Source organism: Anabaenopsis sp. FSS-46, from assembly GCF_029891665.1.
GTDB classification, from domain to species: Bacteria; Cyanobacteriota; Cyanobacteriia; order Cyanobacteriales; family Nostocaceae; genus Anabaenopsis; species Anabaenopsis arnoldii.
Genome location: NZ_JANQDG010000059.1, coordinates 1 through 95,550 on the forward strand (window position 1 = coordinate 1; position 95,550 = coordinate 95,550).

Annotated in this window: 76 protein-coding genes and 1 pseudogene; 38 read left to right on the plus strand and 39 right to left on the minus strand. The window is 42.8% G+C overall.

Annotated features, from left to right (window positions below; genetic code table 11):
• Positions 1-10,672: CARDB domain-containing protein (locus NWP21_RS05835; RefSeq protein ID WP_280791956.1), on the plus strand; the 10,672-nt coding region annotated here is incomplete at its 5' end.
• Positions 10,673-10,747: 75 nt separating this feature from the next.
• Positions 10,748-11,956 carry a GNAT family N-acetyltransferase gene (locus NWP21_RS05840; RefSeq protein ID WP_280791957.1) on the plus strand — a complete coding sequence of 403 codons (1,209 nt, stop codon included), beginning with the start codon at positions 10,748-10,750 and terminating at the stop codon, positions 11,954-11,956.
• Here the strand turns inward: NWP21_RS05840 and queA are convergent.
• The 6 genes from queA to panB all read right to left on the minus strand — a co-directional run bounded on the left by queA (position 11,931) and on the right by panB (position 17,670).
• Positions 11,931-13,064 (minus strand): tRNA preQ1(34) S-adenosylmethionine ribosyltransferase-isomerase QueA, encoded by a 1,134-nt coding sequence (queA, locus tag NWP21_RS05845; protein WP_280792009.1) that lies wholly within the window; start codon positions 13,062-13,064, stop codon positions 11,931-11,933. The two genes, NWP21_RS05840 and queA, sit on opposite strands and share 26 nt — an antisense overlap.
• Before the next feature lie 11 nt (positions 13,065-13,075).
• Positions 13,076-13,972: a 50S ribosomal protein L11 methyltransferase gene (gene prmA / locus NWP21_RS05850; protein ID WP_280791958.1), complete on the minus strand. Its 897-nt coding sequence runs from the start codon at positions 13,970-13,972 to the stop codon at positions 13,076-13,078.
• Between the two features lie 47 nt (positions 13,973-14,019).
• On the minus strand, positions 14,020-15,600 hold the full coding sequence (gene serA, locus NWP21_RS05855; protein ID WP_280791959.1) for a phosphoglycerate dehydrogenase: 1,581 nt from the start codon (positions 15,598-15,600) through the stop codon (positions 14,020-14,022).
• A gap of 212 nt (positions 15,601-15,812) precedes the next feature.
• A complete protein-coding gene (locus tag NWP21_RS05860; RefSeq protein WP_348519758.1) occupies positions 15,813-15,971 on the minus strand; it encodes a ketopantoate reductase C-terminal domain-containing protein in 159 nt (52 codons plus the stop codon).
• 99 nt (positions 15,972-16,070) lie between these two features.
• Positions 16,071-16,868: a Uma2 family endonuclease gene (locus NWP21_RS05865; RefSeq protein WP_280791960.1), complete on the minus strand. Its 798-nt coding sequence runs from the start codon at positions 16,866-16,868 to the stop codon at positions 16,071-16,073.
• Positions 16,869-16,899: 31 nt separating this feature from the next.
• On the minus strand, positions 16,900-17,670 hold the full coding sequence (gene panB, locus NWP21_RS05870; protein WP_280791961.1) for a 3-methyl-2-oxobutanoate hydroxymethyltransferase: 771 nt from the start codon (positions 17,668-17,670) through the stop codon (positions 16,900-16,902).
• 754 nt (positions 17,671-18,424) lie between these two features.
• Between panB and NWP21_RS05875 the strand changes: the two genes are divergently transcribed.
• The 3 genes from NWP21_RS05875 (at position 18,425) to NWP21_RS05885 (ending at position 20,745) form a co-directional block, all read left to right on the plus strand.
• Positions 18,425-19,855, plus strand: coding sequence for a form I ribulose bisphosphate carboxylase large subunit (locus NWP21_RS05875; RefSeq protein WP_271734461.1), 1,431 nt, complete (start codon positions 18,425-18,427; stop codon positions 19,853-19,855).
• Between the two features lie 103 nt (positions 19,856-19,958).
• Positions 19,959-20,357: a chaperonin family protein RbcX gene (locus NWP21_RS05880; RefSeq protein WP_271734464.1), complete on the plus strand. Its 399-nt coding sequence runs from the start codon at positions 19,959-19,961 to the stop codon at positions 20,355-20,357.
• Between the two features lie 58 nt (positions 20,358-20,415).
• Positions 20,416-20,745, plus strand: a complete 330-nt coding sequence (locus tag NWP21_RS05885) for a ribulose bisphosphate carboxylase small subunit (protein ID WP_271734466.1) — start codon at positions 20,416-20,418, stop codon at positions 20,743-20,745.
• Positions 20,746-20,955: 210 nt separating this feature from the next.
• On the opposite strand, the gene mgtE is transcribed toward NWP21_RS05885, so the two are convergent.
• The 3 genes from mgtE to fabG form a co-directional block, all read right to left on the minus strand.
• Entirely contained in the window at positions 20,956-22,323 is a 1,368-nt protein-coding gene (gene mgtE / locus NWP21_RS05890; protein ID WP_280791962.1) for a magnesium transporter, read from the minus strand.
• 301 nt (positions 22,324-22,624) lie between these two features.
• On the minus strand, positions 22,625-23,053 hold the full coding sequence (locus NWP21_RS05895) for a hypothetical protein (RefSeq protein ID WP_280791963.1): 429 nt from the start codon (positions 23,051-23,053) through the stop codon (positions 22,625-22,627).
• Between the two features lie 114 nt (positions 23,054-23,167).
• A complete protein-coding gene (gene fabG / locus NWP21_RS05900) occupies positions 23,168-23,863 on the minus strand; it encodes a 3-oxoacyl-ACP reductase FabG (protein ID WP_280791964.1) in 696 nt (231 codons plus the stop codon).
• A gap of 214 nt (positions 23,864-24,077) precedes the next feature.
• Here fabG and NWP21_RS05905 point away from each other — a divergent pair, with 214 nt between their 5' ends.
• Entirely contained in the window at positions 24,078-25,943 is a 1,866-nt protein-coding gene (locus NWP21_RS05905) for an ABC transporter ATP-binding protein (protein WP_280791965.1), read from the plus strand.
• Between the two features lie 86 nt (positions 25,944-26,029).
• On the opposite strand, the gene yidD is transcribed toward NWP21_RS05905, so the two are convergent.
• Positions 26,030-26,287 (minus strand): membrane protein insertion efficiency factor YidD, encoded by a 258-nt coding sequence (gene yidD / locus NWP21_RS05910; protein WP_280791966.1) that lies wholly within the window; start codon positions 26,285-26,287, stop codon positions 26,030-26,032.
• 61 nt (positions 26,288-26,348) lie between these two features.
• Between yidD and NWP21_RS05915 the strand changes: the two genes are divergently transcribed.
• The 8 genes from NWP21_RS05915 to NWP21_RS05950 all read left to right on the plus strand — a co-directional run bounded on the left by NWP21_RS05915 (position 26,349) and on the right by NWP21_RS05950 (position 33,556).
• The gene (locus tag NWP21_RS05915; RefSeq protein WP_271734477.1) at positions 26,349-27,062 is read left to right on the plus strand and encodes a diacylglycerol/polyprenol kinase family protein; all 714 of its coding nucleotides are present in this window, start codon (positions 26,349-26,351) and stop codon (positions 27,060-27,062) included.
• A gap of 238 nt (positions 27,063-27,300) precedes the next feature.
• A complete protein-coding gene (locus NWP21_RS05920; RefSeq protein ID WP_271734479.1) occupies positions 27,301-27,600 on the plus strand; it encodes a CTB family bacteriocin in 300 nt (99 codons plus the stop codon).
• 268 nt (positions 27,601-27,868) lie between these two features.
• A complete protein-coding gene (locus tag NWP21_RS05925) occupies positions 27,869-28,171 on the plus strand; it encodes a CTB family bacteriocin (RefSeq protein WP_271734481.1) in 303 nt (100 codons plus the stop codon).
• Positions 28,172-28,471: 300 nt separating this feature from the next.
• Positions 28,472-29,986, plus strand: a complete 1,515-nt coding sequence (locus NWP21_RS05930) for an HlyD family efflux transporter periplasmic adaptor subunit (RefSeq protein WP_280791967.1) — start codon at positions 28,472-28,474, stop codon at positions 29,984-29,986.
• Positions 29,987-30,118: 132 nt separating this feature from the next.
• On the plus strand, positions 30,119-32,284 hold the full coding sequence (locus tag NWP21_RS05935; protein WP_271734484.1) for a peptidase domain-containing ABC transporter: 2,166 nt from the start codon (positions 30,119-30,121) through the stop codon (positions 32,282-32,284).
• 33 nt (positions 32,285-32,317) lie between these two features.
• Positions 32,318-32,623, plus strand: coding sequence for a hypothetical protein (locus NWP21_RS05940; protein ID WP_280791968.1), 306 nt, complete (start codon positions 32,318-32,320; stop codon positions 32,621-32,623).
• A gap of 335 nt (positions 32,624-32,958) precedes the next feature.
• Positions 32,959-33,162, plus strand: a complete 204-nt coding sequence (locus tag NWP21_RS05945; protein ID WP_280791969.1) for a CTB family bacteriocin — start codon at positions 32,959-32,961, stop codon at positions 33,160-33,162.
• 160 nt (positions 33,163-33,322) lie between these two features.
• Complete coding sequence (locus NWP21_RS05950) at positions 33,323-33,556, plus strand: hypothetical protein (protein ID WP_280791970.1); 234 nt, start codon at positions 33,323-33,325, stop codon at positions 33,554-33,556.
• 567 nt (positions 33,557-34,123) lie between these two features.
• Here the strand turns inward: NWP21_RS05950 and NWP21_RS05955 are convergent.
• Entirely contained in the window at positions 34,124-34,315 is a 192-nt protein-coding gene (locus NWP21_RS05955) for a hypothetical protein (protein WP_280791971.1), read from the minus strand.
• 108 nt (positions 34,316-34,423) lie between these two features.
• Positions 34,424-35,320, minus strand: a complete 897-nt coding sequence (locus tag NWP21_RS05960; RefSeq protein WP_280791972.1) for an alpha/beta fold hydrolase — start codon at positions 35,318-35,320, stop codon at positions 34,424-34,426.
• A 375-nt stretch (positions 35,321-35,695) separates the two neighbouring features.
• Between NWP21_RS05960 and pyrH the strand changes: the two genes are divergently transcribed.
• The 3 genes from pyrH (at position 35,696) to NWP21_RS05975 (ending at position 38,279) form a co-directional block, all read left to right on the plus strand.
• The gene (gene pyrH / locus NWP21_RS05965; RefSeq protein WP_271734496.1) at positions 35,696-36,424 is read left to right on the plus strand and encodes a UMP kinase; all 729 of its coding nucleotides are present in this window, start codon (positions 35,696-35,698) and stop codon (positions 36,422-36,424) included.
• Entirely contained in the window at positions 36,411-36,959 is a 549-nt protein-coding gene (frr, locus tag NWP21_RS05970) for a ribosome recycling factor (RefSeq protein ID WP_271734522.1), read from the plus strand. The genes pyrH and frr overlap by 14 nt, the downstream gene beginning before the upstream one ends.
• 201 nt (positions 36,960-37,160) lie before the next feature.
• Positions 37,161-38,279, plus strand: a complete 1,119-nt coding sequence (locus NWP21_RS05975) for a geranylgeranyl reductase family protein (RefSeq protein ID WP_280791973.1) — start codon at positions 37,161-37,163, stop codon at positions 38,277-38,279.
• 123 nt (positions 38,280-38,402) lie between these two features.
• Here the strand turns inward: NWP21_RS05975 and bchB are convergent, their stop codons facing one another.
• From bchB to NWP21_RS05990, 3 genes and pseudogenes are all read right to left on the minus strand, one after another.
• Entirely contained in the window at positions 38,403-39,929 is a 1,527-nt protein-coding gene (gene bchB, locus NWP21_RS05980) for a ferredoxin:protochlorophyllide reductase (ATP-dependent) subunit B (protein ID WP_280791974.1), read from the minus strand.
• A gap of 365 nt (positions 39,930-40,294) precedes the next feature.
• Positions 40,295-40,420: pseudogene (locus NWP21_RS05985) on the minus strand (ATP-binding cassette domain-containing protein); the annotation flags it as partial.
• Between the two features lie 317 nt (positions 40,421-40,737).
• Positions 40,738-41,061 (minus strand): hypothetical protein, encoded by a 324-nt coding sequence (locus NWP21_RS05990; protein ID WP_271734528.1) that lies wholly within the window; start codon positions 41,059-41,061, stop codon positions 40,738-40,740.
• Between the two features lie 960 nt (positions 41,062-42,021).
• Between NWP21_RS05990 and NWP21_RS05995 the strand changes: the two genes are divergently transcribed.
• The 4 genes from NWP21_RS05995 (at position 42,022) to NWP21_RS06010 (ending at position 46,211) form a co-directional block, all read left to right on the plus strand.
• Complete coding sequence (locus tag NWP21_RS05995) at positions 42,022-42,285, plus strand: hypothetical protein (RefSeq protein WP_280792011.1); 264 nt, start codon at positions 42,022-42,024, stop codon at positions 42,283-42,285.
• Between the two features lie 293 nt (positions 42,286-42,578).
• The gene (locus tag NWP21_RS06000) at positions 42,579-43,613 is read left to right on the plus strand and encodes a phosphopantetheine-binding protein (protein ID WP_280791975.1); all 1,035 of its coding nucleotides are present in this window, start codon (positions 42,579-42,581) and stop codon (positions 43,611-43,613) included.
• A gap of 129 nt (positions 43,614-43,742) precedes the next feature.
• Positions 43,743-44,444, plus strand: a complete 702-nt coding sequence (locus tag NWP21_RS06005; protein ID WP_280791976.1) for a hypothetical protein — start codon at positions 43,743-43,745, stop codon at positions 44,442-44,444.
• 99 nt (positions 44,445-44,543) lie between these two features.
• Positions 44,544-46,211: a PfaD family polyunsaturated fatty acid/polyketide biosynthesis protein gene (locus NWP21_RS06010; protein ID WP_280791977.1), complete on the plus strand. Its 1,668-nt coding sequence runs from the start codon at positions 44,544-44,546 to the stop codon at positions 46,209-46,211.
• 281 nt (positions 46,212-46,492) lie between these two features.
• On the opposite strand, the gene NWP21_RS06015 is transcribed toward NWP21_RS06010, so the two are convergent.
• Positions 46,493-47,584, minus strand: a complete 1,092-nt coding sequence (locus NWP21_RS06015) for a DJ-1/PfpI/YhbO family deglycase/protease (protein ID WP_280791978.1) — start codon at positions 47,582-47,584, stop codon at positions 46,493-46,495.
• 53 nt (positions 47,585-47,637) lie between these two features.
• Positions 47,638-48,024 carry a DUF2267 domain-containing protein gene (locus NWP21_RS06020; RefSeq protein WP_271734541.1) on the minus strand — a complete coding sequence of 129 codons (387 nt, stop codon included), beginning with the start codon at positions 48,022-48,024 and terminating at the stop codon, positions 47,638-47,640.
• A gap of 262 nt (positions 48,025-48,286) precedes the next feature.
• Here NWP21_RS06020 and NWP21_RS06025 point away from each other — a divergent pair, with 262 nt between their 5' ends.
• Positions 48,287-48,685 carry a DUF6335 family protein gene (locus NWP21_RS06025; protein WP_271734543.1) on the plus strand — a complete coding sequence of 133 codons (399 nt, stop codon included), beginning with the start codon at positions 48,287-48,289 and terminating at the stop codon, positions 48,683-48,685.
• Positions 48,686-48,727: 42 nt separating this feature from the next.
• Here NWP21_RS06025 and NWP21_RS06030 read toward each other — a convergent pair whose 3' ends face one another.
• Complete coding sequence (locus tag NWP21_RS06030) at positions 48,728-49,117, minus strand: hypothetical protein (RefSeq protein WP_280791979.1); 390 nt, start codon at positions 49,115-49,117, stop codon at positions 48,728-48,730.
• Between the two features lie 131 nt (positions 49,118-49,248).
• Here NWP21_RS06030 and NWP21_RS06035 point away from each other — a divergent pair, with 131 nt between their 5' ends.
• Together NWP21_RS06035 and NWP21_RS06040 are read left to right on the plus strand one after the other, a co-directional pair.
• Positions 49,249-49,449: a hypothetical protein gene (locus NWP21_RS06035; RefSeq protein ID WP_280791980.1), complete on the plus strand. Its 201-nt coding sequence runs from the start codon at positions 49,249-49,251 to the stop codon at positions 49,447-49,449.
• A 40-nt stretch (positions 49,450-49,489) separates the two neighbouring features.
• The gene (locus tag NWP21_RS06040) at positions 49,490-50,281 is read left to right on the plus strand and encodes an MBL fold metallo-hydrolase (RefSeq protein ID WP_271734548.1); all 792 of its coding nucleotides are present in this window, start codon (positions 49,490-49,492) and stop codon (positions 50,279-50,281) included.
• Positions 50,282-50,491: 210 nt separating this feature from the next.
• Here NWP21_RS06040 and NWP21_RS06045 read toward each other — a convergent pair whose 3' ends face one another.
• The 3 genes from NWP21_RS06045 to NWP21_RS06055 form a co-directional block, all read right to left on the minus strand.
• On the minus strand, positions 50,492-51,094 hold the full coding sequence (locus NWP21_RS06045) for a superoxide dismutase (protein WP_280791981.1): 603 nt from the start codon (positions 51,092-51,094) through the stop codon (positions 50,492-50,494).
• Between the two features lie 212 nt (positions 51,095-51,306).
• A complete protein-coding gene (locus NWP21_RS06050; protein ID WP_280791982.1) occupies positions 51,307-52,905 on the minus strand; it encodes a bifunctional pantoate--beta-alanine ligase/(d)CMP kinase in 1,599 nt (532 codons plus the stop codon).
• 120 nt (positions 52,906-53,025) lie between these two features.
• The gene (locus tag NWP21_RS06055) at positions 53,026-54,102 is read right to left on the minus strand and encodes a septal ring lytic transglycosylase RlpA family protein (RefSeq protein WP_280792012.1); all 1,077 of its coding nucleotides are present in this window, start codon (positions 54,100-54,102) and stop codon (positions 53,026-53,028) included.
• An 804-nt stretch (positions 54,103-54,906) separates the two neighbouring features.
• Between NWP21_RS06055 and glsA the strand changes: the two genes are divergently transcribed.
• Entirely contained in the window at positions 54,907-55,887 is a 981-nt protein-coding gene (gene glsA, locus NWP21_RS06060; protein WP_280791983.1) for a glutaminase A, read from the plus strand.
• On the opposite strand, the gene NWP21_RS06065 is transcribed toward glsA, so the two are convergent.
• Positions 55,884-57,920 (minus strand): family 10 glycosylhydrolase, encoded by a 2,037-nt coding sequence (locus tag NWP21_RS06065; RefSeq protein WP_280791984.1) that lies wholly within the window; start codon positions 57,918-57,920, stop codon positions 55,884-55,886. The genes glsA and NWP21_RS06065 overlap by 4 nt on opposite strands.
• 202 nt (positions 57,921-58,122) lie before the next feature.
• Between NWP21_RS06065 and NWP21_RS06070 the strand changes: the two genes are divergently transcribed.
• Positions 58,123-58,584, plus strand: coding sequence for a hypothetical protein (locus NWP21_RS06070; RefSeq protein ID WP_280791985.1), 462 nt, complete (start codon positions 58,123-58,125; stop codon positions 58,582-58,584).
• Between the two features lie 13 nt (positions 58,585-58,597).
• On the opposite strand, the gene NWP21_RS06075 is transcribed toward NWP21_RS06070, so the two are convergent.
• From NWP21_RS06075 to hoxE, 7 genes are all read right to left on the minus strand, one after another.
• Positions 58,598-59,995 (minus strand): amidohydrolase, encoded by a 1,398-nt coding sequence (locus tag NWP21_RS06075; protein WP_280791986.1) that lies wholly within the window; start codon positions 59,993-59,995, stop codon positions 58,598-58,600.
• A gap of 42 nt (positions 59,996-60,037) precedes the next feature.
• The gene (locus tag NWP21_RS06080) at positions 60,038-61,492 is read right to left on the minus strand and encodes a Ni/Fe hydrogenase subunit alpha (protein WP_280791987.1); all 1,455 of its coding nucleotides are present in this window, start codon (positions 61,490-61,492) and stop codon (positions 60,038-60,040) included.
• 86 nt (positions 61,493-61,578) lie between these two features.
• On the minus strand, positions 61,579-62,124 hold the full coding sequence (locus NWP21_RS06085) for an oxidoreductase (protein WP_280791988.1): 546 nt from the start codon (positions 62,122-62,124) through the stop codon (positions 61,579-61,581).
• Between the two features lie 76 nt (positions 62,125-62,200).
• A complete protein-coding gene (hoxU, locus tag NWP21_RS06090) occupies positions 62,201-62,917 on the minus strand; it encodes a bidirectional hydrogenase complex protein HoxU (protein WP_280791989.1) in 717 nt (238 codons plus the stop codon).
• Positions 62,918-63,077: 160 nt separating this feature from the next.
• On the minus strand, positions 63,078-63,434 hold the full coding sequence (locus NWP21_RS06095) for a hypothetical protein (RefSeq protein ID WP_280791990.1): 357 nt from the start codon (positions 63,432-63,434) through the stop codon (positions 63,078-63,080).
• A 260-nt stretch (positions 63,435-63,694) separates the two neighbouring features.
• Positions 63,695-65,278 carry a NuoF family protein gene (locus NWP21_RS06100; RefSeq protein ID WP_280791991.1) on the minus strand — a complete coding sequence of 528 codons (1,584 nt, stop codon included), beginning with the start codon at positions 65,276-65,278 and terminating at the stop codon, positions 63,695-63,697.
• Positions 65,265-65,804 carry a bidirectional hydrogenase complex protein HoxE gene (hoxE, locus tag NWP21_RS06105; protein ID WP_280791992.1) on the minus strand — a complete coding sequence of 180 codons (540 nt, stop codon included), beginning with the start codon at positions 65,802-65,804 and terminating at the stop codon, positions 65,265-65,267. The genes NWP21_RS06100 and hoxE overlap by 14 nt, the downstream gene beginning before the upstream one ends.
• A 210-nt stretch (positions 65,805-66,014) precedes the next feature.
• Here hoxE and NWP21_RS06110 point away from each other — a divergent pair, with 210 nt between their 5' ends.
• The 4 genes from NWP21_RS06110 to NWP21_RS06125 all read left to right on the plus strand — a co-directional run bounded on the left by NWP21_RS06110 (position 66,015) and on the right by NWP21_RS06125 (position 73,845).
• Entirely contained in the window at positions 66,015-67,097 is a 1,083-nt protein-coding gene (locus NWP21_RS06110; RefSeq protein WP_271734953.1) for an ATP-dependent 6-phosphofructokinase, read from the plus strand.
• Positions 67,094-69,226: a heavy metal translocating P-type ATPase gene (locus tag NWP21_RS06115; protein WP_280791993.1), complete on the plus strand. Its 2,133-nt coding sequence runs from the start codon at positions 67,094-67,096 to the stop codon at positions 69,224-69,226. Before NWP21_RS06110 ends, NWP21_RS06115 begins: the two co-directional genes overlap by 4 nt.
• Before the next feature lie 678 nt (positions 69,227-69,904).
• Entirely contained in the window at positions 69,905-73,309 is a 3,405-nt protein-coding gene (locus tag NWP21_RS06120) for a pre-peptidase C-terminal domain-containing protein (RefSeq protein WP_280791994.1), read from the plus strand.
• Between the two features lie 389 nt (positions 73,310-73,698).
• On the plus strand, positions 73,699-73,845 hold the full coding sequence (locus tag NWP21_RS06125; RefSeq protein WP_280791995.1) for a hypothetical protein: 147 nt from the start codon (positions 73,699-73,701) through the stop codon (positions 73,843-73,845).
• On the opposite strand, the gene NWP21_RS06130 is transcribed toward NWP21_RS06125, so the two are convergent.
• Positions 73,842-74,498, minus strand: coding sequence for a hypothetical protein (locus tag NWP21_RS06130; protein WP_280791996.1), 657 nt, complete (start codon positions 74,496-74,498; stop codon positions 73,842-73,844). The genes NWP21_RS06125 and NWP21_RS06130 overlap by 4 nt on opposite strands.
• A 274-nt stretch (positions 74,499-74,772) precedes the next feature.
• Here NWP21_RS06130 and purD point away from each other — a divergent pair, with 274 nt between their 5' ends.
• Positions 74,773-76,047: a phosphoribosylamine--glycine ligase gene (purD, locus tag NWP21_RS06135; protein WP_280791997.1), complete on the plus strand. Its 1,275-nt coding sequence runs from the start codon at positions 74,773-74,775 to the stop codon at positions 76,045-76,047.
• A gap of 323 nt (positions 76,048-76,370) precedes the next feature.
• Positions 76,371-78,287, plus strand: coding sequence for a two-component system sensor histidine kinase NblS (gene nblS, locus NWP21_RS06140; protein ID WP_280791998.1), 1,917 nt, complete (start codon positions 76,371-76,373; stop codon positions 78,285-78,287).
• Here nblS and NWP21_RS06145 read toward each other — a convergent pair.
• The 4 genes from NWP21_RS06145 to NWP21_RS06160 all read right to left on the minus strand — a co-directional run bounded on the left by NWP21_RS06145 (position 78,263) and on the right by NWP21_RS06160 (position 81,540).
• Positions 78,263-79,186 carry an alpha/beta hydrolase gene (locus tag NWP21_RS06145; RefSeq protein ID WP_280791999.1) on the minus strand — a complete coding sequence of 308 codons (924 nt, stop codon included), beginning with the start codon at positions 79,184-79,186 and terminating at the stop codon, positions 78,263-78,265. The two genes, nblS and NWP21_RS06145, sit on opposite strands and share 25 nt — an antisense overlap.
• Positions 79,187-79,204: 18 nt before the next feature.
• On the minus strand, positions 79,205-80,029 hold the full coding sequence (locus NWP21_RS06150) for an SDR family oxidoreductase (RefSeq protein ID WP_280792000.1): 825 nt from the start codon (positions 80,027-80,029) through the stop codon (positions 79,205-79,207).
• A 15-nt stretch (positions 80,030-80,044) separates the two neighbouring features.
• The gene (locus NWP21_RS06155; protein ID WP_280792001.1) at positions 80,045-80,692 is read right to left on the minus strand and encodes a pentapeptide repeat-containing protein; all 648 of its coding nucleotides are present in this window, start codon (positions 80,690-80,692) and stop codon (positions 80,045-80,047) included.
• 365 nt (positions 80,693-81,057) lie between these two features.
• A complete protein-coding gene (locus NWP21_RS06160; protein ID WP_280792002.1) occupies positions 81,058-81,540 on the minus strand; it encodes a hypothetical protein in 483 nt (160 codons plus the stop codon).
• 542 nt (positions 81,541-82,082) lie between these two features.
• Between NWP21_RS06160 and NWP21_RS06165 the strand changes: the two genes are divergently transcribed.
• Positions 82,083-83,672, plus strand: a complete 1,590-nt coding sequence (locus tag NWP21_RS06165) for an alkaline phosphatase (protein WP_271731244.1) — start codon at positions 82,083-82,085, stop codon at positions 83,670-83,672.
• Positions 83,673-83,728: 56 nt separating this feature from the next.
• On the opposite strand, the gene NWP21_RS06170 is transcribed toward NWP21_RS06165, so the two are convergent.
• The 4 genes from NWP21_RS06170 to NWP21_RS06185 all read right to left on the minus strand — a co-directional run bounded on the left by NWP21_RS06170 (position 83,729) and on the right by NWP21_RS06185 (position 90,462).
• Positions 83,729-84,949, minus strand: a complete 1,221-nt coding sequence (locus NWP21_RS06170) for a DUF4336 domain-containing protein (protein ID WP_280792003.1) — start codon at positions 84,947-84,949, stop codon at positions 83,729-83,731.
• 163 nt (positions 84,950-85,112) lie between these two features.
• Entirely contained in the window at positions 85,113-85,481 is a 369-nt protein-coding gene (locus NWP21_RS06175) for a hypothetical protein (protein WP_271731247.1), read from the minus strand.
• Between the two features lie 42 nt (positions 85,482-85,523).
• Positions 85,524-87,245: an AarF/ABC1/UbiB kinase family protein gene (locus tag NWP21_RS06180; RefSeq protein ID WP_271731248.1), complete on the minus strand. Its 1,722-nt coding sequence runs from the start codon at positions 87,243-87,245 to the stop codon at positions 85,524-85,526.
• A 625-nt stretch (positions 87,246-87,870) separates the two neighbouring features.
• Positions 87,871-90,462, minus strand: a complete 2,592-nt coding sequence (locus NWP21_RS06185) for a M1 family metallopeptidase (RefSeq protein WP_280792004.1) — start codon at positions 90,460-90,462, stop codon at positions 87,871-87,873.
• A gap of 157 nt (positions 90,463-90,619) precedes the next feature.
• Between NWP21_RS06185 and NWP21_RS06190 the strand changes: the two genes are divergently transcribed.
• From NWP21_RS06190 to NWP21_RS06210, 5 genes are all read left to right on the plus strand, one after another.
• On the plus strand, positions 90,620-91,123 hold the full coding sequence (locus NWP21_RS06190; RefSeq protein ID WP_280792005.1) for a GNAT family N-acetyltransferase: 504 nt from the start codon (positions 90,620-90,622) through the stop codon (positions 91,121-91,123).
• A gap of 147 nt (positions 91,124-91,270) precedes the next feature.
• On the plus strand, positions 91,271-91,849 hold the full coding sequence (locus tag NWP21_RS06195; protein WP_280792006.1) for a DUF3611 family protein: 579 nt from the start codon (positions 91,271-91,273) through the stop codon (positions 91,847-91,849).
• Positions 91,850-91,959: 110 nt separating this feature from the next.
• Positions 91,960-93,240 (plus strand): serine--tRNA ligase, encoded by a 1,281-nt coding sequence (gene serS, locus NWP21_RS06200; RefSeq protein WP_280792007.1) that lies wholly within the window; start codon positions 91,960-91,962, stop codon positions 93,238-93,240.
• Positions 93,241-93,652: 412 nt separating this feature from the next.
• Positions 93,653-93,922 carry a hypothetical protein gene (locus NWP21_RS06205; protein ID WP_271763942.1) on the plus strand — a complete coding sequence of 90 codons (270 nt, stop codon included), beginning with the start codon at positions 93,653-93,655 and terminating at the stop codon, positions 93,920-93,922.
• The gene (locus tag NWP21_RS06210) at positions 93,919-94,344 is read left to right on the plus strand and encodes a type II toxin-antitoxin system VapC family toxin (RefSeq protein WP_280792008.1); all 426 of its coding nucleotides are present in this window, start codon (positions 93,919-93,921) and stop codon (positions 94,342-94,344) included. Before NWP21_RS06205 ends, NWP21_RS06210 begins: the two co-directional genes overlap by 4 nt.
• A 165-nt stretch (positions 94,345-94,509) precedes the next feature.
• On the opposite strand, the gene NWP21_RS06215 is transcribed toward NWP21_RS06210, so the two are convergent.
• On the minus strand, positions 94,510-95,550 hold a 1,041-nt coding region (locus tag NWP21_RS06215), incomplete at its 5' end, for a type IIL restriction-modification enzyme MmeI (protein WP_348519757.1).

The window sequence follows — 95,550 nt, forward strand, 5'->3', positions numbered from 1 at the left end:
TATTTACATCTCAGATGATGAGATATATGATTACTCGGATACTTATGTCACAGATGTATATATTGGGGAGCAGACACCCTTAGCAGCAGATGGTAGTTACACCATTAGCCGTAATATTACCTTACCCAATACAGCCACAGGCAACCGTTACCTGTTATTCACAAGTGATTATTATTATAACTACCAAGTCGAAACAGATGAGACTAATAATACCTTTGCCGTTCCCATTACCCTGGATGCACCAGATTTAGTCATCAGTGCCGCCACCGCACCAGCATCAGGTAACATAGGTAGTACTATAGAGGTATCCTGGACTGTAAAAAATCAGGGAATAGGAGCAGCAGAAAGAGATTGGTATGATGCTATTTACATCTCAGATGATGAGATTCTTGATTCCTCAGATACTTATGTATCAGAAGTATCTATTTGGGAGCAAACACCCTTAGCAGCAGATGGTAGCTACACTATTACCAGTAATATTACCTTACCGAATACAGCCACAGGCAATCGTTACTTGTTATTCCGCACTGATTATTGGAGGAACTACCAAGGGGAAACAGATGAGATTAATAATACCTTTGCAGTTCCCATTACCCTGAATGCGCCAGATTTAATAGTTAGCAATATCACTGCCCCTGTAGAATCCCTATCAGGACAGTCCATTGATATTAGTTGGAGTGTCACTAATCAGGGGATAGTAGATGCAGAAGGAACTTGGTGGGATCGAGTTGATTTAGTAAATGCCACTACGGGAGAATTTACTAGAAATTTAGGTAATTTTAGTTTCACAGGTAGCATTGCAGCTGGTGCATCTTTAGAACGAACTCAATCAGTTAATATTCCTCTAGAATTAAATGGTGAGTATAAGGTAGTTGTTACTACAGACTACTGGGGAAATCTTGCTGAGGGGACACAAAACGAGAATAATAACACCACTACAGATGAAGAAGTTTTCACCATTCAAATTTCCCCAATTCCTAACCTACAAGTTACTGGCGTTACAGCACCGTCAACAGCTTTTTCTAGTCAAGAAACCCTTCTAGAATGGACGGTTACTAACACAGGTAACGGCGCAACTAATGCACCAGTTTGGTATGACATGGTGTATTTATCCATAGATCAAGTACTTGATGATACGGATATTTATTTGGGACAGGTAACTAATCCCAGTTACTTAAATTCAGGGGATAGCTATAACAACAGTTTAACTGTCACCCTTCCCAGGGGAATTGATGCTAATTATTATTTCCTGGTGCAGACAGACGTATACAACCAAGTGAATGAGGTTGACAATGAGGGAGATAATTTAGGTTATGGTGAACCCACAAATATAGATTTAACCCCACCCCCGGATTTACAGCTAACTAATGTTAATGCTCCCAGTGGTGCGTTTTCTGGACAAGCCATGAACCTAAGTTGGACAGTGACTAACGAGGGAACAGGGCGCACCTTAGAAACTGCTTGGTGGGATAGGGTGTTCATGTCAGTAGATGAAATCTTAGATGCAAGCGATCGCATTTTAGGGGATTTCTACCGTAGTGGCACCTTGAACCCAGGGGAAAGTTACACAGGTACAGGTACTGTTAACTTACCTATTGGTGTAGATGGGGATTACTTCTTCTTTGTGCAGACTGACATCTATAACAATGTCTATGAACATTTGCGAGAAAATAATAATAGTGGTTACGACACAACAGCCACCACCATCACCCTCACGCCTCCCCCTGACTTAGAATTTGAATCCTTAACCATTCCCAATAATGCCAGATCGGGGGAAAACCTCACCATTAACTACCGTGTCACTAACTTTGGTGCCACAGAAACTCCCAATTATTATTGGATTGATACCTTCTATCTTTCCAGTGATGAGCAACTAGATATAGCCACTGATATAAAATTGGGGGATGTGAGTTGGTACGGTATCCTCAATCCTGGTGAAGGTTATAATCGCACCGCCAGTTTTACCCTCAACAATGGTTTAACCGGGGATTATTATATCTTTGGGGTGACCGATAGCAGTGACCAAGTATTTGAACTCGATAATGACAACAACATTACCCCAAGTAATAATCAAGTTGCCATTATCTCTCAGCCAGCGGATTTAATTGTCACCGAAGCAGTCATTGCTAGTACAGGAGAAGCAGGGAAAGCAATTGCAGTACAGTGGACAGTGCAAAATCAGGGAACGGGCAATACTATTGTTAATAGTTGGCGCGATGCCCTGATTATCTCCAGTGATGACATTTTGGGTAATCAAGACGACATTACCCTAGAGACCTTTACCCACACAGGCATTTTAACCCCTGAGAACACCTATACTCGCAGGGAAATTGTTAACTTGTCCTTTGGTTTAGCGGGAGATTATCAGCTATTTGTCGTTACCGACTCAAGTAATAACGTCTATGAAGACAGCAACGAAGGCAATAATAGCTCTAATCCTTACCCCATAACCATTTCCCGTAATACACCAGATTTACAAGTTACTAGCATTAGTTTACCGGATACTTTTACCCCAGGACAACCCCTGACTATCGGTTGGACAGTAGAAAATTTGGGTCAGGGTCGCACTAATAGTAATTTCTGGTACGATGCAGTTTATTTATCCTTAGACGCTACGGTTAGCAACAATGATATTGAGTTAGGCTCGTTTTTCCGTTCAGGGGCTTTAGGTCTTCAAGAAAGCTACACTGCAACCAAAACCTTTAATGTCCCCACTAATCTCGACGGTAATTACTACGTTCTCGTGAAAACTGATCGAGATAATCATGTTATTGAGGGTATTTTTGAGAATAATAACCTTAAATCCAGCGATGGTAGTAGTGGCGGCGGTACAGGAATAGAAGTACTCCCTATTACCCCTATACCGACTCCTGATCTGAGCGTTCAGTCAGTGGATGCACCAACACAAGGCATTGCAGGACAGCCTTTAAGCTTAACTTGGACTGTGGTTAACAATGGGGCGGATACCGATGCCAATTGGTATGATACAGTTTATATATCCCGTGACCAAGTATTTGATGGTAACAGTGATATTTATTTAGGCTATCGCTATCATACAGGTGGCTTAAATCAAGACAGTAGCTACACTGCCACGGAATCCTTTAATATTCCTCGGGGCTTGGCAGGGCGTTATTATGCCTTGATAGTGACAGATAGCAACAATAATGTTTACGAACGGAATGGGGAATCTAATAATACTAAATTTAATAGTATATCTACAGAGGTAATCATCCCAATCCCATCAGATTTAGTAGTTACTGATATTACTATTCCAGAGGCAGGAATACCAGGGCAAACTACTAGCATTAGCTATACCGTCACTAACCAAGGTACTGACACTGCCTACGGCAGTTGGACAGATGCCATTTACCTGTCAAAAGATAACCAATGGGATATCAGCGATACTTTAGTAGGACAGGTCAATCATAGCGGTGATATTGCCACTGGTGGAAGTTATACCAAAACACTCAATAGTATTATTCCTGGTGTAAATTTAGGGGATTATCATGTGATAGTCCGCACTGATATCCGTAACCAAATCCCCGAAGTCAATGAGAGTAATAATATAGGGGTTTCTGGCGAGCAAATAGGCATAGATGTGGAAGCCCTCACCCTGGGTGTTGCGGATACAGGTAACTTAAGTCAAGGACAATCAGTTTACTATCGTTTCGAGGCCATAGCCGGGCAAGCCATCAGCCTCAAGTTAGATAGTAGTGATAATCAGTCCTTCAATGAGTTATATGTGCGTTACGGCTCCATACCCACAAGGGGACAATTTGATTTGACAACGGTACAACCCTTCAACGCCGATCCAGAAATCATTATCCCCATTGAAGCAACGGGAACTTACTATGTTCTTGCCTATGGAGATCAAGCGGCCGCCAGTCCCAGTTATGAAATTGTCGCCCAAGATATTCCTTTCTCCATTACCGGAGTAAATACTAATACTATTGGTAACTTTGGTGAAGCCACCTTACAAATTCGCGGAGCCAAGTTTGCCGAGGGGACAACCTTCCAACTCCGGGGGGCAGATGGTAGCTTAATTACAGCCGAAAACGTTTATTTAGAAAACTCCACCCTAGCTTATGTCACCTTTGATTTATTTAGCGACACCGTGGGGTTATATGATGTGCAAGCCACAGAAACCAATGGTAACACCACCCTGTTAGAAGATGTCGTTACCGTTCAAGATGCCCTGGGGTATAGGTTAGATGCTAATATCACCGGACCTGAAGAAGTCCGTCCTAACCGGAACTATCAGTTTAATGTTAACTATGGCAATGAGGGAGATACAAATGCGATCGCGCCGCTGTTAATCGTTGAGAGCTTCACTAATACTCAAGTAGGAACCACTCTAGGTGGATTAGGTGCAGGTGCGCCCCTGCATTTATTAGGTATCAGCGATGAAGGATTGCAGAATGTTCTGCGCCCAGGGGAATTAAACTCCCTACCCATTTACTTCAACAGCAATACTGATCCCATTGAGTTTAGAGTACGTACCTATTCCGCCGATAATAGCACCCCCCTGGATTGGAATAGCTTAGAGGCTTCCATTCGTCCAGAGGGGTTAAGTAATGCTCAGTGGGATGGTTTCCTGAGAAATATAGTCCCCCGTGTGCAGACTTACGGGGACTATGTGAAGATGATTAATGATATGTCAGTCATTCTTTCGGCTGAAAATGAGCCGATATATGACGTGCGAGAGCTTTTTGCCAAATTATACGCAGAAAATGCCAATTATTCTCCTAATGTAGCGATTACAGGACAATTAACTGATAGTAATACAGGAGAATTGATTGCAGATGGCATTATTTTCCTGGAACAGATTGGCGTAAAACACCCAACTAGACGTAATTTTGTAACCGATGATTCAGGTTATTTCCACCTCCGTGGATTAGAAAAAGGAACCTATCAACTCAGAGTCGCTGGTTCATTAGATGAAGCAGTCACGGTCAACATTGTTGCAATGGCTTATCCTCAAGTCCTCAATTTATCAGTAGATTATGTTCCTGCACAAAACTTATTAGCTGACCTACCTACCTCTGATGAAAAACAGGTTTTAGCAGTTGATCAAGATAATAGACGCCATGTTCTGGTGGTTCGTAATGGTTTTATTGCCTATGCTACTTTTGATCAAGGAACCTCTCAATGGACAACCCCTATTAACATTTCCCAGGCACAAGGAACTCGTCTACAGCTATTAGCAGGAGTTGATCCCGTTGATGGTACTTCCCCCATGTTAACGGCAGTTTGGCGAGATAGTAATGATAACTTTAACTATGCGATCGCCAATAAAATAGCCGATAGCTATCAATGGGGTAATGGAAGATTAATTCCTGCCTCTGCTCAACCAAATACCAATCAATTACCCTTTATTCGCTTACACCGTCAGGCAAATCGCACACCAGCAATTTCTTGGGTTGTGTTTGGAGATAGCAATACAGGTAATCAAGAATATCTCAGTACTTGGAATGGGACTAATTGGAGTGCTGTAAGTGAAGTTACTTCCAGTTTTGAGTTACCTGGGGTGACATCTTTGGCAGTTAGCAATTTAGCCCTTCAAGATATTAGCATTCTCAGCGATCAGAATCAGCCAACTCCCTATCCTCCCGATCAATTAGGAAGTTTAGATTACTATAAGTTCCGGTATGAAGATTTTAAACGACGGAATCCTGGGCAAGAACCCCCAGATTACTACATGGAGTACGGGGACAAGTATGCTAATCGCTTTACTCATGAAACTTATCCAAATCTTACTCCTGAAGGTCAAGCTTGGTTAGAAAGAACCCGCAAAAATTTACAGCAGGCTATAGAAGACCGACGAAATGCTGATCCTAATGCATTTGCCGAACTCGAACGGAATCCTGACGCTTTTCGAGATTTTGCTTATGATTCACATCCTGATGCTTACTGGAATGCAGGATTGAAAGATTTACCAATTGAGGATTTGATTGAGATTGGATTGACTCCTGACTTCAAAGACCTATTCACACCGGAAGGGCTAGAGCAAGTCAAGGATATTTTAGAACGCTATATTGAGGAAGGAACAAAAGAATTAGTAGACGACATTAAGGATAAAATCCACGAAATTATTGATGACATTAACGATATCGCTGATGATGTCACAGATAAATTAGATGACCTGATTGACGAGCTTAAATGTTATCTATTTAATGATTGTTCAGACGATGATGACGATGGCGACGACGATAATGATTACAAACCCCCCGTCCGTCGTCCCATAGATCCCAACGACATCCTAGGACCCGAAGGCTTTGGAGAAGATCGCTGGATAGATACAGATGAACCATTACGCTACACCATCCGCTTTGAAAATGCCCCCACAGCGTCTGCACCCGCCCAAGAAGTCCTGATTACCCAACAGCTGGATGCCGATTTGGATTGGCGTACTTTCCGCGTGGATGACTACGGCTGGAGTGGTTCAGTCTATGAATTAGAAGGAAACCGCGCTTTCCACAACACCCGCATTGACTTAACGGTAAGCAACAGCTTCTATGTAGATGTTTTTGCCACCATAGACACCACCACCGGTATAGCTACCTGGCGCATTAGCACCATAGATCCCACCACGGGAGAAGCTCCCTTAGATGCTCAGGCGGGATTCTTACCCATCAACGATGAAAATGGCGCAGGGGAAGGATTTGTGACCTACAGTATTCGGGCAAAATCCAGCGCCCAAACCGGCGATATCATTGACGCAGCCGCAGAAATCATCTTTGACACCGAAGCACCCATCGCCACCCCTCCCATTTTCAATACCCTTGATGTCAGCAAACCCATCAGTACAGTCAAGGAACTACCCGCCACCTCAGAAACCCCAGAATTTATCGTAACTTGGGCTGGTACTGATGAAGGTGCAGCTATTGCCAGTTACACCATCTACGTTGCTGACAACAGCGGCGAGTACACCCCCTGGTTAACCGACACTCAACTTACCGAGTCCACCTACACCGGAACCCCTGGACACACCTATCAATTCTATGCCCTGGCTACTGACAACGCTGGCAATACCCAAGAAATACCCACCACAGCCCAGGCCACCATTAGAATACCAGGCGGTGTCGCCACCATTGGCGACTATGTTTGGGTAGATAGTAACGCCGACGGTATCCAAAACCCCCAAGAGCCAGGACTAGGCGATGTTACAGTTAATCTCTACAATAGTGCCACCGAGTTAGTCAGCAGCACCACCACCAGCCCTGAAGGCTTCTACAGCTTTACTGATACCCCCACTGGTGATTACTTCCTGGAATTCATCGCCCCTGCAACCTATCAATTCAGCACCCCCAACCAAGGAAATGATGACAGCCTAGATAGTGATGCTAGTGTCATTAATGGTAAAACCGATATCTTTACTGTTAATGCTGGAGATTACCTCAACTGGGACGGTGGACTATATCAATTTGCCGGCATTACGGGCCAAAAATGGCATGATCTCAATGGTAATGGCGTTAAAGATCCAGGAGAAATCGGTTTACCGGGTTGGACAATTTACCTAGATGCCAACACCAACGGACAGTTAGATGATGGGGAAATCTCAATAGTTACGGATGAAAATGGTAACTATAGCTTTAATAATCTCCGTCCAGGTACTTATACCATCTCTGAAGTTATGCAGGAGGGATGGCGACAAACCTACCCAGTGGTTAACGTCACCACCACTAGCGCTAATATCCAACTGCACACCCCCAACAGCCCCATTATCAGCAGCGAAACCTATACCACCGCCAGCGCTGAGAATTTAATTAACCTCTATGAATTCTGGGCAGATACCCGCTTTACTAACATCAAGGGTCAGGGTTACAGCACCGTGATCATTGACACGGGTATTGATTTAAATCATCCCTTCTTTGGTGCGGACAACAATAACGATGGCATTGCCGACCGAATTATTTACCAGTATGATTTTGCTGATAGGGATGATAACGCCAGCGATAAAAATAACCACGGTTCCCACGTCGCTAGTATCGCCACATCCATTGCCCCTGATGCTGATCTAATTATCCTCAAAGTCTTTAGAGATAGCGGTTCTGGTTACTTCTCAGACTTAGAAGCAGCTTTACAATGGGTCAACAGCAACGCTGACACATATAATATTGCATCTGTCAACCTTTCCCTAGGAGATAATCAAAACTGGACTACGACCACTGGGCGTTATGGAATTGGGGATGAATTAGCCGCCATCGCTAACCAAAATGTCATCATTTCTGCTGCGGCGGGCAATGGTTTCTACAACTTCAATAGTAATCCCGGACTCGCCTACCCCGCCATTGACCCCAATGTGATTTCTGTGGGTGCGGTGTGGGCCGATGATTTTGGCGCTCACACCCTCGGTAATGGAGCGATAAACTACACCACAGGGGCAGATTACATTGCCAGCTTCTCCCAACGTCACCCCCTCCTAGATGTGTTTGCCCCTGGTATCCTCATTACAGGTGCGAATGCCACTGGCGGTACTATAACCATGGGGGGAACATCTCAAGCTGCTCCCTACATTACCGGAATTGCCACCCTAGCCCAAGAAATAGCTCACACCTATTTAGAGAGGGAATTAACATTCACAGAATTCCGCACCTTACTAGACACCACCAGTGATTTAATCATTGATGGCGATGACGAGAATGATAATGTCAATAACACAGGCATTGCCTATCCTCGTATTAATATGTTAGGTCTAGCTGAAGGTATTCTCAACCTCAACCCCACAGCCCCAGACACTAGCAACCCAGGCAATAGTAGTAATGATAATTCTGATGTTGCTACCAACACTCTGAGTTTAGTTCACACTGTCACCCTCACATCAGGAGAAATTGCTACAGATATTGATTTTGGTAATCAAGTTATTCCCGATGAACCCCCTACCGTCTTGAATCCCATTAGTGATATTACTGTTGATGAAGATGCAGACAACACTATCATTGACCTGAGTAATGTGTTTACTGATGTTGACAGTGATGTGGAGTTGATTGTTAAATCTGTGTTGGGTAACAATAATACCAACTTAGTCACTGCAACTATAGTTGAGAATCAATTAACCCTCACTTATCAACCCAATCAGTTCGGCACTGCCAACATCACCATTGGGGGAACATCTAACGGTAAACTTGTGGATGATAGCTTTACAGTTACCGTTAATTCTGTCAATGATACCCCAACCTTAGTTAATCCCATTGACGACATCAGCACCCTAGAAGATGAAAGCTTTAACTTTACCTTAAGAGAAAACACCTTCAACGATATAGATGTAATTAACCCCTTTAAAAATTTAGTAATCTTCGGTGATAGTCTCTCTGATACTGGTAAGTTATACACTGCTACAGGTAACCTGTTTCCCCCACCGCCAAATTACCAGGGGCGTTTTTCTAACGGTTTAATTTGGGTTGATTATTTGGCCGACGAGTTAGAATTCACCACCGAAACTGTGAAAAACTTTGCCTTTGGCGGTGCTACGACCAGTGAATTTAACAGCAATCCTTTATTACCCTTTCCTATACCAGGATTACTCACCCAAGTTGAGGAATTTATTGATTTAACTGCTACTGATCCTATTGGCGCAGATGGATTGTATGTGATTTGGGCTGGTGCTAATGATTTTCTATCGACTCCAGCAGATGTCAACCAAGCTATCACTGATGCTGTAAATAATATCAGTAGTGCCATCGGTATGTTAGCACAGTCAGGCGCTCAAGAGATTTTGGTAGCTAATTTGCCAGACTTGGGATTTCTTCCTGGTTTGAGAAATACTCCTAATGCTCCAGGTGCTACAGCTATTACCACGGGCTTGAATACTGCTTTAAGTGCGGCATTAAACAACTTAGCACCCAGTTTGAATGTCAATTTATCTTTGATAGATAACTTTGCTTTACTGCAGGAAGATAACAGTTTCCTCCAAGAGTACGGTTTTAGTAATTATACTACTTCTCTAAATAATATTACTGAGGCTGTATCTGCCGATGAATATTTCTTTTGGGATGACAGACATCCTACTACTAAAGCTCATCAATTTATTGCGGAAAACTTGAGAAATCAACTGCTCAATCAGCAACTGATTCCAGATTTCCTCACCTATTCAGCCACATTAGAAAATGGTGCACCCTTACCTTCATGGTTAACCTTTAATCCGGTGACTCGCACCTTTAGTGGTACACCGGGTAATGAAGATGTCGGTACTTTTGATATTACCCTCACTGCTACAGATACAGCGGGTACAAGTGTAGGTGATACCTTCGCCTTGAGAGTAGTAGACCTCCTCAATCCCGCCGATATTGACGGTAACGGTAGGGTGACCGGTGCTGATTTATTGTTCATTGACCAATATCTGCTGTTACGGAATAATCCTAACGTCGATGCGATTCTCCAAACTTCCTTTAATCTCTTTAGCACTGAAACTGTGGGAGCCACAAACACCACAGGTGCAGCTTTAAGGAGTGCGATCGCTGATGGGGTCAACAGATTAGCTTTTGACGTTGATGGTAATGGTCAAGTGACAGGGGGGGATATTTTCTTAATTCGTCAAGGATTGTTACTCAAGAATAATCCTAACGTCAATGCGATTCTGGAAACTACCTTTAATCTGTTTACTAGTGAACTCACAGGACCGAGAAATACAGGAGCGGAAATTAATGCTTTTACCTCCGGGTTGCTGGGGTAGGCTACGCCAACACCCAGCGACTAAAATATATAGTAATTAGTCATCAGGAAGTTGGTTCCCCAGAAAAACCTTACAATGGTCAAACAAATCAAACCTAATTACTCTAGTCTCTGGATTAACCACATTGCACAAGTACCCCAAAATGCTTGGGATGCTTTAGCAATACCCCTGAAAACCCCGTTTTTAGAATGGGATTGGCTGAATAATTTGGAAATATCCCAGAGCGCGACGGCCAAAACCGGATGGTTACCCAATCACTTAACACTTTGGCGAGAGGGGACTTTGATAGCAGCAGCGCCACTGTACCTGAAAGGACATAGTTATGGTGAATTTGTCTTTGACCAGCAGTGGGCAGAATTAGCCCATCGCTTGGGAATACAATATTATCCCAAACTACTGGGAATGACACCATTTACCCCCGCTGAAGGCTATCGTTTTTTAATTGCTCCGGGGGAAGATGAAGACTACATTACAGCCATGATGGTACATGAGATAGATTCTTGGTGTAGTAAGCATGGAATTTCTGGGTGTCATTTTCTCTATGTTGATCCTCAATGGCGCACTGTCCTAGAACGCCAAGGTTTTACCACTTGGTTACACCATAGCTACATTTGGGAAAACCTGGATTTTAAAACTTTTGATGATTACTTAAAATTATTCAACGCTAATCAGCGCCGCAATATCAAGCGAGAGCGCAAAGCTGTGGAAAAGGTGGGTTTAGAATTTCAACCGGTGACTGGTGATGCAATTCCTCACTCTTTATTTCCTTTAATGTACCAGTTCTATGGTGATACTTGTGATAAGTTTGGCTGGTGGGGTAGTAAATACCTGACAAAGCAGTTTTTTGAGCAGCTACACACTAACTATCGCCATCGAGTGGTGTTTTTCCCAGCTTATCATCAGCAAGATCAAGGGCAACCTATAGGTATGTCTTTTTGTTTGTATAAAGGCGATCGCTTATATGGACGCTACTGGGGGAGTTTTCAAGAAATAGACTGTTTACATTTTGATGCTTGCTACTATACACCCATTGAGTGGGCGATCGCCCATGGTATCCAAAGCTTTGATCCTGGTGCTGGGGGACGACATAAAAAACGCCGTGGTTTCCCAGCTACGCCCAATTATAGTTTGCACCGCTTTTACAATCGGCGGTTAGAAAAAATTCTTTCCCCTTATATTAAGGAAGTAAATCAACTAGAACAGCAGGAGATAGAAGCCATCAATCAAGATTTACCATTTAGTCAAACTTCCCCCAGTATTAAAGTCCCGGAAGAATTAACATAGCATCCCCAAAAGAATAAAAGCGATATTTCCCAGCTATAGCTTGTTGGTATATATTTAACAACCGCTCCCTACCAATCAACGCACTTACCAGCATCAACAAACTAGAACGCGGTAAGTGGAAATTGGTAATTAAACCATCTACTACCCGCCATTGGTAACCCGGATAGATAAATAAATCTGTTTGACCACAGAATGATTGTAAATCCCCAGACTGTGCTGCTCCTTCCAAGGCGCGGACTACTGTAGTCCCCACTGCAATAATTCGACCCCCTGCTGCTTTGGTGGCGCGGATTTGTTCTACTGTAGTGGGGGGAACCGAAATCCATTCTTGATGCATCTGGTGATTAGTTACGTCTTCTATTTCCACAGGGCGAAATGTCCCTACCCCCACGTGTAAGGTGATGAAAGCTTGATTAATGCCGCGATCGCCTAACTTATCTAGTAACTCTGGGGTAAAATGTAATCCTGCTGTAGGTGCGGCGATCGCTCCTGGTTGCTGGGCGTAAACCGTTTGATATTGTTCATCAGCCGCAGTGGATGAGGTAATATATGGCGGTAGAGGTATTTCACCGAATTGCTCTAAAACCTCTATCAAAGGTTTCCCATCGGGGACATCAAAATCTAATAAACGCCCTCCCGTAGCTGGGTCGGTTTCTAAAACAGTAGCAGTTAGGGTACTGGGATTTTGTAGAGAATCTTTAGATGTAAAAAAAATTCTAGATCCTATTTTGAAGCGTTTCCCGGGTTTAACTAAAGCTAACCAACAGTTATATTTTCGTTCTTCCAAAAGCAAAACCTCTACCATAGCACCAGTAGATTTACTGCCATACAGCCTAGCTGGAATTACTTTTGTGTCATTGACAATCAACAAATCACCAGGGCGTAACAAATCTGGTAAATCTCGAAAAACATGATGTACAGGTGCAGTTTCGGTAGAGGAATTTACCACTAATAAACGTGAGCTATCCCTGGGAAATACGGGATTTTGAGCAATTAGTTCCTCTGGTAATATATAATCATACCCACTCAATGAGTAGTCTAAACTCACGTCTTGTGTTTCTGTGGTAGCAGTTCCCGGTAAATTACTATGTATTATTTGTTGATCCATTGCCTTAATTACTAACTCTGAGAACGCCGCACATTGAGGCAACACCATTCTTTCTTTGTTAACAGGTTATCAACAATCCAACCGTTGTTTTCTAAAGACTCAGCCACAGTAACAGATTGTTCTACTAAAATCCCGCTAAAAATTCCCCAACTACTCGGTTTAATAATCTGGTTCATTTGTGGCAGCAATTGAATAATCACATCAGCCAAAATATTACAAACAATACCATCTACTGGTTCTTGTAACCCTTGCATAACCATATCTACACTACCTTCTGCCGGTACTAAGGATTCTGGGCTAATCCGATTCATGTCACGATTGCTCACAGTTGATTGTACCGCTAAGGGGTCAGTATCCACCGCATAAACTTTTTTTGCCCCCAATAGTAATGCCCCAATGGAAAGTATACCAGAACCACAGCCGATATCAGCAATTAACTGACCACTTTTACCCTGAAAATCCACCTTTTCTAGGGATTCCAAGCATAATTGAGTTGTAGCATGATTACCTGTACCAAATGCCACCCCAGGGTCTAGAAGAATTACTAGGCGGTCTGGTGCTGCGGGTATTGGTAGCCAGGCGGGATTAATCAAAAAGCGATCGCCTATTTTTTCCGGTTGCCAGTATTGTTTCCAACTAGTAGCCCAATCTTCCTCGTTAATTAACTCACAACTGAGAGTAGGGATAGGTGAGCCCACACATACAGCATCTTCATGCAACTGGCTAGAGAGCAACTCTAAATCTAGAGTTGCTCCTGGCAATTTTGGTAGGTAAGCCTTCACCAGACACAAATCACCTTTACCCTCGCTAGCTGTACCACGGCTGCCAAAATCTTCCAGTCGCCAAAAGATAGAATCTTCTAGGGCTGGATCACATAAAATCTGTAATTCCCACCAACTGTTTGTCATATTTACTTCTGATTTCAAGAAATGAGGCAGGCCTCATTTCTTCAAGTTTATAAAGTTACTGTGTATGCGTCCCGAATTCCCGGTACTTTGACAATTTCATCCAAAATGCCATCCGGCAATGGATCATCGATGCTCAGAGCCATGACAGCATCACCACGGACAATTTTACGGCCTACCTGCATACTAGCAATATTGACATTAAAACTGCCCAGGAGCGAACCAAGTTTACCAATAATTCCCGGCATATCACGGTGTAAAGTAAACAGCATATATTTACTGGGGGGTACATTAATGGGGAAACCATCAACGTCAGTTAAGTGAATTTCTTTGTCCCCTAATAAAGCGCCTGTTACCGAATGAGTCCCCAAAGTACCTGTAGCTTCCAGGTGCAAAGATCCAGCGTAGTCACGAGCTGAAGCGTCCCGGGTTTCAATCACCCGAATTCCCCGCTCTTTGGCTTCTATACTCGCGTTGACGTAATTTACCCGTTCCCGCAGGGCTTGGTAAAGTAGTCCTTTCAAGGAGGCGACAACTAAAGGCTGACTCTTATTAGTTGCAAGGTCGCCTTGCAGTCGGACATTGAGTAACTCCACTCTTCCACCAGCTAGCTGTCCCACCAGTTTACCCAGGGTTTCTGCTAACTGCATATAAGGCTTGAGTTCTTCTAGGACATCCGGACCCAATCCGGGGATATTCACTGCTGAACGCGCTGGTAGTCCTAAGATAACGTCGCGAATTTGTTCGGCTACATCAATAGCTACATTTACTTGTGCTTCTGTTGTGGAGGCTCCTAAATGGGGGGTAAGGATGACTTCTTTACCGAGCGATCGCAAATCAGACTCACCCAGTGGTTCTGACTCAAACACATCCAACGCAGCACCGGCAATTTGACCTTCTTTAATCGCCGCTGCTAAAGCAGCTTCATCAATGATACCACCACGAGCGCAATTAATTATCCTAGCTGTGGGTTTCATTTTTGCTAGACTTTGAGCATTAATTAAGTGGGTGGTTTCTGGTGTTTTGGGGATGTGTAGCGTGATATAGTCAGCTTGTTGCATCAGTAAATCCATATCCACTAACTGACAGCCAAGTTGTTCGGCTCGTTCTCTGGAGATAAAAGGATCATAAGCTAAGAGTTTCATTCCCATAGCTTTAGCCACTGCTGCAACATGGGAACCGATTTTACCCAAACCCACAACACCGAGAGTTTTTTTATAAACTTCCGCCCCTACGAAAGTTTTACGATCCCACTCACCGCTTTTCACAGAAGCGTTAGCATCGGGGATGTGACGAGATAAAGATAACATCATCGCTAGGGCGTGTTCCGCTGCGGCGATGGTGTTACCTTCTGGGGAATTGACAACGACAATTCCGCGCCTGGTCGCTGTGGGAACATCGACATTATCCACCCCCACACCAGCACGACCAATAATTTTTAACTGGGTACCAGCTTCAATAATTTCTTGTGTAACCCGCGTACCAGAGCGGATCATCAGCGCATCATATTCACCAATAATTTCGATCAGTTCTGCTGGTTTGAGACCTGTTTTGACATCTACCGTAGCAACTTGGGTGAGAATGTCAATTCCAGCTTGGTCAATAGGATCGGAGACGAGAACCTTAGACATGATTACTTGATTTGTTGGACATTTACAGGTTTTGCTGCACAAGACTTTTTAGTTTAGTCTTGATATGTGGCAATTGAGCAGCAGTTTAAAATTTAGCATTTTCATAAAACCTCGTCCTCGTAGCGTGGCGGAGGTTCCATGCACTAATAGTGACTTGTGCCACCCGAACGGTAATATAAACCATGATCATAGCTACAAAGCTAATATTTTTATCAATAATGTTGTACAGTTTTTTCTAGTAGTTTGACATTGGCATAGACTGTATCCATATAGGGTGTAGGGGTGTGGGTGAGTTGTCCCAGTTCAATCACCGCTCCCAGAATACCCTCAACTTCTGTAGGTCGCCCCTCGATTGTGCAGCTAGACTCAATACATTTGTCTTTAGTTGCTCATATGTCAAAGTTAGTTGGGCTGCTGTAAATAATGCTGGATGCTCGTCTTTTCCAGTTATCATATATAGGTATATGATACTATACCATCCCATCAGGGTCAACACCTAGCTCACGTAACTTTGCTGCTAGTATTTCCGCCCGTTGGCGTTCTTGTTCAGCCCGTTGGCGTTCTTGTTCAGCCCGTTGGTGTTCTTGTTCAGCGCGTTGGCGTTCCTGTTCCGCTTGCTCACTACTCCACAACAACAAATTACCTTCTTTATCCCACCACCGCAACCAATTCATATTTTGGCATAGTCTCTCACCTGGCCAAACTCCCAGGAATAATTCTAATTGCTCAATCCAGTAACGACCATTGTCATCTGCCGTCATTAAGCTATATTTTTCGTTTTCTAAACACCTGACTTCTAGAATCACTTCGTAGGGGTCATAGGTGATATAAGTGGGAACTTTAAGAATATGCTCGTAAAAATATAGTTTACCGTAAGGTGGCGTTGAACGGATTGATAGTTCTCCATTTTCTGTGTCTGATAAAAATTCCATGACTACAGCCACAGGAGCACCTTCTAAATAGGGGGTATAACTACGACGAATCACCCCAGAGGCTACGGGTTGGACTTGGGGAACGTACAACCAGTCAGGCGCTTTGACAACTATTTTTTTGTTGACTGTCGCTACTAGACCGAAGTTAGAAGCAATTAACATCTGGGGTTGGATGCGTTGTGTGGCTCCTAGTGCATCGGTCAGTGCCGAAGCCAGCGCCGGTTGTTGAATATTTTCCACTGGATCATCGGGTAGAATGAATTCGGCGGGAAGAGCTTCCCAAGTAATATTTAATTCTTTTTGTGTTTTTTGAGTAGGGGGAATTTGTACCAACATTTAACTACTCCTAATATTTCAGTATATCGGGTTAGGGAAACTGGCGATCGCGCACTTCTGATGCGTAATCTTTCACAGCTTTGGTTATTGTCTCTCGCAGATTTGTGTAAACTTTTGCAAAGGGTGGGTGCTTTTCTCCCAAACCTAGGACATCCGAGGTGACTAACACCTGTCCATCACAATCAACTCCCGCACCGATGCCAATCGTGGGAATATTTAATTTTTGTGTAATCTTGCTTGCTAAATCTGCGGGTATATGCTCTAAAACAATGGAAAATACACCGGCTTGTTCTAGAGCCATGGCCTGATGGAAAATTCTCTCCCTAGCGTCCTGAGTTTTTCCCTGTTGTCTTAGTCCCAGTTGATGTACTGATTGGGGTGTCAAACCGACATGACCCATGACTGGGATCCCCGCTTGTACCAGTCGAGCAATGGTTTCTACCATGGCGGGATAACCACCTTCTAACTTAACTGCTTGGGCCCCTGTTTCCTTCAAAATTAATCCAGCTGAGTGCATCGCCTGTGAGATGCTTTCTTGGTAAGTTAAAAATGGTAAATCAACCACCACTAAAGCCTGTTTGACACCGCGACGCACAGCTTTAGCATGGTGCAGCATTTCCTCTAGGGTAATTGGTAGTGTTGTTTCGTAACCTAAAATCACCGCCAGTGAGTCCCCCACTAAGATTAAGTCTACCCCTGCTGCATCTAGAAGTTGGGCGATCGCATAATCCCAAGCAGTCAAGGCGACGATTGACCGCCCCTGTTGTTTCCATTGAATTAATTGCCCAGTAGTAATTGCCATTGTTGAACTAGGTAGACGCGAGACTTATGCCTTCTGTACGCGAGAGTGGGGAAGCTGTGGACATTGAGTATAGTCTAGTTTATTCTCCGGTACATTTTCGGGTTATGCCTCCTCTCGTCTCCATTTCCTCCCACTTGGGTACATTTAAATTGGACTTTTGTAAATCAGTCTTAACAAAATGTTTAAAACTTTATGTAATAACAAATTTAAATAAATAAGTTAAAAACTTTGAAAGAATAACTTATCAAATTCTTGATATATTGTAAGACAACATACAAATGACGTGGTGTGCAATTTCTTTTTCTTTCGCTTATCACTCTGCCGAGTTTATGTCAAGCAAATTCTCCCGTGATCTATTCCCCCATTATGAGGGGATATATCACCGAGTCTATCCTTGGGATATCAACCCAGTCAGCTAAAAACGCCGTTGTGTGGGGTAATAGTCCTGTGACCATCCTCAGACAGCGGTGTAAAGACAAAAATTTAGCGGGGTAAGAGAAAGAGTTAAAAGAGAATTTTTATTTACGGGATGAGGAAACAGCATGACGGGCTTGATGCACCCCAGCTTGGGGAGAACATTTGTAAATAAATGTTTCGTTGCCAGAAAATCTACCCGCCAAAACCAACCTCTAACAAAAAATTTTTCCTGATTTTTCGCCCAATCAATAAGGGTAAAAAGCGGGAGTGAGAAAAAGTTGCACAGAACGTGATTTGATTAAGTAATTAATAGAGTGACTTCTTGGAAGGGGAATTTATGTCTTACGCTCAAACGAAGACCCAGAGCAAATCAGGATATCAAGCCGGGGTTAAAGATTACAGACTAACTTATTACACCCCAGATTACACACCTAAAGATACAGACCTTCTAGCCGCCTTCCGGATGACTCCCCAGCCTGGAGTTCCCCCAGAAGAAGCGGGTGCTGCTGTGGCGGCTGAGTCTTCCACCGGTACTTGGACAACTGTATGGACAGACTTGCTCACAGACCTAGATCGCTACAAAGGTCGTTGCTACGACATTGAAGCCGTTCCTGGTGAAGATAACCAGTACATCGCCTATGTTGCTTATCCTCTAGACCTATTCGAGGAAGGTTCCGTTACCAATATGTTGACCTCTATTGTAGGTAACGTATTTGGTTTTAAAGCTTTGCGGGCGCTACGTCTAGAAGACTTACGGATTCCCGTTGCTTACCTGAAAACCTTCCAAGGACCTCCTCACGGTATCCAAGTAGAACGTGACAAATTAAACAAATATGGTCGTCCTTTGTTGGGTTGTACCATTAAGCCCAAATTAGGTTTGTCTGCTAAGAACTACGGACGCGCTGTATATGAGTGCTTGCGCGGTGGTTTGGACTTCACCAAAGACGATGAAAACATCAACTCTGCACCATTCCAAAGATGGCGCGATCGCTTCTTGTTTGTAGCAGAAGCCATCCACAAAGCACAAGCAGAAACCGGCGAAATCAAAGGTCACTACCTGAACGTTACCGCCCCCACCTGTGAACAAATGTTGCAACGGGCTGAGTTCGCTAAAGAACTGAAGATGCCCATCATCATGCACGACTACCTCACCGCAGGTTTCACAGCCAACACAACCTTGGCTCATTGGTGTCGTGATAATGGCATTTTGCTGCACATTCACCGCGCTATGCACGCCGTTATCGACCGTCAAAAGAACCACGGTATCCACTTCCGTGTATTGGCTAAAACCCTACGGATGTCTGGTGGTGACCACATCCACACCGGTACAGTAGTTGGTAAGTTGGAAGGCGAACGTGGTATTACCATGGGCTTCGTTGACCTGTTACGTGAAAACTACGTTGAGCAAGACAAGTCTCGCGGTATCTACTTCACCCAAGACTGGGCTTCTATGCCTGGTGTAATGGCAGTTGCTTCTGGTGGTATCCACGTATGGCACATGCCCGCACTGGTAGAAATCTTCGGCGATGACTCCGTACTCCAGTTTGGTGGTGGTACACTGGGTCACCCCTGGGGTAACGCACCTGGTGCAACCGCTAACCGCGTAGCTCTAGAAGCTTGTATCCAAGCTCGTAACGAAGGCCGCAACCTCGCTCGTGAAGGTAACGATATCATCCGCGAAGCTGCTAAGTGGAGCCCTGAGTTGGCTGTTGCTTGCGAACTGTGGAAAGAAATCAAGTTCGAGTTCGAGGCCATGGATACTGTCTGATCCTCAAGTAACCGGTAAAAAGTTAAAGAGTACAAGAAAATAATCATTCTTTCTTTTAACCTTTGACTTTTGACTTTTTACTTTTTATGGGCTGGGGTCAAGCATGAATCTAAAGCAAATTGCGAAAGACACAGCCAAAACTCTCCAAAGTTACCTGACTTATCAGGCGCTGCGGACTGTATTGGCACAGCTAGGCGAAACGAATCCTCCCTTAGCGTATTGGTTGCAAAACTTTTCTGCGGGGAAAATCCAAGACGGAGAAGCATATCTTGAGCAACTGCTCCAAGAAAAGCCAGATTTGGCACTGCGGCTCATGACAGTCAGAGAACACATAGCCGCAGAAATAGCCGAATTTTTGCCAGAAATGGTTTGTACTGGCATTCAACAAGCCAATATGGAGCAACGTCGCCAGCATCTAGAACGCATAACACAACTAGATACATCTAACCCCAGTCCGCACCCGGAACAGCAGACAAGTTCAGATCCCCACAGTGAAGAGTGAACAGTGGTTCACTAATAACTGAAAAACTACTATCAATCCCAAACCATTATCAAAAGCTATGCAAACTTTACCAAAAGAGCGTCGTTACGAAACCCTTTCCTACTTACCAGCTCTTACTGATGCTCAAATTGCCAAGCAAGTTCAGTACATTTTGAGTCAAGGTTACATTCCTGCTGTTGAGTTCAACGAAACTTCTGAACCCACAGAATTGTACTGGACAATGTGGAAGTTACCTTTATTCAACGCCACATCTACTCACGATGTACTCAGCGAAGTTCAATCTTGCCGTTCTCAGTATGGTAACTGCTATATTCGTGTTGTAGGTTTTGACAACATCAAGCAGTGTCAAGTTCTCAGCTTTATTGTTCACAAGCCCAGCAGATACTAAAATCTGAGAAGTTGAATTAATTTTTTCCCTTAAAGAGAGGTATAATTATGTACCTCTCTTATTTATTCAGGCACAGGTGCGGTAAATTTTAGCTCAAGGCCACATCATCAACTTTGAACACCTAACTGGAAAGGATGATTCAACGACTCAATCAGAGGTTAGTCAATAGCTATTTTTTCCCGAAACAGTCAGCTGCTTTGGCCGTTCTCCTCATAACCCTAAAATCATGCGAGCTACATTTAGGTAAATTAAAACCCCCAATACATCCACAGCTGTAGTAATAAAAGGTGCTGACATCAAAGCCGGATCTAGTCCCATCCCCCGGAATAAAAATGGCAATGCGGAACCAGAAACCGACGCTAAAACGCAGATGGAAAATAGACTAATACCCACCGCCAGGGCTACTGAGATATTAGATTGTAATAAGTATGCCCAGACTATGACTACAGTACCTAACATACCTCCCAGGAGTATGCCGGCGATCGCCTCCCGTCTAATTATATTTAAAGCTTCGTGAGAGCGGACATCCTCTGTATTCAACCCCCTAATCACCACAGTGGAAGACTGAGCGCCTACGTTCCCCCCCGTATCAATTAATAAGGGGATAAATGCAGTTAAAGCTACTACTTTTTGTAAAACATCCTCTTGGTCTCTAATTACCGCCGCCGTTGCACTATTAGTAATCAACAGAATAAATAACCATACTACCCGCTTACGGGCAACAGTAAATAAGTTAGTTTGAAAATAATTATCACCACCAGCTTGTAGACCACCCAACTTATAGATATCTTCTGTAGTTTCTTGTTCTAAAATATCCAGGACATCATCCACCGTGACAATACCGACGAGGCGCTGTTCAGCATCTACCACAGGAATGGCCACAAAATCATAGTGCTGAATTGTCCGCGCCACCTCTTCCTGGTCAGTATTTGTATTGACAAATACCACATCACGGGTCATGATGCTGCCAATAGTTTCCTCTGGTTGAGCCAAAATCAGATCCCGCAGGGAGAGAATCCCCGTCAACCGACGAGCATCATCAGTGACATAAATATAGTAAATAGTTTCCCTGAGATCAGCCTGAGAACGAATCTGTGCTAACGCCTGAGTAATGGTGATATTTTCCTTGAGTGAGAGATACTCAGGAGTCATAATGCGCCCAGCAGTATTAGGCGCATAACCTAAAAGCAAAGCAGTTGCATCCCGTTCATCTGGGCTGAGTTGCTGTAAGAGCCGTCGGACAACTTTAGCCGGGAGTTCGTCAAACAAACGAGCCCGGTCATCAGGGGACATATTACCGACGATTTCCTGGACATCGTGGCGCTTAAAGTCTTCTAGTAGTGTTTGTTGTACGGTAGGATCGAGGTATTCAAACACCTCTATGGACTCTTCCTTAGAAAGTAACCGAAAGGCGATCGCCTGGGTAGCCTCTGGTAAACCTTCAATGGATGCGGCAATATCTGCTACCTGAACGGGAACCAACAAAGCTTTAGCACCCTGAAAATTTTTCTGTTCAAGTAGGATTTGCAGCTGCTCGCGCACTAGGTCTTGTAAATCTTGTCTGGATCTGCTTTGCATTTGTGAACTAATAATAAAGGCTGTGTTTTCTCAAGCTCATTTACTTTTACTGTGACCAACTGTGACATTAGACTTTTTCCCTACTTTACAATAAGGTTTTGCGAGTTACTTATGTTACGAGTTTTTCTTCACTTATCCAGAGCAAGTTTATATTTTAGTTGCTTGCAGTCTGACTGCATAGGCAGTTTCTAGGCCGCAAATAATGAAGATGTGGAGGTTGACAATTACTCCCAGATTTGTTATCATATAATCGATAAGGAAGAACTATCATAATTTATTATTTCAGTTGGTGGCATAACATCTAAAATCCGCTACTGGGCAAAAGTAAAATATCGATCATTTCACCGACTACCAAACCGCACAAAGCTAAGAGGGTTAAAATCCAAAATGAGTCGGTTTTGTTAAAGCCTTTCCAACGCATTTCTAAATCAGCTAAAAACGTAGTTGCTATGGGTATGAGAAACAGACTGAAGAATAGCGACCAAGTTTCTACCAAAGCAACTGATAGACTTAAAAATAAAACCACAACCAAGATTCTAGAGCCGAGAGCCACTAAGTGATCCAACCAAACAATAGTTTTTCTGACAATGGCTAAGGTGACGGCGACAACAAAAGCCCCCGTCAACCAAATAATGTGATGAGCAGCAAGATACCACCCTAAAAGGGCATAAGCTAACCAGAGTAATATCAGGGGTATGACTGGTATTCTGTCAACAAATCCCACATGCATGATTTTATTTCCCTACCTAGTCAGAATCAAAGATTGACAACTCAATAAAACCGTTCACCTGTTGATCAATGCTACACTTTGATATCAATTACCTGGCTGACTCACCTTTTGGGACTAAATATCACCGTATATGGGAATTGCAGCACCACGGATATCCTGAGCAGCTTCTGAAGCCAGAAAGCAGATTAATTGAGCTAGAGATTCGGGTTTTACCCACTTGTGAGCATTTTCTGGTCCGATAGATTCGCGATTTTTAGGTGTGTCAATTACACTGGGAAGAATCACATTAGCAGTAATATTTGTACCCTTAGTTTCATCTGCGATCGCCTTTGTTAAGGCTACCACACCGGCTTTAGCCGCAGAATACGCCGCTAATTGCGCCGCAGGTTCTACAGCAGCCCTAGAAGCCACCGTGACAATTCTACCATAGCCATGTTCCCACATACTTTTTAGGCTATACTTGCAAGTCAAGAAAGTTGTATTCAGATTTAAATCAAATTCCCGCTTCCAACTGTAAAAACTGTATTCATGAGTTTTCCCCATAGAAAACCCCCCCACCAGATGAATTAATACATCCACCCGTCCCATACGATTGATCAGATGATCTACTGAGGCTTCTTCCTCCAGATTAGCAGGGATAAAGTGAACTCTGGCGAAATCAGCAGGTGAAAGGATTCCTTTGAGACGTTCAACTTCTTTGGGGAGACGATAAGGAATAGTTACATTTGCACCCCGGGACACAACAGCTGGGGTGACTCCTAAACCTAGTCCACCAGTACCACCGGTGAGTAAAACTTGCTTACCTTTCATGAATTTTCGATGCACTCGGCGAAAGTTCAATTTTAGAATAACGCTATGTCAGCAATCTGGTGAAAATTACTGACTTTCCCACAAACACAACACCAAACCCGAAGATGGCTCAAAGATAATCAGATTTCTGAGAAATTCTTAGTTTGGGGTTATAGAGCAGGAAGTATTGCTAAAATCCAAATAAATTACCGTCAATATTTATCACCTGATTCCTATGAAAGAAACTGTCCTAGAGGTTCGCAATCTAAAAGTGGAATTTTCCAGTGATGGTAGCAGTGTCAAAGCAGTAGATAATATATCCTTTGAAATTAATCGCGGCGAGACTCTAGGTATAGTCGGTGAATCGGGTAGTGGTAAATCGGTAACATCATTGGCTGTCATGGGTTTATTACCCACTCCCGGTAAAATTAGCGGTGGTGAAGTTTGGTTTCGTCCCCAGTCCGGTAGTAACCCGATTAATTTGGTAGAATTACCTCCTGAAGAAATGCAGCTACACCGGGGTGGCGATATCGCCATGATTTTTCAAGAACCCATGAGTTCCCTCAATCCGGTTTATAATATTGGGTTTCAGATGGCAGAAGCAATTATGCAACATGAGAATGTTTCTCTAGTTGAAGCCAAAAGAATTGCGATCGCTCTTTTGCAAGAAGTCAAACTTCTGCCTCATGATGAGATTATACAACAGCAGTGCCTGCAAAGCACAGGTCAACCAGACGGGCTAACCTTGGCTAGGTTAGTCAAGCAGCACAAAGAAGCTATCCTAGAGCGTTACCCCCACGAACTTTCTGGAGGTCAGCTACAACGGGTAATGATTGCCATGGCTATTTCTTGCAATCCCGTGGTATTAATTGCTGATGAACCCACTACAGCTTTAGATGTGACGGTGCAAGCTACTATTATCGAGTTGTTGGGAGAATTGCAGCAAACCCGTGATATGTCCATCATTTTCATTACCCACGATTTGGGACTGATTTCGGAAATTGCTGACAAAGTAGCGGTAATGTACAAAGGCCAAATTGTCGAATATGGTGCTGCAGCAGAAATTTTTAGCCGCCCCCAACATCCATATACTAAAGGTCTGGTGGCTTGTCGCCCTAAACTTAACCACCGTCCTCACAAACTACTTACTGTTTCCGACTATATGAGCGTGGAAGAAACTCCCACCGGAAAAGCAGTAATTCACCCCAAAGAACCCCTGCATCCCCCAGAGTTCACCCTTGAGGAAATGTCTCAAAGGTGGAACAACTTTAATCATAAGTCACCTTTATTGCAAGTCCGCAACCTCCAGGTAGGTTTCCCCGTGCGGGGAGTATTTGGTGGTACAAAACGCTACCATATGGCAGTTAACAATGTTTCTTTTGATGTTAAGCCTGGGGAAACACTGGGATTGGTGGGAGAATCTGGTTGTGGTAAAACTACCCTGGGTAGAAGTTTGCTGCGATTAATTCAGCCAATGAGTGGTGAAATTATCTTTGAGGGTCAAGATATTACTCACCTCAAGGGTGAAGCATTGCAGAAACTGCGCCGAGAAATGCAAATTGTCTTCCAAAATCCCTTTAGCTCCCTAGACCCCCGGATGAAAGTTGGGGATGCGGTGATGGAACCGTTGTTAATTCACTCTGTGGGGAAGACCAAGGGACAGCGCCGAGAACGTGTAGCTGAACTTTTAGAACGGGTAGGTTTAAGTGCAGATGCAATACACCGCTATCCTCATCAGTTTTCTGGTGGTCAACGTCAACGGGTTTGTATTGCGCGTTCTTTGGCTTTAAATCCTAAGTTTATTATCTGTGATGAGTCGGTTTCTTCCTTGGATGTTTCTGTACAAGCCCAAGTGTTGAATTTACTCAAAGAATTGCAGGATGAATTTCAACTTACCTATATTTTCATTTCTCATGATTTAAGTGTCGTCAAATTTATGAGCGATCGCATTTTAGTCATGAATTGTGGTCAAATTGTAGAACAGGGAACAGCCGAAAGTATTTACATGAACCCCCAGGAAGAATATACACAAAAATTAATTGCTTCCATTCCTACCGGTAGTCCTGAACGAGTACGCGCTCGCCAAGCACACAAACTATGAATCCTCAAAAAACTCAAAAAGCTACCGGTTTAGGTGCAGCTTTAGCCTTCATTTTAGAAGTGACGGCTGTGTTAAAATACCGGGGGTTATTTCTCGCAATCAGGTAGAGTAGAATCACAGCAATCGGTCTTAGCCTCCGGGACTGGATCATAACCACCCGGATGAAACGGATGACAACGTAAAATCCGCCGCGTAGCCATCCACCCACCGCGCCATACCCCAAATCGCTCAATAGCTTCAATAGCATACATTGAACAAGTTGGTTGAAAGCGACAAGTAGGGGGAAATAATGGCGAAATAAACATTCTGTAACCTTTAATTAACCAAATGAATAATAATTTCATCACCATCCCCTAGATCCGATAAATTAATAATAAATCTGAAAACTTATATCTTGTAGTTTCTTTGTTATCTTCTGTTATAAATTTAACCTCTGTTCCACCTTTGTGGCTGCAAATTACCGTAGTTACAGTTTGGGTGTCACTGATCCTCCTGATTTCATGGGTGGTGCATCGCTTTGGTAAGGGTGAACCAGAAATAGTTAGGAAAATAGTTCACATTGGCACAGGTAATGTAATTTTACTAGCCTGGTGGCTAAATGTTCCCGCCAGTTTAGGTATTACAGCTTCCATTGTCGCCAGCACCATCACCTTATTATCATACAGATATCCCATTCTGCCTGGTATTAATAGCGTCGGTCGGCAAAGTTTGGGAACCTTCTTTTATGCTGTCAGTATGGGCATTTTAGTCGCCTGGTTCTGGCATATACAACAGCCCCAATACGCCGCCATCGGGATCATGGTCATGGCCTGGGGTGATGGGTTAGCAGCATTGATTGGGCAACGCTTTGGTCAACATAAGTATAAACTTTTGGGAGCGCAAAAAAGTTGGGAAGGCTCCTTGACCATGGCTACAGTGAGTTTTTTCATCAGTAGTTTAATTTTATTGAGTGTTGAAGGTAACTTTTGGCAAACTTGGGTAATATCCCTGGCGATCGCTCTAGTTGCTACTAGCTTAGAAGCAATTTCATTTTTGGGCATTGATAATTTAACAGTTCCTTTAGGAAGTGCCACCCTAGCACTTATATTAACTAACACTCTGTTACACCATTCCCCATAATCAACAGATAATTAAAAACTCGATGATTTGATAAATAGCCGCAAAAACCGAGAATATTAACCATTTATGTCCTAGAGGTGTGACTTTAACTTGAAAAAATCGGACATTATATCTACTTTAAGGAGTAAATAGATAACATTGATTTCTATCTCCAGATTTATGAATTCATGACAAACAGTGCTTATAGTTGAGTTCTTAGGTGCTCACACACCTATGTAGATAACTGAGGCTAACAATCATGTCACATGGAATATTCACATCAGAATTATTTGTTACTTTATCTGATGAGCAACAGCAGCTTTTAACTGGCGGTGCGGACTTTGAACTAGCCGGGAGCAACTTTTCACGAAGACGTGCCAACTTACAAGGAACAAGTAAGGCCGGTCCAGATGGTAGTAATGCCAACTCTACAGGTGATGTTACGGCTATTAATACTGCGGCTCAAGACTTGTTGGGATTGGGCGCCCAAGAAGTACCTTCAGTTGACGCTTTGGGTTCTGCACCAGTGCTAAATGGTGTAAATGATAACAACGCTTAATAAGTAACCCATAAATCCGATTTGTGAGAGCGTTGCACCCACCTCAGTCGGAAATCATGTGTGGGGTTTAACAAACAGTCTCTAATAACTGAAATATTACAGAGATCACCCTGGTGAATTTCCCCAGGAAATATGGTAGCGATGAATCAACGAAACACCGGGGTTTCTTGTGAGCAGGGGTGGAAAGTAGGCTATTATTCCAGAATTTTCTAGTTAAAATCTAGAATTTTTGGCAAAAATCAAAAATATGTAACCGAGGCTAACAATCATGACAGAGCATATTTTATCAGAGTTGTGTGTTGCTTTATCCCATGAGCAGCAAGAACTTATAGCTGGCGGTGTTGACTTTGACCTAGCTGGGAGCAATTTCGCTAACAGACTGGCAAATTTACAAGGATCAGTCAGATCTGGTCCGGATGGTAGCAGTGCAAACTCCACAGGTGAGTTGACAGCTACTAACACCGCAGCACAAGATTTATTGGGATTGGGTGCCGCACAAGTTCCTGACGTTGATGCTTTGGGTGCTGCACCAATTCTCAACGGCGCAGGGAATAACTCCAATAACGAATAACATCCCATCGGCTCTGGTCTGTCAAGTTGAAATTCATCAGTGATCATTTGACCAGTACTAGAGATATTTGCAATTACCATCTTGAATGATTTAGGACTTACGCAACTATCAAAGACTATCAAAGAAAATTTTCTGTTTGTGGTCATTGCTATTCCTGATCACAGAGGACTAAAGTCCTCTGTAGCCAGGCTATGATGTTAGGTGCGTAAGTCCTGTAATTGATGACTGCACAGGTAACTGTGTTTATGAATGTTTGCACAATTTTTTTATACATGAGAATCCCAGCCAAGGTACAGTATAGTGAATTCCTTTCCCCAACCAGAAAACCAGTGGAATAGGTTTAATGAACCGACTCCAGAAGAACTCAGTTTAGTGCAACCTGACGAGTTTCTTCCCCGCATCAGTAAATGGACAAATATCGGTGCTGGAGTTTTACTAAGTATATTTCTGGCGGCCACTGGTCTCACATCTATTTTTAATTACAATGTCACAGTCAAAGTTCCAGCCACTATTCGACCAGAAGGAAAACTAGGAATTGTGGAATCCGCCGTCATCGGAACAGTGCAAAAAATAGATGTGCAAGAAAATCAAATAGTCAATCAAGGAGAAGCCATAGCTTACATTGATGATTCCCGCCTGCAAAATCAAAAAAGCCAACTAGAAAACAGCATTGAGCAGAGTCAATTACAACTGCGCCAAATCGATGCTCAAATCCGTGAAATTACTACTCAGATCACAGCCCAAACAACCTTAGTTAACCGGGCTATCATCGCCGCACAAGCCGAACTCAGTGCGACTCAACGCAACTATGAAGATCAACAAATTAGAACTATAGCCGAGCTGACAGAGGCCGAAGCTACCTGGAATTTAGCGAAAATACAACGCGATCGCCTACAACAGAATAACCTATTAACAGCAACTGTACAAGAGGCCGAAATAGCTTTAAATTTAGCCAAATTGCAACGCGATCGCTTACAATCAATAGTAGAATCTGGAGCCGTTACTCGCAGTTTATATGAAGAAAAAGAACAGGCTGTCAAGTCAGCCCAGGCTAAGTTAGAACAAGCAAAAGCTAGCGCCAAAGACCTAATAGAAGAAAAAGAACAAGCCTTAAAAATTGCTGAAATCAAACTCAAAAAAGCTCAAACTAATCTCAATCCCAGTAATGCCGCACTCACCGTCGCCTATGAACGGATTCAACAAGAAAAAGCCAGTGGAAAAGCGACCTTAGCCGCTTTGAACAGAGAGCGAGAAACCCTCATGCAACAGCGTCTAGAACTACAAAAACAAATGATTCGGACGCGCAAAGAACTACAACAACTACAAACTGACCTGAATCAAACTGTAATTCGAGCGCCAATTACAGGGACATTGCTACAGTTAAATCTGCGTAATCCTGGGCAGGTAGTACAACCGGGCCAAGTTATTGCTCAAATTGCTCCCCCCAACGGTCCGATGATGATTAAAGCTTTTATTCAGCCTCAAGATATCGACAAAGTACAACCCGGGCAAAAAGTGCAGATGCAGGTTTCCGCTTGCCCCTATCCAGATTATGGTACTCTTCACGGAACGGTGAGAACCGTCGCACCAGATGCCCTACCAGTGGGAAATCACAGCCCCCAGCCCACTGTTCAAAATCCTACCCAGATGGTTGCTTATCAAGCCACTATAGAAGCCCAAACTACATCTGTGGGTAGAGGCGATCGTCAGTGTCATCTCAAACCCGGTATGGAAGGTAGGGCTGATATTATTTCCCGTCAGGAAACAGTCCTTAATTTCATTCTCCGCAAAGCCAGATTAATCACTGATTTTTAGGAAAGTTTGGGGGTCTGAAATTCTCTGACGTAATTACAAACAGTTAACCGCCGATAAATAAATCTTTAGTTACATTTCCAGCGCTAGCAAGTTTGAGATTAAGGATAAAAGTTCAACAAACAAAACTTAATTATGTTTGGTTTAATCAAACTGCAAAAAAACTATCAGTGCGTTTCACAGTTGAGCGAAGAAGACTGTGGAGCAGCCTGTCTGGCTTCTATTTGCAAACATTATGGACGGTTTTTGAGTATTAATCGCAGTCGAGAATCAGTAGGAACTGGACAACTAGGCACTACTTTGTTAGGTCTCAAACGCGGATCTGAGAATTTGGGTTTTAATGCTAGAGCAGTTAAAGCCTCCCCAGAAATTCTGGACAGAATCAAAGAAGTGCAGTTACCAGCGATTATCCATTGGCATGGTTATCACTGGGTAGTGTTATATAAGCAAGAGGGCAAAAAGTATGTGATTGCTGATCCATCTGTAGGGATTCGTTATGTTACCCGAGACGAGTTAACAGCCGCTTGGAATGGGGTGATGCTCTTACTAGAACCAGATCCAGACCGCTTTTTTGAGCAGCCCCAAGAGCAACCAATAGGCGGATTAGGACGCTTTATTAAGCGGATATTGCCTTATCGTGGTTTGCTCACTCAGGTTTTAATGCTCAATATTGTCCTGGGTGTACTCGCTTTGGGTTCTCCGGTACTCATCCAAATCCTGACAGATGATGTTTTAGTGCGCGGAGATGTCCAGCTACTCACTGTTGTTGTGGCTGCAGTTGTAGTTATGACCTTATTCAGTAGTACCTTACAATTATTACAATCGACAATGATTGCTCACTTTGGTCAAAGGCTACAATTGGGGCTAGTTTTAGAGTTTGGGCGCAAAATACTCCAGTTACCTTTGAATTACTACGAAGCCCGCCGTAGTGGTGAAATCACCAGCCGATTAAGAGATATTAATGACATTAACCAGTTAGTATCACAGATAGTGGTTCTTTTACCTAGTAAATTTTTCATTGCAGTGATTTCTTTCTGCTTAATGCTGTTTTATAGTTGGCGGCTCACACTAGCAGTTATCCTCATCAGTGGTTTAATGACTTTATCTACTTTGCCTTTTTTACCTATCCTCCAACAAAAGACTCGCAGTCTTTTAGTCTTGGGGGCGGAAAATCAAGGGGTTTTAGTAGAAACATTTAAGGGCGCACAGGTAGTTAAAACTACAAATGCTGCTCCCCAATTTTGGGAAGAATTTCAAAGTCGTTTTGGTCGTCTGGCTAATCTGACTTTTAGTACTGTGCAATTGGGAATTATCAATACTACTATTTCTAGACTCTTTTCTAGTATTGGTGGTGTGGCTTTACTGGGGTTGGGAAGTCTTTTAGTGATTCAGGGCCAATTAAGTATTGGGCAAATGCTCGCCTTTAATGCGCTACAGGTGAATGTTCTGGGTTTAATTAATTCTTTAGTGGGCTTAGTGGATGAATATTTTCGCTCTCAAACAGCAGTTTCTCGGCTTTTAGAAGTGATTGATGCTACACCGGAGGATGCGGGAAGCAGTCAAAAGCCTGTGTCCCAAATTTCTGGCGGTGCAGATATTCATTGTTCTCATGTGACATTTCACCACCCCGGTAGAGTGGACTTATTAGAAGATTTCTCTCTCAAGCTACCCGGTGGACAAGCGATCGCTTTAATTGGTAAATCTGGTTGTGGTAAGAGTACCTTGGCAAAACTGTTAGCAGGTTTATATCAGCCAAATTCCGGTAATATCCGCATTGGCTCTTTTAACCTCGATGACCTCGCTCTTGATTGTCTACGACAACAAATAGTTTATGTACCCCAAGAACCTCATTTCTGGAGTCGCTCGATTTTAGAGAATTTCCGTTTAGGAACGCCCTACATTTCCTTTGAGGAAATTGTCAAAGCTTGCGAAATTGCGGATGCTGATAGCTTTATCAGTCAACTTCCCAATAAGTATCAAACTGTGTTAGGTGAATTTGGCGCTAATCTCTCTGGTGGACAAAGACAAAGATTAGCGATCGCTCGGGGAATTCTCACTAATCCACCAGTCCTCATTTTAGATGAAGCCACCGCCGGACTAGACCCAGTAAGTGAAGCTAGCGTTTTAGATGCCATCTTAGCACACCGCCAAGGCAAAACTACAATTTTAATTACCCATCGCCCCAGTGTGATCAAGCGAGCCGATTGGATTGTGATGTTAGAAAAAGGTGAAGTGCAGTTACAAGGTGATCTAGAAACTTTTCTTTCACACAAAGGAGAGCATCAAAAGTTTTTATTGTGATGAAAATTAACCCTAGTATGAGCAACTATAATCATGTCTGAAAATCATATATATTTTTGGCAGCACCTCTGTGAAGAACAGCAAGAAAGCCTAGTAGGTGGTCAAGGAGAAAACATACTAGCAACTAGTAATTTTTTCTTTCAAAAAACTGATATTCAAAGTCAGGCAGATAATAACTTAAATTTGGGAGAAGATGAATCTGGAACCCAAACTACAAAGTACAATTTATCACAGATTACTATGGCATCATCTATAACCTTTACATTACCAAATTTTCCTTCTCCTGGGAATAGCTTAAACAATCTCATCGCTCAAATTATTAGAGGATTTATCTCTTAAACAATTACTTAAACCATAAACTGTTAATATATACGTGTTGGTCTGGTTTGGCTATTTTTGTAAATTGTTAAATTTAGCTGCCAACCTTTTTAAATTATATATTGAATACATCCTCAGATGTTTTTTATCTGGGATTTTTTTGTATATATAAATATACTAATAAACAAATTATAGCATGATAAATAAAGATAAATTAAGACAATTTACATGAGTCTATAGAGATAAAAATTAATGAGTTTTTTATAACTTAAGGGACATTTAAATAAATCGATTATGCCCAATAATAAAAACATAGGTAATTACACACCTAAAGCCATTAATTGAGGTACAAAATTATGTCAAACAAAATTACCCTACCAAACCTGTTTGAAGATTTATCTGTAGAGCAACAAGAGCTTTTAGCTGGTGGACAATCTGAAGAACAAATGAACCAATTTGACACTCAATTTCCCGAAGAAGATAGCTTTGATGAACGACCCAGGAAACGTGTTCGCCGTATTCCCATCCGCTTAACTGGTATTCTTGAAGTCGTTAAATAAAGACTAAAGTATTACCATGATTTCTACTTGGAAAATAGTCTTGTATTACAGATATTTGGAGGTACAACACCAAACCTGATCTGTAATTTGGTAGCACCCATGATAGGTGCTACCTACCTAAAATATATCTGGTATATCTGCGAGATTGAGGGAATAAATTATGTCAGAAAAAATAACTCAACCTGATTTATTGGTGGATTTATCCCCAGATTCACAAGAACTTATATCTGCGGGTCAACAACTACAATTGGGTGGACCCACTAGACCTGATATTACCGTCGTTGGTACTCTCATTGATTCTCGTGGTCAACGTATCCCCGTTCGCATTTTTGGCTTTGTTGCTGGACCACCTGCTGGTGGTGGTGGTGGTTCTTTTGACGGTTTCTTCCAGTAAGACTCAAAACAGGATGTTTGCGAAACATTAAATCACCTGGAATAATACCATTTTGGATTTGGGATTTTCAACTATGGATGAGTAATCCCTTGATGTACCTGGGGGCGTAAGTCTATCTGTCACTATTACCTTTAAAGTTGTTATAAGTTTCCTCTTCTCTAAAACAGAAGAGGAATATTCACAACCTTTTTTTCATGAAAAAAAGGTTGATAAATCTGTGTTATTCTAATATCAAATAAATGAAAACGTGTCCTCATTGCTGCTATTTTTAATTCATATTTTTGTGCAGATAATAGAGTAAAATTAAGTGCTTATAAATTAACCAATAGATATATTATTTGAGATTATTTTTTATAACTTGGGTATAATTTAATCACTATAAAATTGGTTTACAAATAAAAAGCAAGGTACTACATTCTCATATTTATTGTTACGGAAGTGTGTACCACATACAAACGAATTTGAGGGAAAATTATGTCAGTTAAAGACCTCCCATCTAATTTGTTGATGGATTTATCCGCAGAAGAACAACAGGATGTTTCTGGCGGCTTCGGTTTCGTCGGAGGATTAGGCTACAGAGGCTGGGGTTACGGTGCTGGCCGTGGCTTCGGAGGCTTCGGAGGCTACAGAGGCTGGGGCTTCGGTGCTGGCCGTGGCTTCGGAGGCTTCGGAGTCCCTGGCTTCCGAGGCTACAGAGGCTGGGGCTTCGGTCTTGGCCGTGGCTTTTTCTAAGTTGGCAAAGTCCACCAACTGGGTCATTTGCTAGTTTCAACTGTGCATGAGGAGGTAAGCAAAGACTCATACCACTTATGTGAAAAGGCTACCTCCACAAGTTTGAGGGAACGAAGACCGCGCGGTCTTCGTTTTTTATACGGGCGATCGCTCGCCCATCCAATGGAGTAAAATCGGATTGACTAACTCAGGTGCTTCATCTTGGGGGCAATGTCCCACCCCTTCCAGGGCGATAAACTTAAGCACTTGTGGATAGTTAGCTAATTCCCTACCTAAATCTACTGGTTCCCAGGGGTCTGCCGTCCCCCACAAGATAATAGCAGGACAAGGGAGCAGGGGCAAAAGGTCTTCTGGTAAAGGTCCTGTAGAATAAGCAGTAAAGGCGAGAAACACCGCTACAGCGCCTGGGTCTTTTGCTGGTGCCGTGAGAATATCCACCAACTCATCTGTGACTATCTCTGCATTAGCATAGGCTTGGAGCAAAATCTTGCGTACTGTTTTCGGTTTAGCAACTTGATTGAAAAAAAACTCACCAACTGGTTTGATAGATAATATTTTTTGGAGAATTGGTGCGCCGAAGCGACGTGACCAGGGTAGTGTTGCCCGCTTGCGATCGTGTAACAATCTTAAAGAACAATTGATTAGGGATACTCCTAAAGCTATATCTGGGTTACTAACTGCTGCTTGTAATACCACAATACAGCCAATGGAATTTCCGACTAAAAAGGCAGGTTCACCCACAACTTGGCGGCAAAAGTCGGCTAATTGCTGTCCCCACGTTTCGAGGGTGTAGGTGATTTCTCCCCCTGGTTCAGGTTTAGCCGAACCACCAAAGCCAATCAAATCAATGGCATAAACGCGACAATTTTCTGCTAGCACAGGGATATTTTTCCGCCAGTGCCACCATGAAGCTCCAAAGCCATGGACGAGAACAACTGCGGGGCCATGAGTTCCTAGAGTTTGATAGCAGATGGGGAAACCTTGCCAAGTCCAAGTTTTACTTGAGGTAAATGTGGTTGTGGAAGTTGTCATCAGGAATTTGTAAATATTAAAGAAAGATATAAGGGGGACGGCGTATCGCTCACCTGAAGCGTGCCGGAGGCTTGATAAATTTCCCCGCAACTTAGCCCCATGTCTAAAGCCAGGGGATTCCTACGGATTACCTGGTGATGTTTTTTGCGAATTTCGATATTATTGTTATAATACTTCACATTTCCTAATCTTGCCGTTTTCTGTCCTGCATAGCTCGCAGCAGGTTAGTTAACAGCAGCTATGTAAGTGGAGAATTTCCGCCTGTGGAGAAAAAACCATCCGAGGTACTGATTTGGCCTAACTAGACATATATAGTCACTCTACTGCTATCTTAAATTGGAGGCAATTGCAACTTTTTTTGATAAGCGTAACTTCATGGGAACAAATTACCGACGGGTTTTACTTAAACTAAGCGGTGAAGCCTTAATGGGCAATATGGGCTATGGTATTGACCCTGAAGTGGTCAAAGAAATAGCCGAGGAAGTAGCAGAGGTAGTAGCCACTGGGGTTCAAATCGCCATCGTCGTAGGCGGTGGTAATATTTTTCGTGGTGTTAAAGCTGCGTCGGCAGGAATGGACAGGGCCACCGCTGACTACATAGGAATGATTGCCACGGTAATGAATGCCATGACGCTACAAGATTCGTTAGAACGTATGGGGGTACAGACGCGGGTACAAACCGCGATCGCTATGCAAGAATTAGCGGAACCGTATATCCGTCGTCGCGCTATCCGCCATCTAGAAAAAGGGCGGGTGGTAATTTTTGGTGCTGGTTCAGGAAATCCTTTCTTTACCACTGACACCACTGCAGCTTTAAGAGCCGCAGAAATTGATGCCGAGGTGATTTTTAAGGCCACTAAGGTAGACGGAATTTACGATGCTGACCCAAATCTATATTCTAACGCCAAGCGTTACACCAGTCTTACTTACGCCCACGTCTTAGCTAAAGATTTGCGCGTAATGGATAGTACTGCGATCGCCTTGTGTAAAGAAAACAATATCCCAATTCTGGTTTTTGATTTAACGGTGCGAGGTAACATCCACCGAGCCGTTTTGGGAGAATCTATCGGTACCCTTGTGGGAGGTTCTTGTGAAATTATCTGAAGCTGAGAGTACGATGCAAAAAACCGTTGAGGCGACTCAACGAGCTTTTAACACTATTCGCACTGGCCGCGCCAATGCGAGTTTACTAGATAAGGTCTTGGTGGACTACTATGGTTCACCTACACCCTTGAAATCACTGGCAAATATTAGCACTCCCGATGCCACAACTATCTTAATTCAGCCTTATGATAAAAGCAGCTTAAACCTAGTTGAGAAAGCAATTGCTCTCTCTGATGTCGGTTTAACACCCAGTAATGACGGTTCTGTAATTAGGCTCAACATTCCACCTTTAACAAGCGATCGCCGGAAAGAATTAGTCAAAATGGCTGCTAAGTATGCTGAAGATGGTCGCGTAGCCATCCGCAATATCCGTCGTGATGTCCAAGACTCTATTCGCAAGCAGGAAAAAGCTGCAGAAATCTCTGAAGATGAATCAAAAGACCAACAAGATAAACTGCAAAAGCTCACAAATAAATACACTGCCAAAATAGATGAGTTGCTGGTAGAAAAAGAAAAAGACATTACAACCCTCTAGGAAGCTATGGCTCTTAAGCAATTGCTCCTAGACTAGAGTATTATCAAATTTAAAGGCTGAAGAAACATTCTTCAGCCTTTATGTATGCCAGGTAAGGATGTTAATAGGGTTTTCTCTAGCTATGGGGAAAATATCACTTGACACAGATAAATAGAGACAAAATCCACAATTTACTAATTCGAGGGTAAAAATTCAGCTATTATGTACGACACTATCATCGTGGGTGCTGGACCAGCTGGTGCCACGGCAGCATATCATTTAGCCAAGAAAGGACACTCAGTGTTACTTTTGGAAAAGGAATCGCTACCTAGATATAAGCCCTGTGGTGGTGGTGTCTCACCAGCCATTGCGCAATGGTTTGACTTTGACTTTAGCCCCGCAATTTCGGTAAAAGTAGACTCTCTGCGCTTCACTTGGAAAATGGGCGACCCTGTAGAAGCAAAAATCGTCACCAAAGAACCAGTCTGGATGGTAAGACGAGATATTTTTGATCATTTCTTGGTGCAACAAGCGCATAAACAAGGAGCTTACGTAAGTGATAATACTGAGGTGACAGGGATTGAATTTAAAAATGACTTTTGGCAAGTTAACACAGCCAAGGGCCCGTTTACAGCCCGTTACTTAATTGCGGCTGATGGTGCAAAAGGAAACATGGCTAAATGGTTAGGCTTCAAAGACCGCAAACGTACATTAGCCGCAGCTTTGGAAGCAGAAGTTGCTGCCAATGTAGTCAATAAATCCACTGCTCACTTTGAGTTTGGTTTAATTAAAAACGGTTATATCTGGAACTTCCCCAAAGCTGATGGTTATTCAATTGGCGTGGGGACATTTATCGGTGGAAGTTCAGGACAAAACTTTAAGAAAATTTTGGACGAATACGCTAAATACTTTCATCTGGATATTAAGACTGGTCAGCAATATGGTCATCCCCTTTGTTTGTGGAATGGTAATCAAAAGCTGCATACCCAAAACGCAATTTTAGCTGGGGAATCCGCTTGTGTAGTTGACCCCATGACGGCTGAAGGTATTCGCCCCTCTATTTTTAGCGGTTTGCTGGCCGCTGCGTCAATTGATCAAGCACTTTCTCATGATATCAACGCTTTAGAAAAATACAGCGCCGCTATGAATGAACAATGGGGTGATGAGATGGCTTGGGCGCAAAAACTGGCGGGCGCATTCTATCGTTTTCCTGCTATTGCTTACAAGGTGGGAGTTAAGCACCCATCCAGTCCTAAAACCATGGCTCAACTTTTATGTGGTGAAGTACACTACAGTGAGGTGACGACACGGGCGATGAAACGTTTAATTCCTGGTTTTTGACCGATCCTCCTACCTAACGGCGAGGAGATTCTCAATCCATTTAAATCAGCTAAGTACCGGCTATTTTATGACGCCCTCTCCTGTGGGGAGAGGGAGGATGAAGATGTTTTAACAGGATTTTGACTAAGCGCCTACAGCTTCTTTAGCTGCGTAAAGCACTTCGGCGTTTATCTCTTTTAAGCCGCGCTCACGGGCAAATTTCTCCGTGTTGCGCTTGACTTTACCACGGACAAATCCGGGAATTTTGTTTAGTTCTGCTTGACCGTCCTTGGTCCAGTTGAGGTCAGATGCGGCTGAAATTCCTTTGGTGATTACTTCTTTGGTGTCGTGTCCCCCAAATATTTCTAATAGGTGGTCTTCCATTCCTAGGGTAAAGGAGTTATAAATCAAGTCTGTGATCTGATTTGTACCTTCGTAACCTAAAAATGGTTTGTAACCGATGGGGAAGTTCTGCACGTGTATGGGTGATGCAATTACACCACAAGGAATATCTAAGCGTTTACCAACGTGGCGTTCCATTTGTGTCCCAAAAATGGCCGCGGGTTCAACACGGGCGATCGCATCACCAATTTCCCCATGGTCGTCGCTAATCAACACTTGATCACAATATTCACTCACCTGTTCCCGGAACCACTCAGCATCATATTTACAGTAGGTTCCCGCCCAGACAACGTGAATCCCCATTTCCCGCGCTAAAATCTTCGTGATTCCCGCGGCGTGGGTATTATCACCAAATACCACAGCTTTTTTACCGGTCAAATTTTGACAGTCAATAGAACGGGAGAACCAAGCCGCCTGAGACACATGGAGAGTTTGTTCATTGATAAAGTCTTCGTAGTCTACCTCCGCACCCTGGGCGTTAATCACCTGCTGAATCTTGCGAATACACCGAGCAGTTTCTACTACCCCCATAGGGGTGATGTCTACATAAGGCGTTCCAAATTCTTGTTCTAGGTAAGTAGCAGTGGCTAAACCCAATTCCCGATAAGGAACCAGGTTAAACCAGGCTTGGGGCAGTTTTTTCAAGTCATGAACCGCAGCACCTTCGGGAATGATCGTATTGACTTCGATTCCCAAATCCGCCATTAACCGCTTCAGTTCCGTACAGTCGTGGTTATTATGGAAACCAAGAGTAGAATTACCAATGATGTTAACAGATGGTTTTGTGGTTTTCCCTTGGGGTAATTCGCCCCGCTTCCTGGCTTTTTCAATGTAGTATTGCACGATTTGGTGCAGGGTGCGATCGGCGGCTTGTAGTTCGTTGAAACGGTAGTGGTTGACATCCGCTAGCATCACGTCTCCTTTAGCCTCCAGCTGCGCCCGCTCGACAAAATTGTGCAGGTCTTCTTGTAGGATGCTAGAGGTGCAGGTGGGAGTTAACACAATTAAATCTGGGTGTTCTTCGGCATCTTTGCGGGTGATGTTATCTACTACCTTTTCTTGAGAACCCCTTGCTAAAACGTTGCGGTCAACTACACTGGTGGTCACCGGGGTGAAGTTTTTCTCCCGCGATAACATGGATCGCATGACGTTAAAGTAATCATCGCCTAATGGGGCGTGCATAATCGCATGAACGTTTTTAAATGAACTAGCGACCCGCAGAGTGCCAATGTGGGCAGGTCCTGCATACATCCAGTAAGCCAATTTCATGACTGTGTTCTCCCTTTTCTACTCAAATAATTATGAGTGCATGATGATTAAATCGCTTCTGATTGTCTCAAAACTTTGGAGTTAGTGAGAAATAGTAATTTTGGCTGCTTGGGCAGGTCGTTAATAGCTCAAACCCTCTTAGTGATTGGCATCTAGCCTCTGTTTTTACTGGTATTCCTATTGTTGAATTAAATAACTCTTAACGAATTGATAAATATTTTTATCAATTTTTGTTAATTATGTTGATGATTAAATTGTTCCCAATAATTTTGAGAAGAGAATACCTGTATTTACTCCCTAGGGAAAAATATGACTGTGGGCGACTTATATTTGACACCTATTCATAAGTCGGATTACACACCACAAGCCCGGGCGATCGCTACCCGTTGCTTTTGTCCTCCTGAAAGATTGGATGGATAGTAATTGACTCGATCTCCCAATTTCACACCATGGATCTCTGCATTACGCAACTGTGCTTCTAGACGGGCAATTGTAGCTTGTCTTGCAGAGATGTAATTGCAGGTTCTAATGTAGAACTTGAACGATTTGCCCAAAAGCTGTAGAAAGAAATTGTCCCAGTAGCCGCGGCTATAGAAATTGCCAAGAATATTGACCACTGACTTACAGGTTTTGTAAATAAGTGCTTTTGCTTGGGTATCATAATCACTTTTTTTCTCAGTTAGAGATATCTAGAAGTGTTGGTGAAGATATACGACAGTCGTCGTATATCCTGTCTGCTTGTGGATAATCCCGGTAAAACTATGGAATAAATGAGCAGCATCAGCTCTTAATCAAGCTTCAGAGATTCTTACTTGTTAATCACCGCGGCTTGTTCGTTTTTCAAAATTGCTAAGTATTCACTCCGTGTTCCATCTATCCGGTAATGGTCGCAAATTTTGCATAGTTTCAAAACATCCAATCGGCTGAATAGTTTTTGATGCTGAATCTTATTATCAGTCCTCCATCGCCAAAAAGTTGTTCGATCAATACGACGATTACTTTCAGGCCATCTTCGTCTAGATAGGAAATCTATTATTTCTTGTTCATAAAACGAGTAGCCCTTGGGCAATTTTAGAAGTTCTTCTCTTAACTCAATTAGCGGTATGAGTGGATCTAACTCAGATAGTCTCATGCCAGCAATCCTTTATAGTTTCGTGTCCGTCTAATGATGTACAATACTTAATGCAGCACGGTTTAATGATATGCAAGTGCATTGTGTGAGCACGTGAATTTCCCTGAAGAGAGATAGGAGACCATCAAGTAATTGTATGTCTCTGTATTTCTCAGATTGGCAATTCAACAGCATTTGATTAGCCTTTATATCACCTACCATAAACATCTTGATACTCAATTGCAACCCATAAGCAACATATTTGAAAATAAATTTTAAAATGAGAAAATGGCAATTTGGCACAGAGATAATGTGTAAATACGTTATGGAAATTAAGCAATGCTGAAAATTTTATTTTCTCAAGCAAAAATGCTACATAATCAATTATTTATATTCTTAATGAGATATAAATTGATTAGTCAATAAATTTACCTATCAATATAAATAAATGAAATACACAATATTTATGGGAATTAGAAAGTAAATATAATCAAGCTTTACATGCATAGCGATGTTACCCACGGTAGATGTAGTGCAAATAAATTAAAATTGATGTATAAGGGAGATTATACCCAATCTTAGTCTAGTTATTTCTCAGGTTTGTAGTCATTCACTCATGAGGTACTAATGTCTATATTAGCCTGGTGAACTTTGTGACAATAGTCCATATATTGAAAATAATGATTTCAATTTTAATCAATCTTTAGGCAGATGTAAAAACTCTTAGATAAATTAAATATCTAAATTTAATATTTTTGACACATAGATTTATAGATAGTAGGATACAACAGTCAAATTAGAAAATAGACTTCAAAACCCCTTGCCAACAAATAGGAAAAGTCTCATCTATGCAATTTATATGCAATTGATACCAATAAAACCTTACTCTATGACATACTAGTAAGTCAGACATTAAATAATTATTGAGTTCATACTTACTGCCCTTCCAAGAGCATAGACAAAATGAGATTACAGAGATTCATGCTCTCCTTACCAAGTTTTGATAATCAGAGGCTAATTTTTCATGCCGCTCGCCAAACTCTTCGCAAAGCTGAAATGGCACGACTAGCGGTGCATGAATGGCTAAATCACCATGATTTTGAACTAGAAGAGTGGAAAAATAAAACTGCTTCTGAGCTTGGTATTAGTATTAGTGAGCTAGAGCAGAAACTATTAGCTGCTAATCAGAAACAGGCAATGAAGACAAAAGAAGATAATCATGGGGATTCAGAAAACAATTATTGATCAAGTTAATCATGTCTAACCACAACCATGTGACCAATAAATTGCTCGGCTGATATCATCCGGCTTAACAGGGTGTTTCATCTATGTTAGACATATGGAGTTGCATAGGAGTTGCGAGCAAGAATCAAACATCCTAATATAACTGTAATTAGCAAATTAATCGATGTGCATGAGGCTGAGGTTTCGAGATTCAACTATTCTACCCGCCTATGGCAAACAAACTTCCATATATCTGCTGTAGACAATTAGCATTACCACTCAGTTGTAGAATGCAGTATCGCATTTAGGAAAAAATGAGCAATGGTAACTCAGCCCCAGTTAACAAAAATCACTCAGAAACACCAAACCTTTTTACTTCTGAGGATTCGGTTCAGAAAACCACACCTACAAACAAGGTAGCAGTGAATGGTATTGCCAAATCTATGAACAACAGCCAATCAGACCAACAGGATAGCAACTCTACACCAACCAATTTAGAAACATTTGTGAATTACCAAAGGGCTATAGACAACTTAGAGTATACTCTCATCCAACTAAATCGCCATCAACGTCAAATATTGCAGGTTCATGAACAATCTTTGCGGCATCAAACAGAATACACGAACACCTTTTTCGGGCTGATGCAACAACAGCATATCCTCTGGGGAAATGGTCAATTCATTGAGAAACAACCCGAAACCCAGCAACTAGCCATCTCCAGTTTAGAACGTAGCATGATGCGGTTTCACGATCATCAAGCTGACAGCCTCCGCATTCATGAGCAATATCTGAAGTATCAGCAAGAATATACTCATAACTTTTTCCAGTTAGTCCAGCAACATCAACTACCAACCTGTGATGACAGGATTCAACACAGTTTGAATACTCCGGTATACGGAGAAGATCGGCCCATACCAGTAACAGCCGTATCGGCTGTGGCGACTGAATTACAGACGGTGACAACTAACGGTAGTGGTAACGGTAATGCTAAGGGTGCACATCATCAAACCATACCAGTTACAGATATAATTGCCACCCGGCAGAATCCCACTGCAACCATAGCAGCCACACCACCCGTAGATATTGATCCAGCTACCCTGCAGCCCACCCTGCTCACCATTGTCAGTGATCAAACAGGCTACCCCAGTGAAATGTTAGAGATGTCCATGGACATTGAAGCAGATTTAGGGATTGATTCCATCAAACGGGTGGAGATTTTGGGAGCATTATTAGAAATATACCCCGATTTACCCAGGCCCAATCTAGAGGAACTGGCACAGCTACGGACTCTGTCCGAAATAGCCGAGTACATCAGGACTATAGCAACGCCCACCATCAATAAAAATTAAATAACATTTTTAGTATTTGGGTGATGGGAAAACCAACACAGAATCAAATACCAAAAATAGCGATTGTGGGCATGGATTGCTATTTGCGTGGTAACTACCAGGGTTTAGATAGTTTTGAACCAAGTATTTATGAATGATCATATTTCTATTATCAGAGTATTAGCAAAGCTATTGAGTCATAGAGTGGAAATGGATTTGTCGCCACTGTATTCTCTCTCAGACCGTAGCTTGAATCCAAATCAAATACTAGATGAAACTATCACCTTGGGTAGTCAGAAAAGTGATGGCATATTTCTGGGTAAGAATAAGCAGGAAATATTCCCAGAAAAATTTTATACCCCATCAATCAGTCCTCCCAGTCAGCAGTATGAATTACTGGAATTTAGTCAAGCCAGACCCACATATTCTCTGAATAAAAATTCAGTATTAGCTGAGGAAAAGAGATTTATGAGCAACTTAATCGCCGGGGATGATAAAGCTTCTAGTGTATTATTGAAGGATAGACCAAGCCCTGACTTGTCAGTTAACCCTAAGGCTTCGCTACCCAAGCTATCACACAATGTCGGAGTAGGTCATACTATTTCACCTCAAGAAGATGAGATTTTTATTGTGGAAGAAAGAGACTGCAAAACTGATCATACAGTTGATAAACAACAGCTAGATAATTTACGCAATCCTCAGTATCAGAAGCTGATATATAATGCTTTTTACATGGCACAAAACCACAGCAATGTATTAGAAATGCGACAACAATCACTACATCAAATCAGCGTCATAATCCAGCAACAACTAAATCTATACCAGAAAATATTTAACGCAGAAAGTAATTAATTCACAAAAATATTTCATGATTATAACAAAGCAATAACCAATGATTTCTTAAGCAATTAAAAATTATGCCGACAATTGCTCCTCATAATGCTTAACCTCATGTTTAACAATAATTTAGTCATTCATAAACGCGGAAATTCACTCTTAAAAACATCTAATTTTTTTGTGAGTAACCGTCAAGCATGGCATGGTGATATAAATACAATATCTTTTGATGGTAATGGCATAAGAGCTAAACTAATTAACTTAGCTAAACCTTGTTACATTATCAGAGTAGAAGATAAAATTGGTGTTACTAATCAAGGAGAATTAATTCATTATCATAATGGTAAAACTGGACAAGAAATGTTGATGTCCGTTCCACCTATACATATTCAACAGTTAGGAGATCCCAACTTTATAGATTTCCATAATGTTAAATATGCCTATGCTACTGGTTCCATGGCTCATGGTATTGCTTCTGAACAATTAGTAATAGCTCTTGGTAAGGAGAAAATTTTAAGTTCATTTGGTGCTGGTGGTCTCTCTCCTGACCGTGTGGAAGCAGCCATCAAGCGTATTCAGCAAGCCCTACCCGAAGGAATTTACGCTTTTAACTTACTTCATAGTCCCAGTGAACCTACTCTTGAACGTGGTACAATTGATTTGTATTTGAAATATCAAGTCAGAACAATAGAAGCATCTGCATTTTTAGATTTAACTGATAACGTTGTCTACTACCGGGTTGCGGGACTAGGCTTGAATGCAGCTAATCAAATCCAAATTAAAAATAAAGTCATTGCCAAAGTTTCTCGCCGAGAAGTGGCCACAAAATTCTTAGAACCTGCTCCTGTGAAAATTCTTAAAAGATTAGTACAGCAAGGTCTCATCAGTGAATTACAGGCAAGTATAGCCGCAAAAGTTCCCATGGCTGACGATATTACCGTCGAAGCAGATTCCGGTGGTCACACAGATAATCGTCCCTTAGTTTGTCTGTTACCATCGATTTTGGAATTAAGAGATCAAATTCAAGGCCAATATGGTTACGAAAGACCGGTCAGAATTGGAGTAGCGGGAGGAATTGCGACTCCCCAATCAGTATTGGCTGCTTTTATGATGGGTGCTGCTTATGTCGTTACTGGTTCCATTAACCAATCCTGTATTGAAGCTGGAACTTCTGAATATACTAAACAATTGCTAGCCCAAGCGGATATGGCTGATGTGATGATGGCTCCAGCAGCAGATATGTTTGAGATGGGAGTAAAACTGCAAGTTCTCAAAAGAGGAACGCTCTTTCCTCTCCGGGCGCAAAAACTGTTTGAATTATACAAAAACTATGATTCAATTGAAGATATACCTGTTACCGAAAGAGAGAAGATAGAAAAGCAAATCTTCAGAAATAGTCTAGATAGCATTTGGCAAGAAACAGTTAATTATTTATCTCAACGTAATCCCGAAAAACTGCACAAAGCCGCCAACAATCCCAAGCTGAAAATGGCTCTAATTTTTCGCTGGTATCTAGGATTGTCTTCTCGTTGGTCTAACTCTGGTGAGAAAGGTCGGGAAATTGATTATCAAATCTGGTGCGGTCCATCTATGGGAAGCTTCAATAACTGGATACAAGGTTCTTACTTGGCAGATTTAAATAATCGGAAGGTAGTTGATGTTGCCCATCACATGATGATAGGAGCAGCATTTTTATACAGATTACAAAATCTGAAGATTCAAGGATTACAAATACCCGATTCTTATACTCAGTATCATCCAGTCATTTCTGGTAAATCGTAAGAGGTTGTTTGATAAGTTTTCAACAGGTAATTTTTATCTTAGGGAACAGGGAATGGGGATTGGGGAACACGGTTCGACTTCGCTCACCGACCGCACAAAAAACAATAAAATCCAGTCTCCTCCCCTTACAAGGGGAGGGTTAGGGTGGGGTCAAACAATATTTGATACACTAATCATAACTTGACAAACATCCTCTTAGAGTAGCGGGGACTGGCTAAGGGATCAAGATTGTGAATTGATTCTCCCAGCGGTAACCCTATTTCCTCGCAGTTGCTAGATATCTACAGAGCTACGCCTGTGGTGGGCTTGGGAGGCTGAATTTCAGTGCCTATGCCTCGGCGATATAATTGTGCTAATCGCTGCTCGTATTTAAGTAAGTCCTGGTAAATTTCCTTAAATATCGCGGTTGCTACGGGGTCAGTATACATTGCAGACAAATTGCTAATATCGCCAAGACCTGTTTGTACATCTCCTAGGGCGCAACGTAACTGATAGATGTCATCGCTACCAGTAAAGGTACTTTTAACTTTGGCGTATTGATTGGCGATATTTGCCACTATGGAAGGTTTTTCATGGAGTGTGTTGAGATAGGTTTCCAATTTCTGAATGTGGCGCTGTCTATTACTAATCATCTCTTGAAAGAGCGATCGCACTTCGTGATCTGATTCTTTTTGGGTGTACTGTTCTAAGGCTTCCATTGAATAACGCTCCCCACTCAGTGCTATATTCAACCCCCTGGTAATTTCACCTTTGGTAGAACCACCCCAAGCATCAGCGAGTTTCCACCACTGGGCGCTAGTATCTTTTTCCTCTGGAAGTGCAGCATCTTTACCACCGTACCCCAGACGACTGAGCAATGCTGTGGTGAAAATCCCTAAGTCTCCTGGTTCGCGTGAGGTAATTAAATTCCTGTCTACCACTAAGGGTTCATCTAGGTAATTTACACCTGCATTAATCATATCTTTGCGGATAGCAGTAAAGCCCGTGGCTTTTCTACCTGTGAGCAAATCACCTTCAATTAAAAGTTGCGGCCCGTGACATACAGCTGCTACCCATTTCCCTTGTTCCATGGCTTTTTGCACAAAGCTGACTGTGTTCGGGTTCCGCCGCATTTTATCCGGGGCCATACCACCGGGAATTACTACTGCGTCAAATTCCGCTGCTATGGCTTCTGTGGTGGTAGCGTCGGGCTGAACTGAAACTTTACCTCGTTTACCTTTATATTTTTCATTCATGCGTGAACCGAGGACAACTATCTCCATCCCAGCTTGCTTTAGTCCATTACACGGGATAGTAAATTCTATATCCTCAAATCCATGTTCTATGAGGATGGCGACTTTTTTCTTCCGGGAATGATTGTTATGATTGGTCATGATTTTTGCCTAGGTTAATAATTTTACTCAATAGGATGCTTGACTGCAGGAATTTAAGTTGGTGATGTGGTGAATAGTTCCTCATAGTCATGATCAAAATAATTATGAAATTTGCTGAATTTGTCAGGCTTAATGGCGTTTTGTAAGACTGCAAATACAGCCCGAACATGAATGGCGCTGGTTGTCGGTTCTATATTTTCTCTTTGACTCACACGAGTAATGAATTCTTGCAGGTTGAAAGGTTCACTAGTTTCTCCTTCTCGCCTTTGCAAAGATTGAGCTAATTCTTGTGGTAATTCTGCTGCTACTTCTTTGAATTCATCGCCGGGGATACGCTCTGTGATGGTTTCTAAGGTAGCACGGGTGGCGCGTTCGGCTTCTTCACGAGAATTTGATTGAGCTAGGCTTTGTACGTGTGTAATAAACTCGTTATATTCCATTCTATACCTCTTTTTATTGTAATTTGTAATTAAGAGTAGACTATTGATTTAATTCCTATTTAATTCCTAATATATGGATTTCACTCCTACACAGTTGAGGAATTTCAATTTAGACTTATTTATTAAAGTATCTTCTAATTACTATTTTTTCTTCGTACTCAGGGGATATATTTTTTTATCACTAAAGTAATATACCCTTGGTGATACTGTCTTTACCTTTGGTAAGGTTATGATGAATCGGTAAATAGAATTAATATTATTTATGGAAGAAAATAATCAGAATCAAGAAGTCAATTCTGATGATTTAACCGCAGAAATTACCGAATCTTACGGTACTGGTGTTAAGGATTTGCCGGGGTATAATATTGGCGGGCGATCGCTCAGACAAAGAAAACGTCAGTATACACACACAAGTCCGGAAATTACTGGCGGTGATGTTGATGCTTATTGGCAACAGGAAGATACGGTCGGAGATGAAGCTGTAGGTGGTACTGCCCCTACTCCTGATCAAAGTGTAACTGATGATTTAGGAAAGGCAGTAGGATTACCGATGAATGACGGTGATTTTCTCCATACTGAGGATATTTTAGAGCGGCGTGATCATTCTCGCTGGGAATTAGATCCGATGTCTTCTGATGATTATCAAGAGCGGAAAGATTAAACCCAAAACTTAAAAATTTAAGTTTTGGGATGTGAGGATAAGTTAAAACCTAATGCCTAATTGTCCATTAAATCCTCGCACAGAATTGTAACCAGCACCGACAAAAATATTATCGGTAGCACCTATTTGGACACCGCCAGAAACAGCAACACCTTGGTCTTCTGAATACCAGCCAAGTCCGACATAAGGTGAAATCACTGGTAAACTGAAGAATTTTAAAACATCTCCTCCAGTAGCACCTTCGGGACCTCTACCGATCTCAAAACCAAAATCTAAAACTCTCACACCAGCAGCATAGGTGACTTCTCCATCCTTTTCACCCACAGAAACCCAGGGTTGTGGTAACAATTGGGCAGGTGCTGGACTGGGGACAAATACAGTTAAGCAAGTTAAGGATGGAATGAGTATTTTGGCAATAACCGATTTTTTCACCGTTTTTATGGGAAACTACCTGTCATATTGTATTGCAACTCTCAGGTAAACCATCCACCTTTGAGTATTTTTCCGTGAATTTACTGTAAAATAAAAAGATATTTTTAATCTATCAGTTATCAACTCCCATCATGTCACCCCAAACCATTGAAAAGATTGTATCTGCCTACTTTGCCAATATTGCAGCAATGAATCCAGAAGGGTGGGTGAGTAAGACAGGTAAGCCAGTTATCTTTGCAGGAATTACGATTTTTGAAATCAACTCAGCTGGTAAGATTCAAACAACTCGCGCTTACTGGAATCCCCAAGAGATGGTAGCACAATTGCGGTGAACTCATCCATAATAGGGTAAGTATTATTTTTAATTTGATTATGTACTTAACTTGGTTAGACAGCAATAGTTGGTTACTGGAAATGGGTAACCAACGCATATTACTGGATCCTTGGCTGGTTGGTTCTTTAACTTTTGGCAATTTAGATTGGTTTTTCAAAGGTTCTCGGATACAAGAACGCCCCATACCACAAAATATTGATTTGATTTTGCTGTCTCAAGGTTTAGAAGACCACGCTCATCCACCGACTCTTAAACAACTAGATCATGAAATTAAGGTTGTGGGTTCTGCCAATGCGGCAAAATTATCACGTGAGTTGGGCTACAATTACGTAACATCCCTGAAGCACGGGGAAAGTTTCAACTTGAATCAACAAGTGGAAATCACAGCTGTTCCCGGCTCTGTGGTAGGTTATAATCTGGTAGAAAATGGTTATCTGATTAAAGAATTAACCAGTGGGTTAACAATTTATTATGAGCCTCATGGGTCTCATTCGCCGGAAATTAAACAATTTGCCCCGGTTGACGTGGTGATTACGCCGATAGTAGATATAACATTGCCTTTAGGCTTGCCAGTTATTAAAGGTAGGAAGAGTGCATTGGAAGTTGCACAATGGTTACAACCTCAAATTATGCTTCCCACGGCCGCGGGTGGAGATGTGGTTTTTGAAGGTGTGCTGACGAAATTCTTGAAAGCTCAAGGAAGTGTGGCAGAATTTAATTGCCTACTGCAGCAATATAATTTGTCTACCCAGGTGATGGAACTCACCCCGGGCGATCGCCGAGAATTGCAGTTGAGGAATAATTCAACTGTGAGCAAGTCCAAGCTCTAGATATGGCGGTTAGCCGTTGGCGATTTTAGTCGCCACCGCAATTCTCAAATCAATTGTGTTTGTACTTACTAAGCACCTGTAGCAAGTATAGAGCTTACTGTACTGAGTAAAAACAGCCACGATACTAATCGTGACTGAGTACTTTAAATGAACTGATTTTTACTTTCTAGAATTAACTAGGGTTAAACTCAGAGTAAGACTGAGAAATTATCAGGCTTGAGCGTAATTTGCAGCAGCAAAGTCCCAATTGACTAATTGGTCTAAGAAATTCTTGATGAAAGCAGGACGCGCATTTTTATAGTCAATGTAGTAGGCGTGTTCCCAAACATCTAGAGTTAGAAGGGCCTTTTTGCCATGGGCTAAGGGGTTCTCTGCATTTGGTGTTTTCATGACCTTGAGAGTACCAGCATCATCAACTAACCAAGCCCAACCGCTACCAAATTGAGTTGCTGCAGCGTTAGAAAATTCTTCTTTAAATTTGTCAAAGCTACCAAAATCCTGATTAATTTTGGCTGCTAGGTCGCCAGTGGGTGCGCCCCCACCTGCGGGCTTTAAGCAATTCCAGAAAAAGGTGTGATTCCAAACTTGAGCAGCATTGTTGAAGATTCCCACCTTAGAGGAGTCTTTAAAGGCAATTTGGATCACCTCTTCCAAAGATTTGTCAGCCAGTTCTGTACCGTCAGTCAGCTTATTTAAGTTAGTCACATAGGCTGCATGATGTTTGCCATAGTGATACTCAAATGTTTCTCCCTTCATGCCATAGGGCTCGAGAGCGTTAAAGTCGTAAGGTAAGGGGGGTTGTGTAAATGCCATTTTGTGAAATCCTCTCTTGACTGTTTTCCGGTTTAAAACTGTTGAGCGAAACTTAGGAAACGACAGGTGTTATCTGTATGCGTTTTCTATCCCAACGCTATAGGATATAAAACTTAACATTGTCATTCTACTACCAAAGGGAGGATTCGGGCAAAATACTGTTTGATTTGAGCCAAATTGCATAAAGGTAGAAATATTCAGATGCTCGACAACTAAGATAAGCGTTTTTGATAGTAGTTAACAATTTGTGCTGTAACTTCAGACACGTTAAGACCATCAGACTGTATTTCTACTGCATCCGCTGCTTTTTGTAAAGGGGAAATTTTCCGAGTGCTATCTTTTCGGTCTCGTTCGGCAATATCGCCTTTGAGACGCTCTAGATTCACTTCGGGTTGTCCCTGTTTTTTTAAGTCTTGCTGACGGCGATGCGCTCGTTCATCAACAGAGGCGGTTAAGAATACCTTAACGTCGGCATCGGGGAAGACATGAGTCCCAATGTCTCGACCTTCGGCGACTAAACCACCTTTTTTACCCCAGCTTTGCTGTTGTTTAACGAGTGCTTGACGCACGGCGCTTTGTGCAGCGATCGCGGATACTTGAGATGTGACTTCAATTGTGCGAATTGCTTGAGTGACATCAGTACCATTAATCCAAACCCTGACGGGAGATTGCAGATCGTCAGTGGGTGTAAGTTCAATATTACACCGACTAACTAACTCAGCAATGGCGCATTCATCATCAAGAGCAATACCCTTTTGTAGCACCAGCCAAGTCACAGCCCGATACATAGCTCCTGTATCGAGATACACTAAACCCAGGTGAGTGGCCACTTGACGAGCCACTGTAGATTTACCAGCACCAGCTGGTCCATCGATAGCGATGATGGGCTGACGATCGCGCAGGATGGTATTATCAATCAAACGTGTGGAACCAAGACGACCTGCGATCGCCAGCATTCCTTCCTCCTCAACTGTTTCTAAAGACATTAACGTACTCGGATTAACTAATTCAATATATTCCACCATGAGATTAGGAACCTTTGCCAGTTCTTGCTGTACCAATCCTATGAGGGTACTGCGATCACGAACACCCTTACCAAACCCAGCAGCACTAGCCCGTAAAGCTTGATATAAAATTACTGCTTGGGCTTTTTCTTGTGCAGTCAAATATTGGTTACGAGAACTTAAAGCCAGACCCGACTCTTCCCGCAGGGTTGGACAACCAATAATCTCTACTGGCAAATTTAAATCACTCACCAACCGTCTAATAATAGCTAGTTGTTGACCATCTTTTTGTCCAAAGTAGGCGCGGTCGGGTTGTACCAAGTTAAAAAGCTTGGTGACAATCGTCGCGACACCCTGAAAGTGACCAATGCGAGAACGACCACACAAATTGGACATCATAGCACATGGAGGCGTTACTTGTGTCAGTTGAGATGCTTCTAGACTGTTCTGAGAAACACCCATTTCCTCTGGTGTGGGGGCAAAAATCGCATCTACCCCCGCTTTTCTACACATTTGTTGGTCTAGCTCTAAAGTGCGGGGATAACGTTGATAATCTTCATGGGGGCCAAATTGCAGGGGATTGACAAAAATACTGACAATCACCGTAGAATTTTCTTGCCTTGCCCTTGCCATCAAGCTCAAATGACCTTGATGTAATCCTCCCATAGTTGGCACTAAACCGACGGCCGTCTGGTACCAGCTAGACATCGCATCTAGTCCCAAATCTTCGGGAACCCTGAACTGATGTTGTGAACAACGTTGAGTTAAATAGCAGCGTAAAGCTGCAACTGTTGTCAGCAGACGCACAAAATACCCCTAGTTCTTTTTAAGCCTCTCCCCCGTTAGTTTATATCTGAAATAGGGGGCTGGGGTATGGAACTAGGGGTATTAGGGACTGGGGACATTATCCACTGAAATTCTCAGCAATTATCGCCCCATAATTTCAATCTTCACAGGTGCCAAACCGTTGTTAATCATTCCTAAGCTACGAGCAGCACCAGTGGATACATCGATGACTCTACCGCGAATGAATGGGCCTCGGTCATTAATTCGCACCACAACCGAACGACCATTACGGGTGTTAGTCACACGAACTCGCGTGCCGAAAGGTAAGCTACGATGGGCTGCAGTCATACCTTCGGGATTAAATCTTTCACCGGTGGCGGTAGGTCTACCAGCAAAACCGCGACCGTAAAAGGAAGCTATACCACGGAAAGTGAGTCGTTTGTTGCTCGCAAGCTGCTGTGTGGGCTGCTGCGAACCAACTTTTACTGGTTCGGGGAGATTAGCAATTTCTGTGATGGGAGATGCATTACCAATGAGTCTCCGCAAGCGATTAGTTACTTGCAATGCATCTTCTGCGAGATTTTCGGTGGTTCCTGCTAGGATGGTTTTTGCATTGATTTGCACCAATTCCCGATCTTTAATTTTAATCGTATAGCTCTCGCCGGTGTGTTGTGTGACAGAGGCACTTTTGTTGCCATCTGTAGATTCGCCCTGACCCATCCAACTAACGGTAATCTGTTGAGCATCCTCACCATTACGCACTAGCTGGTTAATACTGGCTGCTATGAGTCCAGCTCTATAAACCGGGTCATCATTAAGGGATTTCTTTTCCTTTGTCGCATTCCTCAAGTTCCCTACACTCGTCCCCGTGCGACCAGAGGACTGTTGTCCCGCAGTAGTTCCAATTCCAGTCACCGTCAAACTTTGCGGCTGTGGCTGAGAACTCAAAAAGGTAATAACTGGAATATTTTTGATAAACAGGGTTGCCGCTTTACGACCTCCAATGTAGTGAGAATGAATGTTTGTTATCACAGCATCGGAAGTCGGTTTCCCAGATGAGGTTTGAAACTCTCCTACTTTAACTACATTCTTAACTGATGTTTCTGGAGAAACTCGATTAGTTTGCTTTGTAGTAGTAGTTTGAGTGCGTCCGACTAAGGGCGTACCCACAGTAGTCAGAAACAGGGCGACAATAGTCCACAAATATCGTTGATTCATGCGTCCGATTTTTAAAGCGAGTGTAGAACAGCAGTTTTTTAGTTCCTGGGATTTTTTGCCAGTTTCAGTGACATCTCCCATGAAATTTCCTGGGCTCTGGTTTTCACTTTTTTGATTTATAACTGCAACACACTATCACGAACTTTGAAGGTTGGGGATCAGGGTTTTACCGTAGATCTAAATCACTTTATTCGATTTCAATTCTAATTTCCGCGGCGAAACCGTTTTCAAATCAGGATTTTGAGGATGTAACGTTTTTTGTAACTGACTCAAGCTTTCATATGAAAATCTAATATTTCGGCGGTTTTTGATTAGTAATAACACTCCTGAGAGAAAACTGTATTTTAAGAAACATATAAATTTATTAAATATATGTTTGTCATATCTTTGTCAAAACTCCCTCAAAATGCTTGAGTATATTTCCTGGAGGAATTTTTGGGCTGCCCACGGAAAATCATCTGTAAGTCTACATACAAATATTTTGAATTTTAAGTTTGAATTTTAAATAGGCTAGCAGTCATGTTCTAGTGGTTAGTCATCTGATTAGGGGTTTACTAAATAAATGTACTTAGACTAATTTGATCTAAAAGTAGCATATTGTGGCTATATATGGAATTTAATTACTGAAAAACCACCATCATTTGGTAACTAAAAAGTATTTTTTTACAAATTAAAATCAATGATGAGAAAATTAAAAAAGCTTCACTGGCTTGAGCTAACAAAAAATAAAGTAGCGAAAATTACATATATTTTCGGTTGCTAGATTGACTTAAATATGATTTTCGAGAGAAGAATATTAGGCTCATGGCAAACAAAGCAAATCCAGAAAATGTAGAAATCGGTTCAGCGCCATTTTTAGCTGTTCTCAACGACTTATATTCCCAATACAAGTTACTCAAGGAGGGTACACTAGCAAACTATATTCCAGAACTGGCAAAGGTAAATCCAGAATTATTCAGCATTTGCATTGTCACAGTAGATGGTCAAAGGTACGAAGTCGGGGATAATCAACACCAATTTACTATCCAGTCCATTTCTAAGGTGTTTGCTTATGGACTGGCTTTAGAAGATCATGGACGGGATTATGTCTTAACTAAAGTGGGGGTTGAACCAACAGGAGACGCATTCAACGCCATTATTCTCGATGAACAATCGAAGCGACCTTATAACCCCATGGTAAATGCAGGTGCGATCGCCACTACCAGTTTAATTAAAGGGTCTGGTGCGACGGAACGCTTAAACCGGGTTCTGGATATGTTTCAGAAATACACCGGACAGAATGCACTGGTTGATATCTCAGTATTTACCTCTGAACGTAGTACGGGACATCGCAACCGCGCCATGGCACATTTAATGCTCAATTTTGGCATGATTGACCAAAACATTGAAGAAGTTTTGGATCTTTACTTTCAGCAGTGTGCTGTGATGGTAAATTGCCAGGATTTAGCGGTGATGGCGGCCACCCTTGCTAACAGAGGTATGAACCCGATTACAGGAGAACAAGCAATAGATAGTCGTTACATTAAAGATATTCTCAGCGTCATGTACACCTGCGGTATGTATAACTTTGCTGGGGAATGGGCTTACAAAGTTGGTATTCCGGCTAAAAGTGGGGTTTGTGGTGGAATTATGGCGGTTGTACCCCATAAAATGGGCATTGGGGTATTTTCGCCATTGTTAGATGTCCGTGGTAATAGTGTCCGGGGAGTGAAAGTGTGTGAGGAACTTTCCCAGCTATTAGGGTTACATTTATTTGAATGTTCAGGTGAGGGACTGAAATTTTAACTCACTGTAATTACCGCTCCCAGACTCTCATTCGCCAACCTATCAACAGCACACACTGCATAGGTTCCAGCTTGTTGCACCGTGGCGGTAGCTGGCGTGGCGTAGCCATAAGTTCCAGCAGATAAGACCCGCTGAAGTACCCAATTTTCACCAGTCTGTCGATAAAGTGTCCAAGAACGCACGGGTTGCTCATCGCCGGGTTCCCAACTTAGGCGACGATTATTAACTTGTAGTTCTCGGGGTGGTGGTGGTGGGTCTGTATTCTGCCATGACATAGTAGGTACTATGGCGGGGGTGGGATAAAGGGAATTGCGGAAACTGTCAGCAATTCCCTGACGGTTTTGATTAATGTGACTCATGCTAAAAAAGATATTACCCAGTGACAAGTTAGCAGCTAGGTTGCGAGTGATGGTAACTTGTTTGTTAATCTCTCCACTCTTCCAAGCTTTGCCATCAAGTTGACTAATATTGTTGCCTACATATATATGTCGCTGCTGAGGATTAATTTCTGTCCACCATTTTAGTAGTGTGGGATAACTTTGTGCGGTCTGGTCAATGCGCCAATAAAGTTGAGGGGCGATATAATCCACCCAACCTTGTTCTAACCATTTTTTAGCATCAGCATACAGTACACTATAAGCATCTAGGCCATTTATTCCTGGTGGTTGTCCAGGTCGGTAAATACCAAAGGGACTAATACCGAATTTGACGTGGGGCTTTATGGCTTTGATTCCTTGAAATAGCCGTAATACCATTTGATTCACGTTTTCCCGTCGCCAGTCACTTAAGCTGAGTTGACCACCAGTTGATCTATAAGCTGCATAGGTTTTACTATCGGGGAAGGTTTGACCCTCGATGGGATAGGGATAAAAATAATCATCCAAGTGAATGGCATCTATATCATAGCGTCGCACAACATCCATCATCACGTTGTACGCCCTATCCTGGACGATTTTGATTCCTGGGTCCATCCATAGTTGATTACCCCATTTGTAAACTACTTCGGGATTGGTCAAAGCTATATGGGGTCTGGCGTTGGGTCTAGCTGTGATGCTAGTTTTGGCCCGGTAGGGGTTGAACCAAGCATGAAGTTCAATATTACGTTGGTGACATTGAGCGATCGCAAATTCCAAAGGGTCATAAAATGGTTCTGGTGGTTTCCCTTGAGTTCCCGTCAACCAAGCGCTCCAGGGTTCTAGTTGGGAAGCATATAAAGCATCTCCTTCTGGTCGCACCTGCAAAATCAGGGCGTTGAAGTTGAGTGCTTGTAATCGGTCGAGAATTGCAATCAATTCAGCTTGCTGTTGTGCTGTTGAGAGTCCGGCTTTAGAGGGCCAGTCACTATTCCATACTGTTGTCACCCACGCCCCCCGAAACTCTCGCTGATGATTTACCTTGACAGTTTTAGGAGTATTGACAAGTTTTGGGGGAACTATGATATAATTAGATGATATTTTATCGGCTCTACCTAAGTAAACCAAAGCCTGATATACAATTACTGCCACTTCTGCACGGGTGGCTGGTAAAGTAGGGTTGAGTAACTTGGTGTTGGGGTAACTAGCTACTAATTCTGTTTGAGTAGCGATCGCCACTTGATTTCTAGCATAACCAGGGATTTTTTCCGCATCTTGATATATTTCTGGTAATTTACTCAGCAAGTCTGGTGGAACATCAATAGCTATTGCCAAACCATTGACTAAAGCAACTAAAGCATCGCCGCGGATAATTTTGTCATTGGGGCGGAAATTCCCGTCGGGATAACCAATAATAAATCCGCTTTCGTAAGCTTTTTTAATACCACTCACAGCCCAATGATTAGCCGGGAGATCAGCAAAGGGGACATAACGACGCTTTGCTGATACTGTAAATACTGCGGCAATTATAGCAGCAAACTCCGCACGAGTCACTGGGCTATCTGGTCGGAAACTGCCATCAGGATAGCCATTTAAAATTCGACGCACCGCTAATTCTTGGATGAATAAGCCGGCCCAATGATTTTGAACATCCGGGAAACGAGTAGAATTAGATATCATGACCGATATTAACTAACTTGGCTTCATTCTTACACTATTTGTTAATTTAACAACAGCAGACCCATAGCCACTGTGATACTGTATAAATTTTAATAATTTAAGTGACTTCTGTGTATTTTTGAGGATAAAAGTATGATGAACGCGGGATTCTGAATTCACTAGCTTAGATATGAATTTAAACAATTAGCCTACCATTGAAAAAGTGCGAAAACCTATAGTTTACACGTTATTTGTGCTTGGTTTATTGAGCGTTATAGCATTTGCTTATATCTGTAATTATCTCTCTGAACAAAAGCCTATAGTTAGGTGTCAGCAGTGGGTATTTCAGGAGGAAGGAGATCATAAATACTACGCACATCCTGATACATTAGTGGTTCAACCCTGGCGTGGACGACATCATGTCTATGCTATATTTTTAGTTCCCGCAGAATACGAACATGATGGATTGTTCACCTTAACAATGCCAGGTTCTTCTACTCACTGTGGACGGTCTCAGAAGATTGGCAAGGTTGTATCTGGAGTTGATGACAGTAATGATTATAATCGGGTGAGGGGATTTTTAAACACTCGAATTGCAGTACAATTTATTCTTCAAGGTAAGTTCAGTCAGTTAAGGGAACCGAAAAATTGGAGGTTGGGTTATTTTCAAAGTAAAGAGGCGTAAAGGTCAGCAGAGGCTATATGTCCATAACTTGGCGATAATGGGTTTGTATTTCTGCTACGGTTGGAGATTTGCGCTTTGTTTCCCACTGACTAACTTTAAATAATTCTTGCTGTAAATCATCTACTTTAATGGTGTTAACTTGACCATTGCTAACAATTTGCTTTCCGTTTACCCAAGCACTATGGACAACATTGATAGGACGACCTAATACTAATAAGCCAATGGGATCTGTTCGGGGTAGCAATGATAGACTGGTGAGATCATACATGACTAAATCGGCTTGTTTTCCTAGGGTGAGGGAACCAAGTTTGTCAGCTACATTCAGCCCTTTTGCGCCTCCTAGGGAGGCCATTTCTACAGATTTTCTGGGTGTGATCCAGTTGTGATAGTCTAGGTCTGTAGTGTTGTGTAAGATGGAACCGATTTTGATGGCTTCTAGTAAGTCTTGGGAATCATTACTGGAAGCACCATCACAACCAAAGGAAACATTTACCCCGGCTTGGAGATATTTTAAAATAGGGGCGATACCACTGCCTAAACGGAGGTTACTCAAGGGGTTATGCACAACTGTACATTCAGTTTGGGCGAGGATGGTGATATCGTTATTGTTTAACCAAACACAATGAGCCAAGGATGTGCGATCGCTTAAATATCCGATGCGTTGTAGATGCTGGACTGCGGTACAACCGTATTTTTCTTGGGCGAGTTTTTCCTGTGCTTTAGTTTCTAGTAAATGAGAGTGACGACAAAGATGATGGCGATCGCTTAACTCAATACATCCTATAAATAAACTATCGCTGCACAATTGTATCCCCGTTGGTGCCACCACAATACTTATACCCGCTTCAGGACGGTGAAATTGTCTGACTGCTTCCTCTATAATTTCCAAGGTAGCCGCAGTTGAGCGAAAATACGGTGCATGGTTTTGATTTGACTCTCCCCCAGGTATACCCGCGGTGAGGGACTGATCTTGAATCAGGGGTGCGATAAAAGCACGTATTCCCACTTCTTCATAAGCACGAACCGCAGTAGCGATAGTTTCTAACTCCTGTCCAGGAGTTAACACCAAATGGTCTACCACACTAGTACCACCAGAAAGTAAAGTTTCCACAGCGGTTCCCAAAGCACTCAGATAAACTTTTTCTAAATCCAGAGGCGCAAAGTCATATAATTCCCCTAACCATAATTCTAAAGGCAACATGGACATAATACCCCGTTGCCACATTTCCGATGAGTGGGTATGGGCGTTAAAGAAACCAGGGAGTAACAGCTTATTGCTACCATCAATGGTATTACCAACCACATCTAAATCCGGTGCTATGGCGGCTATCTTACCATTTATCACTTGTACATCTAGGGTAAGATAAGCATCCTCAATAGCAATTAAAACATTCTGAATGGTAAAATTCACGATTTTAACCTTGTTGACGGTTGATGGTTGAAGGTTGTTTCACTACTGGGTACGCCAAACCTGGTTGACAATTGTCCCATCTGGTGCTATGAGTTGCAGATGTAAGGGCATTTGCCCCACTGCATGGGTTGAGCAACTTAAACAAGGGTCAAAGGCTCTAATTCCCGCCTCTACCCGGTTTAACATTTCCGGGGAGATTTGCACACCGTTGACAAAATGGCGAGCAATTTGGGCGACTGTCCGATTCATAGCTAAGTTATTTTGACCTGTAGCAATTAATAAATTCACCCTTTGAAGTAAACCGTTTTCATCAACTTGATATTCATGAAATAGGGTTCCCCTGGGAGCTTCACTGACTCCCACCGCTGTTAATTGATTCACATCCCCATGGGCGCGCAGTCGGGTTGAAAGTAGGTGGGGGTCATCTAGTAGTTTTTCTATGTGTTCAATTGCTGCTAGGATTTCAATTAAGCGGGCGTAGTGATAGAAAAATGATGAGTTGGGGGTATTTTTAGTTCTGTCTCTAAACTCCCTTAATTCTGAGTCGGCTAAGGGTGTACCAATGTGACTACAGATATTTAATCGTGCTAGGGGTCCGACTCTGTAGATACCACTATTTAAATGACAGTGGTCTGTTTGGTCGGGGTAACCTAGTGGGCGATAGTAGGGAGATTTTAAATAGGAGTCGGGTTGTACTGCTTCCCCAATAAATTGTTGATAGTTGCTGGGGTCTAGTTGGTCGGCGATGATATTCCCGCCACTATCTACAAACCGGATATGTCCGTCGTAGTGTTCCCACAGACCTGCGGAGGTAACTAAACCCATAAATAAGGTGGGGAAGTTGCCAAAGGTTTGGATCTCTTGTTGGTAGTCTGTTAATATTGCTTTGAACCTACGGAGAGCCTGTAAAATTGTAGTGCGTGCTTCGGGGATGCGGTTTTGAATGTGGGTACGTCCCTCTGGTCGGAGAGCATCGCGCACTCCACCGGGAACGGCCCATGATGGGTGTATTTTCTGTCCTCCTAACTGAGCTATGATTTCTTGTCCAAATTGACGGAGGCGAATTCCCCCCCTGGCTAATTCTGGTTCTGCTGCAATTAAACCAAATATATTCCGGTCTGGGCGATCGCCATCCATTCCCAACAACAAATCTGGGGCGCTCAGGTGAAAGAAACTTAGAGCGTGGGACTGGATAATCTGAGCTAGGTTCATTAACCGCCGCAGCTTTTCGGCTGCGGGGGGGATTTTGACTGTTAAGATGTTATCCCCGGCTTTAGCGGAGGCTAATAGGTGACTAACTGGGCAAATTCCACACACACGGGCTGTAATTCCCGGCATTTCCCAAAAGGGGCGGCCTTCGCAAAATTTCTCAAATCCGCGAAATTCTGTGACATGAAAGCGAGCGTCGCTGACTTGTCCAGTATCATCTAAGTATATACTAATTTTGGCGTGTCCCTCTATGCGGGTTACGGGGTCGATGATAATTTTCTTAGACATGATTTAGACCAGATTTGTTGACGGTTGACGGTTCGACTTCGCTCACCGACCACGGTTGACTGTTGACTGTTGGCTGTGTTTTGCAATTAACCAAACTTAATCATGTCTCGCCCTGATAGTTGTGGTATTTCACCTTTGAGCAGGGGGTCTAATACGGATTTGATGCGATTAGCGTCAGGGGGACATCCTGGTAAATAAATATCCACAGGGACGACTTGATGTACTGGTACTACCCGGTCTAGTAGGGTGGGGACTATATCAGCATCGGAGGGAATGGCGGGGTAAAGGGGGTTGGCTTCTATGTAACAACGCTGGAGGACTGTTTGCGCGTCTCCCATGGGGTTACGTAAGGCTGTAACGTTACCGGTGACAGCACAATCACCGAAGGATACGAGAATTTGGGAACGCTCTCTGACTTTGTAAATCATTTTGAGGTGTTCTTGGTTAGCGATCGCCCCTTCTACTAAGACAACATCCACACCCCAGGGGTATTCTTTGGTGTCAGCAAAGGGACTGTAAACTAATTCTGCTTGTTTGGCTAGGTCAATTAACCATTCATCTAAATCGAGGAAGGACATATGACAACCCGAGCAACCACCTAACCAAACTGTAGCTAGTTTTAAAAGAGTCATAACTTCTCAGGGGAGGGGTGAATTTTTGAGGAGGGGAATTAACAGTCAACGGTTCGACTCCGCTCACCGACCACGGTTAACGGTTCCATTGTTGTTTTTGTCGAGCGGTGACTAGGAATTCCAACACTTGGCGATCGCTTTTCATTTCCCCCACGCTAGAACCCCGATTAAACAGAGCACCGGTGGGACAAGCGTTAACACATTTACCGCAAGAGGTACAACTTGAGGAACTCCCCCAGGGTTGGTTTAAGTCGGTAATTACATGGGAATTTGTTCCCCTCCCCGCCATATCCCAAGTATGGGCTCCTTCAATTTCATCACAAACACGGATGCAGCGAGTACATAAAACACATCTGTTGTGGTCAACGCCGAACAGATGATGGGAAACATCGACGGAGCGAGAGGGGAAATGATAGTTTAACCGCACATGATCCATACCCATCTCAATGGCTAAATCTTGTAATTCACAATTACCATTAGCTACACAAACTGAGCAAATGTGATTACCTTCTGCAAACAACATCTCTACAATGGTGCGCCGATAATTTTGTAGGCGCTGGGTGTGGGTTTGAATTTCCATCCCTTCGGCGACCTTCGTGACACAAGCTGGTAAAAGTTTATTGGTACCAGCAATTTCTACTAAACACAGGCGACAAGCTCCCACATCTGTTACCCCTTCTAGGTGACACAGGGTGGGAATATGAATCCCTGCTTCTTGGGCTGCTTGGAGTATGGTCTCTTCTTCACGGGCGCTAATTAATTCTTGATTAATTGTCAAAGTTTTGACAGCCATGGTATTATTGACGGTTGAGGGTTGAGGGTTGAGGAGATTTTGATATCAGGACTTACGCAAAACAGAACGAAAGCAGGGGTAATTCATGAATCACCCGTACATCAGAACTAGGTTTTTAGTCCAATTTTGCGTAAGTCCTAAGAAATTTTGATGTTTTGTATCAAGGACTGATAAAAGTAAGTGCCTGTCGAGCAGCTGAATTGACCTGAGACAGACAATCACCTTGAGAACGTGAACCTACGGAATATATATTTTTACAATTATTTCGATCTAAAGAAACTATACTACCTATATCCTCTACTGTTGTTTCTCCCCTTGTTATTGTATAACTTTTGCCTAATCTTGGAATACTAATCGTTAAGGTTCGAGATTCAGGAGTATTATCACCACCATTGTTATTTTGAGCTTGAGGTGTACCAGTACCAGTATTACTAGATGTACCTCCACTACAGGAAGTCAAAATTAATGCAGTGAGTAGAAATCCAAAAATCCTGTAGGTTGAAAAAGTATTTAGCATAAAGTGATTTTACAGATGTTTAATTATTTCACTGCCAACTCAGAAATCTCACTTACTGTCTTTATTATCAAGGTCTTGTGTTGGTTTTGTGATTGTACAACATCATAAGTTCCGTTGACAATCATTGCTTAGGGTATCCTATGTAACCTAACAGTGCAATTCTAGTGGACTTTTGCTATGAGACGGGTAATTTATTACTCGTCTGCTCAGTACTGATTTCTCCTGCGCTCTCTAGTTGGGTTTAGCGGACTTTACCCCACCTACTTGATTAATTCCAAATATTCATGACGGAAATAACGCAAGGTGCTAAATACTGGATTAGGTGCAGACTGTCCCAGACCGCACAAGCTGGTATGTTTAACCATGTCGCATAATTCCTCTAGTAGTTCTAAGTCTGTCTGGGTGGCTTTACCTTCACTGATGGCGGTTAATAACTGATACAGTTGTACCGTTCCCACCCGACAGGGAATGCACTTCCCACAGGACTCATCCATACAAAATTCCATAAAGTAGCGGGCCACATCTACCATGTTGGTGGTTTCATCCATGACAATCATCCCCCCAGAACCCATAATTGAACCTAGCTCAGTCAGAGATTCATAATCTACAGGGGTATCAAAAGCCGATGCAGGAATACATCCCCCGGAAGGTCCACCGGTTTGTACAGCTTTAACCACACCCCCTTCTGGTACACCACCCCCCATGACTTCAACAATCTGGTTGATGGTGGTTCCCATGGGTACTTCTATTAGACCTGTGTTACGGATTTTGCCGGCTAGGGCGAAAACTTTTGTACCTTTGCTTTTTGCAGTACCGATGCTGGCAAACCATCCAGCCCCATTACGGATAATTGGTGTAATATTAGCGTAGGTTTCGACGTTATTAATTAAGGTGGGGTAACCCCATAACCCTGATTCCGCTGGATAGGGGGGACGGGGGTGGGGAGTTCCCCGTTTACCTTCAATGGAAGCCATGAGGGCTGTTTCTTCACCGCAGACATAAGCTCCCGCACCAATGCGAATATCAATTTTAAAGTCAAAACTAGAGTCAAAAATTTGACTACCTAGTAAACCTAAGCTTTGGGCTTGACGGATGGCGGTTTGTAGGCGATGAATAGCTATAGGATATTCAGCCCGGATGTAGATGTAACCTTGGTTGGCTCCTACAGCATAGGCGGCGATCGCCATTCCTTCTAGTACTCGGTGGGGGTCACTTTCCAGAACACTCCTGTCCATAAACGCGCCGGGGTCACCTTCGTCGGCGTTACAGATGACATACTTTGGTACTCCTGGGGATTTAGCCACTGTTCCCCACTTGACCCCGGTGGGGTAACCAGCGCCTCCCCGTCCCCGTAAACCACTAGCGGTGACGGTATCTACTACCTGCTTGGGGGTCATTTCCCGGAGGACATGGTGGAGGGATTGATAACCAGATGCGGCGATATAAGATTGAATACGTTCTGGGTCAACCTTACCGCTATTTTCCAAAACAATGGGCATCTGGGATGTAAAAAATGGGTGATTTAAATCACCTTTTTTAACTGTGGTTTCTCCTCCTTGGAGTGCAGCAATAATTGAGGGTGCATCGTCGGGGGTGACTTGTTGGTACAGGGTGTGGTCATCTACCTGCACTAATGGCCCTTGACAGCACAGGCGCATACAGCCAACTCCACGCACATCTACTGTTTCTGTTAAATTCTCTGCTGTGACTGCTTGTTGTAAACGCTGTTTGACAGTTTGTGAATTAGCAGACAGACAACCGGCCGCTACACAGCAGCGGATTTCTATGGGTTTGCTGGCTGTTTTTTCTTTGTGGGCGATCGCTATTAATTCAGTTAGATCCATCTTTTAACCATCCTTTGATGTGATCCAGAACTAATTCGGGGGTTTGATACCCTATCACTGTTTTATCAAACACTACGGCGGGGGCGATTCCACAAGCACCTAGACATCTGGCGGTTTGCAGTGAAACTTGACCATCTGGGGATGTTTCACCGGGGCGAAGATGTATGGACTCTTCTAAACTTGTGAGGATAGCCTGAGCGCCTTTGACATAGCAAGCGGTACCAGTGCAAACTACACAGGTATGGAGGCCACTAGGTGCAAGGGAAAATAGATGATAAAAGGTGGCGACCCCATAAACCCGACTTGGTGGTAATTTCAGTGCGTGGGCGATATAAATTAAGACATCGTTTTCTAAATAACCAAAAAGTTCCTGTGCTTTATGCAGGATCTCAATTAGGGCATTTTGTTGATACTGATAGCGTTTAATATGGGCCGACAGAATTTTAAATCGCTTATCCCCTTGAGTAGTGGTTGCGGAGTGAGCTTTTGCTGTGTTGTTAGTTTGAACAGCAGAGGTTGGATTCATAATTGCTCTGGCTCCTCTTGGCCGGGATGACCCTAGTGTAACAATCAATCAGGGTGAGACAAAAACAATAAAAAAAATTGTAAGGAAAGTTAATCGGCACTCGCCAGATTGACGATGTAAACTTGATTTATTTGACTGTTGACTGTTGACGGGTGATGGGTGACGACCGAAAATAATATCGCCATGTTCTAGCCCGAATGTGTGATGACCATGAAAAAACGACTTGGTATTCTAACCAGTGGTGGTGACTGTCCCGGACTAAATGCGGTGATTCGAGCAGTGGTGCATCACGCCACCCTGACATATAACTGGGAGGTGGTGGGTATTCCTTATGCAACTAGAGGACTTTTAGACCGTGAAGCTACTCCATTGAGTATACATGGTTTAGACTTGCGTGGTATTGACCCTTTGCTGAATATGGGGGGGACAATTTTGGGTAGTATTAATAAAGGTGATACTCTAGCTCATGTAGAAGAGATTGTTGCTGGATACTATGCTTTAGGATTAGATGCTTTGATTGGCATCGGTGGGGATGGTAGCTTGGCAATTCTCTATCAACTCCAAAGTCAAGGAAACTGGGAATTTATCGGTATTCCTAAAACTATTGATAATGATGTGGGACAGACCCAAAGAGTTGTAGGTTTCGATACGGCGGTAAATACTGTTGTTGATGCGCTCAATCGTTTGACTTTTACTGCTTGTAGTCATGACCGGGTGATGATTGTGGAAGTGATGGGGCGCAATGCGGGACATTTAGCCCTACAATCGGGTATTGCGGGGGGTGCGGATGTGATTTTAATTCCTGAGATTCCCTATTCTATTGGGGGTGTGTGTGAGCATTTAGAACGGCTACGCCACAGGGGACGTAGGTTTGCTATTGTAGTTGTGGCTGAAGGTATTCAAGTGGCTACAGATTCATCTGCTTATACATCCTGTGATAGCGCGGTACCGCTGCGAGTAGAACGCCCTTCGTGTGGTATGGGTCAATATATTGCTGATGAGATTCGCGCCCTCACCCACGATCTTGATGTTCGGGTATCTGTCTTAGGACATATTCAACGCGGTGGTATTCCTTCGGCTTTAGACCGTTTGATAGCTACGGCTTTCGGTAAAGCTGCGGTAGATTTATTAGCTAATGGACAATCTGGGCAGATGGTAGCTTGGCAAAATGGTCAGGTTGTTGCTGTTCCTTTAGAAGCGGTTTTGGCTGAGAGTCCTTGTCTGGTAAATCCTCATAACTTTTTAGTGCAAACAGCGCGATCGCTCGGTACTTACATTGGCCATCACCCATGATTACCAGCAATATTACATCTACGTTTAGCAGTCAGCCGGGGGGTGACAAATCCAACTATCAGATAGTACATCAAATTCCGGGCAGAATCAGATTGCGGACTACCCTAGATTTGGTCTGTGTGCAAGAGTTACTAGAGTCTGATGGTCGGATTTTAGCAGTACGTGTTAATCCCTGGTGCAGTTCTGTGGCAGTTCAATATCAAGTGTCTGATGTTCAGAGTAGTTTAATACCAGACTATATAGTAAGTTTACTGCATAAAGCCAAGAACTATAAAAGTAAAAATATCCGTAAAAAAGCCGATTATCCCCGGCAATTACCAATCTTAGCTACTGTTTTGGCAGTGTTGCGCTTAGGTTTACCCATTCCCAGGGTGATAATTGCTGCTACATTAGCACTGGCAGTTTTACCCATTGCTGAACGGGCTTATACTAGTATTAGCCGGGAAGGAAAGTTAAATATAGATTGTCTAGATTTAATGGCGATCGCCTTAACTTCTATCCAAGGTAATCTGTTAACACCAGCGTTATTAATTATCCTGCATCAAATTGGCGATATGATGCGCGATCGCACAGCCAGGGTTACGGAAAATCGCGCCGCGGACTTATTAAATTCCCTAGGAAATTACGCCTGGGTAAAACAACCGAATGGGGAAATACAACGCCTGTCAATTACCGAGGTACAACCCCAAGATACAGTGATAGTATATCCTGGTGAACAAATCCCCGTCGATGGCAAAATCCTACAGGGGGAGGCGATTATTGACCAACAAAGGCTGACGGGTGAATCCATGCCGATTTTACGTCAAGTGGGACAAGCAGTTTATGCCTCTACCCTGGTACGGGAAGGAGAAATTTACATCCAAACCCAAGGGGTGGGCGCTGCTACTCGTGCTGGGGCGAGTATAGAATTAGTCAAAAAAGCTCCTGTTCATGATACACGCATGGGTAATTATGCGGCTAACATTGCCGAAAAAGCGGTATTACCAGCCTTGATTTTGGCGGCAATAGTGTTAATTATTACTCGTGACCCGTCCAAAGCTGCATCTATCATCACCTTAGATTTTGTCACCGGGATTCGCGTAGCTCTCCCTACAACTTTCTTAGCAGCTCTACACCACGCTACGAGACATGGTGTCTTGATCCGCAGTGGTGGTGCTCTGGAAAAATTAGCGCAGGTTGATACTCTAGTATTTGATAAAACCGGTACTTTAACTAAGGGTGATGTGGAAGTTGTAGCTGTGGAAACCGTAGATCAAGGTATATCTGCTCACCGTCTGTTAACATTAGCTGCATCTGCAGAACAACATATTACGCACCCAGCAGCTAACGCCCTAGTGACATACGCCCAAGCACAAGGTGTAGAAATTTTACCACGACAAGAATTTGTTTATGAAGTTGGGTTAGGGGTGCGCTGTCTGGTTGATGGTGAACAGGTTATTGTAGGAAGCGATCGCTTTTTGCGTCAGTGTGGTATTTTTCCCCGGCTTTTAAACTACCATATTTCTGCCCATGATTCTTGTCTGTATGTGGGGATTAATCAGGAGTTTCAAGGAATTATCGCCTATACAGACCCCCTGCGTCCAGAAAGTGCGGAAGTAATTAAGAAACTGCACTCTGAATATGGTATGGAAATACATTTACTTACAGGGGATAATCAGCAAAGGGCTATAGCTGTAGCTAAAGAAGCTGATATTTACCCCTCCCTAGTTCATGCTGAAGCGTTCCCAGAACAAAAAGCGGAAATTATCCAGAAAATCCACGCATCGGGTAAAACTGTGGCTTTCACCGGGGATGGTTTAAATGATTCTATTGCTTTAGCCTATGCTGATGTGGCGATTTCCTTTGGCGGAGGTTCTGAAGTAGCTAGAGAAACAGCTGATGTGGTGCTGATGGATGATAATTTGACCAGTTTTATAGAAGCAATTGCGATCGCCCGTGAAACCGCAGCGGTTGTTAAACAAAATATTGGTTTAGTGGTATTCCCTAATTTAGCGGCTTTAGGACTAACTATTACCCTAGGGTTGCATCCCTTAGCAGCGACCCTGATTCATAATGGTTCGGCAATTTTAGCTGGATTAAATGGGTTGCGTCCTTTGTGGCACCAAGACCCACCACGACATGATTGTTGACTGTTGACTGTTGACTGTTGACTGACAAAACGCCAGTGCGATCGTCGGTGAAACCGCAGCAGTTTAGACCACCGGGAGCCAGGGGTTAGAAACCCCTGTCTGATAGCTTAAGTCGGATAAATCCGACTGGGTGTTAACTGTTGACGGTTGACGGTTGACGGTTGACGGGTCAGGGTTTAAAAGCTACAAGCACCGGGAGCCTGGGGTTAGAGCCTGGGGTTAGAAACCCCTGTCTGATAGCTTAAGTCGGATAAATCCGACTGGGTGTTAACTGTTGACGGTGGTCGGTGAGCGGAGTCGAACCGTTGACGGTTGACGGGTCAGGGTTTAAAAGCTACAAGCACCGGGAGCCTGGGGTTAGAAACCCCTGTCTGATAGCTTAAGTCGGATAAATCCGACTGGGTATTAATTCTGACATCAATAATACAAGTAACGGCGATCGCCCCTTGATTGGATATATGGTTTATCTTCTCAAATATCTATCTTTAGATAGATGACAAAATTAGCTAAATAGTATCACTGAGTCGTTAGTATCAAAAAAAGTATATTTTACCGATAAAAGTTAAATAATTCTGAATATTTGTTGTAATATGAAGTTTAATTAAGCCTGGTGAATATCTGAATTTTTATACTCCAGATATTCTTTATTTTATCGAGTACTTATAACACCTTAAATCTATGTCTATTACTTCCAATGACAACTTTCTCAATGCCATCATCATTAATGGCAGAAATATCATCACCGGTAGTAACGTCGGCTTTACTGGGGAAATAGGGGAACCAGCCCAGAGTGGAGTGATGAACTCCTCTTGGTGGAGTTGGACTGCCCCAGCTACTACCCAAGTTAGTATAGATACTATTGGCAGTGATTTTGATACGGTGTTATCTGTATTCACTGGTAATACTGTGGATGGTTTGACATTAGTAGCACAGAATGATGACTTGGGGGTAAATAATAGTGAACAAAGCCGTGTACGTTTTAACGTCACTCCCGAAACTACCTATTACCTAGCGGTGGATGGTTATGGTAGTGAAACAGGCAATATCACCCTCAATGTTTTTCCCTTCAGCAATTACGACACCACTGGCAATGCTTATGGTGTACAAGTAGTGGGGAACTACGCCTATATCGCTAATGGGTTGGGAGGATTGCAAATAATAGATATCAGTGACCCCGCTAACCCCACCTTCACCGGGGTTTACAATACCATTGGCGATGCTGAGGGTGTACAAGTAGTGGGGAACTACGCCTATGTGGCTGATGGGAGTGCAGGATTGCAAATCATCGATATCAGTGACCCTGCTAACCCCACCCGCACCGGCGTTTACAATACCACTGGCGATGCTGAGGGTGTACAAGTAGTGGGGAACTACGCCTATGTGGCTGATGGGAGTGCAGGATTGCAAATCATAGATATCAGCAACCCGGCTAACCCCACCCGCACCGGCGTTTACGACACCACTGGCTCTGCTTATGATGTACAAGTAGTGGGGAACTACGCCTATGTGGCTGATGGGAGTGCAGGATTGCAAATCATAGATATCAGGAACCCCGCTAACCCCACCCGCACCGGGGTTTACGATACCACTGGTGGTGCTAGGGATGTACAGGTAGTGGGGAACTATGCCTATGTCGCTGATGGGAGTGCAGGATTGCAAATCATAGATATCAGGAACCCCGCTAACCCCACCCGCACCGGTGGTTACGATACCACTGGCGTTTCTCTGGGTGTACAAGTAGTGGGGAACTACGCCTATGTCACTGATGAGGCTGCTGCTAGTGGTTATCCAGGATATGGTTATCCAGGATTGCAAACTTATTCAGGATTGCAAATAATAGATATCAGCGACCCTGCTAACCCCACCAACACCGGCAGTTACAGGACTTCTGGCTCTGCTAGGGATGTACAGGTAGTGGGGAACTACGCCTATGTCGCTGATAGTTCTGCAGGATTGCGAATAATAGATATCAGGAACCCCGCTAACCCCACCAACACCGGCGTTTACGATACCTCTGGCGTTTCTCAGGATCTACAAGTGGTGGGGAACTACGCCTATGTCGCTGATGGGAGTGCAGGATTGCGAATAATAGATATCAGTGACCCCGCTAGACCCATCCGCACCGGTGGTTACGATACCACTGGCTCTGCTAGGGATGTACAAGTAGTGGGGAACTACGCCTATGTCGCTGATAGTGCAGGATTGCAAGTCATAGATATCGGCGACCCAGCTAGACCCATCCGCACCGGTGGTTACGATACCACTGGCTCTGCTATGGGTGTACAGGTAGTGGGGAACTACGCCTATGTGACTGATATTTCTGTTGCTAGTTATCCAGGATATGGTTATTCAGGATCCCAAACTTATTCAAGATTGCAAATAATAGATATCAGCGACCCTGCTAACCCCACCCTCACCGGTAGTTACACGACCTCTGGCTCTGCTAGGGATGTACAAGTGGTGGGAAACTACGCCTATGTCGCTGATAGTTCTGCAGGATTGCAAGTCATAGATATTAGCGACCCGGCTAACCCCACCCGCACCGGTGGTTACGATACCACTGGCTCTGCTATGGGTGTACAAGTAGTGGGGAACTACGCCTATGTCGCTGATTATGAAGCAGGATTGCAAATCATAGATATCAGCAAGCCAACTAACCCCACCCGCACCGGTGGTTACGATACCACTGGCTATGCTTTTGGTGTACAAGTAGTGGGGAACTACGCCTATGTCGCTGATTATGAAGCAGGATTGCAAATCATAGATATCAGCAACCCGGCTAACCCCACCCCCACGGGCGTTTTTGATACCACTGGCTATGCTTATGGTGTACAAGTAGTGGGGAACTACGCCTATGTCGCTGATTATGAAGCAGGATTGCAAATTATTGATGTGAGTCAGTTTACTCAAGCATCTATAGGGATAGTCGCTCCCACCAATGCAGTACAGTCAGAAGGTAACGAAGGTACTACCCCCTTCACCTTCACAGTTACCCGCATCGGAGACACCACAGGTACAAGTAGTGCTAACTGGGCGGTGACAGGTACAGGTAACAACCCCGCTAACTCCGCCGATTTTGGCGGAACCCTCCCCACGGGTACGGTTGAGTTTGCAGATGGGGAAACATCTCAAGTAATTACAGTCAATGTGCCAGGTGATAGGGTAGTAGAACCAGAGGAAACTTTTACCGTTACCCTATCTAACCCCAGTAACGCCACCATTAACACCGCCACAGCTACCGGGACAATTGAAAATGATGATACACCACCGGTGCAGGGCGATCGCCAACAAATTACATCATTAGATAATTTAATGACTCTCCCCGGTGGTAACGTATCTATTCCCCTGTTCTATAATACCTCCACTGGTGAGAATGCCCTTGCGGGTATTAGTCTGCGGTTGCACTACAATTCTAATGAATTGAGCTTCCAAACTGCAGAAAACCTCTTTACTAACGATCTATTCGTTCCACTGGCAGATTTACCTGATAGTGGGGACTTTGACAATGACCCCGAAAGCGATCGCTATATCCAATTTGGGTATACTAGCTTTACTGCTAGTTGGCCTGGTCAAACCCTACCATTAAACTTAGGAGATTTTAACTTTACCACCACTGCTAACTTTGCCGGAACTCAACTTAATCTTACTTCCGATAATTTAGCCCCTGGTTATAGCCTAGAAGCAGACCCGATTTTAGTCAGTAAGCAGGAGTGGAATTTTGATATTGACGGAAACGGAGAAATTAAAGCCCTTTCCGATGGGATTATGATAGTACGCCATCTGTTTGGTTCTACTGCTTTCCCTGGTGAAAAATTAACTGAAGGTGCGATCGCTCCTAACGCTACTCGCAACCTAGCAGAAATTCAAGCCTACTTACAACAGGGGGTAGATAACCAATACCTAGATATTGACGGGAATGGAGAAATTAAAGCCCTTTCCGATGGGATTATGATAGTACGCCATCTGTTTGGTTCTACTGCTTTCCCTGATGAAAAATTAACTCAAGGTGCGATTGCTCCTGATGCTACCAGGGATTTAGGGCAGATACAAGCACATTTAACTCAGTTCAGCACTGTAATATAGATGACGGTTGACGGTTGACGGTTGACTGTTGACGGTTGACGGTTGACTGTTGACTGTTGACTGACAAAACGCCAGTGCGATTGCTACGCAGTACCCAAAGCGATCGCTTTTATTAGTGACTCATATCCCCGACTTCTGACTATGATCTTGTCAGGTAGTTATAAATTTTCGTAGAAGTCGGGGATATTGCCCTTCTGGTGATGAAAATTACATATCAACATTTATTAAACAAGCTTTCAAAATACAGACAACCTCTTGAGTACCTTAATATAGATGACGGGTGACAAGCTAGTGCGATCGCCCGTGAAACCGCAGCGGTAATTAAACAAAATATTGGTTTAGTAATATTCCCCAATTTAGCGGCTTTAGGACTAACTATTACCCTAGGGTTGCATCCCTTAGCAGCGACCCTGATTCATAATGGTTCGGCAATTTTAGCTGGATTAAATGGGTTGCGTCCCCTCATCCACCAAGACCCACCAGGGGTAAGTAATGCTTGGGACTATAGGTATTTTGATTGGCAGATTATACTTTAATTCAGAGGATTATTCAGCACAAAAAGGCTGACTTTTGCTTTCAGTTTTTCTTGAGCCTTAATCTTCATTCCTTCTGCTTTGGCTTCCGCCATTTCTATTTCCTTCTTAATGTTTTCTTTGTTGGCATGAGATATACTAGCATCAATCACAAAACCTATTATGAATACTAATAGACCTATAATAAAAGCGAAACCAGCAATATCGGCAGCCGATGCAGAAAAGGCAAAAAATACACTAAATATCAACAAGAGGCAACCACAACCAGATAGAACGAAATATTTACTTTCCGCCTCTTGTTTGGCTTTGGTCAGAAATGCCTCTGCTTTTTTTTCAGTTTCGGATACTTCCTCTATATAAGTACCAATTGTAGAGATAAATTTATTCAGAAATGAACGGTGTTTTTCCTTAGATAAATCTAGTGTTATGCTAGCTAACTTTTTAATAACCTCTAGAATTTTATAGATATCTTCAGCTTTCCAAGATGTACCACAATCCATACAAACATTAGCATTTTTAGCCTCCCCTGTCACTGCACCTATTGCACCACCTACAATCCCAAATAAAACCCAACCAGTAACGGCTCGCCCCCAATTTACTTGAGTTTCCTTTTTGAGTTGAATGTGAGTAGAACCACAATTAGGACAATTAGCCATATTTTTCTGAATATTCCAACAAAGGTATAATAATAGACAGGATTTTTTGTGGCAACTAAGGAGTATAAAAGAATTTCGTCATCTACCCTAAGACAGAGAAATAGATAAATACCTACCTTACCTTTGGGGGAGAAACTCAACTGGTTGATTTGTACACCGAATACCTGCCGTGATACCTTTTGTTTCAAACTCATTTGGCATCATGGGAAATTGTTAAAAGTTGATTCATCAGAGCTGCTAAGGTATTCTCGATCAGGGATACATGAGGAAATCAGTGAAAGTTTTAGTTGTTGGTAATGGAGGGCGGGAACACGCCCTGGCTTGGAAACTGTTACAATCTGGGCTTGAGCAAGTTGTTTGTGTACCAGGAAACGGGGGAACTGCTACTCTAGAACGTTGTCAGAACCTACCTTTGGCTGTAGATGATTTTGAGGGGATGAGCCGATACGCTCTAGAAAATGGCATTTCTTTGGTGGTAGTGGGGCCAGAAGTACCTCTAGCAATGGGTATTACAGATTACCTGCAAAGTCAAGGACTGATGGTATTTGGTCCAGGGAGAGCTGGGGCGCAAATAGAGGCTAGTAAAGCTTGGGCTAAAGGCTTAATGCAAGAGGCGGGGATTCCCACAGCCAAGGGTGCGGTATTTACTGAAGCGACGGCAGCTAAATTCTATGTAAAATCCCAGGGAATACCTATAGTTATTAAAGCCGACGGTTTAGCGGCCGGTAAAGGGGTAATAGTCGCCACAACTCAAGAACAGGCGGAAAGTGCGATTGAGGCAATTTTTGCGGGACAGTTTGGCAGTGCTGGTAATTTTGTGGTAGTGGAAGAATGTTTGATTGGGGAAGAGGTATCAGTTTTAGCCCTGACTGATGGGTTAACTATTCGCCCCTTGCTCCCCGCTCAAGACCATAAGCGGATTGGAGACGGGGATACAGGGGAAAATACCGGCGGGATGGGAGCTTACGCCCCCGCACCTATTGCTACACCCCAGTTAATGGCGCGGATTCAAGCTGAAGTGTTGGAAAGGGCGATCGCTGGTTTAAAATCTAGAGGTATTGACTATCGGGGGGTGCTGTATGCGGGCTTGATGATTGCCCCCGATGGCGAGTTCAAAGTGTTAGAATTTAACTGTCGCTTTGGTGACCCGGAAACTCAGGTGATTTTGCCACTGTTAGAAACACCCCTAGAGGAATTGATTTTGGCCTGTGTAGAGCAGCGTTTAGGGGAAATGCCGCCTATAGCTTGGAAACCAGGGGCTGCGGCTACTGTGGTCGCTGCTTCAGGGGGTTATCCTGGTAAATACGACACGGGTAAAGTGATTACGGGAATCAAAGAGGCTGAATCCGCGGGAGTGACGGTATTTCATGCAGGTACAAAATTAAACCAGCAAGAAGAAATAGTTACAGATGGGGGACGGGTGTTAAATGTAACGGGCATCGGTGAAAATTTTCAGCAGGCGATCGCTCAAGCATACACTGGGATCAAATCAATCCAATTTCAGGGGGTATATTACCGCCAAGATATCGGTCATCGAGTGCTCAACTAGAAAAAACATTAGGCGGTATCATAGATACCGCGTATCTGAGCAAGGCAGCAACTGTGAGTATTTCCGTCGTCCCTGTCCCCATCCTTGAGAGTAACTACTGTTAGTATTAAATCAAGACTAGCTCCTAGAGCAAAATAATTCAGGTCAATGGAAGTTACCCATGTAGCACGGGCAATAAACCTCTGCTATATTTAATTTCCTCACCTGGAAACTTGGTATGTCTGACCTAACCTCATCTTGCAATTAACATCTTGATCAAATTCACTGTTAATTTTTTAGTGGTTGGGGTTAAATAACCAAAACTACTAACAACTTGATTTACAATGCTGGCTCCTTTAAAAACAATCCAAGAAGCAATTGCTAACTGGTGGTCAGAGTTCACCCTCCAGACCAAACTGTTGGCTGTAGCTACCTTAGTTGTGTCCTTGGTCATGAGTGGCCTCACATTCTGGGCTGTGAATACAATTCAGCAAGATGCGCGCATGAATGACACCCGCTTTGGTCGTGACCTAGGACTACTGCTTGCTGCTAACGTTGCTCCCCTGATCGCTGACCACAAATTCACTGAAGCCCAGCAATTTTCCCAACGCTTCTACAGCAGCACCTCTAGTGTGCGTTATATGCTCTACGCTGATGAAACTGGGAAAATATTTTTTGGCATTCCTTTTTTGGAAGAGGTAGAAAACTCCCTCACCATTGAACGACGGATACAACTACCAGAAGATTACACCAATGAGCGGAAAGAGCCCATGGTGCGGCAACATATAACCCCGGATGGAGTAGTCACGGATGTATTTATTCCCCTAATTGTTGATCAAAAACACCAGGGGGTTTTAGCCATAGGTATCAACCCCAACCAAACGGCAGTTATTTCTACTAATTTCACCCGTGATGTGACTATTGCGGTTTTTATCACGATTTGGGTGATGGTGATTTTGGCTGGAGTTATTAATGCTTTGACTATTACCAAGCCTATTAAAGAACTGTTAGTAGGGGTGAAACAAATTGCGGCTGGTAATTTCAAGCAGCGCATTGATTTACCTTTAGGGGGGGAACTAGGAGAGGTAATTCTCAGCTTTAATGAAATGGCTGAACGTCTAGAACGCTATGAGGAGCAAAATATTGAGGAATTAACAGCAGAAAAAGCCAAGCTGGAAACCCTGGTTTCTACCATTGCTGATGGTGCTGTTTTGATTGATAACAGTATGCAGGTGATTTTAGTTAACCCCACGGCCCGACGGATTTTTGGCTGGGAGGGGATAGGAGTTGAAGGGGGTAATGTTTTACATCATTTACCCTCAGCAGTGCAGATGGAAATTACCCGTCCTTTGTATGAAATGGCTGCGGGTGAATGTGACAGCGCCGAGTTCCGTATTCATTTGAATCAAGCCACTAAGCGTACTATCCGCATTCTCCTGACTACTGTACTCAATCTCCAACGGGAGAGCATCAAAGGTATTGCGATCACTGTGCAGGATATTACTCGTGAGGTAGAACTGAATGAGGCAAAAAGCCAATTTATTAGTAATGTTTCTCACGAGTTACGCACGCCTCTATTTAATATCAAATCTTTTATCGAAACTTTGCATGAGTATGGCGAAGAGTTGAGTGTGGAACAAAGACAGGATTTTCTACAAACTGTTAATAATGAAACTGATAGACTTACCCGTTTAGTTAACGATGTTTTGGATTTGTCTAAACTCGAATCTGGACGCAGTTACAATTTTGATGGTGTGGATTTAGCACAAGCTATTGAACAAACCCTGCGTACTTATGAACTCAATGCGAGGGACAAAGCTATTGAATTAATTCAGGAAATAGAGCCTTATTTACCCTTGGTTGTGGGCAACTATGATTTACTGTTACAAGTATTAGCTAATTTAGTAGGTAATTCTTTGAAGTTCTCTCAGCCGGGTGGTCAGGTAGTGATTCGCGCCTACGAACTGGACACAAACCCTGACTCACACATTCGGGGTTCTCATGTCCGGGTGGAAGTCTCGGATACTGGTATCGGTATTGCCCCTGAAGACCAAAAGGCGATTTTTGACCGTTTCTTCCGTGTGGAAAATCGTGTTCACACTTTAGAAGGTACTGGTTTGGGTTTATCTATTGTTAGGAATATCATAGAACGGCATCATAGTCAAATGCATCTGGTGAGTGAGGTGGGTGTGGGTACTACTTTTTGGTTTGACTTGACTGTATTTGAAGAAGTACCTCAAGATTTGACAGCTTCTAACTGAGTAATAAATGGGGCGATCGCTTCTACAAATTCCCCTGTTGATTCATAGGGTAAAACGTTGCGTCCCGGTATTTTAATACCCGTAGCTTGGGGTAAACAGCCCAGATAATCAGCCAAGCGTTCATCTGGTGTTTCTTGTTTCCCTTCTTTGCTAATACTGGATGCAGTTTCTCCTACAACGATCAGTGTGGGCTGATTGATACAAGCTAAATAACTACTATAATTCTGTCGCCAAAATCCAGCTAAAAATGAAAATACTGCATGGCGACTTTCTAGATTTTTTGCCCCTGCGAATAACATATTTAACCATTCTTTATCTACAGCATTCTCGGAGCCAAAAAGTTGCCTAATTGAGAAAGAACGCAAAAATTTTTCTGTCCGTGCGTAGCGATAAAAACCCTTACCAAAAGGGGAATCAAAAATATTCCAAGCTATTTTTTGCTGTAATGGTGATGCGTTTTTAGTAATTACTGGCCAAGATGGAGGACCAGCTAAAATCATCCCCAGAATTAAAGATTGTTGCTGTACTAGTTCTATGGCTACGGGTAATAATGCGCCTTGTACTACAATTACTACAGGTTTTTTAACTACTGTTAATAAAAAGGTATGTAGTTGCTGCGCCCAATCTTGAGGAGTATAAGCCACATGGGGCATATCACTTTCACCACATCCGAGTAAGTCGGGATTGTAAATAGGATTTTTACGGCCTGTTTGATACCATTGGCGGCGAAACCTTTGCCAAAATTGCCGCGATAACCCCACACCAATCGGATGAATTAAAAGTAAAGGTATACCGTCACTGGCGGAATTAGCTGGTTCATGGATTTCATAGGCACAAGAATAATTGTTCCATGTATAAAACTGGGTAGGAGATATTCTAATATTCAATGAATTTACCATATTAATCGGGTTTTTTTCTTAAAAAATAATGTGTGTGTGAGTTAATTTATACCCTGCTTCTTTAATTTTTCGGTTGGATACTTTAGCATTATATGGACGGTTACTTGTAGCAGTATTATCCCATTTTACTTTGGGTAAATCGTGTTTTTTAAACAAGCGACTTAGTAACTCTCGACTAGTTAAATAGGCATCATCTACTAAATTATAAATACCTTCTAAGTAATGTTGGCGGGCAAATTCTATCGCCCCAACAATATCATCTAGGTGAACCCAATTGGTGACATCTTCACCATTACCGGGACGAGTTGTACCAGGAAGTCTACTAAATATTTTGATCAGTTCCCGATTCGGTCCATAAATACCTCCCAACCTGAAGATACAAACACGCAGTTGATCAGTAGATGCTGCTAGCAATACATCCTCAGTGGCTTGGAGAATCTTTCCCCGCTCATGAGTGGGTCTAAGTGGGGTTTGTTCATCTACCCATCCACCGTTATGGTCGCCATAAACTGAATAGCTGCCGGTATATATTATCTGCTTGATTGTAGGAATATCTGGTAAAAGGTTCACCAGATTTTCAGCAGTTTTGAGGTAAGTTTCTGCGTATACATTGACCCCTTTTGCCCCAAGACTCAACAGGACAACATTTTGATTTTGCAATACAGATTTTAGTCCTTCTCGGTTATGGCCTTGGATAACTACAACTTTGTGGGCTAGAGTTTGTAATGTGGGGACACGCTCAGGGGTGGTTGTGGTAGCAGTGATCATAAAATTCGTTTTTTGCTGCCACAATTGAGCAACTGCACAACCAACGTAACCGCAACCAATAATGGCGATGTTCATAAATCAAACTGATTGTTAACTATGGATGGCACCATCGGGCATAATTGCACCGGCTAAATTAGCACCAATTAATTTTACCAGTAGGCGATCGCCCGAACGAATCCGCGCCCCTGTCAAGTCGGCTCCGCGCAGGTCAGCGCCACTCAGGTCAGCGCCAATTAAATTAGTAGAGCGTAAGTTAGCTTCTCTGAGGTCGGCTAAAAGTAAATTAGCTCGAAACAAATTGGCTTGAGATAAGTTTGCTCCCCGGAGAATGACTTTATGCATAAAAGTATCACTCAGGTCAGCGCCACTCAAGTTAGCATAACTCAAGTTTCGCCCAGATAAATCCTTGTTGCTGAGGTTAGAGCCGCTGAAGTTCTTACCACTCAAATCCGGGTTAGGGCTAGGTGGTTTGTAGGTAGTGTGGGGTGGTTTTTTGGGTGGAGATACCGGAGAATGAGCAACATGGTTATGCTTGCCATTTAAAGCTCGCAATTGATCACGAGCTTCATTAATAGCTTTGAGCTTTTCTTGGGCTTTCTTTTGTAAACGAAGATTATCTTGAGGAATGCGATCAGGATGCCAAATGAAAACCAAGTCTTTATAAGCCTGGTTGACTTCCTCAAGTGTGGCTCCAGGTTCTATTTCCAAAACTCGATAATACTGCTCCATCTCGCTCATCAGGTATTTTTGTGAACAATCTTAAGTATGAGTGATGCAGCTGCCAGATCAAACCTACTCCAGTGTAGTTTTGATGTGGGAATTAGTGAGAATTCCACCCTAGTCAAGCCCTAGGGCGGGTGATTCTCCACCAGCAGAATAGCTTTTGTCTAACTGAGATTTAAATATTATACAAGCCTGTTTGAGGTAACTCAGTTCATAAATAACCTTTTGATCCTAAATTCCCACATATAGCATTTACCATGCTCGTGAGGTACAATTTTTTTTAGTTTGAGGGAACACCGAACAGGGAACACACCGAACAGGGAATTGGTGTTTACTTCATGAGCCTGAAAAAGGCTATAGTATATTTAACGTATAGTCTGTTACCTATTTCTCCACCGATGCATGGCTCTCCAATAAGCCATAAGTGGAAACTGATAAATTTCTGCCAAAATCCAGATAATAATTGATAAATGTGACAAAAAAGTGAGTATTGTCCAGATATAGGGTAACCAAGTAATGGGGCTATCAGATATTGGGGGTAAGTAATAAGCAGCTAGGGCAATGATAGTTGTAGGGATAACCACAAAAGCAATTGCTGCTGCACCATAACCCCAACCCAGTTCCACCCCTTCTAGTTGGGGTTCGGTCCAGTTAAAGCCATTCCAGCGCCATATCAGTGGGGGTTGCCGAGAAGGCATTTTGATTTGTTGTTCTTCTAGGTTGACAGTAAAAATCTCATGACAGAAGTCACAGGCCATAGTTTCCATCATTGGCATCTGAGAAATTTTACCGACGCGACAGACAGGACAGGGGTAAATTTCTTGAAGGTCTAAAGATGTAGTGAATATTTGAGAACGAGGCATAATTAAACTCCGTTCTACTCAAAAGTTTATGGGATGAATAGAAGAAAATTGGGTAAAAATCAATTGATTTAAGGAATGTGTTGAGTCTGTTAAGCAGTGAGCAACTACTGTTGATTCCTGCAATTATACTGATTTTATAGCTGTTTAGCTATTTTATGGGTTTCGATCCTGGATACAGTTTTTATGATGACGGCATTACTTAAGACTCCTATTCAAGTATAATTATCTTTTACTGCAAATGTTCACCCATATTCAACAGCAATTACTATTGTTACTGTTCTTAATCAAGTTTTAATTGCCCAAGGCGCAAATATAGAAGAATTAAGTTATTTTTAACGTTCTCTTCAGACAGAATTAATCTCTAACTAGTATTGTCAGGCTAGCAAAGTAAGCATCTAAATCAATCGAAATATTAGATAAGTATGAAAATTCCAGCCTGATTGTCTGGAAAAAAGTGGTTATGGAGTTCACATAACCTGTCATATCTTTCTAAAGTCGAATGCTTCTGTGCTGAAATTTACCTGTTACTCAGGAATAACACAATGGCAGACTACTTTAATTTTGAGCGGCTTTTGGGTAATCGCATCAAACGACGTAACTTAATCATTGGGGCGGGAGCATTCACTGGTTTGACCTTAGCCAGTCAATTTTCCCATGACCGAGTTATGGCAAGGGGCAGATTTTCCGATTATCCTTTTAAGCTGGGTGTAGCATCTGGTGAACCTGATGCTACCAGCGTAGTTATTTGGACTCGTCTAGCTCCTGAACCTCTCAATGGGGGAGGAATGCCACTTGCCAACGTCCCAGTTCGCTGGCGAGTAGCCAGAGATCCTGACATGAGACGAGTTGTAGCTAGAGGTACTATCGTAGCAACTCCGGAATTAGCCCATTCTGTTCGAGTTGTAGTTTCAGGTCTGGAACCGGAAAATTGGTACTGGTATCAATTTACTGTCGGCAGAGAAGAAAGCCCCATTGGTCGTACTCGTACCGCTCCTTCACTACAAAGCAACTTGAATCAATTTAAATTTGCTTTTGTCTCTTGCCAGAACTATCAGCAAGGTTACTACACTGCCTATAAATATTTAGCAGAAGATGATCTCAACTTGGTGGTACACACGGGAGACTACATCTATGAAGGGGGAATTTCCAGCACAGCTGTTAGACCACACAATGGTTCAGAAATTTTCACTTTAGAAGACTACCGCAACCGTTACGGACTCTATAAAAGCGACCCCAATTTACAAGCCGCCCATGCAGCTTTTCCTTGGATTGTGACTTGGGATGACCACGAGGTGGAAAACAACTACGCCAATAACATTTCACAAATTGATACTGAACCAGATCAAGACCCAGAAATCTTTCTGCAACGGCGAGCAATTGCTTATCAGGTTTACTATGAGCATATGCCTTTGCGGCCTTTCTCACGACCTATTGGACCGGATATGCAGATGTTCCGTCGGTTGTCCTTCGGCAACTTGGCCACATTCCATGTTTTAGATACTCGCCAATATCGTACGGACCAGCCCTGTGGTGATGGCACAAAAGAACGTTGTGATGAGGTTTTAAACCCAGAAGCTACAATTCTCGGAGAAAGGCAGGAAAGTTGGTTATATGAGGGTTTAGACAGTTCACAGACTAAGTGGAATGTTTTAGCCCAGCAAGTACCCATTGCACAACGGGATTTCCAACCCGGTGAAGGACAAACGTTTAGTATGGACAAGTGGGATGCTTATCTGGCTTCCCGCAATCGCTTGATGAATTTCCTTGCAGAGCGTAAACCTTCTAATCCTGTATCCTTGGCTGGGGATGTACATTCCAACTGGGCAATGGATCTGAAAACTAATTTTGATGACCCCAATTCTGCTACCATTGGCAGTGAATTTGTATGTACTTCTATTAGCTCTGGTGGTAATGGAACAGACATCCCCCCCAACGTGGCAGCTTACTTACCGGATAACCCACATATTAAGTTCTACAATGGTCAGCGGGGATATGTTCGCTGTTTACTGACTCCTACAACTTGGACAACAGATTATTTAGTTATGTCCAATGTGACAACTCCATTTGGTACCATCAGCAAACGAGCAACATATGTAGTTCAAAACGGTGTTCCCGGAGTACAACCAGGCTAATCATTGTTGTCTATGACCAGAATCTCGTACCAAAGTTGAACTTTGGTACGATGTTATTAAACTTTTTCCTGTGCTGGTGGCACAATACCACTGTTTTTTAAACCTTGATCAATTTCTCTGAGTAATTTAAAATCCTCTTCTGGTAAAGGGTAACTATTACTCTCCCCACTGATAGGCGGATGCTTTTCTAGGAAAGAGAATGCTTGACGAAATTTATCAGGCTGTGCTTTGATGGGTGCGTCGAAATGACAAGGAATAATCTGCTCAAAATCCCAACTCCCCACCTTGTCAGCCCAGTTCAGGGTTGCTCTGGGTGCGCGGTTGAGAATTAGTGTCTGCAAAATTGGTGCTACAAATAAACGACCTTCACCTCTAAGTAGCTCAAAGGAGCTTTGCCAATCTGAGCGCCATTTAAAGGGAAATAAGCCAAAATAGGCTTTGGGTGAGCGGTTAGGGGCTTTAGTCGCCTCACGCCAGACTTGACTCCATCTGAGAATTTCTAGCACACTGGGACGAAAGTACAAAGCAAATAAGGCAATACGTTGCCATCCCTTGCGGCGATTTACGGGATTATCTGTCATAATGTCAGATGCCCTATCTTTGGCATGGAATAGCAAAGGATATGGATCTAATTGGGCGATCGCCGGTGGTTCTGCTGATACAGATACCACAGAATCTGTTAATAATAAGGTGCGCGATCGCTTGTCGAAAAATGCTACCTCAGCAAATCTTCCCGGACCGAGTTCTATAGGGCCGAGAATTGCATAGTCAAATTGGTCAGCAAATGGTGTATTTCTGCTGTGTGCTGGTAATATATGAGTCCGGTTACCAGGTAAGCCCAGCCAGGTAAGGGGAAGATTTAGGGGAAAGCTCCATTGATGGGGGGCGACAAAAACCTGTGTTTTGGGGAAGCATCTAGCAAAAGGACCGACGAACACTTTGTGTTCTACTCCTGAAATTGTCGGCAAAATAATATACTTAACATCCCCATGTTCTACCACTAACTCTTCAACCAGCCTCAGACATTCTGGAGTAGGCGCAACGGGAGCATATACTAAAAGACCCCCCTGTTCTAGCTTAACTACGGTCATGCGAATCGGCACAACTACGTAAAAAATCCCCTGTAGTTGGTCAAAGGTCCAGATGGTATCTTTAACTACTTCCTTACGGATTGTCTGGCGCTTGCCATAAGGGTAGAGTGGCAATGTCAACCAGAAAGGCCAAAAAAACTCTTGCTCATCATTTTTTGGACTTCCCGTACTTTTATCATCAGCCACTGTGCAACCCCTCCCAACTTGCCAAAGCCCAAATTAATCAGTGAAAAACTTATTTATTATTTTATGATTATTTTAAGATCAACTTATGTGAAAAATAAAAAACTGTAGAGACTTTTGGAATGTTTCTACAGTTGGGTCTAATTAACCAAAAATCCTGTGATGCTTAAGAATCTAAATCTAGAGCTTGCATTCCTTCGCGTTTGGCAAAAGTTAGCATACTTCCCAACTGGAACCAAACCAGTACACAAGTCAAAAGACTAACTGGTAACCCCACCGCCAAAGCCAAGAAAGAAGGAAAGCCAAATATCTCTAGACCGGATGAGAGAAATAGACAAACACCAGCAGTAATTCCTAGAAATGGTACCAATAATTTTTTTAATGCGGAAGGAGATTTAGTATCCTCGGAATTATTCTTTGGCCATTGCTGCACTATTACTTTTAGTGTGCCAGATAAAGCGATACCAGAAGTTAATGCCATCAAAAAGCCGATTAGGAGTAGAAAATATGGTGGGTTTGCTGGGTAATAGTACATGAAAACTCCGAATTTATATGGAAAAGTAATACAGCAGAAAACTTAAACCTGGGATTTTTGAGCCTTGGATTCGACATTACCAAGAGCAGATTTGGGAATGATGGCCGTTACGCCTTCTCTAGATAACTGGGTCAACATACCCATGGCTGCATCTAACAACCGATTCGGTTTGATGTCATCTTTAACAAGATCCCACAGGCGTTGAACTTCTGCGGTATGGAGGCGGTCATCTTCAGTGAGTGCCAATACCAACTTACGGCGGAGAAATCCACCTTCCTCAGACAGTAAATATTGTATTCCCATTTGTGCGGTAGGTAATACATCAAAGCTGCTGTCAGTACGAGCGATTTGGATTAAGTTCTCTAAGCGTTGCCACTGGAAGCGACCATCTTTAAACAACACGTTCAACAGTCGCCGCCTTAATTCTGGAGATTCCCCAGTTAGTAGTCGTCGTGCGATGTAGGGATAACCCACTTCTACAATTTTGAAATTAGGGTTGAGGCTGAGGGCAATACCTTCTTGAGTTACCAGAGAACGAATAATCAAAGCAAACTTGGCGGGAACTCGAAACGGATATTCATACATCAATTCCGAGAATTCATCAGTAATGGTTTTAAAGTTAAATTCATTGACATTCTTGCCAATGGCATTTCCCAAGACTGATTCTAATGCGGGGATAATTGGGCTAATATTTGTATTTGGTGTCAGAAAACCCAAATTGACAAAATCTGTGGCTAAATCGGCGTAGTCTTTGTTCACCAGATGCACTAAGGCATCTACTAAAGTTTCTTTGGTCACTTCCTGGAGCTGGTCCATCATGCCGAAATCAATGTAAGCCATACGTCCATCAGGCATGGCGAACAAATTCCCCGGATGGGGATCAGCATGGAAAAAACCATGTTCTAATAGCTGTTGTAGTCCTGAAGTTACGCCAATTGTGATGATTCCCTCTGGGTCTAAACCGGCTTGTTTGATTCTGGCACTATCAGTGAGTTTGAAGCCATTAATCCATTCGAGAGTTAAAACATGGGTGTTGGTATAACTCCAGTAAATGCTCGGAACTTTGACCCGTGGGTCGTTGCGAAAGTTACTGGCAAATTTTTCCGCGTTACGACCTTCGTTGATGTAGTCAATTTCTTCAAATAATTTGGTGCCAAACTCGTCCACAATTAAAGTTAGATCGTGACCGAGATTCAGGGGTAGCCAAGGCGCTAGCCATCCAGCCATCCAACGCATCAAATAAAGGTCTAGGGTGATCACTGGGCGTAAGTTGGGGCGTTGCACTTTCACCGCCACTTCTTCCCCAGTTACTAGACGACCACGATAAACTTGACCTAAACTAGCAGCAGCGACTGGTTTAGGGGATAATTCGCTAAAAACTTCACTAATTGGTCTATCTAACTCGGTTTCAATGATTTGATAAGCGATCGCATTATCAAAAGGTGGTAACTGGTCTTGCAGTTTGATCAGTTCCTCTAAGAAATCCTTGCGGATTAAGTCTGGCCGGGTAGATAGGGCTTGACCGACTTTAATAAATGTCGGGCCAAGTCTAGTAAGTAGTTCTCGTAACTGGGAAGCACGTTTACCTTTGTTTTGCTCAACTTTATCTTGCCATTCGTCCCACTTGAGACTCAAAATAAAGCCAGCAAAAGACCAGATAATTTGTAACATTCGCCCCCAACCAAGCCAGGGACGATAACCATAGTGGCGAGCGATCGCCTCCGCATTGTAGCGTTGTAGCTGACCAGGTTGATACTGACCCACGCCTTTACATACCTCTTCAACTGGGAATTCTATACTTTTGTTTTTTATACCCCTATTTACAAATAGATTGTAAGTTTGGAGTTGTGGTAGTTTTTATTAAAAACTAGGGAATTTAAATTTTCTCTGGGTCATGTTCTCGGCGGCCTTTTCAGGTGTAAAACAGCCTACACTTTGCCCAGATGTTTTTATCTTTTCCTTAATTATACTTCATAAAAGTACAAATATTCGAGAATTGGTGATTGGGCAGAATTTTAAGTTTCTCTTCAGCATTCACTGACATCGCCTAGTATGCGTGCTGTTAGCGGATATGCTCGTTAGCGCGGGTAAATTCGTTGGAGTCTTAGTGAAGCAAGAATCCCCTTCGCGGTAAGACTAGAGGCTTCTTGCTGTTTCAGCTAAGAGGATGTTTGATAAGTTTTATCAGGTGATTTTTATCTTAGGGAACAGGGAACAGGGAACAGGGAACAGGGAATCGGGAATCGGGAATCGGGAATCGGGAACCCAAACAATCAAATCCAATCACCTTTCCCTTATAAAGGGAAAGGTGAGGGTGGGGTCAAACAATAGTTGATACACTAATCATGACTTGACAAACATCCTCTAAGACTGATGGGATGACTAATCACTACTGACTGTGAGATTTAGCTTCCAGACCGGACAAGCGACTTTTCAGTTCTTGATTTTCTTGTTTGATTTGGTCTAGTTCCTCACGTATCTGGCGCAGTGCGTTGTCAGTACCGACATTTTTTTGCACCTGGGAAATCTCTTCTTCAGCATAACGGCGCACACGCCCATCTATGGCTTGGTCAGCTAGCGATCGCAAAATTCCCATAGCTTTGGGGGTTTCCATTTGTCCCAAGGCCACCACCACAGCCACTTGAGTTAAAAAGAAGGTTTCTTTGGCTAGTTCCCCTAATCTTGCTAGAATCCGTTCTAAATTCGCCGGACTTTGACCTACAGAAATCTTACCTAAAGCCCGAATTGTAGACAGGCGTAAAGGTTGGGGTACACCAAGTTTGGTATATTCTAGTAGGAGGTTTAAGGCAGCTTCGGAGGTTTTGAGTTCAGCCAAACCACCCACTGCACCACTCCTGACAACTTCATTCCAACCGGCCCTTTCTTCCAAAACGGATTTTAGTAGCTTAATTACCTTTTCTTCCTTGGGTTTTTCTGCCAAATTTAGGGATGCGATGCACCCCACAGCGCGACTAGCTGCTGCTTCCACGTAGTAACTGGGGTCACCATTTTTCAGTAATTTTTTCACAGCTTTGTAACTGTCATAGGTTTTGATGGTGGCCAATGCTTCTACCACCGCCCGGCGCACAAAAGGATTTTCATCTTGTAATCCTGGTACTAAGCCATCAAATGCTTGATCTAACTTAATTTCCCCCAGTTGTTTAGCCGCTTCTACCTGCACACCCCAAAATGAATCATTTCTCAGTGCATTTGACAGTGCCATGGTAGCTTCTAATCCCCCTTTCTTGGCCAAGGCTGCTGCTGCATAGATGCGAGAAATGGGGTTGGGGTCAAATTCTAACTGTGCTTTTAACTCTGGTACTGAATATTCTAAGGTAACAGTTTTCAAGAAATTATTCCCCACATCAAAGCTGACAAATTGGGGTTTTTCTGCTAGGGGAAAGTAAAAGCTTTGTTCGCGTTCATTCACCCGCACTGTAAAAGTATTGAGTTGTGCGGTTTGACCGGGTTGGGTATAACCAAAACCAATGGGAATTTTCAGGTCAAATAAATCTTTACTGTCATTCTTGTCTGCTTGGGTTTGAGTCACGGTCACCTTGGCTAAATTAGCATCGCCATCCCAAGAGTAAGCTATTTTAAAATCGGGGTGACCACCACGATAAACATATTGGTCAAACAAAAAGGCTAAGTTGCGTCCCGTGGCTTTTTCAATGGCTCTGAGTAAGTCTACTGTTTCTACAGTTTTATGGGCATTATCCCGGACAAAGGTTTGAATTGCGCGCCAAAATAATTCTTCTCCTAATTCGGCCCGGATCATGTGATAAACACAAGAGCCTTTTTCGTAGATATGACGGTCATAAAGCTCTATGGCTTCGCGGTAAACATGAGTTACCATGGGACGACGGTAGCGATCGCTATCTTCACTTAAGTAACTTCTAGCTTCCAATAAGCGATAGTATGCCGCTTCTTGGTCACCATATTCATGTTCGGTCCACATGACCTCAGAATAGGAAGCCATACCTTCCTTAATCCAAGCATGAGACCAATGTTTAATTACCAGCAAATCACCAAACCACTGGTGTGCTAATTCGTGGACAACTAAACTTTCTGTGTTGCGATTATCTAAAGCAGCGCGTTCATCTAGTAAACATCTATCTGTTAAGAGGGTGGTGGAAGTATTTTCCATCCCCCCAAAGATGAAATCATCTACACAAACTTGAGCATATTTAGGAAAAGGATAAGCATAACCGTACTTTTCGCTGAGAAATTCCATCATCCGGGGAGTTTTACCCATGCTGCGTTGAGCATCATCCTTTCTCCTCTGCTCTACGTAGTATGTCACTGGTTTATCTTGCCAATGGTCATAAATCTCGGCAAAATCACCGACTGCTAAGGTCATTAAGTAGGTAGGATGAATCTGCTTTTGTGACCAATGGTAGATTTTGTCTTCCCCATGCTCTTGGGTGTCAATGAGTTCGCCGTTAGAAATAGCCATTAAATTTTTGGGAACCCGCACCCGAATTTCTGAGGTAGAAAGTTGTCCGGGATAGTCAAAACAGGGAAACCAGAAACGAGAGTCTTCATCTTCCCCTTGAGTCCAAACTTGGGTGGGCTTGTGGGGATAGTATGGGTCTGGTTGAATAAAGTATATGCCGCGTTGGGGTTTTTCTACTGAGTAGGCGATCGCAATCAATAAATGCTGACCAATCTGTGTGGGTTGAGACAGTTGAATAAACAGCTGTTCACCGTTATAGTCAAAAGTTTGTGATATCTGGTCTACATAAACAGACTCAATCTTGAGGTTGACAGCATCCAAAGTCAAGCGGTTAATACCACTGCGAATTGGTGATAGGCGAATGCTGCAAGTACCGTGGTAACTTTGGTGAGGAATATCTAACCACAGATCCAGAACAATATGCTCTACTTGTCCAGGTCGGTCGGGGTTGTAGTGAGGTTTAGCACCTGGTAATTCAAAGGATTTACGACCGTTGTTTTCTGTATCAAAATAAAACTGCGACATTGGTGGTTTGTGACCTTTTAATCTGTGAAGAGTCTGCTTATCTGTGTTATGTAGATGCTATCTGGTTAATATCCCAAGGTCAAAGTCTCCTATCAAGGTTATTAACTGAGTAAATTGAAGATAGATCCAGAAAAATTTTCTGTGCGAGCCTGAGCCAATGAGAAAATATTATCAAGATTTTTTGATTCGTAACTGGGAAATAGGCGATCGCACCAGAGCCGCTTCTGTTGTCAGTTATGTATTATCAGAATACGGTCTGGGTTGGGAACCCCAGGGCGCAGACAAAGATGTGCTGCAAGTTGAGGAATTTTACTTAACCACCGGAGGTGAGTTCTGGGTAATTGAACACCAAAATCAGCTAGTAGGTACGGGAGCATACTACCCCATCCAACGGGGTCAGAATGCTGTAGAAATCCGCAAAATGTATCTTTTATCCAGTGTCAGGGGTTTAGGACTGGGAAGATATTTGTTACAAGAGCTAGAAGCAGCGATCGCCTCCCGTGGTTTTGAGCAAATTTGGATTGAGACCGCCAGTATTTTGGTGGAGGCGGTCAAGTTGTATGAAAGCAATGGTTATCAACCCGCGACAGGGGTGGAAACGACGCGCTGCGATCGCGTGTATGTGAAATCGCTGCACGATAGTTATACCATTACCTTATAAAACTGCCCTCTGTGAAAAATGGTTCAATAACCACTAAAACAGAGTGTAAAAGCCATTAATTATACAGTTTTGCACATCAGTGGGAGGGGTAACCCTTTCACTGACTTTAATTAAATTTAACAATTTTTCACTGAGATTAGTACCAATATGTCACAAAACCCTGACACTCCATCATCCTCCTCTACTGTCCAGGCTATTGCTAAAAACTTCCGGTTTACGGGTTGGATTAGCTTCTGGGTGCAATTAGTGCTAGGTGTTGTTTCTGCCATTATTGTCCTGCTGTTTGCCATCTTTAGTCAGCGCCCCAATAGCGCCAATAATAACCCCGGTACAGGATTTGGTGTATTTCTAGCAGTTTGCGGAATTCTGATTTTAGGTGGTGGTATTTACTTAGCTTATCGCTATACCATAATTGGTAATCAATTGCAATCCCCCAACCCCAAAAACCGCCCGCGCAAAAGTGAGACCCTAGAAGTATTACGCTTGGGACTATGGATTAATTTACTGGGAATGCTGGTCACATTGTTAGGCTCGCAAGCCATTGTGGGGACATTGGTAGCCAGATCGATATCCCCCCAAGCTGCAACTACTCAATTATTTGACCCCACGCGAATTATTAGCGGTTTAGATATGCTGGTAGTCCAGGCAAATATTAACACCGTTTCCGCCCACTTCGCTGGGCTAGCAGTATCAATATGGTTACTGAATCGCATTACCCGCAGCTGAGGCTAAAATAACCAGGGGGGATTTTGTCTTGGCAATTCCTGTGCTAGGAAGCCAAAATCAGTATATGCTGATGTTTTGGCAATAAGTCCCTAGGCAACCGAGAAAAATCTGTGCTGGATATTAAGCAAATACGGGAAAATCCCCAATTAATTCAACAACGCTTGAATAGTCGTAGTGGTAAATACGATATCGAACCCATATTACAGTTAGACAAGCAACAGCGAGAACTAGAAGGGAAACGTAGTCAACTTCAGGCTCGCAGTAATGAAATTGGTAAACTGGTAGGGCAAAAAATTAAAGCTGGTGTAAATCCTCAATCTCCAGAAATTCAAGCCTTGCGGGATGAAGGTAACGCCCTCAAAGTTCAATTAGGTGAACTCGAACCCCAGGAGAGGGCTTTAAAACTCGAAATTGACCAACTCCTGCTAGCACTTCCCAATTTACCGAGCGATTCTACGCCCATTGGTAAGAGTGAAGAAGAAAACATTGAAGTGCGGCGCTGGGGTGATGAATATCTACCCCAAAACCCGAATATTCTGCCTCATTGGGAAATCGGCGAAAAATTGGGTATACTCAACTTTGAGCGGGCGGTGAAAGTTGCTCAAAGCCGATTTGTCACTTTAGTCGGTGCGGGTGCTGCCTTGGAAAGGGCATTAATTCAGTTTATGCTGAAGATGCAAACCGCAGCGGGTTATATAGAAGTTAGTCCACCTTTGTTAGTGAATACTGAGGCTTTAACCGGGACGGGTCAGTTACCAAAGTTTGCTGAAGAAAGCTTTAAATGTGCTGATGATGAATTATGGTTAATACCCACAGCAGAAGTTCCCGTTACTAATCTTTACCGGGGAGAAATTTTAGCAGCGGAAGATTTACCTATTTATCATTGTGCTTATACTCCTTGTTTCCGTCGGGAAGCGGGAAGCTATGGGCGGGATATGCGGGGGTTAATTCGTCTGCATCAATTCAATAAGGTGGAGTTGGTGAAGGTTGTTCATCCTAGTTCTTCTTTTGAGGAATTAGAAAAATTGATTGTGAATGCAGAGGCAATTTTACAGGCTTTGAAATTGCCTTACCGGGTGATTAATCTTTGTACGGGTGATTTGGGTTTTGGTTCTACAAAAACCTATGATTTAGAAGTATGGTTACCATCTTCTGGTAAGTATCGAGAAATTTCTAGTTGCTCTAATTGTGTAGATTTTCAAGCCCGTAGGGCGGATATTCGCTTTAAGGAATCTGGGAAAAAAGGAACTCAGTATGTTCATACTTTGAATGGTTCCGGGTTGGCTGTGGGCAGAACTATGGCGGCAATTTTAGAAAATTACCAGCAGCCGGATGGTACTGTGAAAATACCGGAAGCTTTACAGGTGTATTTGGGTAGGGAAGTTTTGTAATTTGGATAAATTCTACAAATAATACATATTTGGTGGGTATACCCTAGGTGGTGTGATGAATTACTATGTTATACATTAATCCACTTTGGGTAAGTTTAGATCCCCGACTTCTCACATAATTAGAGATAGTCTAGGATAATTTAGCTAGAAGTCGGGGATCTTTGGATGTCTGTGGGGGGGTAAGATCCCGGACTTCTCACATAATCATAGACACCCCACCATAATTTATCTAGAAGTCGGGGATCTGAGGGTGTCTGTGGGGGCGATCGCCTGTACGGTGTTTAAACGCAAAGGTCGCTAAGTAGGCGCAAAGGTTCGCAAAGGTGTTTTTTGGGAAGATGTTTTATTTTGTTGGGTGGGATCTGATTACCTGTTGATTCTGTTTTTCTAGTTTATAAGGAGATGAATAAATATGACTCAAGTTATCTTGAAACGGCTTAATCCCATTGTTATAGAAAAACTCAAACGTCTAGCCCAGAGTCATCAACGGACTTTGGAAGAAGAAATCACATCTATCCTGGAGGATGTAGCAGAAAAAGAGGATGTACCAACAGGGGGTGAGGGTTTTTGGGATATGACTTTACAATTTAGAGAAAGGATGCAGCAGGAGAATATTACTTTTGATGATGCAGATTTTGCGGATTTGCGCGATCTCTCTGTCGGTAGGGATGTTGAATTTTGACTATCAAGTATTTATTGGATACAAATATTATTTCAGAAGCCACTCGTCAAACTCCTAATGTTAATGTAGTTAAAAAACTGACTGATCATCAATTAGAGATTGCGACTGCTTCGGTTGTAATGCACGAACTTTTATTTGGTTGTTTACGTTTGGTGCAATCACAAAAACGTCGATTGTTGCTGGAATATATTAATCAAATACCTTTAAAAATGACAATTCTAAATTATGATTTAAAAGCTGCACAGTGGCACTCCCAAGAAAGGGCTAGACTATCTAAGATTGGCAAAACCCCGGCTTTTGTTGATGGTCAAATTGCGAGTATTGCTTACAGTAATAATTTAATTTTGGTAACTAATAATGTTTCCGATTTTCAGTCTTTTAATGATTTAACACTTGAGAATTGGTTTGTTAGTAGTGGTTAAGTTTGAGTTATGGATAATTTAGAGGTTGTTTGATAAGTTTTCAGCCGTAATTTTCACCACATATTCACCTATTTATCACCCCATTTAATTCCTTAAATCCAGTCCCATCCTCTTACAAGGGGAGGGTTAGGGTGGGGTAAAGATGTGGTGTTTGTTGACAATATTTTAATTAACTGCTTCGGGTCCAATTACCTTTTGATTCTGGCTTTCTTTTTTTCCTAGCTGTTGGTTTAATTTTAAGAGTTGCTCTAAAATGTCATCTTCAGGGGTAAATTTATAGGCTTCTATGACTAGTTTATCTAGTTGTTGATGGAGTTTAGATAGTTTGCTGCTGGGTTCGTTGTAGAATTTATTATATAATGTGGTGATTCCCCAGTTTTTAGAGTCCATTTGTTGAGTCCGATATTCGTGGAGTTCTACGGTTTTGGCTCGGATTTTTTCGACTATCTCCCCTGTTGCTGTCTGGGGAAAGGGAAAGGTTTCAAAGCAGGTATTATGTGTGTAAGCAATATCTGCTTTTAAGGTTGATTTTTGCGCGTGCATCCAAGTACGATGAATGTTAGATGTTAAAATTCCCAAAATATAAAAATCATCAGACACAACAACTTTAGTTTTATTACCTGGTAGCCATTCAAAAGGACATGGAATAAAAATTGCCCATTTTGATACTTCGGGAACTGCAAAGTAATAAGATAAAGATGAAATGGCTTTTCTCATAGCTGGTCTTTTTTCGCCATATTTCCACCAATTCAATCTGGTAACATCTCTACGGTTATTATCTCTTTCTGGCTTGACATTGATTTTAATATGCTCAAAAGGTAATTGATACTCACTCGCATCTTCAATACTCATATCATTAAAATCAATAATCCACCGCTCTGGTTTACCATGGGGATTTTGCGCCAGGTTTGCACCCATGGAAAATAGTTTTAATACCTCTTGATTTTTCCCATTCGCTTTTATCCATTCCTTTACCTTTTCCTCTGTCACTAAAAACCCTTTCCCGTTAGGTATCACCCCTTGAAAGCATTTATTCAAGTTAGCTTTTAACCGCACAGCTTGAGAAACATCAATACTAGATTTCAAAGAAGAATTAATTCTGCTAACTACCTCATCATCTAAATAGTATTTACCCGGTTTGGCTTTACACCAGTTGACAATACTTACATGAACTTTCGCCTCTCCTGACCATGGTTGGGTAGATAC

Excerpts from the sequence above, each read along its gene's own strand:
- NWP21_RS05840 (WP_280791957.1), top strand. The coding sequence starts at position 10,748 with ATGGTCAAACAAATCAAACCTAATTACTCTAGTCTCTGGATTAACCAC.
- queA (WP_280792009.1), bottom strand. The coding sequence starts at position 13,064 with ATGGATCAACAAATAATACATAGTAATTTACCGGGAACTGCTACCACA.
- prmA (WP_280791958.1), bottom strand. The coding sequence starts at position 13,972 with ATGACAAACAGTTGGTGGGAATTACAGATTTTATGTGATCCAGCCCTA.
- serA (WP_280791959.1), bottom strand. The coding sequence starts at position 15,600 with ATGTCTAAGGTTCTCGTCTCCGATCCTATTGACCAAGCTGGAATTGAC.
- NWP21_RS05865 (WP_280791960.1), bottom strand. The coding sequence starts at position 16,868 with ATGTTGGTACAAATTCCCCCTACTCAAAAAACACAAAAAGAATTAAAT.
- panB (WP_280791961.1), bottom strand. The coding sequence starts at position 17,670 with ATGGCAATTACTACTGGGCAATTAATTCAATGGAAACAACAGGGGCGG.
- NWP21_RS05875 (WP_271734461.1), top strand. The coding sequence starts at position 18,425 with ATGTCTTACGCTCAAACGAAGACCCAGAGCAAATCAGGATATCAAGCC.
- NWP21_RS05880 (WP_271734464.1), top strand. The coding sequence starts at position 19,959 with ATGAATCTAAAGCAAATTGCGAAAGACACAGCCAAAACTCTCCAAAGT.
- NWP21_RS05885 (WP_271734466.1), top strand. The coding sequence starts at position 20,416 with ATGCAAACTTTACCAAAAGAGCGTCGTTACGAAACCCTTTCCTACTTA.
- mgtE (WP_280791962.1), bottom strand. The coding sequence starts at position 22,323 with ATGCAAAGCAGATCCAGACAAGATTTACAAGACCTAGTGCGCGAGCAG.
- NWP21_RS05895 (WP_280791963.1), bottom strand. The coding sequence starts at position 23,053 with ATGCATGTGGGATTTGTTGACAGAATACCAGTCATACCCCTGATATTA.
- fabG (WP_280791964.1), bottom strand. The coding sequence starts at position 23,863 with ATGAAAGGTAAGCAAGTTTTACTCACCGGTGGTACTGGTGGACTAGGT.
- NWP21_RS05905 (WP_280791965.1), top strand. The coding sequence starts at position 24,078 with ATGAAAGAAACTGTCCTAGAGGTTCGCAATCTAAAAGTGGAATTTTCC.
- yidD (WP_280791966.1), bottom strand. The coding sequence starts at position 26,287 with ATGAAATTATTATTCATTTGGTTAATTAAAGGTTACAGAATGTTTATT.
- NWP21_RS05920 (WP_271734479.1), top strand. The coding sequence starts at position 27,301 with ATGTCACATGGAATATTCACATCAGAATTATTTGTTACTTTATCTGAT.
- NWP21_RS05925 (WP_271734481.1), top strand. The coding sequence starts at position 27,869 with ATGACAGAGCATATTTTATCAGAGTTGTGTGTTGCTTTATCCCATGAG.
- NWP21_RS05935 (WP_271734484.1), top strand. The coding sequence starts at position 30,119 with ATGTTTGGTTTAATCAAACTGCAAAAAAACTATCAGTGCGTTTCACAG.
- NWP21_RS05940 (WP_280791968.1), top strand. The coding sequence starts at position 32,318 with ATGTCTGAAAATCATATATATTTTTGGCAGCACCTCTGTGAAGAACAG.
- NWP21_RS05945 (WP_280791969.1), top strand. The coding sequence starts at position 32,959 with ATGTCAAACAAAATTACCCTACCAAACCTGTTTGAAGATTTATCTGTA.
- NWP21_RS05950 (WP_280791970.1), top strand. The coding sequence starts at position 33,323 with ATGTCAGAAAAAATAACTCAACCTGATTTATTGGTGGATTTATCCCCA.
- NWP21_RS05955 (WP_280791971.1), bottom strand. The coding sequence starts at position 34,315 with ATGACCCAGTTGGTGGACTTTGCCAACTTAGAAAAAGCCACGGCCAAG.
- NWP21_RS05960 (WP_280791972.1), bottom strand. The coding sequence starts at position 35,320 with ATGACAACTTCCACAACCACATTTACCTCAAGTAAAACTTGGACTTGG.
- pyrH (WP_271734496.1), top strand. The coding sequence starts at position 35,696 with ATGGGAACAAATTACCGACGGGTTTTACTTAAACTAAGCGGTGAAGCC.
- NWP21_RS05975 (WP_280791973.1), top strand. The coding sequence starts at position 37,161 with ATGTACGACACTATCATCGTGGGTGCTGGACCAGCTGGTGCCACGGCA.
- bchB (WP_280791974.1), bottom strand. The coding sequence starts at position 39,929 with ATGAAATTGGCTTACTGGATGTATGCAGGACCTGCCCACATTGGCACT.
- NWP21_RS05990 (WP_271734528.1), bottom strand. The coding sequence starts at position 41,061 with ATGAGACTATCTGAGTTAGATCCACTCATACCGCTAATTGAGTTAAGA.
- NWP21_RS05995 (WP_280792011.1), top strand. The coding sequence starts at position 42,022 with ATGCTCTCCTTACCAAGTTTTGATAATCAGAGGCTAATTTTTCATGCC.
- NWP21_RS06000 (WP_280791975.1), top strand. The coding sequence starts at position 42,579 with ATGAGCAATGGTAACTCAGCCCCAGTTAACAAAAATCACTCAGAAACA.
- NWP21_RS06005 (WP_280791976.1), top strand. The coding sequence starts at position 43,743 with ATGAATGATCATATTTCTATTATCAGAGTATTAGCAAAGCTATTGAGT.
- NWP21_RS06010 (WP_280791977.1), top strand. The coding sequence starts at position 44,544 with ATGTTTAACAATAATTTAGTCATTCATAAACGCGGAAATTCACTCTTA.
- NWP21_RS06015 (WP_280791978.1), bottom strand. The coding sequence starts at position 47,584 with ATGACCAATCATAACAATCATTCCCGGAAGAAAAAAGTCGCCATCCTC.
- NWP21_RS06020 (WP_271734541.1), bottom strand. The coding sequence starts at position 48,024 with ATGGAATATAACGAGTTTATTACACACGTACAAAGCCTAGCTCAATCA.
- NWP21_RS06025 (WP_271734543.1), top strand. The coding sequence starts at position 48,287 with ATGGAAGAAAATAATCAGAATCAAGAAGTCAATTCTGATGATTTAACC.
- NWP21_RS06035 (WP_280791980.1), top strand. The coding sequence starts at position 49,249 with ATGTCACCCCAAACCATTGAAAAGATTGTATCTGCCTACTTTGCCAAT.
- NWP21_RS06040 (WP_271734548.1), top strand. The coding sequence starts at position 49,490 with ATGTACTTAACTTGGTTAGACAGCAATAGTTGGTTACTGGAAATGGGT.
- NWP21_RS06045 (WP_280791981.1), bottom strand. The coding sequence starts at position 51,094 with ATGGCATTTACACAACCCCCCTTACCTTACGACTTTAACGCTCTCGAG.
- NWP21_RS06055 (WP_280792012.1), bottom strand. The coding sequence starts at position 54,102 with ATGAATCAACGATATTTGTGGACTATTGTCGCCCTGTTTCTGACTACT.
- glsA (WP_280791983.1), top strand. The coding sequence starts at position 54,907 with ATGGCAAACAAAGCAAATCCAGAAAATGTAGAAATCGGTTCAGCGCCA.
- NWP21_RS06065 (WP_280791984.1), bottom strand. The coding sequence starts at position 57,920 with ATGATATCTAATTCTACTCGTTTCCCGGATGTTCAAAATCATTGGGCC.
- NWP21_RS06080 (WP_280791987.1), bottom strand. The coding sequence starts at position 61,492 with ATGTCTAAGAAAATTATCATCGACCCCGTAACCCGCATAGAGGGACAC.
- NWP21_RS06085 (WP_280791988.1), bottom strand. The coding sequence starts at position 62,124 with ATGACTCTTTTAAAACTAGCTACAGTTTGGTTAGGTGGTTGCTCGGGT.
- hoxU (WP_280791989.1), bottom strand. The coding sequence starts at position 62,917 with ATGGCTGTCAAAACTTTGACAATTAATCAAGAATTAATTAGCGCCCGT.
- NWP21_RS06095 (WP_280791990.1), bottom strand. The coding sequence starts at position 63,434 with ATGCTAAATACTTTTTCAACCTACAGGATTTTTGGATTTCTACTCACT.
- NWP21_RS06100 (WP_280791991.1), bottom strand. The coding sequence starts at position 65,278 with ATGGATCTAACTGAATTAATAGCGATCGCCCACAAAGAAAAAACAGCC.
- hoxE (WP_280791992.1), bottom strand. The coding sequence starts at position 65,804 with ATGAATCCAACCTCTGCTGTTCAAACTAACAACACAGCAAAAGCTCAC.
- NWP21_RS06110 (WP_271734953.1), top strand. The coding sequence starts at position 66,015 with ATGAAAAAACGACTTGGTATTCTAACCAGTGGTGGTGACTGTCCCGGA.
- NWP21_RS06115 (WP_280791993.1), top strand. The coding sequence starts at position 67,094 with ATGATTACCAGCAATATTACATCTACGTTTAGCAGTCAGCCGGGGGGT.
- NWP21_RS06120 (WP_280791994.1), top strand. The coding sequence starts at position 69,905 with ATGTCTATTACTTCCAATGACAACTTTCTCAATGCCATCATCATTAAT.
- NWP21_RS06130 (WP_280791996.1), bottom strand. The coding sequence starts at position 74,498 with ATGGCTAATTGTCCTAATTGTGGTTCTACTCACATTCAACTCAAAAAG.
- nblS (WP_280791998.1), top strand. The coding sequence starts at position 76,371 with ATGCTGGCTCCTTTAAAAACAATCCAAGAAGCAATTGCTAACTGGTGG.
- NWP21_RS06145 (WP_280791999.1), bottom strand. The coding sequence starts at position 79,186 with ATGGTAAATTCATTGAATATTAGAATATCTCCTACCCAGTTTTATACA.
- NWP21_RS06150 (WP_280792000.1), bottom strand. The coding sequence starts at position 80,029 with ATGAACATCGCCATTATTGGTTGCGGTTACGTTGGTTGTGCAGTTGCT.
- NWP21_RS06155 (WP_280792001.1), bottom strand. The coding sequence starts at position 80,692 with ATGAGCGAGATGGAGCAGTATTATCGAGTTTTGGAAATAGAACCTGGA.
- NWP21_RS06160 (WP_280792002.1), bottom strand. The coding sequence starts at position 81,540 with ATGCCTCGTTCTCAAATATTCACTACATCTTTAGACCTTCAAGAAATT.
- NWP21_RS06165 (WP_271731244.1), top strand. The coding sequence starts at position 82,083 with ATGGCAGACTACTTTAATTTTGAGCGGCTTTTGGGTAATCGCATCAAA.
- NWP21_RS06175 (WP_271731247.1), bottom strand. The coding sequence starts at position 85,481 with ATGTACTATTACCCAGCAAACCCACCATATTTTCTACTCCTAATCGGC.
- NWP21_RS06185 (WP_280792004.1), bottom strand. The coding sequence starts at position 90,462 with ATGTCGCAGTTTTATTTTGATACAGAAAACAACGGTCGTAAATCCTTT.
- NWP21_RS06190 (WP_280792005.1), top strand. The coding sequence starts at position 90,620 with ATGAGAAAATATTATCAAGATTTTTTGATTCGTAACTGGGAAATAGGC.
- NWP21_RS06195 (WP_280792006.1), top strand. The coding sequence starts at position 91,271 with ATGTCACAAAACCCTGACACTCCATCATCCTCCTCTACTGTCCAGGCT.
- NWP21_RS06205 (WP_271763942.1), top strand. The coding sequence starts at position 93,653 with ATGACTCAAGTTATCTTGAAACGGCTTAATCCCATTGTTATAGAAAAA.